The organism is Variovorax sp. YR750 (genome assembly GCF_900109805.1).
GTDB lineage: Bacteria > Pseudomonadota > Gammaproteobacteria > Burkholderiales > Burkholderiaceae_C > Variovorax > Variovorax gossypii.
Genome location: NZ_FOBJ01000022.1, coordinates 1 through 108,177, shown reverse-complemented (window position 1 = coordinate 108,177; position 108,177 = coordinate 1). Strand labels below are relative to the sequence as shown.

97 protein-coding genes, 3 tRNA genes and 4 pseudogenes are annotated in these 108,177 nt (G+C 63.6%); 28 read left to right on the top strand and 76 right to left on the bottom strand.

Annotation, left to right across the window (positions count from 1 at the left end; all coding sequences use genetic code 11):
* The 12 genes from BMY35_RS34125 to trpE all read right to left on the bottom strand — a co-directional run.
* A partial coding sequence (locus BMY35_RS34125; RefSeq protein ID WP_038111923.1) for a GTP-binding protein occupies positions 1 to 90 on the bottom strand: 90 nt, incomplete at its 3' end.
* Between the two features lie 73 nt (positions 91 to 163).
* A tRNA-Thr gene (locus tag BMY35_RS34120) sits at positions 164 to 238 on the bottom strand.
* Positions 239 to 279: 41 nt separating this feature from the next.
* Positions 280 to 353: transfer RNA gene (locus BMY35_RS34115), tRNA-Gly, on the bottom strand.
* A 64-nt stretch (positions 354 to 417) separates the two neighbouring features.
* Positions 418 to 503: transfer RNA gene (locus BMY35_RS34110), tRNA-Tyr, on the bottom strand.
* A 109-nt stretch (positions 504 to 612) separates the two neighbouring features.
* Entirely contained in the window at positions 613 to 1,320 is a 708-nt protein-coding gene (locus tag BMY35_RS34105) for a uracil-DNA glycosylase (protein ID WP_093209007.1), read from the bottom strand.
* Entirely contained in the window at positions 1,317 to 2,117 is an 801-nt protein-coding gene (gene trpC, locus BMY35_RS34100; protein WP_093209004.1) for an indole-3-glycerol phosphate synthase TrpC, read from the bottom strand. The genes BMY35_RS34105 and trpC overlap by 4 nt, the downstream gene beginning before the upstream one ends.
* A gap of 29 nt (positions 2,118 to 2,146) precedes the next feature.
* Positions 2,147 to 3,169, bottom strand: a complete 1,023-nt coding sequence (gene trpD / locus BMY35_RS34095; RefSeq protein ID WP_093209002.1) for an anthranilate phosphoribosyltransferase — start codon at positions 3,167 to 3,169, stop codon at positions 2,147 to 2,149.
* A gap of 38 nt (positions 3,170 to 3,207) precedes the next feature.
* Positions 3,208 to 3,873 carry a LysE family translocator gene (locus tag BMY35_RS34090; RefSeq protein ID WP_093208999.1) on the bottom strand — a complete coding sequence of 222 codons (666 nt, stop codon included), beginning with the start codon at positions 3,871 to 3,873 and terminating at the stop codon, positions 3,208 to 3,210.
* Positions 3,874 to 3,889: 16 nt separating this feature from the next.
* Complete coding sequence (gene ltaE / locus BMY35_RS34085; protein WP_093208996.1) at positions 3,890 to 4,948, bottom strand: low-specificity L-threonine aldolase; 1,059 nt, start codon at positions 4,946 to 4,948, stop codon at positions 3,890 to 3,892.
* Between the two features lie 6 nt (positions 4,949 to 4,954).
* Entirely contained in the window at positions 4,955 to 5,539 is a 585-nt protein-coding gene (locus tag BMY35_RS34080) for an aminodeoxychorismate/anthranilate synthase component II (protein ID WP_093208994.1), read from the bottom strand.
* Positions 5,536 to 5,928: a GxxExxY protein gene (locus tag BMY35_RS34075; protein ID WP_093208991.1), complete on the bottom strand. Its 393-nt coding sequence runs from the start codon at positions 5,926 to 5,928 to the stop codon at positions 5,536 to 5,538. Before BMY35_RS34075 ends, BMY35_RS34080 begins: the two co-directional genes overlap by 4 nt.
* Positions 5,925 to 7,427, bottom strand: coding sequence for an anthranilate synthase component I (gene trpE / locus BMY35_RS34070; protein ID WP_093208989.1), 1,503 nt, complete (start codon positions 7,425 to 7,427; stop codon positions 5,925 to 5,927). Before trpE ends, BMY35_RS34075 begins: the two co-directional genes overlap by 4 nt.
* A gap of 373 nt (positions 7,428 to 7,800) precedes the next feature.
* On the opposite strand from trpE, the gene BMY35_RS34065 reads away from it, so the two are divergent.
* Positions 7,801 to 8,379, top strand: coding sequence for a chalcone isomerase family protein (locus tag BMY35_RS34065; protein WP_093209027.1), 579 nt, complete (start codon positions 7,801 to 7,803; stop codon positions 8,377 to 8,379).
* Positions 8,380 to 8,388: 9 nt separating this feature from the next.
* Here BMY35_RS34065 and BMY35_RS34060 read toward each other — a convergent pair whose 3' ends face one another.
* Positions 8,389 to 9,090, bottom strand: a complete 702-nt coding sequence (locus BMY35_RS34060) for a phosphoglycolate phosphatase (protein ID WP_093208986.1) — start codon at positions 9,088 to 9,090, stop codon at positions 8,389 to 8,391.
* A 573-nt stretch (positions 9,091 to 9,663) separates the two neighbouring features.
* Between BMY35_RS34060 and BMY35_RS34055 the strand changes: the two genes are divergently transcribed.
* Both BMY35_RS34055 and BMY35_RS34050 read left to right on the top strand, forming a co-directional pair.
* Positions 9,664 to 11,853, top strand: coding sequence for a GNAT family N-acetyltransferase (locus BMY35_RS34055; RefSeq protein WP_093208984.1), 2,190 nt, complete (start codon positions 9,664 to 9,666; stop codon positions 11,851 to 11,853).
* Positions 11,819 to 12,319 (top strand): ASCH domain-containing protein, encoded by a 501-nt coding sequence (locus BMY35_RS34050; protein WP_093208981.1) that lies wholly within the window; start codon positions 11,819 to 11,821, stop codon positions 12,317 to 12,319. Before BMY35_RS34055 ends, BMY35_RS34050 begins: the two co-directional genes overlap by 35 nt.
* A gap of 126 nt (positions 12,320 to 12,445) precedes the next feature.
* Here BMY35_RS34050 and BMY35_RS39155 read toward each other — a convergent pair whose 3' ends face one another.
* Positions 12,446 to 12,760 carry a Fic family protein gene (locus BMY35_RS39155; protein WP_371287234.1) on the bottom strand — a complete coding sequence of 105 codons (315 nt, stop codon included), beginning with the start codon at positions 12,758 to 12,760 and terminating at the stop codon, positions 12,446 to 12,448.
* Between the two features lie 384 nt (positions 12,761 to 13,144).
* On the bottom strand, positions 13,145 to 13,795 hold the full coding sequence (locus BMY35_RS34040; RefSeq protein WP_093208976.1) for a hypothetical protein: 651 nt from the start codon (positions 13,793 to 13,795) through the stop codon (positions 13,145 to 13,147).
* Positions 13,796 to 14,451: 656 nt separating this feature from the next.
* On the opposite strand from BMY35_RS34040, the pseudogene BMY35_RS34030 reads away from it, so the two are divergent.
* A pseudogene (locus BMY35_RS34030) lies at positions 14,452 to 15,404 on the top strand (IS630 family transposase); the annotation flags it as partial.
* A gap of 45 nt (positions 15,405 to 15,449) precedes the next feature.
* Here the strand turns inward: BMY35_RS34030 and BMY35_RS34025 are convergent.
* The 4 genes from BMY35_RS34025 to BMY35_RS34010 are packed head-to-tail and all read right to left on the bottom strand — an operon-like array spanning position 15,450 to position 19,074.
* Positions 15,450 to 16,211, bottom strand: coding sequence for an SDR family NAD(P)-dependent oxidoreductase (locus tag BMY35_RS34025; RefSeq protein ID WP_007836521.1), 762 nt, complete (start codon positions 16,209 to 16,211; stop codon positions 15,450 to 15,452).
* A gap of 9 nt (positions 16,212 to 16,220) precedes the next feature.
* A complete protein-coding gene (locus BMY35_RS34020) occupies positions 16,221 to 16,667 on the bottom strand; it encodes a MaoC family dehydratase (RefSeq protein WP_007836520.1) in 447 nt (148 codons plus the stop codon).
* Positions 16,664 to 18,331 (bottom strand): acyl-CoA synthetase, encoded by a 1,668-nt coding sequence (locus BMY35_RS34015; RefSeq protein WP_007836519.1) that lies wholly within the window; start codon positions 18,329 to 18,331, stop codon positions 16,664 to 16,666. Before BMY35_RS34015 ends, BMY35_RS34020 begins: the two co-directional genes overlap by 4 nt.
* Positions 18,328 to 19,074 carry a nitroreductase gene (locus BMY35_RS34010; RefSeq protein WP_007836517.1) on the bottom strand — a complete coding sequence of 249 codons (747 nt, stop codon included), beginning with the start codon at positions 19,072 to 19,074 and terminating at the stop codon, positions 18,328 to 18,330. Before BMY35_RS34010 ends, BMY35_RS34015 begins: the two co-directional genes overlap by 4 nt.
* Positions 19,075 to 19,277: 203 nt before the next feature.
* Between BMY35_RS34010 and BMY35_RS34005 the strand changes: the two genes are divergently transcribed.
* Positions 19,278 to 19,967, top strand: a complete 690-nt coding sequence (locus BMY35_RS34005) for a Crp/Fnr family transcriptional regulator (RefSeq protein ID WP_007836516.1) — start codon at positions 19,278 to 19,280, stop codon at positions 19,965 to 19,967.
* Between the two features lie 50 nt (positions 19,968 to 20,017).
* Here BMY35_RS34005 and BMY35_RS34000 read toward each other — a convergent pair whose 3' ends face one another.
* The 8 genes from BMY35_RS34000 to BMY35_RS33965 form a co-directional block, all read right to left on the bottom strand.
* Positions 20,018 to 21,217 carry a tannase/feruloyl esterase family alpha/beta hydrolase gene (locus BMY35_RS34000; protein ID WP_256230401.1) on the bottom strand — a complete coding sequence of 400 codons (1,200 nt, stop codon included), beginning with the start codon at positions 21,215 to 21,217 and terminating at the stop codon, positions 20,018 to 20,020.
* A 610-nt stretch (positions 21,218 to 21,827) separates the two neighbouring features.
* A complete protein-coding gene (locus BMY35_RS33995; RefSeq protein WP_007836514.1) occupies positions 21,828 to 23,171 on the bottom strand; it encodes a phenylacetate--CoA ligase family protein in 1,344 nt (447 codons plus the stop codon).
* The gene (locus BMY35_RS33990) at positions 23,159 to 24,010 is read right to left on the bottom strand and encodes an ABC transporter ATP-binding protein (protein ID WP_093208970.1); all 852 of its coding nucleotides are present in this window, start codon (positions 24,008 to 24,010) and stop codon (positions 23,159 to 23,161) included. Before BMY35_RS33990 ends, BMY35_RS33995 begins: the two co-directional genes overlap by 13 nt.
* A 15-nt stretch (positions 24,011 to 24,025) precedes the next feature.
* On the bottom strand, positions 24,026 to 25,378 hold the full coding sequence (locus BMY35_RS33985; RefSeq protein ID WP_256230399.1) for an ABC transporter substrate-binding protein: 1,353 nt from the start codon (positions 25,376 to 25,378) through the stop codon (positions 24,026 to 24,028).
* Positions 25,379 to 25,419: 41 nt separating this feature from the next.
* Complete coding sequence (locus BMY35_RS33980) at positions 25,420 to 26,484, bottom strand: branched-chain amino acid ABC transporter permease (RefSeq protein WP_093208967.1); 1,065 nt, start codon at positions 26,482 to 26,484, stop codon at positions 25,420 to 25,422.
* Positions 26,485 to 26,494: 10 nt separating this feature from the next.
* Positions 26,495 to 27,424: a branched-chain amino acid ABC transporter permease gene (locus tag BMY35_RS33975; protein ID WP_007836506.1), complete on the bottom strand. Its 930-nt coding sequence runs from the start codon at positions 27,422 to 27,424 to the stop codon at positions 26,495 to 26,497.
* Between the two features lie 12 nt (positions 27,425 to 27,436).
* The gene (locus tag BMY35_RS33970; protein ID WP_256230396.1) at positions 27,437 to 28,255 is read right to left on the bottom strand and encodes an ABC transporter ATP-binding protein; all 819 of its coding nucleotides are present in this window, start codon (positions 28,253 to 28,255) and stop codon (positions 27,437 to 27,439) included.
* Between the two features lie 116 nt (positions 28,256 to 28,371).
* Positions 28,372 to 30,324 (bottom strand): AMP-dependent synthetase/ligase, encoded by a 1,953-nt coding sequence (locus tag BMY35_RS33965; protein WP_371287233.1) that lies wholly within the window; start codon positions 30,322 to 30,324, stop codon positions 28,372 to 28,374.
* 237 nt (positions 30,325 to 30,561) lie between these two features.
* Between BMY35_RS33965 and BMY35_RS33960 the strand changes: the two genes are divergently transcribed.
* On the top strand, positions 30,562 to 32,241 hold the full coding sequence (locus BMY35_RS33960) for a tannase/feruloyl esterase family alpha/beta hydrolase (RefSeq protein WP_093208965.1): 1,680 nt from the start codon (positions 30,562 to 30,564) through the stop codon (positions 32,239 to 32,241).
* A gap of 33 nt (positions 32,242 to 32,274) precedes the next feature.
* On the opposite strand, the gene BMY35_RS33955 is transcribed toward BMY35_RS33960, so the two are convergent.
* Positions 32,275 to 33,192 carry a LysR family transcriptional regulator gene (locus BMY35_RS33955; protein WP_007836502.1) on the bottom strand — a complete coding sequence of 306 codons (918 nt, stop codon included), beginning with the start codon at positions 33,190 to 33,192 and terminating at the stop codon, positions 32,275 to 32,277.
* Positions 33,193 to 33,263: 71 nt separating this feature from the next.
* Between BMY35_RS33955 and BMY35_RS33950 the strand changes: the two genes are divergently transcribed.
* The 14 genes from BMY35_RS33950 to BMY35_RS33885 all read left to right on the top strand — a co-directional run bounded on the left by BMY35_RS33950 (position 33,264) and on the right by BMY35_RS33885 (position 51,587).
* Complete coding sequence (locus tag BMY35_RS33950; protein WP_093208962.1) at positions 33,264 to 34,673, top strand: aminotransferase family protein; 1,410 nt, start codon at positions 33,264 to 33,266, stop codon at positions 34,671 to 34,673.
* 47 nt (positions 34,674 to 34,720) lie between these two features.
* Positions 34,721 to 35,698: a Bug family tripartite tricarboxylate transporter substrate binding protein gene (locus BMY35_RS33945; protein ID WP_093208960.1), complete on the top strand. Its 978-nt coding sequence runs from the start codon at positions 34,721 to 34,723 to the stop codon at positions 35,696 to 35,698.
* Positions 35,695 to 38,010, top strand: coding sequence for a LamG domain-containing protein (locus BMY35_RS33940; RefSeq protein ID WP_093208957.1), 2,316 nt, complete (start codon positions 35,695 to 35,697; stop codon positions 38,008 to 38,010). Before BMY35_RS33945 ends, BMY35_RS33940 begins: the two co-directional genes overlap by 4 nt.
* Entirely contained in the window at positions 38,007 to 40,067 is a 2,061-nt protein-coding gene (locus tag BMY35_RS33935; RefSeq protein WP_093208955.1) for an acetoacetate--CoA ligase, read from the top strand. Before BMY35_RS33940 ends, BMY35_RS33935 begins: the two co-directional genes overlap by 4 nt.
* Positions 40,068 to 40,208: 141 nt before the next feature.
* Positions 40,209 to 41,426 carry an aspartate transaminase gene (locus BMY35_RS33930; RefSeq protein ID WP_093208952.1) on the top strand — a complete coding sequence of 406 codons (1,218 nt, stop codon included), beginning with the start codon at positions 40,209 to 40,211 and terminating at the stop codon, positions 41,424 to 41,426.
* 129 nt (positions 41,427 to 41,555) lie between these two features.
* Positions 41,556 to 42,758 carry an ABC transporter substrate-binding protein gene (locus BMY35_RS33925; protein WP_093208949.1) on the top strand — a complete coding sequence of 401 codons (1,203 nt, stop codon included), beginning with the start codon at positions 41,556 to 41,558 and terminating at the stop codon, positions 42,756 to 42,758.
* Between the two features lie 34 nt (positions 42,759 to 42,792).
* Positions 42,793 to 43,665, top strand: coding sequence for a branched-chain amino acid ABC transporter permease (locus tag BMY35_RS33920; RefSeq protein WP_093208947.1), 873 nt, complete (start codon positions 42,793 to 42,795; stop codon positions 43,663 to 43,665).
* A 13-nt stretch (positions 43,666 to 43,678) separates the two neighbouring features.
* A complete protein-coding gene (locus tag BMY35_RS33915; protein WP_093208944.1) occupies positions 43,679 to 44,713 on the top strand; it encodes a branched-chain amino acid ABC transporter permease in 1,035 nt (344 codons plus the stop codon).
* The gene (locus BMY35_RS33910; protein WP_093208942.1) at positions 44,703 to 45,476 is read left to right on the top strand and encodes an ABC transporter ATP-binding protein; all 774 of its coding nucleotides are present in this window, start codon (positions 44,703 to 44,705) and stop codon (positions 45,474 to 45,476) included. The genes BMY35_RS33915 and BMY35_RS33910 overlap by 11 nt, the downstream gene beginning before the upstream one ends.
* Positions 45,477 to 45,493: 17 nt before the next feature.
* Positions 45,494 to 46,222, top strand: a complete 729-nt coding sequence (locus BMY35_RS33905) for a branched-chain amino acid ABC transporter ATP-binding protein (RefSeq protein ID WP_007836487.1) — start codon at positions 45,494 to 45,496, stop codon at positions 46,220 to 46,222.
* Between the two features lie 41 nt (positions 46,223 to 46,263).
* Positions 46,264 to 48,354, top strand: a complete 2,091-nt coding sequence (locus tag BMY35_RS33900; protein ID WP_093208939.1) for a hydantoinase/oxoprolinase family protein — start codon at positions 46,264 to 46,266, stop codon at positions 48,352 to 48,354.
* A gap of 12 nt (positions 48,355 to 48,366) precedes the next feature.
* Complete coding sequence (locus tag BMY35_RS33895; protein ID WP_093208937.1) at positions 48,367 to 50,055, top strand: hydantoinase B/oxoprolinase family protein; 1,689 nt, start codon at positions 48,367 to 48,369, stop codon at positions 50,053 to 50,055.
* A complete protein-coding gene (locus BMY35_RS33890) occupies positions 50,055 to 50,855 on the top strand; it encodes an SDR family oxidoreductase (protein ID WP_093208934.1) in 801 nt (266 codons plus the stop codon). Before BMY35_RS33895 ends, BMY35_RS33890 begins: the two co-directional genes overlap by 1 nt.
* Positions 50,856 to 50,870: 15 nt before the next feature.
* A complete protein-coding gene (locus BMY35_RS33885; protein WP_093208932.1) occupies positions 50,871 to 51,587 on the top strand; it encodes an HpcH/HpaI aldolase family protein in 717 nt (238 codons plus the stop codon).
* A gap of 16 nt (positions 51,588 to 51,603) precedes the next feature.
* Here BMY35_RS33885 and BMY35_RS33880 read toward each other — a convergent pair whose 3' ends face one another.
* Positions 51,604 to 52,572 carry a LysR substrate-binding domain-containing protein gene (locus BMY35_RS33880; RefSeq protein ID WP_093208929.1) on the bottom strand — a complete coding sequence of 323 codons (969 nt, stop codon included), beginning with the start codon at positions 52,570 to 52,572 and terminating at the stop codon, positions 51,604 to 51,606.
* Between the two features lie 98 nt (positions 52,573 to 52,670).
* Between BMY35_RS33880 and nac the strand changes: the two genes are divergently transcribed.
* Positions 52,671 to 53,597, top strand: a complete 927-nt coding sequence (nac, locus tag BMY35_RS33875) for a nitrogen assimilation transcriptional regulator NAC (RefSeq protein WP_093208927.1) — start codon at positions 52,671 to 52,673, stop codon at positions 53,595 to 53,597.
* Positions 53,598 to 53,862: 265 nt separating this feature from the next.
* On the opposite strand, the gene BMY35_RS33870 is transcribed toward nac, so the two are convergent.
* The 5 genes from BMY35_RS33870 to BMY35_RS33850 all read right to left on the bottom strand — a co-directional run bounded on the left by BMY35_RS33870 (position 53,863) and on the right by BMY35_RS33850 (position 58,323).
* Positions 53,863 to 54,351, bottom strand: a complete 489-nt coding sequence (locus BMY35_RS33870) for a YbaK/EbsC family protein (protein ID WP_007836474.1) — start codon at positions 54,349 to 54,351, stop codon at positions 53,863 to 53,865.
* Between the two features lie 269 nt (positions 54,352 to 54,620).
* Positions 54,621 to 55,532 carry a 3-methyl-2-oxobutanoate hydroxymethyltransferase gene (gene panB / locus BMY35_RS33865; protein ID WP_093208924.1) on the bottom strand — a complete coding sequence of 304 codons (912 nt, stop codon included), beginning with the start codon at positions 55,530 to 55,532 and terminating at the stop codon, positions 54,621 to 54,623.
* A 72-nt stretch (positions 55,533 to 55,604) separates the two neighbouring features.
* Complete coding sequence (locus BMY35_RS33860) at positions 55,605 to 56,312, bottom strand: RraA family protein (protein WP_093208922.1); 708 nt, start codon at positions 56,310 to 56,312, stop codon at positions 55,605 to 55,607.
* A 1-nt stretch (position 56,313) separates the two neighbouring features.
* Positions 56,314 to 57,165, bottom strand: a complete 852-nt coding sequence (locus BMY35_RS33855; RefSeq protein WP_093208919.1) for an acetoacetate decarboxylase family protein — start codon at positions 57,163 to 57,165, stop codon at positions 56,314 to 56,316.
* Between the two features lie 60 nt (positions 57,166 to 57,225).
* Complete coding sequence (locus tag BMY35_RS33850; protein WP_093208917.1) at positions 57,226 to 58,323, bottom strand: branched-chain amino acid aminotransferase; 1,098 nt, start codon at positions 58,321 to 58,323, stop codon at positions 57,226 to 57,228.
* A gap of 154 nt (positions 58,324 to 58,477) precedes the next feature.
* Here BMY35_RS33850 and BMY35_RS33845 point away from each other — a divergent pair, with 154 nt between their 5' ends.
* Positions 58,478 to 58,942, top strand: coding sequence for an Lrp/AsnC family transcriptional regulator (locus BMY35_RS33845; protein ID WP_007836465.1), 465 nt, complete (start codon positions 58,478 to 58,480; stop codon positions 58,940 to 58,942).
* 633 nt (positions 58,943 to 59,575) lie between these two features.
* Here BMY35_RS33845 and BMY35_RS33840 read toward each other — a convergent pair.
* The 13 genes from BMY35_RS33840 to BMY35_RS33780 form a co-directional block, all read right to left on the bottom strand.
* A complete protein-coding gene (locus BMY35_RS33840) occupies positions 59,576 to 59,998 on the bottom strand; it encodes a hypothetical protein (RefSeq protein WP_093208914.1) in 423 nt (140 codons plus the stop codon).
* A 318-nt stretch (positions 59,999 to 60,316) separates the two neighbouring features.
* Positions 60,317 to 61,501 (bottom strand): pyridoxal phosphate-dependent aminotransferase, encoded by a 1,185-nt coding sequence (locus BMY35_RS33835; protein WP_093208911.1) that lies wholly within the window; start codon positions 61,499 to 61,501, stop codon positions 60,317 to 60,319.
* A gap of 71 nt (positions 61,502 to 61,572) precedes the next feature.
* Complete coding sequence (locus tag BMY35_RS33830) at positions 61,573 to 62,430, bottom strand: 3-hydroxybutyryl-CoA dehydrogenase (protein WP_093208909.1); 858 nt, start codon at positions 62,428 to 62,430, stop codon at positions 61,573 to 61,575.
* An 89-nt stretch (positions 62,431 to 62,519) separates the two neighbouring features.
* The gene (locus BMY35_RS33825; protein ID WP_143080800.1) at positions 62,520 to 62,786 is read right to left on the bottom strand and encodes an alpha/beta fold hydrolase; all 267 of its coding nucleotides are present in this window, start codon (positions 62,784 to 62,786) and stop codon (positions 62,520 to 62,522) included.
* 131 nt (positions 62,787 to 62,917) lie between these two features.
* On the bottom strand, positions 62,918 to 64,102 hold the full coding sequence (locus BMY35_RS33820; RefSeq protein ID WP_093208903.1) for an acetyl-CoA C-acyltransferase family protein: 1,185 nt from the start codon (positions 64,100 to 64,102) through the stop codon (positions 62,918 to 62,920).
* 391 nt (positions 64,103 to 64,493) lie between these two features.
* Positions 64,494 to 66,188 carry an AMP-binding protein gene (locus BMY35_RS33815; RefSeq protein ID WP_093208901.1) on the bottom strand — a complete coding sequence of 565 codons (1,695 nt, stop codon included), beginning with the start codon at positions 66,186 to 66,188 and terminating at the stop codon, positions 64,494 to 64,496.
* Between the two features lie 230 nt (positions 66,189 to 66,418).
* A complete protein-coding gene (locus BMY35_RS33810) occupies positions 66,419 to 67,801 on the bottom strand; it encodes an MFS transporter (protein WP_093209015.1) in 1,383 nt (460 codons plus the stop codon).
* 158 nt (positions 67,802 to 67,959) lie between these two features.
* A complete protein-coding gene (locus BMY35_RS33805; RefSeq protein ID WP_093208898.1) occupies positions 67,960 to 68,736 on the bottom strand; it encodes an enoyl-CoA hydratase/isomerase family protein in 777 nt (258 codons plus the stop codon).
* A gap of 45 nt (positions 68,737 to 68,781) precedes the next feature.
* On the bottom strand, positions 68,782 to 69,615 hold the full coding sequence (locus BMY35_RS33800) for an amidohydrolase family protein (protein ID WP_093208896.1): 834 nt from the start codon (positions 69,613 to 69,615) through the stop codon (positions 68,782 to 68,784).
* Between the two features lie 15 nt (positions 69,616 to 69,630).
* Complete coding sequence (locus BMY35_RS33795; protein ID WP_093208893.1) at positions 69,631 to 70,353, bottom strand: NAD(P)H-dependent oxidoreductase; 723 nt, start codon at positions 70,351 to 70,353, stop codon at positions 69,631 to 69,633.
* Positions 70,350 to 71,078, bottom strand: a complete 729-nt coding sequence (locus tag BMY35_RS33790) for an enoyl-CoA hydratase-related protein (RefSeq protein WP_042674581.1) — start codon at positions 71,076 to 71,078, stop codon at positions 70,350 to 70,352. Before BMY35_RS33790 ends, BMY35_RS33795 begins: the two co-directional genes overlap by 4 nt.
* A 2-nt stretch (positions 71,079 to 71,080) precedes the next feature.
* Positions 71,081 to 74,623 (bottom strand): indolepyruvate ferredoxin oxidoreductase family protein, encoded by a 3,543-nt coding sequence (locus BMY35_RS33785; protein WP_093208891.1) that lies wholly within the window; start codon positions 74,621 to 74,623, stop codon positions 71,081 to 71,083.
* Positions 74,624 to 74,852: 229 nt separating this feature from the next.
* The gene (locus BMY35_RS33780; RefSeq protein ID WP_007839180.1) at positions 74,853 to 75,140 is read right to left on the bottom strand and encodes a hypothetical protein; all 288 of its coding nucleotides are present in this window, start codon (positions 75,138 to 75,140) and stop codon (positions 74,853 to 74,855) included.
* Between the two features lie 114 nt (positions 75,141 to 75,254).
* Between BMY35_RS33780 and BMY35_RS33775 the strand changes: the two genes are divergently transcribed.
* Positions 75,255 to 76,247, top strand: coding sequence for a GlxA family transcriptional regulator (locus BMY35_RS33775; RefSeq protein WP_093208888.1), 993 nt, complete (start codon positions 75,255 to 75,257; stop codon positions 76,245 to 76,247).
* A 46-nt stretch (positions 76,248 to 76,293) separates the two neighbouring features.
* Positions 76,294 to 77,013: a Crp/Fnr family transcriptional regulator gene (locus BMY35_RS33770; RefSeq protein WP_371287231.1), complete on the top strand. Its 720-nt coding sequence runs from the start codon at positions 76,294 to 76,296 to the stop codon at positions 77,011 to 77,013.
* A 42-nt stretch (positions 77,014 to 77,055) separates the two neighbouring features.
* Here the strand turns inward: BMY35_RS33770 and BMY35_RS33765 are convergent, their stop codons facing one another.
* The 10 genes and pseudogenes from BMY35_RS33765 to BMY35_RS33720 all read right to left on the bottom strand — a co-directional run bounded on the left by BMY35_RS33765 (position 77,056) and on the right by BMY35_RS33720 (position 85,616).
* The gene (locus BMY35_RS33765) at positions 77,056 to 77,667 is read right to left on the bottom strand and encodes a 2-hydroxychromene-2-carboxylate isomerase (protein WP_007839183.1); all 612 of its coding nucleotides are present in this window, start codon (positions 77,665 to 77,667) and stop codon (positions 77,056 to 77,058) included.
* 2 nt (positions 77,668 to 77,669) lie between these two features.
* The gene (locus BMY35_RS33760; RefSeq protein WP_093208883.1) at positions 77,670 to 78,353 is read right to left on the bottom strand and encodes a glutathione S-transferase N-terminal domain-containing protein; all 684 of its coding nucleotides are present in this window, start codon (positions 78,351 to 78,353) and stop codon (positions 77,670 to 77,672) included.
* 394 nt (positions 78,354 to 78,747) lie between these two features.
* A pseudogene (locus BMY35_RS39150) lies at positions 78,748 to 78,912 on the bottom strand (ribonuclease); the annotation flags it as partial.
* Between the two features lie 86 nt (positions 78,913 to 78,998).
* Positions 78,999 to 80,084, bottom strand: a complete 1,086-nt coding sequence (locus BMY35_RS33750) for a lactonase family protein (protein WP_093208878.1) — start codon at positions 80,082 to 80,084, stop codon at positions 78,999 to 79,001.
* An 11-nt stretch (positions 80,085 to 80,095) separates the two neighbouring features.
* Entirely contained in the window at positions 80,096 to 80,962 is an 867-nt protein-coding gene (locus BMY35_RS33745) for a methylglyoxal synthase (protein ID WP_177213773.1), read from the bottom strand.
* On the bottom strand, positions 80,959 to 81,645 hold the full coding sequence (locus BMY35_RS33740) for a class II aldolase/adducin family protein (protein WP_093208876.1): 687 nt from the start codon (positions 81,643 to 81,645) through the stop codon (positions 80,959 to 80,961). The genes BMY35_RS33745 and BMY35_RS33740 overlap by 4 nt, the downstream gene beginning before the upstream one ends.
* Positions 81,642 to 82,562 (bottom strand): GntR family transcriptional regulator, encoded by a 921-nt coding sequence (locus BMY35_RS33735; RefSeq protein ID WP_093208873.1) that lies wholly within the window; start codon positions 82,560 to 82,562, stop codon positions 81,642 to 81,644. The genes BMY35_RS33740 and BMY35_RS33735 overlap by 4 nt, the downstream gene beginning before the upstream one ends.
* Before the next feature lie 64 nt (positions 82,563 to 82,626).
* Positions 82,627 to 83,898, bottom strand: coding sequence for a 3-oxo-tetronate kinase (gene otnK, locus BMY35_RS33730; RefSeq protein WP_093208869.1), 1,272 nt, complete (start codon positions 83,896 to 83,898; stop codon positions 82,627 to 82,629).
* Positions 83,899 to 83,916: 18 nt separating this feature from the next.
* Positions 83,917 to 84,990, bottom strand: coding sequence for an isocitrate/isopropylmalate dehydrogenase family protein (locus BMY35_RS33725; RefSeq protein WP_093208866.1), 1,074 nt, complete (start codon positions 84,988 to 84,990; stop codon positions 83,917 to 83,919).
* A gap of 41 nt (positions 84,991 to 85,031) precedes the next feature.
* Positions 85,032 to 85,616 carry an aspartate/glutamate racemase family protein gene (locus BMY35_RS33720; RefSeq protein ID WP_093209010.1) on the bottom strand — a complete coding sequence of 195 codons (585 nt, stop codon included), beginning with the start codon at positions 85,614 to 85,616 and terminating at the stop codon, positions 85,032 to 85,034.
* Between the two features lie 214 nt (positions 85,617 to 85,830).
* Between BMY35_RS33720 and BMY35_RS33715 the strand changes: the two genes are divergently transcribed.
* The 4 genes and pseudogenes from BMY35_RS33715 to BMY35_RS33700 form a co-directional block, all read left to right on the top strand.
* On the top strand, positions 85,831 to 86,841 hold the full coding sequence (locus tag BMY35_RS33715; RefSeq protein WP_093208864.1) for a Bug family tripartite tricarboxylate transporter substrate binding protein: 1,011 nt from the start codon (positions 85,831 to 85,833) through the stop codon (positions 86,839 to 86,841).
* Positions 86,842 to 86,881: 40 nt separating this feature from the next.
* Entirely contained in the window at positions 86,882 to 87,871 is a 990-nt protein-coding gene (locus BMY35_RS33710; protein WP_093208861.1) for a Bug family tripartite tricarboxylate transporter substrate binding protein, read from the top strand.
* 55 nt (positions 87,872 to 87,926) lie between these two features.
* Complete coding sequence (locus BMY35_RS33705; protein ID WP_177213771.1) at positions 87,927 to 88,799, top strand: amidohydrolase family protein; 873 nt, start codon at positions 87,927 to 87,929, stop codon at positions 88,797 to 88,799.
* Between the two features lie 72 nt (positions 88,800 to 88,871).
* Positions 88,872 to 89,057: pseudogene (locus BMY35_RS33700) on the top strand (hypothetical protein); the annotation flags it as partial.
* A 41-nt stretch (positions 89,058 to 89,098) separates the two neighbouring features.
* Here the strand turns inward: BMY35_RS33700 and BMY35_RS33695 are convergent.
* From BMY35_RS33695 to BMY35_RS38055, 19 genes and pseudogenes are all read right to left on the bottom strand, one after another.
* Complete coding sequence (locus BMY35_RS33695) at positions 89,099 to 90,067, bottom strand: Bug family tripartite tricarboxylate transporter substrate binding protein (RefSeq protein WP_093208856.1); 969 nt, start codon at positions 90,065 to 90,067, stop codon at positions 89,099 to 89,101.
* Positions 90,068 to 90,081: 14 nt separating this feature from the next.
* Complete coding sequence (locus BMY35_RS33690) at positions 90,082 to 90,855, bottom strand: class II aldolase/adducin family protein (RefSeq protein WP_093208854.1); 774 nt, start codon at positions 90,853 to 90,855, stop codon at positions 90,082 to 90,084.
* Positions 90,852 to 91,637, bottom strand: a complete 786-nt coding sequence (locus BMY35_RS33685; RefSeq protein WP_093208851.1) for an enoyl-CoA hydratase — start codon at positions 91,635 to 91,637, stop codon at positions 90,852 to 90,854. The genes BMY35_RS33690 and BMY35_RS33685 overlap by 4 nt, the downstream gene beginning before the upstream one ends.
* Positions 91,634 to 92,839 carry a CaiB/BaiF CoA transferase family protein gene (locus BMY35_RS33680; protein WP_093208849.1) on the bottom strand — a complete coding sequence of 402 codons (1,206 nt, stop codon included), beginning with the start codon at positions 92,837 to 92,839 and terminating at the stop codon, positions 91,634 to 91,636. Before BMY35_RS33680 ends, BMY35_RS33685 begins: the two co-directional genes overlap by 4 nt.
* Positions 92,833 to 93,288, bottom strand: a complete 456-nt coding sequence (locus BMY35_RS33675) for a PaaI family thioesterase (RefSeq protein WP_093208846.1) — start codon at positions 93,286 to 93,288, stop codon at positions 92,833 to 92,835. The genes BMY35_RS33680 and BMY35_RS33675 overlap by 7 nt, the downstream gene beginning before the upstream one ends.
* Positions 93,285 to 95,387: a 3-hydroxyacyl-CoA dehydrogenase NAD-binding domain-containing protein gene (locus BMY35_RS33670; RefSeq protein WP_093208844.1), complete on the bottom strand. Its 2,103-nt coding sequence runs from the start codon at positions 95,385 to 95,387 to the stop codon at positions 93,285 to 93,287. The genes BMY35_RS33675 and BMY35_RS33670 overlap by 4 nt, the downstream gene beginning before the upstream one ends.
* A 20-nt stretch (positions 95,388 to 95,407) precedes the next feature.
* Positions 95,408 to 96,562: an acyl-CoA dehydrogenase family protein gene (locus BMY35_RS33665; protein WP_093208841.1), complete on the bottom strand. Its 1,155-nt coding sequence runs from the start codon at positions 96,560 to 96,562 to the stop codon at positions 95,408 to 95,410.
* A gap of 40 nt (positions 96,563 to 96,602) precedes the next feature.
* Entirely contained in the window at positions 96,603 to 98,159 is a 1,557-nt protein-coding gene (locus BMY35_RS33660; protein WP_093208838.1) for an acetolactate synthase large subunit, read from the bottom strand.
* Positions 98,160 to 98,205: 46 nt separating this feature from the next.
* Positions 98,206 to 99,393 carry an acyl-CoA dehydrogenase family protein gene (locus BMY35_RS33655; protein ID WP_093208836.1) on the bottom strand — a complete coding sequence of 396 codons (1,188 nt, stop codon included), beginning with the start codon at positions 99,391 to 99,393 and terminating at the stop codon, positions 98,206 to 98,208.
* 14 nt (positions 99,394 to 99,407) lie between these two features.
* Positions 99,408 to 100,049, bottom strand: a complete 642-nt coding sequence (locus BMY35_RS33650) for a 3-oxoacid CoA-transferase subunit B (RefSeq protein ID WP_093208833.1) — start codon at positions 100,047 to 100,049, stop codon at positions 99,408 to 99,410.
* Positions 100,046 to 100,738, bottom strand: coding sequence for a 3-oxoacid CoA-transferase subunit A (locus BMY35_RS33645; RefSeq protein WP_093208831.1), 693 nt, complete (start codon positions 100,736 to 100,738; stop codon positions 100,046 to 100,048). Before BMY35_RS33645 ends, BMY35_RS33650 begins: the two co-directional genes overlap by 4 nt.
* Positions 100,739 to 100,760: 22 nt before the next feature.
* A complete protein-coding gene (locus BMY35_RS33640) occupies positions 100,761 to 101,912 on the bottom strand; it encodes a thiolase (protein ID WP_093208828.1) in 1,152 nt (383 codons plus the stop codon).
* On the bottom strand, positions 101,909 to 102,322 hold the full coding sequence (locus BMY35_RS33635; protein WP_093208826.1) for a Zn-ribbon domain-containing OB-fold protein: 414 nt from the start codon (positions 102,320 to 102,322) through the stop codon (positions 101,909 to 101,911). Before BMY35_RS33635 ends, BMY35_RS33640 begins: the two co-directional genes overlap by 4 nt.
* A gap of 4 nt (positions 102,323 to 102,326) precedes the next feature.
* Positions 102,327 to 103,319, bottom strand: a complete 993-nt coding sequence (locus BMY35_RS33630) for a Bug family tripartite tricarboxylate transporter substrate binding protein (protein ID WP_093208823.1) — start codon at positions 103,317 to 103,319, stop codon at positions 102,327 to 102,329.
* A 187-nt stretch (positions 103,320 to 103,506) separates the two neighbouring features.
* The gene (locus BMY35_RS33625; RefSeq protein ID WP_093208821.1) at positions 103,507 to 104,421 is read right to left on the bottom strand and encodes a LysR family transcriptional regulator; all 915 of its coding nucleotides are present in this window, start codon (positions 104,419 to 104,421) and stop codon (positions 103,507 to 103,509) included.
* A gap of 540 nt (positions 104,422 to 104,961) precedes the next feature.
* On the bottom strand, positions 104,962 to 105,138 hold the full coding sequence (locus BMY35_RS38480) for a hypothetical protein (RefSeq protein WP_177213770.1): 177 nt from the start codon (positions 105,136 to 105,138) through the stop codon (positions 104,962 to 104,964).
* Positions 105,139 to 105,367: 229 nt separating this feature from the next.
* Positions 105,368 to 107,002: an AMP-binding protein gene (locus BMY35_RS33620; protein ID WP_093208819.1), complete on the bottom strand. Its 1,635-nt coding sequence runs from the start codon at positions 107,000 to 107,002 to the stop codon at positions 105,368 to 105,370.
* 71 nt (positions 107,003 to 107,073) lie between these two features.
* On the bottom strand, positions 107,074 to 107,967 hold the full coding sequence (locus BMY35_RS33615; protein ID WP_007839215.1) for an SDR family NAD(P)-dependent oxidoreductase: 894 nt from the start codon (positions 107,965 to 107,967) through the stop codon (positions 107,074 to 107,076).
* A gap of 96 nt (positions 107,968 to 108,063) precedes the next feature.
* Positions 108,064 to 108,177, bottom strand: a pseudogene (locus BMY35_RS38055) (3-hydroxyacyl-CoA dehydrogenase); the annotation flags it as partial.

Genomic DNA, 108,177 nt, shown 5'->3' with positions numbered 1-108,177 from the left:
AGCCGTCAGCGTGGTCTTGCCGTGGTCGACGTGACCGATCGTGCCCACGTTCACGTGCGGCTTGGTGCGGGTGAATTTACCTTTTGCCATTTTTCGACTCCGAAAAAAACGTTTCCAACGTATGCAGATGGGTTGCAATGCTGCTTTTGCAACCCCCAAAAACTGGTGCCCTTTGCGGGAATCGGACCCGCGACCTCTCCCTTACCAAGGGAGTGCTCTACCACTGAGCCAAAAGGGCTTTGTCTAACCAATCGCTTTTCCGGCGCCGAACCGGGTCTCTGGAGCGGGAGACGGGAATCGAACCCGCGTCATCAGCTTGGAAGGCTGGGGTTCTACCATTGAACTACTCCCGCATCGGGGGCACTCAAGGCACCCAAAGCGCGAAATCCAATCGCTCTTAGAAACCAAATTCATCGCTGGTGGAGAGGGCTGGATTCGAACCAGCGTACTCGTAAGAGGGCAGATTTACAGTCTGCTGCCATTAACCACTCGGCCACCTCTCCGGCGAACCTCGAAATATAGCACGGTTTTGTGACTACTCAGAAATCCATGCATCAACGAAGATGCTGGAGAACTGCTCGAGGCGTTAGCCCACGATTATCGCCTAAGTTTTCACCCCGCCGACCGCTGCGCCTCCCGCCAGGCACGTGCTTCGCCGAAATGACCGCAGCCGATGAACGGTACGGGCGGCCGCTGGGCCGAAAGAGGCGACGGATGATTCGACATCAGCACCTTATGGCGCTTAACGTCGATCAACGCCCGCTTACTTTGCGCGTGCGAGCCCCACAGCATAAAAACAACAGGTTTGGCACCGCTTGAAACATGCCGAATGACGGCATCCGTCAGCACCTCCCAACCACGCCCGGAATGGCTGGCCGGCTGAGCTTCCTCGACCGTCAGGCAGGTGTTGAGCAGCAGCACGCCATGCGTGGCCCACTTCACCAGGCTTCCGCCCGGGTTCGGAAACGGCGGCGGCGCCGTCCCCAGATCGCGCTGCAGTTCCTTGAAGATGTTCCGCAGCGACGGCGGCAGCGCCACGCCCGGCGCCACAGAGAACGCAAGCCCCTCGGCCTGACCGCGCCCGTGATACGGGTCCTGCCCCAGGATCACCACGCGCACATCCTCCGGCGGCGTGAGCTCCAGCGCCCTCAGCGGCTGCGGCGGAAAGATCACGGCGCCCGCGTCGAGCCGCTCGCGCAGGAAACCCAACAGCTTCTGCCCCACGGCGCCGCCGAAGAACTCGTCGACCAGCGGCTGCCAGCCCGCCGCCACCGGCCAGTCGGCAGGATCGCTGCTCGACAGCTGATCGGGCCGGCTCATTTGAACAGCGCAGCGAGGGCCTCGCCGGGCTCCTTGGCGCGCATGAAGGCCTCGCCGACCAGGAATGCGTTGACGCCGGCCGCACGCAGCGTGGCGACGTCCTCTCGCGTACCGATGCCCGACTCGGTCACCGGCAGGCGGTCGGCTGGCAGCTTCGGCAGCAGATCGATGGTCGCCTGGATCGACACCTCGAAATTGCGCAGATTGCGGTTGTTGACCCCGATCAGCGCCGTCTTCAGCCTGAGCGCGCGATCGAGCTCGGCCGCGTCGTGCACCTCCACCAGCACCGCCATGCCCAGCCCGCGCGCGATGGCTTCGTAGTCCTTCATCTGCGCGTCGTCGAGGCAGGCGGCAATCAGCAGGATCGCATCGGCGCCCATCGCGCGCGACTCGTACACCTGGTACGCGTCGACGATGAAGTCCTTGCGCAGCACCGGCAGGTCGCACGAGGCGCGGGCCTGCTTCAGATAGTCCACGCCCCCCTGGAAGAACTGCTTGTCGGTCAGCACCGAAAGGCAGGCCGCGCTGATCTCGCCATCGCCCTCCGCGTAGCTCTGGGCGATGTCGGCCGGAATGAAGTCCGCGCGCAGCACGCCCTTGCTCGGGCTGGCCTTCTTGACTTCGGCGATGACTGCGGCGTGGCCTGCCGCGATCTTGGCGCGCAGCGCGCCTTCGAAGTCGCGCGTCAGCACGCGGCTTTCCGCATCGAAGCGCACGGCCTCGAGCGGCGTGCGCTTCAGGGCCGCGGCTACTTCCTGGTGCTTGACGGCAACGATCTTGTCGAGGATGTCGGACATGACTTCTGGGGTTCCTGTTCTCTTGAAGCTCAGACGGCCGCGGACGCCTTGACCAGCTCGGCCAGCTTGGCTTTCGCCGCGCCGGAAGCGATGGCGGCGCGCGAGCGCTCCACGCCGGCCTGCACCGAATCGACCACGTTCGCCGCATAGAGCGCCGCGCCGGCATTCAGCAGCACGATGTCGAGCGCGGGGCCTGCCTGATTGTCGAGCACGCCCAGCAGCATTGCCTTCGACTGCTCGGGCGTCTCCACGCGCAGCGCGCGATTGCTGGACATCTGGAAGCCGAAGTCCTCGGGATGCAGCTCGTACTCGCGGATCTCGCCGTCCTTCAGCTCGCCCACCATAGTGGCGGCGCCGAGCGAGATTTCGTCCATGCCGTCGCGCCCGTAGACCACCACCGCGTGCTCGGCACCGAGCCGCTGCAGCGCCCGCACCTGGATGCCCACCAGATCGGGATGGAACACGCCCATCAGGATGTTCGGCGCGCCGGCCGGATTGGTCAGCGGCCCGAGGATGTTGAAGATGGTCTTGATGCCGAGTTCCTTGCGAACCGGCGCGACGTTCTTCATCGCCGGATGGTGGTTCGGCGCGAACATGAAGCCGATGCCGCATTCCTCGATGGAGCGCGCGATCTGCTCGGGCTTGAGGTTGATGTTCACGCCCAGCGACTCCAGCACGTCGGCGCTGCCCGACTTGCTCGACACGCTGCGCCCGCCGTGCTTGCTCACCTTGGCCCCCGCCGCGGCAGCCACGAACATCGAACAGGTCGAGATGTTGAAGGTGTGCGAGCCGTCGCCGCCGGTGCCCACGATGTCCACGAGGTTCGTCGTGTCCTTCACCGGCACCTTGGTCGACACCTCGCGCATCACCTGCGCGGCCGCGGTGATTTCGCCGATGGTCTCCTTCTTCACTCGCAGGCCGGTGATCAGCGCGGCCATCATCACGGGCGAGCACTCGCCGCTCATGATGAGGCGCACGATGTGCAGCATCTCGTCGTGGAAGACCTCGCGGTGCTCGATGGTGCGCTGCAGCGCTTCCTGGGGGGTGATCATGGAAAGTCTCCTCGGAGGTGAATCAGTGAGTCGTTCGTTCAGCGGCCGACGCGGACGGCGGCGGGCGCATCGGTGAACGCGAGCTTGAGGCCGAAGCCGATGAACAGCACGCCGGCGACGCGGTCGAGCCAGTGCATGCCTTTCTGCACCGCGCTGCGGCGCGCCATCCAGCCCGCCGCCAGGGCCCATCCCACGTTGACGGGAATGGCGTTGACGTTGAACAGCACGCCCAGCAGCACGAAGGCCAGCGCCTTGTTGTCGGTGCCCGGCGCGATGAATTGCGGCACGAAGGCCAGGAAGAACAACGCCACCTTCGGGTTGAGCACGTTGGTCCAGAACCCGCCCAGGAAGATCGGCTTGAGGCTGCGCTCCCCACTCACCGCCGCGGCGGCCGCGTCGAGGTCGGTGGGCGGCGCCGCTTTCGACATCAGCATGCGCACGCCCAGGTACAGCAGGTAGGCCGCGCCGATGTACTTGAGCACCGTGAAAGCCGTTGCCGAGGTCGCCATCAGCGTGCCCACGCCGACGGCAGCGGCAAAGATATGGACGAAGCAGCCGGCCGTGATGCCCAGCCCGGCCACGATGCCGGCGCGCACGCCCGAGCGCAGCGAGTTCGTCACGACGTAGAGCACGTCGGGCCCCGGGGTGAGATTCAGCAGCCAGCCGGCGGCGATGAATGCGAGCAGATGGGGAAGATCGGGCATCGCGCTCTCGTGGTTGTCAGGATTTGAAGAATGCTCTGATCGCTGCAATGGCCCGGTCGACGCCGGCGGCATCGACATCGAGGTGCGTCACGAAACGCAGCCGGTAGAGCCCCGTCGCGAGGATGCCCTGCGCATTGAGGCTCGCCAGCAGCTCCGAGGAGCGCGACTGGGCAGCCCCTGCGAGATCGACGAACACGATGTTCGTATGCGGCGCCTCCACCTTCAGCCCCTCGATACCTTCGAGCCCCTGCGCCAGGCGCTGCGCCAGCGCGTGGTCGTCGGCAAGGCGGTCGACGTGGTGATCGAGCGCATGCGACGCCGCTGCTGCCAGCAGGCCGGCCTGCCGCATGCCGCCGCCCGCCATCTTGCGGATGCGGTGCGCGCGGGCAATGAATTCGCGAGAACCGACCAGCGCCGAGCCGACCGGCGCGCCCAGCCCCTTGCTGAAGCACACCGACACGCTGTCGAAGCACTGCGCGATGCGGCGGGCTTCCGCACGGATGTCGCTGCGCTTGTTCAGCGCCGCCTGCGCCGTCGCGGCATTGAAGAGCCGCGCGCCGTCCAGGTGACGCTGCAGCCCCTTGCTCCTCGCAAGCTCGGTCGCGGCCTGCACGTACTCGAAGGGGAGCAGCTTGCCGCCCAGCGTGTTTTCCAGCGCCAGCAACCGCGTGCGTGCGAAGTGCGCGTCGTCGGGCTTGATGGCCGCCTCGATCTGAGCGAGCGGCAGCGTGCCGTCGGGCGCATGGTCGAGCGGCTGCGGCTGCACGCTGCCGAACACCGCCGCGCCGCCGCCTTCCCAGCGATAGCAATGCGCCTGCTGGCCGACGATGTACTCGTCGCCGCGCCCGCAATGCGACAGGATCGCGCACAGGTTGCTCTGCGTGCCGGTGGGCACGAACAGCGCCGCCTCGAAGCCCAGCATGGCCGCGATCTTTTCCTGCAGCGCGTTCACGCTCGGATCGGTGCCGAAGACGTCGTCGCCCAGGGGCGCCGCCATCATGGCCTCGCGCATCGCGGGCGTGGGTTGCGTGACGGTGTCGCTGCGCAGGTCGACGAGGGATGTACGGTCTGTCATGGTGGGCTAGTCCAGAAAGTTTTTCAGCATGGCGTGGCCGTGCTCGGTGAGGATCGATTCGGGATGGAACTGCACGCCTTCGATGCGCACGTCGTGCGCGAATCCGGTGTGCCGCACACCCATGATCTCGCCGTCGTCGGTCCAGGCGGTGACAGCCAGGGCCTTCGGGCAGCTCTCGCGCTCGATGGAAAGCGAGTGGTAGCGGTTGACGACGAACCTCTGGGGCAGGCCCGCGAACACGCCTTCCTGCGTGGTCGTGATCTCGCTGGTCTTGCCGTGCATGAGCTGCTGCGCGCGCACGATCTTGCCGCCGAACGCAGCGCCGATGGCCTGGTGGCCGAGGCACACGCCCAGGATCGGCAGCTTGCCCGCGAAGGCCTCGATGGCCGCCACCGACACCCCAGCTTCCGCCGGCGAACAGGGCCCCGGCGACACCACCAGCCGCGTCACGCCCGAGGCGATCAGCTCGCCGATCTGCTCCACGGTGATCTCGTCGTTGCGATGCACCTGCACGTCCGCACCCAACTCGCCGAAGTACTGGACGATGTTGTAGGTGAACGAATCGTAGTTGTCGATCATCAGCAGTTTCATGGCTTGCTCACAATCCGGTGCACGCCCTTGACGACGGGGAACACGTTGAAGTTGATCAGGAGGCCCAGCTTGAGGCCCGAGAGACGCAGCGCGGCAAACACCTGCGCGCGATGGAGGTCGGTCAGCACGTCGACCGACCTGAGTTCGACGATGACCGACTGCTCGATCACGAAGCCCGCGCGATACACCTCGCCGAGCGAACGGCCCTTGTAGCTGGCCGACAGCGCCACGTCGCGCGCGAAGCCGATCTCGCGCTCGGCGAGTTCGATGGCCAGCGCCGCTGCGTAGGCCGCTTCGTCGAGCCCCGTGCCAAGCACGCGCTGCACCTCGACGGCAGCACCGATGATCTCGTGCGAGAAGTCGCTCTGGGTATCAGGCACGGCGCTCATTCCAGCCCCTCCTCGACCAGCTCGGCCGCGCGCAGCAACGCACGCGCCTTGGCCTCGGTTTCCTTCCACTCCAGCTCGGGCACCGAGTCGGCCACCACGCCGGCTGCGGCCTGCACGTGCAGCATCTGGTCCTTCACGATGCCGGTGCGGATCGCGATGGCCACGTCCATGTCGCCCGCGTAGCTGATGTAGCCGCATGCGCCGCCGTACAGGCCGCGCTTGGTGGGCTCGAGCTCGTCGATGAGCTCCATCGCATGCACCTTCGGCGCGCCGGTCAGCGTGCCGGCCGGGAAGGTGGCCTTGAGCACGTCGATGGCGGTCATGCCGTCCTTCAGCGTGCCCTCGACATTGCTCACGATGTGCATCACGTGGCTGTAGCGCTCCACCGCGAAGGCCTCGGTCACCTTCACGGTGCCGGTCTTGGCGATGCGGCCGATGTCGTTGCGCGCGAGGTCGATCAGCATCACGTGCTCGGCGCGCTCCTTCGGGTCGTTGATGAGCTCGACTTCGGCGGCCTTGTCGAGCTCCAGCGACGCGCCGCGCGGGCGCGTGCCGGCCAGCGGGCGGATGGTGATCTTCTGCTCGCCCTCGCCCGTGTTCTCCTGGCGCACCAGGATCTCGGGCGAAGCGCCCACCACGTGGAAGTCGCCGAGGTTGTAGTAGTACATGTAGGGCGACGGGTTCAGCGAACGCAGCGCGCGGTACAGAGACAGCGGCGACTCCGTGTAGCGCTTGCTGATGCGCTGGCCCACCTGCACCTGCATGAAGTCGCCGGCGGCGATCATTTCCTTGGCGCGCTCCACCGCCGCAAGGTAGTCGGCCTTGGCGAAGCTGCGTTCGGGCGGATGCGGCTGCGTGGGCTTCACGACGGGCGCGCTCACCGAGTACTTGAGCTTTTCCTTCAGCTCGCGCAGGCGGCGCTTGCCGGTGGCGTATGCCTCGGGCTGCTTCGGATCGGCATAGACGATGAGGTACAGCTTGCCCGAGAGGTTGTCGATGACGGCCAGTTCCTCGCACTGCAGCAGCAGGATGTCGGGGCAGCCCAGAGCGTCGGGCGGGCAGGTCTTCTCGAGCTTGCGCTCGATGTGGCGCACGGTGTCGTAGCCGAAGTAGCCGGCAAGGCCGCCGCAGAAGCGCGGCAGGCCCGGCCGCAGCGCCACCTTGAACCGCTTCTGGTACTCGGCCACGAAGTCCAGCGGATTGCCCTTGACGGTCTCGACCACCTGCCCGTCGGTCACCACCTCGGTGACGGCTTCGGCGCCGAAGCCGCTGGCACGAAGCAGCGTGCGCGCCGGCAGTCCGATGAAGCTGTAGCGCCCGAAGCGCTCGCCGCCCACCACCGATTCGAGCAGGAAGCTGTGCTTGCCGCCGCCCTGCGAGTGGGCCAGCTTGAGATAGAGGGAAAGAGGCGTCTCGAGGTCTGCAAAGGCCTCGGCCATCAGCGGAATGCGGTTGTAGCCCTGGGCGCTGAGGCTCTTGAATTCAAGTTCGGTGATCACGGATACGTTCTCCAGTTGCCTGCGGCGCTCGTTCGGCCGGCGGCAAGGTCATTCACGGGTGGCCCGGTGTCGGCGTGCATGCCGGTCCGGAACCGCGGGCGCACGGCGTGCGCCGCGCAATCAAACAGTCAGCGAAGTATGGCGACGCCAGGGCCAGGCTCCCCGGCTGCCTTCACCTGTTTGAATGATGTGATGAACGAACATATGAGTCGCGGAGTTTAGCCCACGAAAACGCCGGGGCGCGCAAACGATCTCGTTCGGCTCGGCTTTCAGGGTTCCCCCGAAGCCGAAGGAGTAGAACAAAAAGATACATTCGAACGACCGTTCGCAAAATTCCAAGGAGACAGCGTTGACCGCCCTTCCGTTCACGACCATGTTCTCTCGCCTCGCCCTGGCTGCCTGCCTCGCAACCGCCAGCCTCGGCGCCTCGGCCGCGCAGGTCGACGTGGGCGGCGTCAAGCTCGAAGACCAGATGGACCTGCGCGGCACGCCCCTCGTGCTCAACGGCGCGGGCATTCGCTACAAGGCCATCTTCAAGGTCTACACGGCCGGCCTGTACGTGGGCAAGAAGGTGTCGACTCCCGAAGAAGCTCTGTCCGCGCCCGGCCCCAAGCGCGTGGCCATCACCATGCTGCGCGACATCGACGCGAACGAGCTCGGCAAGCTCTTCACCAAGGGCGTGGAAGACAACTCGCCCAAGAGCGAGATGGTCAACCTCATCCCGGGCCTGCTGCGCATGGGCCAGATGTTCGCCGACCAGAAGCAGCTGAAGACCGGCGACACCTTCACCATCGACTGGCTGCCCGGCACCGGCACGCTCATCACGGTGCGCGGCGTACCGCAGCCCGATCCGATCAAGGAGCAGGCCTTCTTCAATGCGCTGCTGCGCATCTGGCTCGGCCCCAACCCGGCCGACTGGAAGCTGAAGGACGCGCTGCTCGGCAAGCAGTAGCCGAAGCGGCTACCGCCCGGCGGCCGGCACAAGCTCGGCCAGCGAATCGACGAAGCCGTCGGCATCCACGCCACGCACCGGCTCGCCATGGTTGTAGCCGTAGCTCACGAGCACGACCGGGCAACCCGCCGCGCGCGCGGCGCGCGCATCGTTGCTCGAGTCGCCGATCATCAGCGTGCGCGCAGGCGTCGTGCCCATCGCCTCGCATGTCTTCAGCAGCGGCAGCGGATCGGGCTTCTTTCGCTCGAACGCATCGCCGCCGAACACCAGCTCGAAGAAGCCGTCCAGCCCCTTGTCGGCCAGCAGCGGCTTGGCGAACGAGGTCGGCTTGTTGGTGAGGCAGGCCAGCCGCAGGCCCTGCGCACGCAACGCCTTCAGCCCGTCGATCACGCCCGGGTACACCTCCGAATGCCGTCCGTTGACCGCGAGGTAGTGGTGTTGGTAGCGCTCCCACGCACGCTCGAACAGCGCGCGCGCTTTCGCATCTGCATCGGGCGACGCCATCACGTGCACGAGCGCGGAATGGATCAGGTGCTCGGAGCCCTTGCCCACCATCGTCTCGATGGCGGCGGGCGCCACGTGCGGCAGCGAGAGATCGTCGAGCATGCGGTTGAGCGAGGCGGCGAAGTCGCCCAGCGTGTCGACCATGGTGCCGTCGAGGTCGACGATGGCGGCATCGAAGCGGGTGTGGTACGGGCTAATAGAGTTCAAAACAGAATAATAGAGTTGCGAAATTTTCCACGCGATTCGCTCATCGGTGAACAATAGAGTTCAGAACTTGCCCACAGAAATGAGGGCCTATCCCACCTCTTCTTACCCGTTCGACTCGGCTGGCCGCGGAACCGGCAATGCCCGCCATAGGCCGGCAGCTACGCGCCGAAATGCTGGGTGGCTTCGCCAAGCCCGCCCCATTGGCTAGCCGCCTGCCCCCAAGGCCCCCTTAAGACCCATTGGCGCGATGGCATATCCCAGGCCGCGCGCGTGGCGCCTAAAGCGCAAAATACTGTATAAACATACAGTATCAACATGCACGCCCTTCCTGCCATAGATAGGTCCCCATCGACGGCACGCAGCGACGTGCAGGGCACAGATTCGTCGGTACGAGAGCGACGACCGCTTGCGCCATCGCGCAGTTGGTACAAAGCGCTGGAATGCGAAGCCCTCCGGGCACGCACGCCCGAGCACCCCTCCCATTCATCGAGGAGTCCTTGCGCACTCGATAAGGTGCGTAACAAGTTCGATACAGTCACTCCCATCGCCAGGCACAGGTGGAGGGGGACCTGCATGGGAACAAAGAAGCTCACCGTAGAGCTGCTTCTGAAGCGCCAAGACGTGATTCCGCACGTAAAGCATGTCGTAGATGCAGCTGAGAGCGATCGGCCGGCACTGGGGTGGTATGCGCGCAGTGTGTATGAAGAAGCCGCAAGCAGCGAGAAGCTGATCGTCGCGATTGCGCGCGAAGGTGATCAGGTCAGCTATGCCGGGCACCTATGGTTCGCCACCACGTTCCCCCGCGGACACGTCATTCAGATCCACGTATCTCCAAGTTATCGCCGGCAAGGGATCGCAAAGAAACAGTTGGATTTCCTCAAGAGTCACCTGACGGGACTGAACTACATCTCTATCGGCGCTCGTGTCGCCGAAGACCTGCGCCAATCGCAAGAGTTCTGGCAGGGCCAGGATTTCTATGCCTATGGAACAGCGCCAGGTGGAAAGGCCCGGGGCAGAACCATGATCTTGCGCAGCCACGAACTGCCGACGCCGCAACTCTTTGCGCCGAGCGGGCTGACGCACCAAGATCCCCTGGGCCTGGCGGTCGAACCTGCGACGGCAACAAAGCTCTATCTGTTGGACCTGAACGTTCTTTTCGATCTTGGACCGCGTCGAGCACGGCATGAGGACGTCGTTGACTTGTTCGCGCTCGAGCGTCTGGGTGTTTGCCGCTTGGCCCTGAGCACGGAGTTCGATGAAGAGTTGGAACGCTCGGCAAAAAGCGGCAAGACGGATCCAATGCTCAGCCTTGGTCAAATCTTCCCGAAGTTCACAGCACCTTCAGTAGAGGAAATGATTAAGTTCACCAAGGAGATCGGTCCGATTGTGTTCCCGGAGCGGTACGCTGCAGGAAAACTGACAAAGAACGACCATTCGGATTTGAGGCATCTCGCAACGGTCACTCGCCACAACCTTGCGGGGCTTGTCACAAGCGACGGGTCAATTCGTGAGGCTGCAGCGACGCTACGCGCCCGTTACGGCATTGATGTTCTCTCTCCTGAGGCCTTCAAGATTTTGGGAGATCCGGACAGCGGAATTGGTGCCATTACTGCAAGCACCCGGGCCACACTGAATCTAGAAGAGCTCGCACCGGGACGCGAGCAGGAGGTTCGAGCCCTTCTAGCCGAGTTGGGTGTCTCGGTGAGTGACCAATCGCGCCTTTGGGCTGCGGATGATGGACGCAGCAGAGCATGCCATCGCTTCGTCGTACTGGACGGAGCGCGCGTTGTCGGCTATCTCATGTGGCCCAGCGGCCTGAGAGGCAGAACGTGCGATGCTTTCATGGCCGTCGACGAAAGCGCAGCCTGCGCCCAGGACGCAGCGCGTCTGATGATCGTCCACCTGACAGGGCAAGCAAAAGAACGGATTCAGCGCGTACGCCTGAATCTTGCCTCTCAACAGGCTTCGGTGAAAGAAGTCGCATTGGAAGTCGGCTTCACCGGCACTGACAAGACCCGGGAGCTCAACAAGGTTTCGTTGAACAGCATTCTTGTCCCGGAGAACTGGACGCCGTTGAGCACGGAACTCTTGCAGGTGAGCGAGATTGGGCTCCCGCAAGTGATGCCCACCTTTCGAGATGCAGACCAATACATCGAGCTACAGCGCCCGGACGGCCAGCGTACGCCGTTGACGACCTTCGCGCTGGAGACCTTGCTCTCACCGATGCTGATTTGCATGCCCGGCAGACCCGGCGTGCTCGTGCCGATTCAGCGTGACTACTCCGAGCATCTTCTTGATCACCTCGATCAGATGCAGTTGCTCCCACGTGGCAAGGCATTGCTTTACCAGCAGCGCCACTACCTGAGCGCCCCAAGGACCCTCAAGGTGTTCGAGCGAGGCAGCCTGATGTTCTTTTATGAGTCGAACAAGGGCAGCGGGCTGAAAGCAGTTGTTGCCGTCGCAAGAGTAACGAATGCGTATTTGAGCTCCGAGGGGGCCATCGAGAGAGCAGATCTTGATCGGTCTGCCTTGGAACCCAGCGACCTGGCGGCGATCGGCAAGTCTGAAACCAAAACCGTGGTGGCCTTTGACAACCTGATGAAGCTGCCAAATCCGGTGCCGCTCGAGAGCCTCCGAAGATTCGGCTGCGGCCAAGCTGCCCAACTTCTAACGAGTCGCCGCCTGACTCCCGAACAAATTCGAAACATTCTCCTAGAAGGATTCAAACATGAGCGCTCCGCAGAACGTCCTGATCTCTCTTGAAGAGCGGCACGCAGAAAAAATTCTTGACGGAACAAAGACCGTCGAATTGCGTCGTCGACCTATGCACGTCGCAGTCGGTGCGACGGTCTGGTTCTACGTGAAGGTCCCCGTTGGCAGCGTGATCGGCTGCGCCAAGGTGGCGGGCGTCCACACACTCGCTCCGAGCACTCTCTGGACTCGCTTCGGGCCGGTCTCAGGTCTGCAGCGCCGTGAGTTCTTCGATTATTTCTCAGGATCGCCAACGGCATTTGCGCTGAGCCTGACTGAGCCCCGCCGACTTGCCACACCGATTCCACTGAGCGAACTGCGTGATGTTTCGAGCGGATTTCATCCACCTCAGTTCTTCGCGAACATCGCAAGCGACGGGCCGCTATTCCGGGCGATGAACCGCGGCCTTCGCCCGAAGCGCCCAGCTGCATCTCAACGCGCGAGTACTCAATTTCAGCAGGCCTTGGCTCTTGCTTAGCCTGCATTGGACGGATTTCAAGAAACCCAGCATCTGACGCTGGCTGCTCGCTGCTGACGCTCGATTTCGGTATAGCACTTCGCCCCACCCCATCCCGCAGCGCAGGGATTGGAGCTAGAGGAAAAATTACGCGCATGCGCCCCCAAGAAGCACTGTAGCGAAGAATTCCTCCAACTTCCCTACTTTTCCATCTCGAAACAGAGAGAGAGCCTCGGAGTACTCTTTCTTTCCATCCACACTCCAAGTGGCCGAAGAAAATCCTGCTCTTGACATCAAGACATAGAGCAGAAGCCTCGCAGTGTGGCCATTCCCATCCATGTACGGATGGATTCTTAGGAACAACTCGGCCAAGGGGGCCAGGACTTTAGCGAATTTTCTTGCTCTCGCGCCTGCAGACTGGGCGCTTCCTTTCGTTGAAAGCCAATATGCATATGCTTTCATCAATGCATCACACCTACTTTCAAAGGCTGCAATTTCGCTTTCAACTTCCGCGGGGGCAACTCCTACTCGAGGATCACTGCCGACGCCAACTATCAAGCTTTGAAGTTCTGGACAACTTGGATCACCACGATAGCGACCAATGATGCAGTCGCATTGGCTAGGAGCCAAGGCATGAAACATGTATGCATGCCCTGGTCGAGTATCAAATCCAAATGAATTGAGGAACGTTGGGCGCCGAGCAATAATCCTTTGCAGGCGTTCGCATCGATGAGTGACTTCCACCCTGTTTGGATGAGTGTCGTATCCCCAGTTGGCACAGTTGGTATGTGTACGCTGTCCGAGTCCTTGGACAGCCTGAGGCTTGGCGAAAGGGATCACTTTGTCTCAGTGAGAGGCGCCTGCTTTCCCCGTATCGCCTTCTTTTAACATTGATTCTTTTTCCGAGTAGTCAGCATCCTCGTCGTCTTCTATAAAAGAAGCCATGCGCGCATCGATTTCAGCGTGAAGCTCTTTAATTCTTCTTCGTACGAAATAATGATGTTTCGCCTGCTCGGCAACGAGTTCCAAATCGGCTGCGGCGGTATCCGCCTTCTTGATCACTTCGATCAGCTGCTCCAGAAATTCAGCTGCGCGCGAATCTGGATTGATTTTTCGTAAAGAGGATATAGTTCGCTTCGCCTCGACGATAAGCTTTTCATTTGCTTGCCTCAAAGACTTGAGCCCGTCAAACAGAACTTGGTCGGGCAATTCCTTTGTTGCCGCGAACTCTTGTGCCAAGGCTACTTTTGCCCCCTCGAGGAAAATCGCAATCTTTGCAACCCGGTCCGTTAAGGTCTGTAACCGGCGATACGCTTCAGCGGCAAGGAATGTCGCTACAAACTGGAACGGCTTGGCAAGCCAACTAGGAGAGTGAGCGATTACCTTGCGAAGGAAAGCAATATCGCCGAAAGAGGTCTTTTCGACACTTCGCGCGCTGTCAATCTCGCGAGTTGTCAAGCCTGCGAAGTCATAGATACCCATCGGGACTGAGTGCATCGCGCTCCTCCTAGATATGTCACGCGACCCCCTCTCTATGGGAGGCCTCCTCTGAACGCGATTTTGCATCATGTCTGCAACACCCCATGCTGGTTTACCCGAAGATGGGCATACAGAAGTCCAGAGTGTGCTACGGGAACGGAAATTGAGCGCATGCCGTTTGTCGGACCCCTTTGTAGGCGGAGGACTATTCGTGCATTGACACGGGAAACTCGTTGCTGACGCCCCTCGCAAGAAAGAGATACGACTTCTGCTTGCAGGCCGTGATCAGAAGCTGGGGGAGCGCAGCGCCCTGTCGTGCGGCGCCGCGTTGGCCACCTAAAGTTGTTCTATCTGGGACGAACTTCGACATGAACGAAGCCGGTGCCGTCTGGGGCATCGGCCACCTCGAGGTAGGCCTGCTTCCTGACAAGTTCGCTGAGCTTCTTGAAGCCCCCATGGCTGATCGATGGCAATGATCTGCGCAGACAATCCTCGCGAACGAATCCATCCCAGTGTCTCATCCCTAGACAGAGCGCGAGCGATCGAGTTTCGCCAGCTGAATTTGCGATCACCGACCGGAGGTCACTCAGTTGGTAGTAGACCCGCGAGGGAGTAGAGAGCAACTCTCCCTGAACTCGGACTTTGAACCCTTGCAGTGCTGGTGCAAGCTCTGCGAGCCGAACAACGCGATCGCCGCACGGCTGAAGCTGACCAAGCAGACGGTGGGCAAGTGGCGGGCACGGTTCATCGAGCGACGCATCGCAGGCCTGCACGACGACGTGCGCCCGGATAAGCCGCGCACGATCGACGACGAACGCGTGGAGCACCTGATCAAAACCACGCTGCTCACCAAGCCGGCCAACGGCTCGACGCACCGAGCGTGCGCACGGTGGCCGCCGAGACAGGCATCTCCAGGACCAGTTTGCAGCGCTGCGTCCAACTCTTTGGCCTGCAGCCGCACCGTACCGACAGCTTCAAGCTGTCCAACGACTCGTTCGTCATCGAGAAGCTGCGCGATGTGATCGGCCTGTATCTGATCCCACCGGACAACGCGCTGGTCATCTGCGTGGACGAGAAAAGTCAGTGCCGGGCGCTGGAGCGCACACAACCAATGCTGCCCATGGGGTTCGGCTATGTCGAGGGCGTCACCCACGACTACAAGCGCCATGGCACAACCACGCTGTTCGCGGCGCTGAACGTGCTCAACGGTGCGGTGCTTGCGGCGTGCAAGCCGCGCCATCGGCATCAGGAGTTCCCGTCGTTCCTGCGTGAGATTGACAAGGCCGTGCCGCCCGGGCTGGACATCCACTGCATCGTCGACAACTACGCCACCCACAGCCATGCGCAGATCAAGGCGTGGTTGGCGACTCGCCCGCGCTGGCACATTCACTTCATTCCGACCTACAGCTCCTGGCTCAATCAGGTCGAACGCTTCTTCGCCCTCATCACCGACAAGACCATCCGCCGCGGCTCATTCTCCAGCGTCAAGCAGCTCGTACAACGTATTGATCGCTTCGTTGCCGCCTACAACACCGAATGCCAGCCTTTCAAGTGGGCCGCCACCGCCGACTCGATCCTTAAGAAGCTGCATCGACTTTGCTCACGTATCAGCGGGACAGGGCACTAGAGCCGGCCATCTTTAGCGCTCTTCTCTTATCGCAGCGGCGAGCCTTCAGCGCGGCTGCATCCGCAGCGCTCCATCCAGCCTGAGCGTCACACCGTTTAGCATGACGCTGCGCACCATGTTGAGTGCTTGCTCGGCATACTCTTCGGACCGGCCGAGCCGCTGAGGAAACGGGGTGACTGACGCCAGATTCTTGCGCACCGATTCAGGCATCCCGGCCATCATCGGCGTCTCGAACAGGCCTGGTGCGATGGTACAGACGCGGATGCCCGCCGATGCAAATTCGCGCGCCGCCTGGAGCGTGAGTGAGACGACGCCGCCCTTCGAAGCCGCATACGCCGATTGCCCGACCTGTCCTTCGAAAGCCGCGACCGACGCTGTGTTCACGATCACGCCCCGCTCGCCATCTTCCATCGGCTCGAGCGCCATCATCTGCGCAGCGGCAAGCCGGATCATGTTGAAGGTGCCGACGAGATTGATGTCCACCGCGCGCTTGAACTCCTCCAGCGCCATCGGGCCGTTGCGCCCGACGATCTTCGCGCCCGGCGCAATGCCGGCACAGTTCACGAGGATGCGAGCAGGACCGTGCGCGGCCGCAGCGGCCGCGACGGCACGCTCCGCGGAAGGTCCATCCGACACGTCACATTCGACGGCAATGCCGTCGATCTCCATCGCGAGCCGCGAAGCCCGCTCCTTGCTCAAGTCGAGCAAGGCGACTCTTGCACCCGCCTTGGCGAGCGCCTTCGCTGTGGCTGCACCCAGCCCCGATGCCGCGCCCGTCACCAGCGCGCTATGGCCTTCAATTCGCATTCTGATCTCCTATTGATTTGAAATATTCATGGGCGCACCGACTCGAATGGTGCCCCGTGCAGCCACGCACTCTTCACCTACCTCGTCACGCATCGATCCCCGAAGCGTCACCCGCTGTGAACCGCGATCGCCGTGCGTGACCGCAATGACTTCCCATTCCATCCAGACCGTCGCATCGGCGTAGACCGGCCGGTGCAGATCGACGGAAAACGAGATGCCCACGACCGAATGCATCCGGGAAAAATGCGAAGCCGTCAGCCCCAGCAACAGCGCCGTTGTGTGCGTTCCGCTGGCGATCAATCGACCGTATCGGGAGGCCTCGGCAAATGCGATATCGTGATGCAACGGATTGGTGTCGCCCGCCGCACTCGCGAACGTGCGAACCTGGGCCTCATCGAAGGTATGGACGCCGGTGAACCGGTGACCCACTTCGACTCGGTCGAATTTCTCGCTCATCCACGCACGGAGAAATCGGCAAGGCGAGTGATGGCGGACTGGCTGCCGGCCAACTCGCGAAGTCTGAACTTTTGGATCTTCCCGGTCGCCGTCTTTGGCAACGCGGTGAACACCACCTTGCGTGGGCACTTGAAATGCGCCAGCCGTTCACGGCAGAAGGCGATGACCTCGGATTCCTGAAGACCGAGAGACTCCGGCTTGAGCTCGATGAAAGCGCATGGCACCTCCCCCCACTTCTCGTCGGGCTGCGCCACAACGGCCGCGTAGAGGATCGAAGGATGCCGGTGCAGAATGTCCTCGACTTCGACGGACGAGATGTTCTCACCGCCGGAGATGATCACGTCCTTCGATCGGTCGGTGATCTGCACGTAGCCATCGGCATGAACCACCGCGATGTCGCCGGTGCGGAACCAGCCGCCTTCGAAGGCTTTCTGCGTCGAAGCCGTATTCTTCAGATAGCCCTTCATGACGGTGTTCCCGCGGATCACCAGTTCTCCTGCAGTGGTTCCGTCGAATGGCACCGGGCGCATCGTCTCGGGGTCGACGACCTGCAAACCCTCCAGCGCCGCGGCACGAACGCCCTGGCGGGCCTGGAGCCGCCCCCGTTCGGCCGCGCTCAGCCCATCCCATGCCGGTTGCCACGCACAACTGACCGGCGTTCCGCTCACCTCGGTGATGCCGTAGACATGATCGACGTCGAAGCCCATCACCGCTGCCGCCTCCAGCACAGCGGCGGGCGGAGGCGACCCGGCGGTGAGAACACGCACGCGGCCGGGGAGAGGCCGACGTTCTTCATCGCGCGCATTCACCAGCAAGCCCATGACGGTGGGCGCCGCGCAGAAGTGATCCGCCTTGTGGTCGGCGAGTGCCTTGTAAATGCCGGCCGCCGTGACCTTGCGCATGCACACGTGCGTACCCGCGGCGGCGGTGATGGCCCATGTGAAGCACCAACCGTTCGCATGAAACATCGGCAGTGTCCACAGGTAGACGGGCGCTTTGGGAACGGCCCAGTCGGTCAGCTGCAACAGGCTCATGAGATAGGTGCCGCGATGACTCGGCACCACGCCTTTCGGGTCGCCCGTGGTGCCCGATGTGTAGTTCAACGCGATGGGTTCGCACTCATCGGTAGGCCAAACGCCATCGAAGTCGGGGTCTCCTTCGGACAGGAGCGTCTCGTAGTCCAAATCACCCACGGCCTCGCCGTCCGGAGCTTCATGGTCATTGATGTCTACGAGAAATGGCGGGTTGTCCAGAAGCGCAACTGCCTGCTTCGCCAATGCACCGAACTCCCTGTCCACCAACAGCAGCCTGGACTCGCTGTGCCGCAAGATGAACGCGAGTCCCTCTACATCCAACCTCGAGTTGATCGCATTCAGCACCGCACCGGAGAGTGGAACGCCGAAATGAGCCTCCAGCATAGCCGGCGTATTCGGCGCCATGATGGAAACGGTGTCTGCGCGGCGGATGCCGCGCTTGCTCAAGGCAGATGCCAAGCGATAGCAACGCTCGCGGGTCTGCGCCCATGACCGGCGAAGCTCGCCATGAACAATTGCTGTGCGATCCGGGTAGACATCGGCAGCCCGATCGAGAAAGCGCAGCGGGCTGAGCGGAACGAAATTGGCCGCGGTGCGGTCCAGGCCTTTGTCATAGATGCTTGTGCTCATGAGCGGACCTCCTTGCGCGTATCGTCGTGAAAGGTAGTGAAGCGTTCCACCGGCTCGCGCTCCGTCACCAAGGTGTTCTCGACACGAGACATGTCTGCGTGACCGAGGCTCATGCCGCACACCAGCATCTGGCTGTCCGGTATGCCGAGTTCGGCGGCAATCACGCGATGGAACTTCGTGAAAGCGACCTGCGGACAGGTGTCCAGCCCGCGCGCTCGCGCACTGACCATGACGCTTTGCAGGAACATGCCGTAGTCGATGAGGCTTCCTTGCTCCATCACCCGGTCCACGGTGAAAAAGAGGCCCACCGGCGCATCGAAGAACCTGTAGTTCCGCCCGTGCTGGGCGTGCATGCGCGCCTTGTCGCCCTTCTCGATCTCCAGCAGGCCATACAGGTCCCACCCCACCTTGCGGCGCCGGTCGACGAACGGCGATGTCCACGTTACCGGGTAGTACTCGTAGGGCTCCTTCAGCGCGACGCTTCTTTCCGGATCATTGTCGATCTCTGCAATAGCCGCGCTGATCCGGTCCTTGACCGCGCCGCGCACCACATGCACATGCCAGGGCTGCGTGTTCATCCCGGAAGCGGCATAGCGTGCCACGTCCAGGATGTCGGCGACCTGCTCGTTCGATACATCGCGAGGCAGAAAAGCGCGCACGCTGCGGCGCGACACGATCGCCCAGTCGACGGCAAGCCGCAGATCCTGGTCGTCGAGCGAGGGCGGATGGGATAGTCGATGCATTTGTCTCCTTGCACTTGTTCGCGAACTGCAGGAGATCCTAGGTTTGGCTGCTGTCCGTGAATGTCTTGCACAGGACATACAGGGCAGCTTCCGCCCCTGAAATTCGGGGGCACCGCACCCCTGCATGGGTAGGGTTGGTCTTGTTGCGATCCCCATCGCAGCGACAGAAAATAAAAGCAATACCGCTATATCTGTCGCAACCCATGTCCGGCACGAGTCGATTGCAGGAGTTTCTTTCGTCTTCCACCTGGAGCACCGGACTGACTGACGAGCAGTTGGCCCGCGTCAGCCGAGACGCGTTCGCACGCGAGTACCAGGCCGGCGCCACGATATGCGCTCTCGGCCAGCCCGCCGTGCATTGGATGGGCGTTGTCGAGGGCATGCTGAAGGTGGACAAGGTCGCCGAGGACGGCCGAAGCACCACGTTTTCGGGAGTTCCGTCCGGCTCATGGTTCGGTGAAGGCGCTGTCATCAAGGGCGAACCCAGGCCCTATGCGGTGGTTGCCATCCGCGACAGCTGCGTTGCATTCCTGCCGCGCGCCACGTTCCAGTGGCTCATCGACGACAGCTCATTCTTCAGCCGCTGGGTCATCGATCAACTCAATGCACGCCTCGCGTATTACGTCTCCCTGGTCGAGACCTTCAGGTTTCAGGAGGCCACGGCGCGTGTGGCTTTCTGTGTGTCGGAGCTGTTCAATCCGCAGCTCTTCCCCTCCACAAACAAGCAGCTCGCGATCTCTCAGGAAGAGATCGCGCGCCTCAGTGGTCTTGCGCGGCAGAACACCAACAAGGCCCTTCACGAACTGGAGGAGGCCGGGCTGCTGCGCGCCCGCTACGGAACCATCGAGATCCTTGACCTGCCCGGCCTGCAGCACTTCGCGCGCACGAGCTGATTCGCTCTCAAAGCGCTACAGCCCGGCCCTCCCCGGGCGGCCAGGAAACGCTAGCTTGACGCGCACACAAAGCTGGCGGCCGCATCGGGGTCGCCGCCGATGTACTTCGGATATTGGGGATACCTGCACAGAGGCCGGCTTTTGGACGTGGTGCCCGGAAGCACGAACAGCGTCGATGCGGTGATCGGCGCACTCGATGGCGCGACGCCTTGCTCGAGCCACTCGAACATGGGACCGGCCAAGTCCACCTTGTCGGCTCCATTTCCAAGTGCACAGTGACCCACCCCGGGCGCGGTGTAGTACTCGACGAACTCGTCGGCAGCAGCCTGCCCGCCGCTCCTCTGCACGACGCTTTGATAGTAGGCCGTGGCATTGTTCGCGGTGATAAGCCAGTCCGACAGGCCTGTCCACAGAATCAACTTGCCACCGCGCGCCTTGAATCTGCTGAGGTCAGGGTCGGTCGCGTCCATCATAGAGACAAGCTCGTCGATCCGCGCGGTGTACTGCGCAGGGTCGAGCTGAAGAGGGTCAATGGTGCCATCCCGGGCAACCATGTACTTGATGTAGCCCTCCATCAAGCCCTTCGATGTCGCACCGCCCCACTCCGACCCCGTGAATGAAGATCCCTCTTCGCCGCCCGGCGGAAAGGCCGGCCAGACATAGCGGCCGTTGGCCACGTTGGTCGACGAGTAGATGGTTTGCGCCGACTCGACCTGCGCCGGCGTGAGGCAGGAGTCAGTCTCTGCGCCAGTGCAAGCAAGCTCGGCAGGATCGAAGCTGCACGCATCGGGTCGACCGATGATTCTGTCGTTCAAACCATCGAGGCCATCGCACTTCGCGTACACGGCATTGGCGATGGCATTGATCTTGGGCGCAGTCAGCGCGGCACCCGGCTTCGCGAGTTGCTTGAAGACCTTTTGGTAGGAGAGGAACTGCGGGTTGAAGGCATTGGCAGGAGCCCGTGCAATGATCCCGTCGAACAACTCGGGATTGCGCTGGGCCTGCAGCAACGCCTGCCGTCCTCCGCCAGAGCAGCCTTCGAACACGATCTTGGTGTTCTGAGTGGCATTGCCATAGCGAGCCTTCAGAATCGCCTTCGCCGGCGCGAGCACTCTTGGAACCGACTGATTCGCATAGTCGCTGAACATCTGATCGTCGAGTGCCCACGAGGCATCCATTCCATTGGTGCTGTTGTGACCGTGGTTGGTCGCAATCGTCGCGTAGCGGCGAACGGCCAGATCAGGGCTCACCGAGGGATAGACGGCGGGCGAAGCAATGACGCCGTCGAAGCCCCCCCCCGCCCATGAACACCGTGCGATGGTTCCAATCGGTGGGCATGCGCACCTCGAAGTCCAGGTCCTTCGCCATCTCACCAAGCACTACGCAATACTCGGGCACATTGCCGGTCGTCGGCACGAAAGTGGCTTTCGTCACAGTCGCATCCCCGAAGGTTTGGCCGACGAACGCGTGGCACTGACTCTCAGCACTGACTTGCGGAGTCTCCGGCACCACTGGCCCGGCCGGCGGTGCGGGCGATACGGGTGCCGGGGGGGTCGTTGGTAACGTCAGAGCAGGACTGCCGCCGCCACCGCCTCCACATCCGGACGCTGCTGTCAACAAGACAAACGTCGACATGGCAGCGCGTACGCGCCAGGTCGATCGCCCTGCAAGCGAACGCTTGAACGGGCCACGCGCCCTGACCATTGGGGCCGTGAGTAACGGGTTCTTCATGAAGTTGTCTCCTACTGGTTTGTGCGGCTGAATGTCAGTGCGCATAGAGACAGTAGGACGCTGGAAAAGCCTGAAATGTCTGCTGTTGGACATTTCAGGGTTTGTCCGCATCGTCGCGATCGAGACCGCTCATTGCTCTCGCAGATCATCGATCACCTTGCCGTCATTCGGCAGGCTGTTCGGCACGACGATCTCGACCTCGCAGCGCAGCTTGGTCACCTCCCGCATGCTGGCCACCAGCGACTCGTGCAGGCCGGACGCAGCGTTAACCACTTCCACCTTCAGCGTCATGGCATCGGGCTCCCAGGCGCTTGCGCTGCTTCCGCCGATCACGAGACGGGTGCGTCCAACTTCAGGATGCCGGCGAGCAACTTCTGCCACCTGCTGGGGGCTCACGAACATGCCACGCACCTTTGCCGTCTGATTGGCCCGCCCCAGCCAGCCCCGGATGCGAACGTTGGTCCGACCCGAGGGACAGGGCCCCGGCAACACCGCCGACAGGTCACCGGTGCCGAATCGGATCAACGGGCAGTCCGGGTTGAGCGATGTCACCACCACCTCGCCAATCTCTCCCTCCGCAACCGGATCCCCGGTTCCGGGTCGCACGATCTCCACGATCACCCCTTCGTCAAGGACCATGCCCTCACGCGGTGCCGTCTCGTAGGCAATCAGGCCTAGCTCGGCCGTCACGTAGCACTGGTAGGCATCGATGCCGCGCTCCTGGAGCCAGCTTCGGGCAACCGACGGAAAGGCCTCGCCCGAAACCAACGCCTTGGTGAAAGACAGGCGCGCGATGCCTTGAGCCGCTGCGCGCTCCAGCAGCACCTTCAGGAAGCTGGGCGTTCCCACATAGCAGGTCGGCCGCAGATCCACGATGGCCCGAAGCTGAAGATCCGTATTGCCGGTTCCGCCAGGAAAGACCGCGCAACCCAGGGCCAGCGCACCCGCCTCCATCATGGCGCCGGCAGGGGTCAAGTGATAGCTGAAGCTGTTGTGCACGAGCTCGCCGGGCTTGAAGCCTGCCGCGAACATCGCTCGCGCTGTGCGCTCGAAATCACCGCCGTGGCCTTCGGGCTCATACAAGGGCCCGGGTGACTGAAAGACCCGACGCACGCTGGATGGTCCGTGCACGCCGCTCCATCCAACCGCCGAGAACCCCGCAAAGGGATCGTGCGCAGTTCTCGCCGCCTGGCGTTCCATGAAGTCTTCGTGCTTTCGTACGACTGGAAGCGTGGCAAGCACTGAGCGGCTCGTCACGCAAGACGCGTTCACGTCGCGAAGAATGTGCCCCAACGCGGGAGCCGTCGTCATCGCATGAGCGATCTGCCGGGGAAGGGCCGCCATGAGCGCACGCTCGCGCTCCGAGACAGCCCGCACGTCGAGCGCGTCGAAGTACAGGCCACTGGCCCGCTTGGCCCTCGAGCCCTTTGCCACGGCCACCGGGGCCAACTTTGCTTCAGTCACGACAACCATCTCTTTCTTCGCTTGTAGCTCTTCACATCCCGGAAGCTCTTGCGATCGCCCCCACCGACGCCGAGGTAAAACTCCTTGACGTCCTCGTTCTCCCGAAGGCTGGCGGCAGGGCCGTCCATCACGATCCGGCCACTCTCGAGGATGTAGCCATAGTCTGCGTACTGCAGCGCCATGTTCGTGTTCTGCTCAGCGAGCAGGAAGGTCACATGCTCCTTGTCGTTGAGGTCTTTCACGATGGCGAAGACCTCCTCGACGATCTGCGGCGCGAGCCCCATCGACGGCTCGTCGAGCAGCACCATGTTCGGGTCGGCCATCAGCGCGCGTCCGATGGCGCACATCTGCTGCTCGCCGCCGGAGGTGTAGGCGGCCTGGCTGGCGCGCCGCGTCTTGAGCCGCGGAAAGTAGGCGTAGACCTTCTCCAGGGTCTGCAGCACCGCGGCCTTGCCGTCGGTGCGGGTGTACGCGCCGGTCATCAGGTTCTCTTCGATGCTCAGGTGCGCGAAGCAGTGCCGCCCTTCCATCACTTGCACCAGTCCGCGACGGACCAGATCGGCGGGCGTCAGCGCCTCGATGCGCTCGTTGCGAAGCGTGATGCTGCCCTTCGTCACGGCGCCTCGCTCGCCGGCAAGCAGGTTCGAGACCGCGCGCAGCGTAGTAGTCTTACCGGCACCGTTGCCTCCGAGCAGCGCCACGATGCCGCCCTGCGGGACGGTCAGCGACACCCCCTTGAGCACGAGGATCACGTGGTTGTAGATCACCTCGATCCCGTTGACGACCAGCAGCGGCTCGGCCTGCGGGCCGGCCACGGCGCTTTTTTCCTTGAAAGCCACGACGCTCATTGCCGTCCTCTTTCTTCAGCTCTGGCAGTCTTCAGGCGAACGGCGCGCGATCTTCTTTTCGGCGGCGTACTTGTCCGCGGCAGCCTTGATCATGGGCTTGAGGATCGCCATGTCCGCCTCGATCGGATCGGATACGAACTGCCACTTGGCGCCGTCCCACGTCTGGACGCGCGCCGTGGCAACGCCCATGTGGTCGTTGCAGGAGGTGCTGATCGGATTCTTCAGCTTGCCGAAGCCCAGCGCATCCAGTCGCTTCTGATCCAGGTTCAGGTTCTCCAGCCCCCAGCGGACCTGCTCGCCGGTCATGGATTTGCCCTTGCCGAACCGCTCCTGTGCGCGACGAACGGCTTCGACGGTGATCATCGAAATGATCATGCCGTTGTTGTAGAGGATGGAGCCGACCTCCTCCTTCGGCCCGGTACCCTGGCCCTTGCCATGCACGTGCTTGAGGATCTCCTCGGTGGCCTTGGTGCCCCCCAGAAGGTTCTGCATGTTGATCGCGCTGTAGCCCTTGGCGCCGGCGCCCACGTCCTTGACGTCGGGCTCCGTGCCGGACCAGTACACGCCGATCATCTTTTCACGCGGATAACCCGTCGCTTGTGCCTCCTTGAGGGCCGTGGAGTTCATCACCCCCCAGCCCCAAAGAACGACGTAGTCCGGCCGCGCCTGGCGGATCTGCAGCCATGTCGCTTTCTGCTCCACGCCCGGCGCGGTCACCGGGAGCAATTGCAGATCGAAGCCATGCATGCGCGCGCGCTCCTGCAGAACGGGGATCGGCTCTTTGCCGTAGGGCGAGTCGTGGTACGCGAAGGTCACCTTCTTGCCCTTCAGCTTGTCGAGCCCGCCTGCCTTGCGGCCGAGGGACTGAATCAGGATGTCGGCCGCCGTCCAGTACGAACCAGCGATCGGAAAGCTCCACTTCAGGACACCGCCATCGGCCGCTTCGGAGCGACCGTATCCCGGCGTGATGAGCGGGACCTTGTCCAGCGGTGCCTTGTCGGTCAACGCAAAGGTGATGCCCGTCGCCTGGGGATCGAATGCGGTCGCGCCCGTGGGGCCCTTGCCCTTGAGGCGCTCGTAGCACTCCACCCCGCGGTCGGTTGCGTACCCGGTTTCGCATTCCTCATAGGTGAACTTGACCCCATTCACGCCGCCGTCGCGCTCGTTGACGAGCTTCAGGTAGTCCTGCTTGCCGTTGGCCCACGGCGTGCCGCTCGGTGCATACGGACCCGTCCGATACACGAGCAACGGAACGAACTGCTCCTTGACCAGCGCCGACGACGGCGCCGTCTGTGCAAGGCTGCCCTGAGCGAAGACCAGGCTCGCCGAAACGGCGATCGAAAGAGAGATGAATTGTTTCGTGAACATGGCTGTTGACTGTCTCTTGGTTTGTGTTGGAAGGAGGGGGCTCAATGCGGAAAGGGCCAGAGCCGCAATTTCTCTTTGGCGGTGCCCCACATGCGGGCGAGGCCGTGCGGTTCGACGATCAGGAAGAAGACGATCAGCGCGCCGAAAATCATCGCCTCAAGGTGCGATGCGAGCGTGGTCGAGATCGGCACACCCAGCAGGGCCGGCATCTGGTTGAGCAGAAGCGGGAGCAGCACGATGAATGCCGCGCCGAAGAAGCTGCCCACGATGGAACCGAGGCCGCCGATGATCACCATGAACAGCAGCTGGAACGAACGCTCGATGCTGAACGCACTGGGTTCCCAACTGCCCAGATGGACAAAGCCCCAGAGCGCACCGGCGACACCCACGATGAAGCTGCTCACCGCAAAGGCGGTCAGCTTTGCGTACACGGGCCGGATGCCGATGACGGCAGCTGCGACGTCCATGTCCCGCATCGCCATCCACTCCCGGCCGATGGCGCCGCGCACCAGGTTCTTGGCCATCAATGCGAACAGCGCCAGGGCACTCAGGCACAGGATGTACTTCTGTGCCGGCGTGCTGATGGGCATGCCGAAGATCTGGAGGTTCGACACGCTGACAGAGCCTGATGCCGAGTAGTTGGTGAACCATTGAACCCGCAGGAAAGACCAGTCGACGAAGAACTGCGCGGCGAGCGTTGCCACCGCCAGGTACAGCCCCTTGATCCGCAGGCTTGGAATGCCGAACAGCACGCCGACCGCGGTCGAACACAGACCGCCCACCAGCAGCGAGAGGATCAGGGGCATTCCCTCCACCCGCGCCTGCATGTTGTAGGCCGCGTAGGCGCCCACCGCCATGAACGCGCCGGTCCCGAGCGAGATCTGGCCGCAGTACCCCACGAGGATGTTCAGCCCCAGCGCAGCAAGGGACATGATGAGGAACGGAATGAGAATGGCGCGAAGCCAGTACTCGGAGGCCAGCCAGGGCATGGCCAGGAACGCGACGGCCAGAACACATGCGATGAACACGCGATCCTGGGAGATCGGCAGGATCTGCTGGTCCGCCCGGTACGTCGATTTGAATTGACCGTTTTCGTTGTAGATCATGGGGTGTGCCTCAGACGCGATCGATGATTTTTTCGCCGAACAATCCCTGCGGACGAAGCAGCAGGAATGCAAGCGCGAGCACATACGCAAACCAGATCTCGATGCCGCCACCCAGCAGAGGGCCGAGGTAGATCTCGGACACCTTTTCTCCCACACCGATCAGCAGACCGCCCACGATGGCGCCGGGAATGGACGTCAGCCCGCCCAGGATCACCACCGGCAGCGCCTTGAGTGCCACGAGCGACAGCGAGAACTGCACGCCCAGCTTCGATCCCCAGATGATTCCCGCGACCAGCGCGGCGAACCCCGCAACGGACCACACGATCACCCAGATGCGGTTCAACGGAATGCCGATCGACTGCGCCGCCTGGTGATCGTCCGCCACCGCGCGCAAGGCCCGCCCGGTGGCCGTCTTCTGGAAGAAGACCGCGAGCAGGATGACCAACAAAGTGGAAATGGCAGCAGCCACTAGGTCTTCCTGGCTCAGGAGCAACCCGCCTTGAAAGGTGCTCTCAAGAACCATCAGCGGCTCCTTCGGCATGCCTACATCGATCTTGTAGATGTCGTTGCCGAACAGCGTCTGCCCGAGACCGTCAAGAAAGTAGGCAACGCCCAACGTGGCCATAAGCAAGGTGACGCCATCCTGGTTCACCAGGTGCCGCAGGGCCAGCCGCTCGATCGCCCAGGCGACCGCCACCATCACTGCCATCGCTGCCAGGAAGGCCAGCAGGTTCGCGAGGAGCTGGCTCTCGAAGCCAAGCCACTGTGGAATCCAGGTTGAGAAGCGTGCCATCGCCAGCGCCGCAAAAAGCACCATCGCTCCCTGGGCGAAGTTGAAGACGCCTGAGGCCTTGTAGATCAGCACGAAGCCGATGGCGATCAATGAATACAGCATGCCTGCCATCAAGCCGCCGAAAACCGTTTCGAGAAAAAATCCCATCTCTGTGCCTGCTCAGTGTTGTGCGCCAAGGTAGGCACGGATGACTTCTTCGTTGGCCATCACCTCGCGCGGTGTGCCGTCGCCGATCTTTTTTCCGTAGTCCAGCACCACGACCCGATCGCTGATGTCCATCACGACGCTCATGTCGTGCTCGATGAGCACCACGGTCACGCCGAGCTCCTGGTTCACCTCGAGGATGAAGCGGCACATGTCCTGCTTTTCCTCGACGTTCATGCCGGCCATGGGCTCGTCGAGTAGCAGCACCTCCGGCTCCATCGCAAGGGCTCGCCCGAGGTCGACGCGCTTTTGCAGGCCATAGGGCAGCTTGCCGACGGGCATCTTTCTGAAGGGCTGGATCTCCAGGAAGTCGATGATTTCCTCGACGCGCTCCCGGTGCGCCAGCTCTTCCCTTTCCGCGGGGCCCCAGCGCAGCGCCTGCAGAAGCGGATTGACCTTCATCTTGAGATTCCGCCCCGTCATCAGGTTGTCGAGCACGCTCATGCCCTTGAACAATGCGAGGTTCTGGAAGGTTCGCGCGATGCCCATCTCCGCGACCTGGCGCGAGTTCATGTGCCTGAAGGTCTTGCCCTGGAAGGTGATCGATCCCTCCTGCGGCTGGTAGACGCCGTTGATGCAGTTGAGCATCGAGCTCTTGCCGGCACCGTTGGGCCCGATGATCGATCTCACCTCGTGCGCGCGAACATCGAAGCTGATGTCGGTGAGCGCCTTGACGCCACCGAATCGCAACGTGATGTTGCGGACATCCAGGATTGCGCCCTTCGACTGAGCGCCCTTGACGTCGATTGGCGCGAGCTGCGGCGCTCGTGGCACCGCCTCATCATTTCTCGAATCGTGCGAACGTCGGCTGGCAGTGGCCACCGACGCGCGCTGTACAGCTGTCAGCACGCGGTCTCCTTGTTTGTTCTGGTGGGGTTCGCGATGCGGGCTCAAGCGGCACGCTGGAGGATCGCGAAAGTCTTGGCATCGTGGATGGGCAGCGTCGCCGCGGCGAATCCCTTGCGCCCGTCCTCGAAGCTGATTTCGGTCTCGACGTATTGCGCCGAGGCGCCGCCGAAGAGGGCTTCGACCAGGACCCGATACCGGTCGGCGATGAAACCCCGCCGCACCTTGCGCGTGCGCGTCAGCTCGCCGTCGTCCGGGTCCAGCTCCTTGTGAAGAATGAGAAAGCGGCTGATCTGGTTTCCAGCCACGAGGTGGTCCACCGAGAGTTCGGCGTTCGCGGCCTCGACGCAGCCCTGGATGAGTTCGGCCACTTCCGGCTTCTGGGCCAGGTCGGGGTAGCCGGAGTAGGAAAGGCTTCGCCGCTCGGCCCAGTTGCCGACGGACTCGAAGTCGATGTTGATGAAGGCGCACACCCGGTCCCTTGCGTGGCCGAAGGCCACCACCTCCTTGATGTAAGGCGAGAACTTCAGCTTGTTCTCGACGTACTTGGGTGCGAAGGTCGCGCCGTCGTGGCTGCCGCCCGCCAGGCGGCCGACGTCCTTGAGACGATCCACGATGCGCACATGCCCGTCGTCGTCGATCAGGGCCGCATCGCCGGTGTGGTACCAACCGTCGGCGTCCAGGACCTCTGCGGTCGCTTGCGAGTTCTGGTGGTACTCCTTGAGCGTGCCGGGCGATTTCACGAGCAACTCCCCACTCGCGGCAACCTTGACCTCGACGCCGGGCGCCGGAATGCCGACGGTGTCGGGCTTGACCTTGCCATCGGGCTGCAAGCAGACGAATACGGCCGTCTCCGTCGTGCCGTACAACTGCTTGAGATTGATGCCGATAGAGCGAAAGAAGGCAAACAGGTCAGGACCGATGGCCTCGCCGGCCGTGTACGCAACGCGTATCCGGCTCATGCCCAACTGAGCGCACAAGGGGCGATAGAAAAGCACATTGCCTACCGCGTACTGCAGGCGCTCGACCAGCGTCACCGGCTCGCCCGCCATGACGTTCTGGCCGACCCTGCGCGCCACGGCCATGAAATAGTCGTACGCCTTTCGCTTCAGAAGGCTTGCATCGTTCATCCTGACCGTGACGGCCGTGAGCATCTCTTCGAACACCCGCGGAGGTGCGAAGTAGTAGGTCGGACCGATCTCCTTGAGATCGATGCCGACGGTTTCCGGCGACTCCGGGAAATTCACCGTGTAGCCGCTCGCCAGCCACATGGTGTACGAGAAGATGTTCTGGCCGAGCCATGCGGGCGGCAGAAAGGCCAACACCTCTTCGCGTTCGGAGATCCGATCAAAGGCCTTGCCCGATTGCGCGCTGAGGATCAGTGACCGATGCGTATGCACGACGCCCTTGGGCAGGTTGGTCGTGCCGGATGTGAAGAACATCGCTGCCACATCGTCGGGTCGAACCAGCGCAGCCTGCTCGTCGTAGAAGGCCGCATGCTCCGCACCGAACTGCCGCCCCGCTTCCACCAGGGCATCGAGTGAACCAAGCCACGACTGGGGGTACTTGCGCAGGCCACGTCCGTCGTCGAACCATACCCGGCTCAAGTCCGGACAACCCTCTTTCACCTCGAGCAACTTGTCGACCTGCTCCTGCTCTTCCACGATCGCGAATGCAACTTTCGCGCTGGCCAGCGGATAGGCGTACTCGGCCGCCGGCGCGTCCTGATAGAGCGGCACAGGGATGGCCCCGAGCGCCTGCAGCGCCGTCAACGAGGCCTGGAGGCGGGGGCGGTTGCCACCGATCAGCGCGACGTGGTCGCCGCGGCATACGCCGGCCTGTGCCAGCCCGCAGGCCAGGTCGTGAACCAACCGCGACACGTCCAGCCAGGAGTGCGCCTGCCAGATTCCGAACTTCTTCTCGCGCATCGCAACGCGCGCACCGCTCACGCGCACTTGCGAAGCGAGCAGGGCCGGAAATGTTGTCTCGGGTTTCACGCACCAGTCTCCAAATGTCAGGCCAGGGCCCGGAGTGTTCTGCACAGCGCAGCAAGGTTTGGAGTGTTCATTCCCTGCGAGAGATGCAATGTCTTGGTCATGACAATCGAGGGTTATCCCCGGACGACTACGGACAAACCCCGAAATGTCCGGCACCAGACATTTGCCGCCTGCTCCCCTGCCTACCGTGCTACTGCGGTCCAAAGGCCGCGCCAAATCAAACGCAGGAGACAACCCATGAAATTTTCATCCCCGGCCTTGAACGCCATCCGAAGCCGCGAGCCTGCATGCCGGCCCCGCTGGCTCGCGCTCGCGACCGGTACGCTGGTCGGACTGGCCGCGGCGCTAGCGGGCTGCGGCGGCGGAAGCGGCGGCAGCGGTTTCGCGGGCGGCATCGGCGCAGTCGGCACCGTCGGCGGCAATGGCGGAGGCAGCAACGGCAGCGGCGATCCTGCACCGGTCGTGCCCGACACCCAGCAAGCCAGCGCCGAGAGCCGATGCAAGGCGTTCCTCGGCCGGACCTTCGACGGCGCGACGATCACCAAGGCGACCTTCATGCCGGCCACCGATGCCGTGCCCGAGCACTGCATCGTGCGCGGCGAAATGCCGAAGGACCTGGACTTCGACGTACGGATGCCCACGGAGTGGAATCACCGCACCGTCTTCAGGGGCGGCGGCGGCTTCGATGGCTATCTGAATGTTGGCTACATCAGCGATCCTGCCGTCAGCCCGGTTGGAAGCCCAGACCTGCCCAAGCGCGGCTACGCGACCATCGCCACCAACCACGGGCACGACATGATTGCGAAACCGGGAGGATCCTTCGCGCTCGACGAGGACATGCTCGCCGACTACGCGTATGCATCCGTTCCACGGGTCCTCGTGCCGGCGAAATCGATCCTGCGCGCGCACTACGGCGACTCGTTCGCCAACACCAAGATGGTCTACGAGGGCTGCTCTGGCGGCGGTCGCCAGGCGCTGATGCAGGCGCAACGCCATCCGGATCTCTTCGACGGCATCATCGCCCGCGCGCCGGCGAATGCCTTCACGTCGCAGTTCCTCTGGTACCAGAAGATCGGGAAGCAACTGGCGAAGCCAGGCGCGGCCCTGAGCGCCGCCAAGATCAAGACGATCGGCGATGCCGTGTATGCCAAGTGCGACGGGCTCGACGGACTGAACGACAGGATCATCGGAAAGCCCGAAGCCTGTCAGTTCGATCCCGTCGAACTCGCATGCAACGGTGCAGAAACCGATGCCTGCCTGACACCTGCGCAGGTCGAGTCCGCGCAGGCGTTCTATGCCCCCACCAGCATCGCCAACGGCCGCTACGTCTGGCCCGGCTTTCTGCCCGGTGGCGAGACCGCGGCCACATGGGGCGCATCGACCTCCAACCTGGGAGGCGACTTCATCAAGTACATGGTCGCCCAGGATGCTTCCGTGGACCCGCTCCTGCTGGATCCCGCGCAATACACGGCGCGCCTCGATCAGCTCAGTGCGATGCTCGATGCCATCGACCCTGATCTGAGCCGGTTCAAGGCAAAAGGCGGAAAACTAGTGCTGTGGACCGGCCAGACCGATTGGCTGATTACGGCGAACAACGCCACCGAGTACTACCAGAGCGTCGTCAAGAAGAGCGGCGGCCAATCCGCGGCGGACGAATTCGTCGAGTACTACACCGCCCCCGGCGTGGAGCACTGCAACGGCGGCAACGGGGCGGACAAGGTGGATCTGGCGGGCCCCATGTTCGAGTGGATCGAGAAAGGAACCAAGCCCTCGTCTTCGACGATCGTTGCCACGCAGCGCACCGTTGCGGCAGGAGCGACGCCTGCCAGCAGGCCACTTTGCAGGTATCCGCAGTACCCCCGGTACGTTGGGGGCGATCCCAACGCCGCGGCGAGTTTTGCCTGTACGTCGCCGTAGCACCAGCGCGTTCCATGCCCACCGGCCTTGCCTTCAGGACGATGGCCGGAACCCGGAAAGGGCAGACATCCTTGCCTTGAGGGCCTCGATGAATGCGGTCACACGCGCGGGCCTGTAGATGCCCGGAGGCAGCGCGACGTGAATGGCGATCGGTTCGAGCCACCAATTCGCCAGCACCCGCTGCACCCGGCCGGTCTTGAGGTCGTCCTGGCACATCCAGGGGGCCGCCGCGCCGATGCCGGCTCCGTTGAGGATCGCGCGGTAGCTCGACAACAGGCTGTCGGTCTGGATCGGCGTGTCGAGCGTCACCATACGGGAGCGGCCCGATCGATCCAGCATGCGCACGTTGCCGGTCACGTAGGGCACGAGCCCAACGCAGGGCAACTGCGGAAGACGCGCGATGGTGACGGGCCCCAGTTTCCTGAGCAATTCGGGCGTGGCGATCAGCACGCGCTCCATCATGCCGAGCTTGCGGCTCACCAGGCCAGGATCGCGCACCTCGCCCACGCAGACCCAGCATTCCGCGCCCCATGCGGTCAGGTCGAGCACCCGATCGGTCAGCGTGAGTTCGACGCGCAGCGCCGGATGCGCCGCGCGCAAGTCGGTCACGGCATCGGTCAGGAAGCCCGTTCCGTACCCCGAAGGCCCGATCACGCGCAGCGTGCCTTCAGGTCGGCTCTGCCCGCCCTTCAGGCGTTGCGACAGGCCCGACCAACGGTCGCCGAGGTCGCGGGCCTCGACGAGCAGCGAGCGCCCTTCGTCGGTGAGCGAAAAGCTCGCGGTCGTGCGCAGCGCCAGCTTGCAGCCGAGCAGCCGCTCCAGTTCGAGCAGCCGACGGCTGACGGTGGGCTGCGTCGTGCCCAGCAGCCGCGCCGCCTTGCTGAGCGATCCGCTCTCGCCGATCTTCTGGAAAGTGTCGAGCAGGTCGAGTCGGTCATGTACGTGCTTCATGCGGCGAACGTATAACACTTCATCACTCCATGCGTCTACCGCAAAGTGACCGCGATTCGTATCGTCGGGTCATGAACACCTCGAACTCCCCCGCGACTGGCATCGCCCGGATCGGCGACGCGCCGAAGGGCGGCTCCGTCCTCGGCTTCTACGCACCCAAGGGTTCGGCCCGCCCGCCGCGCGTCGCCCGCGGCGAAGGCATCTTCCTGTGGGACGCGAACGGCAAACGCTATCTCGACGCAACCGCCGGCGCCGTCGTCGCGAACATAGGCCACGGCAATCCGCGCGTGCTGGCCGCGATGACCGAACAGGCATCGAAGGTGACCTTCGCGTACCCGCGTTTCTTCGAGAGCGAGCACAACATCGCGCTGGCCGACCGCGTCTGCGGACTCGCGGGCGAGGGCTTCGACCGCGCATTCTTCGTGTCGGGCGGATCGGAGGCCAACGAGGCCGCGATCAAGCTGGCGCGCCAGTACGCGGTCGTGACCGGCCAGGGCGGCCGCTCGAAGGTGATCTCGCGCGATCCGAGCTACCACGGCTCGACGCTCGGCGCGCTGGCGGTCACCGGCGATGCCAACACGCTCGACCTGTACGGTCCGATGGTGCGCCCGATGCCCAAGGTGCCGGCCCCCTTGTCATACCGCGTGCCCGATGGCCACACGGTCGAGTCGCACGAGAAGGCGTGCGCCGACGCGCTCGAGCAAACCATCCTGCGCGAAGGCCCGGAGACAGTGCTGGCCTTCATCCTCGAACCCATCGGCGGCCTCTCGACCGGCGCGGTGGTTTCCTCGGCCGCCTACTTCCGACGCGTGCGCGAGATCTGCAACCGCCACGGCGTGCTGCTGATCTTCGACGAGATCATGAGCGGTGCCGGCCGCACCGGCGCCTTCCTCGCCGCGCACCACTGGGAAGACGCGCGCCCCGACCTCGTCACGCTCGCCAAGGGCCTGGCCGCCGGCTACACGCCGCTCGGTTGCCTGCTCGCACCGAACAGGATGGTCGATGCGATCGCTGGTGCCGGCGGCTTCGTGCATGGCCACACCTACTTCACGAATCCGCTGTCGTGCGCGGTCGCGCGCGCGGTGGTCGACGAGGTCGTGCGGCAAGACCTCATGGTTCGCGCACGCGACATGGGCGAACTGCTGATGGCACGCCTGCGCGACATCGCGTCGCGCTCGCCGGTCGTCGGCGACGTGCGCGGCAAGGGTCTGCTTACCGCCATCGAAATCGTCTCGGACAAGGCGAAACGCAGCCAGCTGCCGGTCGCTTTCAACGCACCCGCACGGCTTACCGAGCACGGCTTGAAGCACGGCATCGCGCTCTACAACCGCCGGGCCAACCTCGGCGCCTTCGGCGATTTCCAGATGATCACGCCGCCGCTCACGATCACCGAAGCGGAGATCGACGAATTGGCCGAGCTGCTCGACAAGTCGCTGACCGATCTTGCCGACGAGGTCGCCCGCAAGGGCCTCGCGCGCTGAACCCGGCGACCGCACCGATTCCGCAACCCCACCCAGGAAAGCCCCCGATGAAGCTCTCTGCCACCCTCAAGGCCGCATTCGCCTGCACTGCATTGTCCTTCGCCGCCGCGGCCGCGGCGCAGATCAACACCACGCACGGTCCGCTCAAGCTCATCGTCGGCTATCCGGCCGGCGGCTCGGCCGACGTGCAGGCGCGCACGCTCGCCGACAAGCTGGCCGCCGAACTCGGCACGATCGTCGTCGTCGACAACCGCACCGGCGCAGGCGGCGCGATCGCGGCCGACTACGTTCGCACGGCGCCGGCGGACGGGCTCACCGTGCTGCTCGCCAACATGCACATGATGGTCATGCTGCCGCTCACTACGAAGTCGGTGCGCTACGACCCCGTCAAGGACTTCAAGCCCGTCGGCCGCATCGTGAGCTTCTACGAAGGCATCGCGGTGCCCGCGGAGCTGCAGGCCAGGGATGTGAAGCAGTGGCTCGACATCGCCGCCAGGGATCCGAAGAAGGCGAACTACGGCGTGCCTGCGCCGGGCAGCGTCTCGCAGTTCATGGGCTACCGCCTCGGCAGCGACGCCAAGGCGGGGCTCGTGGCCGCGCCCTACCGAGGCGCCGCGCCGCTGGTGCAGGACCTGCTCGGCAACCAGATCTCGGCCGGCATCATGCCCATTGCCGATCTCGTCGCGCACCAGCAGTCGGGCAAGCTCAAGGTGCTGGCGGTGAACGGCACCCGACGTGCCGCATTGCTGCCCGACGTGCCGACGCTCAAGGAACTCGGCCAGCCGCACTTCGACAACCTGGAATGGACCGGCCTCTTCGTGCCGGCCGGCACGCCGCGGCCCATCGTCGACCAGCTGCATGCGGCGCTCGGCAAGGCACTCGCCAACAAGGACGTGCAGGAACGGCTGCTGAAGCTCAGCAGCGATCCGAATCCGAGCACGCCCGAAGAACTCTCGGCGCTCATCGTCGACGACATCAAGCGCTGGGCCCCGGTGGTGAAGGCCTCCGGCTTCACGTCGGAATGACAGCGACCGCCCCGCACCCGATCCCGCCGCACAAACCGCTGCAGCTGCCCGGCCTCCACGGCTACGCCGATGCCAAGACCGTGGCGGCGGGCGATCTCGTCCGCTTCCATGTCAGCAGCGACGTGCCTTACGAATTCGCGGTCTACCGGCTGGGCAGCGACGTCGAAGGACGCAGCGACGACGTGGCGCTCGAAGCATTCGCGCCGCATCAGGCGCGCGTTCAGCCGATCCATCCCGGCTCCTATGTGCATGTTGAACGCGGCTTGCCGGCCGGCCTACCGCTGCGCGGGTTGAGCTTCGAATGCTGGATCAAGCCCTGGACGGTCGATGTACGGCAGGCCATCGTCAGCCAGCACAACGATCCCGCGCACCGCGGCTTTGCGCTCTTCATCGAACCAGGCGGGGCACTGTCGTTCCACCTGGGAGACAACGCCGCGCCATCGCACGGCCGGCTCGCGACGCGACGTTGGCAGCACATTGCCGCCACGTGGAACGGCGAGCTCGCAACGCTCTGCATCGATGGCGTGTGCGTCGCGGAGTGGCCCGCACTGCAGGCCGTCCAGCCCGCAACCGCGCCGCTGCGGCTCGGCGCGAGCGCCATCGGCGGCCAGGCCGACCTGTTCCTCGAAGCCGACCTCGTCATGCCGGCGTTGTACGACCGGGCGCTGTCGACCGGCGAGATCGCCGCGCGCCGCGAACAACGCGGATTGCAGATCCCGACGGGCCGCTCGGTACTCGGCTGCTGGCCGCTGCGGGAAGAACGCGGCTCGCAGGTGGCCGATGCCAGCGGGCATCAACGCACCGGCCGCATCGTCAACCACGCGACCTGGATGATCGTCGGCCCGGCCTTCGAGCCCGGCAAGGTCGGCCACTATGAAGAAGACGAATCGCCCTACGACCCGCTCCACGATCCGACGCGCGGGCACGGCCTGCGTTTCGCCGGCGATGATCTCTACGACTGCCGCTGGGACGCGGTGCACGAATTCCGCGTTCCCGGCGACGCCAGGTCCGGCGTCTACGTCGGCCGCGCGCGCTTCGACATCGAAGGCCGCAAGGCGGACTACGACATCACTTTCATCGTGCGCAAGCCCGCGCACGTGGCGCCCGCTCCTGTCCTCGTGCTGTGCGCCGTCAACAGCTGGCTCGCCTACGCCACCACGCCCTTCGCGAAGAACGTGGTCGACGATCCGGTGTGGCCGCGCCGTTCGGAGGGCCTCGAGAACAGCCATCCCGAAGCGCCGGCCTTCAGCAGCTACGTCTACCACCGCCACGGCCAGCCCTGCTACCAGGTCGGCCTGCGCATGCCCTGGCCCAATGCCAGCCCCAACGCGCTCTACGACCCGGCCGCGAGCGGCTTCAGCCAGTGGACGCGGCTCGAGCGTCACCTGCACGTATGGCTCGAGAAGCAGGGCTACGACTACGACGTGGTTGGCGACATCGACCTGCACCGCGACCCGTCGCTGCTCGCGCGCTACAAGACCGTCTTCATCAACGGCCACAGCGAATACTGGTCGCTGCCGGGCGTGGAGGGGCTCGACGATTTCCTGAAGCGCGGCGGCAGCGCGGTCGTGCTGTCGGGCAACACCATGTACCTGCGCGTGAGCTACGACGAGGACTTCTCCGTCATGGAGCAGCGGAAGGTCAACGGGCCCGATCACGACGAGGCCAGACCGCCCGTCGGCCCGCCAGCGGGCGCGTTCGGCGAGCAGTACCACAGCCAGGACTGGGCGCGCGGCGGACGGCTCAAGGCATCGGGCCGGCCGGCCGCGGACATCATCGGCCTCGAAACCGCGGGCTGGGCCTTCGCCGACGGCGACGACTTCGGCGTCTACCACGTCGAGCTGCCGGCGCATGCGCTCTTCAACGAGCCGCAGCCGCTGGGCCTCGGCAAGGGTGAAACCTTCGGCCATGCGCCCGGCGGCGGGCTGCCGCGCGCCATCGGACACGAGTGGGACCTGACCCTCTCGACCCTGGCGAAGATGACGAAGCGCTGCCCTCCGGGTGCTTCCCTGCCCATCGCGCAAGAGGGCATCGAGGTCATCGCCAAGGGCATCCGGCGCGTCCCGGGGAAGATGGACGCCTACCTCGACCACTACTCGAGACTCACCGAATCGCTCGACGGACTGTCGGCCGAGATGATCTATTGGGAGCGGCCGCAAGGCGGGCGCGTGTTTCATGCAGGCGCAGTCGGCGCGGCCTGGGTGGTTGGCAGCGACCCGCTCTTCGGAAAGTTGCTCGGCAATGTGCTGCATCGTTTCGGTGTGACACCCAGGAACCCCTCGCGAGTTCACTCCAGCAAGACTGCGCCATGACCACGCATCCAGAAATCGCTCCTCACGCCGTGTCCGCACCGTCCGATGCACCCTTGTGGACACCCACGCCGGGCCGCAAGGAGCGAGCCCTGATCACCCACTTCGAGGCCTGGCTGGATCGCGAGCGCGGCCTTCGCTTCGAGAACTACGAGGCTCTGTGGCAATGGTCGGTGACCGACCTGGAGGGCTTCTGGAGCGCCGTCCTGGCCTTCTTCGAGCTTCCGTTGCGAACACCGTACGAGAGTGTCCTGTCCGGCGAAGACATGCCGGGCACCCGCTGGTTCGAAGGCGCCCGGCTCAACCTGGTCGACCAGGTGTTCCGCCACGCGCGCCTTGCCTCGCCCGCGATCGTTTTCGAAAGCGAGGCCTCGGGCACCGGCGCCATGAGCTGGGTCGAGCTCCAGCGCCAGGTTGCATCGGTGGCCCAGGCCCTGCGCGAGCTGGGTGTGCAGCAGGGTGACCGCGTGGCCGGCTACCTCCCCAACATCCCCCAGGCGGTCGTTGCGTTCCTGGCCGCCGCCAGCCTGGGCGCGGTGTGGTCCCTGTGCGCACCAGACATGGGGCCGGTGAGCGTGGGCGACCGATTCCGGCAGATCGCGCCCAAGGTGCTGGTCGCGGTGGATGGCTATCGCTTCGGCGGCAAGCCGTTCGACCGCCACGGGGCGCTGGACGAGATCCTGCGCGAGCTGCCGACAGTCACCGGCATCCTCTGGATTCCGCATCTTGACGCGGCTGCGCCTCCACCCGCGCAGACCGAGAGCCGCACGACGATGTACTGGCAGGAGGCCATCGCGCGCGAGGCGGCCTGGCAACCGGCGGCCCTACCGGCGGACCACCCCCTGTGGATCCTCTACTCGTCGGGAACGACGGGGCTGCCCAAGGCGATCGTCCACGGCCACGGCGGGGTGCTCGCGAACGGCATGGTGAACATGGTCCTGCACGGCGACCTGCACCCGAGCGAACGCGTCTTCTGGGCGGCCAACACGTCGTGGATGGTCTGGAACGCGCATGTCCTGGGGCTGCTAGGGGGCGCCACCCTCGTGCTGTACGACGGCGCCGTGACCGGTGCCGGTGCCGAGCCGGACTGGGGCCACCTGTGGAAGCTGGTGGGCCGGCTGGGCGTTCATGTATTCGGCGCCGGCGCCGCGATCCACCACGCGTGCCTGAAGGCCGGCATCGTGCCGCGCGAGATCGCGGACCTGGGGCAGTTGCACACGGTATCGTCCACCGGTTCTCCCCTGTCACCCGAGGCCTGCGAATGGCTGTACGGCGCCGTCAAGCGCGACCTCTGGCTCAACATCGTTTCCGGTGGAACGGACATTGCCGGCGGCTTCCTGGTGGGGCTTCCCACCCTGCCGGTGCGCACGGGCGAGATGCAATGCCGCACCTTGGGCGCCTGCGTGCAGGCGTGGAACGATGCCGGCCAACCCGTGCTGGACGAGGTGGGGGAACTGGTGTGCACCCGGCCCCTGCCTTCGATGCCGCTGTACTTCTGGGGAGATGCGGGCCATCGGCGGTACCTGGAGAGCTACTTCGAGAGCTTCAGGGACAGCCAGGGCCGAAACGTCTGGCGGCATGGCGACTGGGTGCGCCTGGTGCCGCGGCCAGACGCCACGGCGGGCGTGATCTACGGCCGTTCGGACGCCACCATCAACCGCCAGGGCGTGCGCATGGGAACGTCCGAGCTGTACCGCGTGGTCCAGGGCATGGCCGAAGTGATGGACAGCCTGGTCGTGGACCTGGAGTACCTCGGGCGCGATTCGTACATGGCGTTGTTCGTCCAGCTGCAGGCCGGCATCCGGCTGGAGGAGCCGCTGGAGCAGCGCATCCGGCAGGCCTTGCGCACGGGCCTGTCGGCACGCCATGTACCCAACGAAATCATCCAGGTGCACACGATCCCGAAGACCATCACCGGCAAGAAGCTGGAGCTGCCTGTCAAGAAGCTCCTGCTGGGCCACGCGCTCGAGAAGGTCGTGAGCCGCGATGCGCTGGCCGAACCCGAGAGCATCGACTGGTACGTGGATTTCGCAGAAAGGTACCGGCGCCGCGTGGGCTGATGCGATCACCCAGTGGGCACATGCGGACGATGGCATGCTCCATAAGGAAATGCGTCACCCCTAGAACAAGTCCGTCTTTGCGCTAGCACCGGGACGCTCCTACCGTCATGGCTCCAACATCGACGTCGAAGAGGAAGTCACGTGAGCCCGTCCAGCCCGTCCCGAATTTCCAGGCGCATCCGCCGCATCAAGCCCTCCCCCAGCAGCGCCGCTGCGGACCGGTTCGCCGAGCTGCGCAGGGCCGGCAAGGACATCATCAACCTCGCCATCGGCGAGCCCGATTTCGACACGCCCGCGCACATCCGCGAAGCAGGCTGCGCGGCCATCGAACGCGGTGAGACGCGCTACACGCCCGTCGCCGGCACGCTGGCCCTGCGCGAAGCCATCGCGGCCAAGCTCCTGCGCGAGAACGGCCTGACCTACAGCCCGCGCGAGATCATCGTCACGGTGGGCGCCAAGCATGCGCTGTTCAATGCGCTGTCGGTAACGGTCGAAGAAGGGCACGAAGTGATCGTGCCGGCGCCATACTGGGTGTCGTACCCCGACATGGTGCTGGCCTGCGACGGCACGCCGATCACCGTGGCCTGCAAGGAAGAAGACGATTTCCGGCTGACGCCCGAGGCGCTCGAAGCGGCCATCACGCCCGCCACGCGCTGGCTGGTCTTCAATTCGCCCACCAATCCCACGGGCACGACCTACACCGCCGAACAGCTGCGCGCTCTGGCCGACGTGCTGATGCGCCACCCTCAGGTCATGGTGCTGACCGACGACATCTACGAGCACATCCGCTTCACCGATGCGGCGCCGCCCCATCTGCTGGCCATCGAGCCGGGCCTGCGCGACCGCACGCTGGTGGTGAACGGCGTGTCGAAGACCTACGCGATGACGGGCTGGCGCATCGGCTATGCAGCCGGCCCCGCGGACATCATCGCGGCGCTGGACATGCTGCAATCGCAGTCGACCAGCGGTGCCTCGTCGGTGAGCCAGGCCGCCGCCGTGGCGGCCCTGAACAGCGACGCGGCCTTTCTTCCCGGCTGGGTTGCCACCTACAGGCAGCGCCGCGACAAGGCGACCCGCCTGCTCAACGACATTCCGGGCATTCGCGCCCGCGCACCGGGCGGCGCGTTCTACCTCTACCCCCACTGCGGCGGCCTGATCGGCAAGCGAACCCCCGAGGGCAAGACGCTGGAGACCGACAACGACGTCGTGATCTACCTGCTCGAAGCGGGTGGCGTCATGGTGCTGGCGGGCACGGCGTACGGGGTGTCGCCCTACTTCCGCATGTCGACGGCCACGAGCGTCGAGCAGATCGAGGAAGGCTGCCGGCGCATCGCCTCGGCGGTGGCAAAGCTCGCCTGATCCCCGGCCTGTGGGCCTGCAGGCCTTGCCTATCAAGAATCCTTATAGGCGAAGGTCCATAACGTATTGGCCGCCGCAGCAGCCTCTTCCTACTATTCCTTCAACCCTTCCATGACCCGGAGAAAAGCAATGAGCTACCCCACGAACTCGAGATTGCGCGGCGCGGCCCTGGTGGTCATTGCCGCGATCGCCGGCTTCTGTACGCTGGCCCCCGCCAGCGCGCAGACCGACACCTTCAAGGTCGGCGTCATCGCCCCCATGAGCGGGCCCAATGCCCGCTACGGCGCCTTCGCGAACAAGGGCGCGGCACTCGCCGCCAAGGAAATCAATGCCGCGGGCGGCGTGCTCGGCAAGCAGATCGAGCTCGTGAGCGGGGACAGCCAGTGCGTGCCCGCGGAGGGCGTGGCCGCCATGCAGCGCATGATCAGCCTGGAGAAAACACCAGTGATCATCGGCGACGTCTGCAGCTCGGTCACGCTGGCGATGCAGCCACTGGCCGAAGAGTCGAAGGTTCTGCTCGTGAATGCGGCCTCGTCGAACCCCGACATCACCTACAAGGCCGGCGTGGGCGGCTTCAAGTGGACCTTCCGCAACTACCCGACCGACGAGGTGCGGGCCGCGACGGTGCTGGAGTACGCGTCGAAGACCAAGGGCTTCAAGAAGTTCGCGGTGCTCTCGGTCGACAGCGACTACGGCCGCGGCGCCATCAAGTTCACCAAGCGCTACCTGCCGAAGTACGAAGGCGCCGAGATCCTGAGCGAGGACTACTACAAGGATTCGGAGACCGACTTCCGCTCGGTGCTGAGCAAGATCCGCCGCTCGGGCGCGCAGGCCATCTTCCTCTACGGTCAGGCCGACACCACCCCGATCATCGCCCGCCAGATGCTCGAACTCGGGCTGGCCGGCAAGGTCGCGCTGGTCGGCAACGGCGAGTTCAACACCAAGGAAACCATCGCCGCCGCGCCGAAGGTCATGAACGGCGCGGTCGAGGCCGCCGCCTGGCTGCCCGAGGTGCCCGCACCGCGCAGCCTCAAGTTCGTCGAGGACTACAAGAAGGCCAACGGCGGCGAGATGCCGAACAACCATGCCTACACGCACTACGACACGCTGAACCTCGTCGTGGCCGCGATCAAGAGCGCCAACAGCCTGAAGGCCGAGGACATCCGCAACGCCCTGGCGAAGATCAAGTACGACAGCCCCATGGGCGTCGTGACCTTCGACGACCACAACCAGGCGGTGATGCCCATGGTGCTGCTCGAGATCACCGACGGCAAGCCGGCCATCAAGGGAATGATCGCGACCAAGGTCGACTACGCGGCCGGCGCGAAGTGAAGAAGAAGCGCCTTCTGCGGCCTGAGATAACACCGTGAGCTCATTCCTTCTCGAACAGATCGTCAACGGCATCATCACCGGGTCGGTCTACGCCCTGGTGGCCGCCGGCATGACGATGATCTTCGGCGTGCTGCGGGCCATCAACTTCGCCCATGGCGAGTACTACATGCTGGGCACCTTCGCGGCCTGGTGGGTCATGTCGAAGCTGATGGCCGACTACAGCCTGGCCATCGTCGGCGGCGTGGCCATCGTCAGCGTGATCGCGGTGCTGATCGGGCGCAGCGTGATGCAGCGGCTCATCGGCCAACCGTTCCAGGCCGGCGTGCTGGCCACGCTGGGGCTTTCGCTCATCCTGCAGAACGTGGTCATCCTGGCCTTCGGCGGTGGCTACAAGGTGTTCTCGGGCGGCTGGCTCGAACCCATCGAGCTCGGCGACTTCGGCATGTCGCAGCAGCGCGTGATCCTGGTCGTCGTCACCCTCGCGGTGTTCGCCGGCCTCGAATGGATGGTGCGCAGCACGCGCCTGGGCCGCTCGATTCGTGCCGTGTCACAGAACATCGAGTGCTGCCAGGTCAACGGCATCGACGTCGAGCAGGTGGTGCGCCGCACCTTCCTGATCGGCGTGGCCATCGCTGCGCTCTCCGGCATCCTGACGGGGCCGATCAACGTGAGCATCTACGGCGGCATGGGCGAGTCGATCACGCTGAAGACATTTGCCGTCATCGTTATGGGCGGCATGGGCAACGTGCGCGGCACGCTCATCGCCGGCTGCCTGCTGGGTGTCGTCGAGAGCCTGGTGGCCGGCTTCATCGGCCTGCAGTACCGCGACTCCGTCGGCTTCATCGTGCTTCTGCTCATGCTCATGTTCCGGCCGCACGGCCTGTTCAGCAGCAAGGCCCGCTTCTGAGAGCGTCAACGTCATGAAACAGGCAATCTTGTCAAACACCACGCTGGACACGCCGCGTCTGCCGACCGCCCGGGTCGCCGCGGTCAACTGGAGCGCATGCGCCGTCGGCGTGGTCGCGCTGCTTTGCGCGCCGCTCTTCCTCGGCGACTACTACCTGCACGCGATGGTCCTCGCGATGATCTTCCTGCTGCCGGCACTCGGCCTGAACCTCATCCTGGGCTACACGGGCATGCTGTCGCTCGCGCAGGGCGTGTTCTTCGGGCTCGGCGCCTATGCGTCGGCCCTCATGTCGATCCACTTCGGCACGCCGTTCCTGGTGAACTTCCTGGTCGCGGGCCTGGTGGCCGGGCTGGTCGCGCTGCCGCTGGGCATTCCGGCGCTGCGGCTGCGCGACACCTCCTTCGTGATGTGCACGCTCGGCATGGTGGTCATCGCGCAGATGGTGTCGAAGAACTGGATCGACCTGACGCGCGGCGACATGGGGCTGTCGGGCGTGGCCCGGCCGCGCCTGGGCTTCGGCGACTGGGTCTACACCGTCATCAAGGCGCCCGAGTACTTCTACCTGGTGCTCGCCGTTGCCGCACTGGCGGTTGCTGCGTTCGTCGCACTGATCCGCTCACCCGCGGGCCGCTGCATGGTTGCCATTCGCGACAACGAGACGCTGGCCGAGTCGCTGGGCGTGCCGACCTGGACCTACAAGCTCCTGGTCTTCATGCTGAGCGCCGTCTTCGCCGGGCTCGGCGGCAGCCTCTACGCGCATTTCTCGACGGTCGTGAGCCCGCTGGTCTTCCAGGCCTACTACTCCAACACCATCCTGATCATCGTGCTGGGCGGTGGCGTGGGCAAGGTGCCGGGCGCCATCATTGGCAGCTTCGTCTTCGTGGCGGTGTCCGAGGCATTGCGCATTACGCCGGAGCTGCGCATGGTGATCTACGGCTTCGTGCTGCTGGGGCTGGTGTTCCTGTTCCCGCAAGGTCTGGCGCCGCTGTTCCAGCGCGCGGCAGAACGCATTGCCGGTATCGGAAAGGGGCCGCGCGATGTCCGCTGAACCCGCAATGCTTCGCATCGAAGGCCTGCGCAAGAACTACGGCGCTGTTGCGGCGCTCCAGGGCGTGGACATCGAAGTCCGCCGCGGCGAGGTGATGGGGCTCATCGGCCCCAACGGCTCCGGCAAGTCGACCCTGTTCGACTGCTGCACCGGCCTGCAGCGCAGCGACGCGGGCCGCGTGCTGCTCAAGGGCGTGGACATCACCGGCTGGCCGATGAACCGCATCGCCCGCGAGGGCCGCTTCCTGCGCAGCTTCCAGAAGACGGTGGTCTTTCCGACGCTGGACTCCGAAGAGAACCTCGTGCTGGCCGGACAGATGTCGCGCTTTCCGAATGTGCTGTCGACCTTCTGGGTCGGGCCGTCGGCCAGGAAGCGCATCCAGGCCCTGCGCGAACGCGCGAAGGAACTGATCGAGGTGACCGGGCTGGCACGCGTGGCGCACCTGCCGGCCGGCAACATGTCCGGCGGGCAGCAGAAGCTGCTGCAGTTCGCCTCGATGCTGATGCCCGAGCCCGAGCTGATCCTGCTCGACGAACCGCTGGCGGGCATCAACCCCGTGCTCATCGAGAAGGTCATCCAGTGCATCGAGCACGCGAACCAGAAGCTGGGCGTGACCTTCGTGGTGATCGAGCACAACACCGACGTGCTGATGAACCTCAGCCACCGCGTGGTCGTGCTGCACCAGGGCGCCAAGCTGGCCGACGCCACGCCGGAGGAAGTCGTTCGCAACCCGGAGGTCATCGAGGCCTACCTCGGCGGTTGACACGAAAGAACAACACCATGGAACTCGAAATCGACAACCTCCGCGCCGGCTACGGCCATCTGGACATCCTGCACGGCGTGGACCTGAAGATCCGGCACGGCGAATTCGTCACGCTGCTGGGGCCCAACGGGGCCGGCAAGTCGACGCTTCTGAAGTCGCTCTTCGGCATGACCACCCACAAGGGCGGCGCGATCCGCTGGAAGGGCAAGGACATCGCGGGCCTGCGCCCGCAGGCGATGCTGGGCCACGGCATTGCGTACGTACCGCAGGGCCGATGCAACTTCCAGCTGATGTCCATCGACGAGAACCTGGAGATGGCGGCGTACACCATCAAGGGCGGCGACCTGAAGGGCGAGCGCGAGTACGTCTACGACCTCTTCCCCATTCTGCGCAAGCGCCGCAACGAGCTCGCCGGCAACATGTCCGGCGGCGAACAGCAGCTGCTCGAGATGGCGATGGCCGTGCTGCGCCGCCCCGAGATCCTGCTGGTGGACGAACCCTCGGTTGGGCTCTCGCCGCAGGCGATCACGCTGGTCTTCAACGAACTCAAGCGCCTGCACAAGGGCGGCCGAACCATCCTGCTGGTCGAGCAGAACACCCGTAAGGCCATGGAGGCCGCAGAGCGCGCCGTGGTGCTACGCCTGGGCAAGGTCATCTGGGACAGCCCGGTCGAGGCGCTGAGCACCGCCGACCTGGGCGAACTGTTCATGACGGGCAGGCGCGCATCCGACGCGGCCACTGCCTGAGCACCACACATCTCAACCGAACACTCAAGGAGCTGAAAGGCATGAAACTGGCATTTGACACGGGTGGCACGTTCACCGACTTCGCGATGACGGAAGACGACGGCACCATCCTGCTGCACAAGGTTTTGAGCACGCCCGACGCGCCCGCACGCGCCGTGCTCCAGGGCGTGGACGAACTGCTGGCCAAGGTGCGCGCCCGCGATAGCGGCAAGGCCAAAGGCAACGGCCAGCTGCAGATTCTTGGCGCGACCACGGTCGTGACCAACGCGGTGCTGGAGCGCCGCGGCGTGCACACCGCCTTCATCACCACCGACGGCTTCCAGGACATGCTGCGCATTCGCACGGAGGGGCGCTATGACCTGTACGACCTGCGCATCCAGTACCCCGATCCGCTGGTGTCGCGCGAGCTGTGCTTCGGCGTGGAAGAGCGCATTGCCGCGGATGGCACGGTGATCAAGGCGCTCGACGAAGACGGCGTGCGCACCATCGCCCGCATGCTGCTTGACAAGAAGGTGGAGTCGGTGGCCGTGTGCCTGCTGCACGCCTACAAGTACGCGCAGCACGAGCGGCGCGTGGCGGAGATCCTGGCCGAGGTCGCGCCGGGCATCTCGGTCTCGCTGTCTTCGACGGTGTGCCCCGAAGTGCGTGAATACGACCGCGCCTCGACCACCGTCGTCAACGCCTACACGCGGCCGATGATGGTCGGGCATGTGAACCACCTCGAGCGCGAGCTGTCGCAGCGTGGTGTCGAAGGGCAGCTGCTCTGGATGACGTCGAGCGGCGGCGTGGTGCCGAGCTCGTCGGCTTCGCGCACACCGGTGCGGTTGATCGAGTCGGGGCCGGCCGCTGGCGCCGTCGCGGCGGCGGACTATGCGCGCCAGGCCGGCGAGTCGAGCGTGCTGTCGTTCGACATGGGCGGCACGACCGCCAAGCTGTGCCTGATTCCGAACGGCCAGCCGATGGTGGCCAACGATCTCGAAGTGGCCCGCCACGAGCGCTTCCGCAAGGGCAGCGGCTTTCCTCTCAAGATCCAGTCGATCCACATGATCGAGATCGGTGCGGGCGGCGGCAGCATCGCGGCGCGCAACAAGCTCGGCCTCCTGGGCGTGGGGCCGCGCAGCGCGGCGGCGGCGCCGGGGCCGGCCTGCTATGGACGCGGCGGCACGGAGCCCACGGTGACCGATGCCGACCTGCTGCTGGGCTACCTGAACGAAAACTCCTTCCTGGGCGGCGACTTCGCGCTCAACAAGCCCGCCGCCGAATCGGCGATGGCACGGCTCGCGAAGGAGCTCGGCATTTCGCTCGAGCGCTGCGCCTGGGGCATCCACGACATGGTCAACGAGAGCATGGCCGAGGCCGCCTCGATGCAGGCCACCGACAGCGGCGTCGATCCGCGCGCCCTGCCGCTGATCGCCTTCGGCGGGGCAGGGCCGGTGCATGCCTACGGCGTGGCCCGCAAGCTGGGCATCCGCAAAGTGATCTGCCCGCTGGGCGCCGGTGTTACCTCAGCCATCGGGCTGCTGGGTGCGCCGGTGGCGGCGGACCTGTCGGCAAGCCTGCCGATGCGCATCTCGGCATGGAATCCGAGCGCGGTGAACGTGGTGAAGGCCACGCTCGCGGACCAGGGGCGCGAAGTGGTGCTGGCGAGCAAGGTGCCGGTGGACCACATCAGCTACTCGTACACCGTGGACATGCGCCACGTGGGCCAGGGCTACGAAATCTCCGTGCCGTTGCCGGAGCTGGACCCGGCGGACCCGAAGTTCATCGAGGAGCTGCTGGCCCGCTTCCATGCCAACTACGTGGCCCTGTACGGCCGCGCCGTCAGCGGCACCGACGCGGAAGTCATCACCTGGCGCGTGCGTGCCAGCGGGCCGAAGGCGCCGGTCTCGCTCGCAAGCCTGCGCGGCGAGTCGAATGTGGCGCGCGATGCACGCAAGGGCACGCGGCCGGTCTTCTTCCCGGAGCTCGGCAAGTACGTCGACACGCCGGTCTACGACCACTATGCGCTGGTGCCCGGCGTTCCGGTCGAGGGGCCGGCGATCATCGAGCAGCGCGAGTCGACCGTGGTGATGGGGCCCAACGCCAGCGCCTCGCTCGATGCCCAACACAACCTGATCATGCTTTTGTCCTGAGGTCTTCTTGCCATGTCCATGCTCAAACCCGACTTCAACGACCCGATCACCCTGCAGGTGATGTGGGACCGCCTGGTCTTCATCGCCGACCAGGCCGACAGTGCGCTTGGCCGCACGGCCTTCTCGCCGATCGTGCGCGAGAACCACGACTACGTGAACGTGCTGCTGGACGCCAAGGGGCGCGCGCTCGCACAGTGCACCTGGTCGATTCCGGTGTTCATCACCACGCTGCCGATGGCGGCGCAGAACTACTTCCTCAAGGCCTTTCCGCCCGAGTCGCTGGAGCCCGGCGACGTGCTGGCCACCAACGACCCGGTGATCGGCACCGGCCACCTGCCGGACATGGTCATGCTCACGCCGATCTTTCGCAAGGGAAAGATCGTGGGCTATGCGGGCAGCATCGCCCACCTGCCGGACATCGGCGGCCGGCCGCAGTCGCCGGACTCGACCGACATGTTCGAGGAAGGCATCCGCATCCCGATGCTCAAGCTGTTCAAGGCCGGCAAGCCGAACACCGATGTGTTCGCCGTCATCGAGGCCAGCGTGCGCCTGCCGCACGAGGTGCGCGGCGACATCCAGAGCATGGTGGCCGCCAACGAGGTGATGAGCCGCGAGCTCACGCGCTTCATGGACGAGTACGGCCTCGAAGACTGCGACGGCCTCGGCGAGGCGATCTTCAGCCGCTCGGAGCGCCACATGCGCAAGGCCATCGCGGCCTGGCCGAACGGCAGCTACAAGGCCGACATGACGATCGACGGCTTCGAGTCCGACGTGAAGCTGTGCGTGAGCGTGGAGGTGCGCGACGACTCCATCCACGTCGACTACACCGGCACCTCGCCCGAGGTGGCGCGCGGCATCAACGTGGTGCCGCACTACCGCGTGGCGCACAGTGTGTATGCGCTCAAATGCCTGCTCGATCCTGAGACGCCGAACAACGAGGGTTGCATGGTCGCGCTGACCGACTCGGCGCCTGCCGGCTCCATCCTCAACCCGCGACCGCACGCGGCAGGTGCCGCGCGCAACCTCGTGGGCCATTGCATTCCCAGCCTCATCTTCAAGGCGCTGCAGCACGTCGTGCCCGAAGGCGCGATGGGCGACAGCGGCGGCGCGCCGATCTGGGGCATCAACTGCCAGGGCCAGCGCTCCGACGGCACGGCCTACGGCAGCGCGCAGAACTTCCACGGCGGGCAGGGCGGACGCTCGTCGATGGACGGCCTGGACACGCTGAGCTTTCCGTCCAACTGCCGCGTGACGCCGATCGAGATGTACGAGCTCGCGGTGCCCGTGCTCACCGAGTGCAAGGAGCTCATTCCGGACTCGGGCGGCCCCGGCAAGTTTCGCGGCGGGCTGGGCCAGCGCGGCGTGATCCGCAACCTGTCGGACCGCGAGATGAACATCTACCTGAGCACCGAGCATGTGAAGTACCCGTGCCTCGGCGTGCTGGGCGGCCAGGCCGGACGCAACGGTGCGGTGCTGCACGACGGCAAGGCCGTGTTCCCGAAAGGCCGGCTGGTGCTGGCGCCGGGCGAGCGTCTCACGATCGAACTGCCGGGCGGCGGCGGCTGGGGCGATGCGCAGCAGCGCTCGCGCGACCTGGTCGAAGACGACTTGCGCCAGGGCCTCGTCAGCATGGCCGGCGCGCAGGCCGACTATGGGTACGAGGCCGAGGCGGGCTCCGAAACGCAGAAGGCGGTGGCGTGATGGCCGGCGCACTGAAGGGACAGGTCGCACTCGTCACCGGTGGCGGCTCGGGTATCGGCCGCTCCACCGCGCTGATGCTCGCAGCAGAGGGCGCGCGCGTCGTCGTGATGGGCCGCAGACTTGGACCGCTGCAGGCGGTGGTCGAAGAGATCCGGAGCGCCGGTGGCGAAGCCTGGGCCCGGCAGGCCGACCTGCAGGAGCGCGAGCAGCTCATCGCGCTGGTGCAATGGACCGAGAAGGAGGTCGGCCCCATCGGCATCCTCGTCAACAACGCGGGCCTCACCAGCCGCGTGCGCAACATCCGCTGGATCGAGCCGGACGACTGGGAGTCCGCCATGTCGGTCAACCTGACGGCGGTCTACGTGCTGATCCAGGCCGTGCTGCCGGGAATGCTCGATGCCGGTGCCGGCACCATCGTGACCGTGTCCTCACTGGCTGCCGTGCGCCCGAACCTGCTGGGCGGTGCGCCCTACGGCGCGGCCAAGGCGGCGGTAACGAACCTGATGGGCTTCGTGCACGGCACCTTCCGCAACAACAACATCCGCTCCACCACCATCCTGCCCGGCGAGGTCGACACGCCGATCATGGACACGCGCGTGCGCCCGCCGAGCGCGCAAGAGCGCGCCGCCATGGTGGCGCCCGACGACGTGGCGCGCGCCATCCTGCTGGCCTGCACGCTGCCGCAGGGCACCACCATCGAGCAGCTGGTGATCAGCCCGACCCGCGCGCGCGACCAGGGCCCCGACATCGAGATCAGCCGCTGGCTCGGCGCCCCCGACGGAACACCCGGCAAACCCTGAACGAGACAAAAGAGCATGAGCGACACCCTTCATCAACGCCTGGCACGCGGCGACTCCGTGCTGATGGTCAACCCGAACCATGTTTCACCCACGCTGTGCGAGAAGCTCGTGCGCTCGGGCGCGGACTCGGTCTTCATCGACTGCGAGCACGGCCTCGCCAGCTTCGAGGACATCCATCACATGGCCAAGGCCGCGCGCTATGCCGGCGGCTTCGGCATAGCGCGCCCGCAGAACCAGGAGCGCTCCACCATCACGCGCTGCCTCAACGCGGGTGCGGACGGCGTGATGGTGCCGCTGATCCACACCGCGGAGATCGCGCGCCAGGTGGTGCACACCTTCCGCTATGCCTGCCCCGACGATCACGCGACGAGGCTGCTGGTCGGCATGGTGGAGTCGGTCGAGGCGGTGCGCAACCTCGACGAGATCCTGGCGGTCGAAGGCATCGACGTGTTCTTCGTCGGGCCCGGCGACCTGTCTCAGTCGATGGGCTACTCGCCCGCGGTGGCCCCGGGCAAGCGCCGCCCGCAACCCGCGCTCGACCTGATCGACCAGACGCTGCAGCGCATCCGCGCGGCAGGAAAGATCGCGGGCACCCTGGTCGTGAAGCAGGACGTCGAACACCTGGTGTCGATGGGCGCGCAGCTGCTGTACTACCACGCGGACCCGTTCGTGACGGAAGGCGTGGCGGCGATGCGCAGCCTGTCGCAGCCGATGGCGGCCGCCGCACACTGAACTGAGCTTCGGACGATCAGGGCTGCGGCGGCGCGGCTTCCGGCACGCGGATGCCCGCGAGCCGTCCGGCCGCGAACAGGTTGTCGATCTGTTCCTGGAGGATCTCCAGCACGGCGCGCGCCTGGTCGGACATCGGCAGGTGGTCCGGCACGCACAGCGACACGGTGGCCTGCAGCCCGGGTTCGACGATCCGGCGGATCACCGGCGGGTTCGCGGCCGGCGGAAAGTCCGCCAGCGCCGAAGGTAGGATGGTCGCGCCCACGCCCGCCTGGATTGCCTGGCGCAGCGTTTCGGCGGACTCGATCTCGGCGCGGATGTTCGGCACCACGCCGATGCGGGCAAAGGCCTCGTCGACCATTCGCCGCAGAAAGTGCATGCGGCTCGGCAGTAGCAGGTCGATGCCGGCCAGCGCATGCAGCGCAATGGTCTGGTCGTCGTGCTGCTCCAGCTCCATGCCCGGCGGGGCGATCAGGAACAGGTCTTCGGTCAGGAGCGGCTGCAGCATGAGCCCCTTCATGGGACTGCCCGCGTAGATGATCGCCATGTCCAGGCGCCCGGTCATCACCATCTCGCTCAACACCAGGCCGAAGTTGTCGTTGATGAACAGGTTGACGCCCGGGTACGCGCTGCGCACGGCCTGCAGCAAGGGCATCGACAGTGCCGAGGCCGTGCTGTACGTGGCCAGCCCGACCGAGACGGGGCCCGAGACGAAGCTCTCGTCCGTGCGGTTCATCAGCTCGCGCTCCACCTGCTCGAGGTGGCTCAACATGATCTGCGCCTGGCGGTAGAGCTCGTTGCCCGCGGGCGTGGGCGTCACGCCCGCGTTGGAGCGGTTCAGCAGCTTGTGTTTGAAGTGTTCCTCGAGCGAGGCGATGTGCTGGCTCAGGGCCGGCTGCGCAACGCTCAGTTGCGCGGCGGCCGCGGAAAGACTGCGTGCGTCCACCGCGGTCACGAAGCTCTTGAGGGTTTTGAAATTTACCGTCATGGGAAGTCGGGTGCGAACTGATCGTAACCCCGGTTGACGCTGCCAACTCGTGGCTCGATGCTTGCTTGCCAACAGAGCAGCAACACAACGGAGACCCGGTGAACCTCAGGCGGTTGAAGTATTTCGTGAAGATCGTCGACGTGGGCAGCCTCACGCAAGCCTCGGAGGTCCTGCATGTCGCGCAGCCGGCGCTGAGCCAGCAGCTGGCCACGCTCGAAGGCGAGTTCAACCAGCGCCTGCTCCTGCGAACGCAGAAGGGCGTGGTGCCCACGGAAGCCGGCATGGTGCTGTACCGGCACGCGCAACTGATCCTGCGCCAGTTCGAGCAGGCGCGTGCCGATGTCGTCAATGCGGGGCGCAGCCTGGCGGGGCAGGTGTCGGTCGGTCTCGCGCCGGGCACCGCGGCCTCGGGCCTGGCCTTGCCGCTGCTGCAGACGGTGCAGGAGCGGCATCCGCAGCTCATGCTGCACATCAACGAGAACTTCGGCACCACGCTGTGCGACGTGGTACGCAACGGCCTCATGGACATGGCCGTTCTGTATGGCGGCGAGCATGCGGTGCGGGGCCTGTCGTTCGATCCGCTGCTCACCGAGGACCTCTGCGTCGTGGCCTCCCACGGCATGCTGCGCATGGATGGCGACGAGCTGGCGCTGGCCGAGCTGCGCGACGTGGACCTGCTCCTGCCCAGCATCGACAACCAGCTGCGCCGCAGCGTGAACCGGGCCTTCGCCTCGGCGAAGATGATTCCGCGCGTGGTGGCCGAAATGGAGTCTTCGAGCACGCTGTCCGCCGCGGTCGCATCGGGCGTGGGCGCGACGATCCTGCCCGTGTCGCTCGCGCGCTCCGTCGCGGCCACGGCCGCGGTCGATGTCGGGCGGCTGGTGTCGCCGCACATCGAGATTCCGCTGGCGCTATGCGCTTCGGATCACCTGCCCCTGTCGGAGCCTGCACAGGTCGTCAAGGGCATCCTGATGGAGCTAGTCAATCGCCTCGAGTTGGGTGGCGGCATGCACACGGTCCACTAACAAGCTGCCGAAGTACCGGCCGACCGAAGTTGCTGTTCAGTTCCCGTGAGTCCGATTTCGTGATCCGACGAAATTGGCGGATTCAGCATGCTGCAATGGCTCGTCCAAAGCGTGTATTTCAGAGCTCATCGAGCAAGCGGGCGTTATTCGTGCCGTACACGCTGGACTGGACGAGCACGACCCGATGCACACCAAGAGATGCGTGCATCTGCATCAGACTGAAGAAGCCGTGGCGGGCAGTGGCGTATAGAGGCGTAAGAGCGCCTCAACCAGCCAGCGACTCAGCAGCAATCTCATGCTGCATGACGTCTACCCAACGTGCCTTGACCAGCTGCGCCATCCGCTCAGGCACTACCCTGACACCTGCATTGTTTGCGCCGGCGGCGGGAAGTACTTCGCTGAAGCTCCGCAGCGAGACGTCGCAATAGACATCCAGCTGACTTGCAAGCCCGAAGGGCCCAACGCCTCCAATGGGGTGGCCCGTTACCTTCTCCACCTCGCTCGCCGCCAGGAAGCGGGCCTTTGCCCCAAACTGATCTTTGTACTTTCTGTTATCCAGTCGAGCATCGCCTCGGGCGACGAGCAAGATCACTTGCTCGCCTACGCTCATAGACAGCGTCTTGGCAATCTGTCCCGGAGTGACACCGAACGCCACGGCCGCCATCGCGACCGTAGCGCCACTCGTTTCCACCTCAATGATTGAAAGATCCGGGGCATGCTCGGCGAGAAACTGTTTGACGGAGTCGAGACTCATGATGAGGGTTGCGATTGAAAACCATGAATGGGCGTTGGACAGACACAGCGACGAGTGCTGCGCTCTCGCACCATGTGGGGCACGTTGCGCTCTCAGTGTTGCACCTCGCAGGTCTTGCGTACATTGGCTGAAACGCCATATTCATGACTGTTTCCGACATTCAAGTTATTACGCTGCTGATTTCGGCCAACCAGAAGATGACATCGATCTGGTCCAGGGATAGATAGATATGCCCGGGAACTGTCATCGAGCAGGCATGTATCCGGGCACTACCAAGCGTGCTGTTTGTCGTTTGGGAACGAGCCATCCTTGACCGCTACGACATACGCTGCAAAGGCGGCATCCACGGCCGACGCACCGCCCATGAAGTTCCGCACGAACTTCGCCATGCGTCCCAGATTGAGCCCCAGCATGTCGTGCATCACCAGGACTTGCCCAGCCGTTCCGCTGCCAGCACCAATGCCGATCGTGGCGCAAGACGTCATGTCACTGGTGATGCGGGCCGCAAGTTGTCCGGGCACCATCTCAAGAACCATCATCGACGCGCCGGCAGCTTCAAGTGCTGCCGCGTCGCGCCGGATCTTATCGCCGGCCTCTTCTTGACGCCCCTGTACGCGATATCCGCCCAACGCCGACACCGTTTGCGGCGTCAATCCCAGGTGGGCGCAAACAGGAACTCCGCGCTCGACCAGAAAAGCCGCCACGTCAACGGTCCACCCACCGCCCTCGAGCTTGACCATATGGGCGCCCGCTCGCATCAACAGCGCTGCCGATGCCATGGCCTGCTCCCGCGATTGCTGATAGCTGCCGAAAGGAAGATCCGCAATGATGAGAGAACTACCTTGCGAGCGTTCGAGTCCCAAGGATACGCATTTGGTGTGATATCGCATATCTTCAAGTGAAACGCCAACCGTGGTGGCCCGGCCTTGGCAAACCATCCCCAAGGAGTCGCCGACCAGCAGGCAATCAACACCCGCGGCATCTGCGACTGCCGCGAATGTGGCGTCATAGGCCGTAAGCACCACAATCTTCTCTCCGCTTGCTCGCATTTCGGCAATTCGCGACGTGGTGACCTTCTTGCGTTTCGGGATTGTGCTGCGCTCGCTTCCATACGGCGCCGCCGCATCGCTGGCGCCGCGGGAATGTGCGCCATGGCTGTCTCTGGATGCACTGTTAGTCACTGAAGTGGGCTCCCTGAACAAGAAATGGAAGAGGATTGAAGTCCAGTTGACCCCGGCCGCTCAGCTCGAGATTCACTCCTCGATTGCGCCGCCGATCGAGCGCAGATACTGGCGGAATGTCATGTTCTCGTCGGCGTTTCTTGCGGCCAGGAAATCATCGAATCGAGCCTGTCTCCGGAAGGTTGTACCGAGTTGCATGCGTGCCGCCTGGCTGCGCTCGGTGTCCCGAATCGAGGTTGCCAGCTCCGCCACCTTTTGGGCTTGGCTCAAGGGTATGAAGATCACCCCATCGTCGTCACCCAGCACAAAGTCGTCGGAGGTGAGGACATGTTCGCCACACCCGGCAGAGATGAGAGCGTCGGCCTCCTGTGCGTCCAAACGCTGCGGCCCTGCAGGCAAGGTGCCCAGGCTGAAAATGGGCAGTCTGATGGTCCGCAATTCCGATGAATCGCGGTGCAAACCCCAGATGACGATGCCGCGCAGGCCTGCCAGGGCGGTTTCCAGAGTGACGAGGTCACCAACGCAGGCCTCGTCCAAACGCCCACCGTTGTCGACCACAAGAACATCTCCGGGCGCGGCACGGTCGATTGCTTCGAGAAAAACGTCGACGCTGCCATAGTGCCGCGCAGGACGTACCCGGCCAACGATGTGGGAACCGCTCCACAAGGCACGAATTCCAGCGGGTGCACAACGAAGCGCGATACCCAGGCGCATGCATGCGTCCGCTACGTGCGGCGTCGTGAGGTCAAGGTACGTACGTTGAAGTTGCACAGAGTCCATGTCATTGCCCCTGGGACAAAGTGGTGCCGCGCAGATCGCGCAGATCGCGCAGGAGATGGTTGTTGCGGTTCGTCATCGCAATCGAATAGCGCCAGCCACGTCCGATGCGGATGGGGCGCAGCGTGGCGAGAAGCTCGATAGGCGCGTCGTAGATCGTCAATGCCGCGTCGCCCTGCCAGACGGGGCTAGCCTGAACGCTCTCGGCCTGGAGTCGGACGAGTTCGTAGACAGCCGGTTGATCGTGCTGGCCCTCGAACATCGACGGGAAGTGCCGCAAAGCGACGATGGGCCGGCTGCCGAAAGTCACGGCGGAGCCGTCGGCAAGGGCTGACAATTTCACGTGACCTTCGGCGAGGCGCCGGTCCTTGACGGCCACCGTGCCGGCAAAGGTGGCGCCGACCTCCAGCTTGGGCGATGCAATCGAGGGCATACCCATGGACCGTGTGATCCATACCGAGCCGATCTTCTTTGGATAGCCGAGCGCCCAGCCGCGCGCCAGCGACGTGTCCTGATCAACCACGATGTAGGGGCAGTACTGCATGAGCTTGCCCTCGTACTGGACGCTCGCCAATACGATGCATTCGCGATATTGCGCGCGGATTGGGTCGAGCAGTTCGCCGCCGGTATCGGTGCAGGCTTGCCAATCGACGAAGGAAACCGTCACCAGGCCCGCCTCGTCTGGATGCAAGCTCAGGCCCGGCGGCAGCAATGCCTCGATGGCGACCGGGTCGACCCAGGTCTCGATCGTGATGAAATCAGCCGCATAGTGCCACGGTGGACTGGGGGCGATACTTGCCTGCCCATCATGGGAGAAGGGCCCCATGAAGCCTTGCGAAGCCGCGAATCGTGTCATACAGGTCTCCTGCTTTTGGTTTGAAAAAGGGCGGGGTGGCACTCCCGCAAAATTTGCGGCTTACGACAGCCGCTCCAACCAGCCGCGTGGATCTGGAGCGCGTCCGAATTGAAGGTCTGTCAGGGCGGCTTTCAGGCGCTGCGTGATGAGGCCAGGACTACCATCGCCGATGGTGAAGTGGTGATTGCGCCCTTTGACTCGCCCGATGGGAGCCACGACCGCGGCCGTGCCACACGCGAAGGACTCCCGCAGCCGCCCGCTCGTGGCGTCTTCCTGCCACTGGTCAATGGAGTAAGGCTCCTCGCGAACAGTCATGCCGAGATCGCGGGCCATGGTGATCAGCGATTCGCGCGTGATGCCCGCCAAGATCGTGCCGGTCAGTGGCGGTGTTTGAATGGAACCATCTGCGAACACAAAGAAGATGTTCATTCCACCGAGTTCCTCGATCCAGCGGCGTTCCACAGCGTCAAGGAAGATCACCTGATCGCATTGCTCACGGATGGCCTCAGCCTGCGCGGCCAAGCTTGCAGCGTAGTTGCCGCCGCATTTAGCGTCGCCGGTTCCGCCAGGGGCGGCGCGCGTGAATTGGTCGGAAGCCCAGAGTGTCACCGCAGCAGCGCCACTCTTGAAGTACGGCCCCACCGGCGAGGCCACGACGCAGTAAAGATATTCGGCCGAAGACCTGACGCCGAGAACAGCCTCGGTGGCAACCATGAACGGCCTCAGATACAGCGCAAAGCCCGGCGCGGACGGAATCCAGTCGTTGTCCACGCGTGCCAGCGCACGAACCGATTCGGTAAACAGTTCCTCGGGCAAGAGCGGCATGGCGAGGCGCGTGGCCGAGCGGCGGAAACGGCGCGCATTCTGCTCGGGACGGAACAGGCCAGTACCTCCTCCGTCCAGCCGATAGGCCTTCATGCCTTCAAAGATCTCCTGCGCGTAGTGCAACACGAGCGCTGACGGGTCAAGGCTCAATGCCTGGCGAGGACCGATCCTTGCGCCATGCCAGCCTTGGTCCTTCGAGTACTTGATGGTGGCCATGTGGTCGGTGAAAACCTCGCCAAAAGCAGGACTCTCCAGCAGCCGCTGGCGTCGCCCATCACTCACCGGAGCGGGATTCTTTTCGATTGCGAAGGGCTGTATGTCAACCGAGGTCATGCTTTAACTCCGTGAACCAGAATTCCTCAAAACCCAAGAAATTCTAAGCCTCATCCTCCGCAATTGTTGTTCTTTTTGACCCTAATATTGTATAAAATAGGCATGCCATGCCCAAGTTTTAAGAGATACGAGCATTCGATTGCGAGACCATGAAATGATGAAAGATCTGGACAGAATTGATCGCCGAATCCTCCAGGCACTACAAGAAGATGGACGGATTCAAAACGTGGAACTGGCGGAGAAAGTCGGGCTGTCGCCATCGCCATGTCTGCGGCGTGTGAAGCACCTGGAGGAGTCCGGCGTCATTGAAAAGTACGTCGCGGTTCTCGATGCCCCGAAGATCGGACTGGGTCTGACCGTGTTCGTCCGCATTTGGCTGAAAAGCCAGGATGCCCAAACCATCGAGGCGTTTACGGCAGAAGTGATGCAGCTTGATGAAATTGTGGAATGCCACCTGATGGTCGGGGACTGCGACTTCCTGCTTCGCGTGGTGGCCGCAGACCTCGACGCATATAGGAAATTCCAGGGCGAGTATCTGACCCGCATCAAGGGAGTACAGAGCGTCAAGAGCGAGTTGCCCATGCAGAAGATCAAGATGACGTCGAAGCTCCCTCTCTGATCCGAATCCTCCCGCAGTTTGGAACGTGACTCCTCGCGTGCCGAACTCACAGGTGACCCTCCAAACTCTGCAAGGCGACCCACTGCTCCCATGTTCATGCTCCTCGCACCTGGGTAGTGCCACCAGCCTCCCCTCAAGCGCGCGCCCAGGACCCGATAGCTCGCAGGCGCCTCGCCTCCTTGCCCAGCGAAAGAATCGGCCTGTCGCGTTGCCAGCGGTTGTGGGCGATCGCTTGCGCAGGTCGCCAATGGTTTTCGCTCTCCCGAATCACGTCACCCGCGAAGGACAGGGACCCCGCCACCAGGATGTGCGCACGCGTGTCGCGAGGATCCAGATCGGCACATACGTGGAGCATCGCGATAGCCGCAATACAGCGCTGGCACCATATCGTCGGCCGCCCCCCCGGACTGGGCCTCTGCGAACAGATACGCCAAGACGCTTCCCGTCACGAAGATGTCCTCCAGCACTCGGAATGGCTTGGCATGTTCGGCATACCCATCGCCAGGTACCAACTGCTCAGGCGTCAAACGAACCGTGTCGAAGCGGACTTCTGAGTGAGCGAGTTCGGGCACAACGGCCTGTTGGCGCGAATGCCCCGGCTGACACCCATGGCGCTGGATGGAAGACGCACCATCACGTACTGCCTGGCCCCTTCTGAGGGCCATCGCTGCGCCTGGCAAGCTCCAACAGAGTCAGGTCTTCGATGCTGGTCAAGGCCCATGGCTTCTTCCCGTGCAAGCGCGGGATGCGGTCGCAGAACTCCACGCTCGTCGTGACCTCGGTCATCTTCCGGCCAGTCTCGTGGACACAAAGCGCGCCGACATCTCCGCCCTCTACCGAATCGGGAAAAACCGATTTCAGCGCTCCCTGGTATCCACTGACGAACGCCCAGGCAAGCCGATCGGCCTTGAGCGCGGCGATCACGCTTGCAACGAACGGATCACGATTCGCAGATGCCGCCTGCACCTTTCGCCAGACTGGCAGCCATTGCGCCAACTCCGGGTACGGCGCACGTTCGCCAATGAAACCCAGCAACGTGGCAAGGAGCGCGCGCATGGGCATCAGTTCCTTGCAGCGCCGAATTCGGCGCCGGCCGCGGCGTGGTATGCAGGTTGCTCGAACAGAGCAGGCTCGTCGGCAAACTGTTGCGGTTCGCCAGGATCGCGATTCATCGAATCGCGCCCTGCTTTGGGGAGGACACAGAAAGGCCGGTCTTCGATACTTGCCCAGATGCATGCACGTATGCATGCAATGACAATCCGAGAATCCTGTGCCAAAGGCACGCTCCGCAAGGTTATCAACATGACCATTCCGTAGCTGACGTTGTGAAACAGCAGGACCCGTCTGGCGTGCTCGAAGCTAGTGTCTGTCCTTTCACGGACGCAGAACGGCGAGCCTTGCCACGGCCTCCCGCAACTGCTCCATCGAGTTGGCCGTCGAAAAGCGCACGAACCTCGCCGACTCGGCTGTTCCGAAATCGCGGCCAGGCGAGATCGCGACGTGGGCTCTCTTCATGGCCTCGAACGCAAAATCCCAGCTGTTCGAAACGTTCCAGGCATCGAACCACGGCGAGCAATCCGCCCAGGCGTAGAACGCGCCGTCGGGCACCACCGGAACCTTGAACCCGATCTTCTCCAGCTCCGGGATGAACCAGTCGCGGCGCGCCTTGAACTGCGCGCGGCGGCGCTCGTACTCCGCGATGCTGTCGGGTTCGAAGCAAGCCAACGCGGCGTGCTGGGCGACGGTACTGGGGCAAAGGAAGAAGTTCTGCGCGAGACGCTCGATCACCGGGATCAGAGGTTCTGGAGCCACCACCCAGCCCAGGCGCCACCCGGTCATGCAGAAGTACTTTGAGAAGCTGTTGATGCTGATCACGTTCTCGTCAATGGCCAGGCCGGTTTGACCGAAAGCGTCGTCGTGGCTCAGCCCGAGGTAGATCTCATCGAGCAACGTGACGCCTCCCTTGGCCTGGACACAGGCGTGGATGCGGCGCAGTTCGTCCGGATGGATGGACGTTCCCGTGGGGTTGGACGGCGAGGCGAGCAGCACGCCACGCGTCTTGCTGCCCCAGTGGGCCTCGACCTTTTCCGGGCTCAGCTGGTACCGCTCGGCTGCCGTGGTGGGCACCATGACGGGCAGGCCTTCGGCGGCAATCACGAAATGCCGATTGCACGGATAGCTCGGGTCGGGCATCAGGACTTCATCGCCCGCCTCGATCAAGGCCTGGCAAACGAGCTGCAGCGCCGCCGAGGCGCCTGCGGTCACCGCGATCCGGCGTACCGGGACGTTCACGCCGAAACGCTGCCTGTACCAGTCGCTGATGCGCTCGCGCAACGACTCCAGCCCGATGGCGGGTGTGTACTGCGTCGTGCCATTGCGCACAGCGCGCACGGCGGCCTCCTGCACCAGAGGCGGCGCAGTGAAGTCCGGCTCGCCAATAGTCAGGTAGACCATTGGCTTGCCGCCATGAGCGACCTCACGCGCCAACTGCGAGGCAGCCTTGGCCACCTCCATCACGTAAAACGGCTCGATGCGCTCTGCGCGCTTGGAAATTCTCATGGCTCGGCCTCGAACAAAAAAATCAGGAAAAGGACCGAGGCTTTGTGCCGCGCTCTCAGCCCTCCAATCTGTCAACGACCGCTGTAGGTGTAGAAGCCGTGGCCAGTCTTGCGTCCCAGGCGGCCAGCATCCACCATCTCCTTGAGCAAGGGTGCAGGCCGGTACTTCGGGTCGCCGAAGCCTTCATGGAACACCTGCATCACGGCCAGCATGGTGTCCAGACCGATCAGGTCGCTCAACGCCAGGGGCCCGATCGGATGATTGCAGCCGAGCTTCATCCCGACGTCGATCTCCTCGGCGCTAGCGAGCCCATCCTGCAGGACGTAGATGGCCTCGTTGATCATCGGACAGAGAATGCGGTTCACCACGAACCCGGGACTGTTCCTGACCGTGATCGCGCTCTTGCCGATCGCCCGTGCAAAGACCAAGGCCTGTTCGTGTGCCAGATCCGAGGTTTGCAATCCGCGAATCAGCTCCAGCAGTTCCATCACGGGAACCGGGTTGAAAAAGTGCATGCCAATGCAACGATCCGGCCGATTCAGGACGGCTGCCAGCTGCGTGATGGAGATGGAGGAGGTGTTGGTCGCAATCACCGCCTCGTCGCTGACCACTGACTCGATGTCGCGGAGGATGCGCAGCTTGATGTCGAGCCTCTCCGTCGCCGCCTCTACCACCAGGCCGGCGCTGCGCAGATCCTGATAGGAGACCGTCGGACGGATCCTGGCAAGCGCCAGGTCCTTGTCCTCAGCGCGCAGCTTTTGTTTCTTCACCAACCGGTCCAGGCTGGCCGTGATGGTCGAGATACCGCGGCCCAGCGCCTCGTCGGAGACGTCGAGCATCGTGACATCGAGTCCGGCAAGTGCGCACACCTGTGCAATGCCGTTGCCCATGGTTCCGGCGCCGATCACGCCAACGTGCTGTCTGTTCATGATGAATTCGAAGGAGTGGGAACCATCAGTGTCCAGTTACTCAGTCCCAGCTGCCATTGGCAAATATGACACATTTCATGCCATATCCGTCACACGAAGCGCGATTCCAGAAAGTCACGGCTCCGGTGGTACAGCTCGATGCGGTTCAGTTCCAACACCATCGAGTGCGTACCGCGCGCAAGCACTTCCAGCCGTTTGTAGGGTGCCTGCTCCAGCTTGGAAAACAATTCCTGCGCCATGTACACCGGCGTATCCACGTCCCATTCGCCCAGCAGCAATTGCGTAGGCACGCGAATCCGCTTGGGCTTATAAGTAGGCCGGCCGCCAGACCACAACTCCATCAAGTCGGCAATCACGCCGTTCGGCGCCAGTACTACCTGGCTTGCATCGCCGGGCTTCCTTTGGATGAAGCGGCATCGAACTCGGTGCCTGGATTTCAGAGAGTTCCCGCCGCGGCAAGACACCGCGTGCGAGAAGTAACAAACGGTCAAACACGTTCGAAGATGGCGGCGATGCCCTGCCCTCCACCGATGCACAGCGTCACCAGCGCATAACGTCCACCAGTGCGGTGCAATTCAGCGATCGCCTTCGTCGTGATGATCGCGCCCGTCGCGCCGACGGGGTGACCCAGCGAGATGCCGGAGCCGTTCGGGTTCACCTTGTCCGGATCAAAGCCAAGCTCCTGAATCACCGCGCAGGCCTGTGCCGCGAACGCCTCGTTCGACTCGATCACATCGAGGTCCTGGACTTTCAGGCCCGTGCGCGCCAACACCTTGCGCGTAGCCGGGATGGGGCCGATACCCATATAGGCAGGCTCCACACCCGCATGCGCATAGCCCACCAAGCGGGCCAGCGGCTTGAGGCCCAGCGTATTCACACGGCCTCCCTCCGCCAGCACCACGGCACCCGCGCCATCGTTGATACCCGATGCGTTGCCGGCAGTGACCAGACCGTCCTTCTTGAAAGCGGGCTTCATCGCCGAAAGGGATTCGAGCGTCGTGTCGCCCCGCACGTGCTCGTCGGTATCGAACAGCACCACGCCCTTGCGGGTCTTCACCTCCACCGGAACGATCTGTTCCTTGAAACGGCCCGTCGCAATGGCCGCTGCCGCGCGTTGCTGGCTGAGAACCGCCAGTTCATCCTGCTGCTTGCGCGAGATCTTGAAGCGCGCCGCCACGTTCTCAGCGGTGATACCCATGTGGATCTTCTCCCACGGGTCATGCAGGATGCCGAGCATGTAGTCGACCAGCGTCGCATCGCCCATGCGCGCGCCATAGCGCGCCGAAGTGTCGATGTATGGCCCGCGGCTCATCGACTCCGAGCCTCCTCCGATGGCGATCTCGCAGTCGCCCTGCGCAATGGCCTGCGCAGCCGAGACAATGGCCTGGAGCCCAGATCCGCACAGGCGATTGACGTTGAACGCCGGGGTCTCGATCGAGATGCCCGCATCAATGGCGGCAACGCGGCTGAGATATCCATCCTTCGGGTCCGTCGGGATCACATTCCCCATAACGACATGCCCGATGGCGTCGGGCGCAACGCCGCTGCGCTCCAGCGCAGCCTTGACCGCTGTGGTTGCCAGCTGCGTGTTCGGAACATCCTTCAGCGCACCACCGAAGGTGCCGATGGCTGTGCGAGCGGTGGCGATGACGAAGATTTCGCGAGCATTCATATAGGGCCTGCCAGAAGCTGAAGAAATGGTCGAACTCATTGAACCAATGCCCCTGCCTCCAAGCTCCACCCGTAAAGGAAGACTTGCGACTGAAGGCGCTGTGCAGATGCCTAGACAAGGCATGGCACCCGTTTGCACCTACTTTAGAAATTTCAGCGCTCGGCGCACAGTGGCTAAATCGACTATTCTTATGCGTAATCCGCCAATCCGACCCGACAACGGATACGTGCCCCAAACCAACTTCGCGGCCCACAAGCAGACCTGCTCTTGCACGCCGTCACGCCTCGTCACGCCATGAGTCCGTGAAGCAGCGGACTCGAGCTCTGCTCAAACTTGGAACCAAGGAGGCTGCTCCGAACCATGCCGGTGCGGCCCCTCATCTTGGACAGGCTCACGCAGACACCGCCTCGGCGAGATTGAGTTCCTTCTTCATCATCTCCCGCATCACGAACTTCTGAATCTTTCCGGTGACTGTCATCGGAAATCCGTTTACGAAACGGATGTATCGCGGAATCTTGAAGTGCGCGATCTGCCCTTGACAGAACGCTCTCAGGTCCTCCTCGCTGAGCGTAGCGCCATTGCGAAGGACGACCCATGCGCAAAGCTCCTCGCCGTACTTCTGATCCGGGACTCCAATCACCTGCACGTCCTGAATGGCGGGGTGACGGTACAGAAACTCTTCTATCTCGCGCGGGTAGACGTTTTCACCGCCTCGAATCACCATGTCCTTGATGCGACCGGCGATGTTGACGTATCCGTCCTCGTCTATGACGGCCAGGTCACCCGAGTGCATCCAGGCGTCTGCATCGATGGCCTCGGCGGTCTTGACCGCATCTGCCCAATATCCACGCATCACGGAGTAACCGCGCGTGCAAAGCTCGCCCACCTTGCCAGCCGGCAGAATCTCCCCGGAAATAGGGTCTATGACCTTTAACTCCAGGTGAGGAAGCACCTTCCCGATGGTGGAGACGCGCTTCTCCAGGGGCGTGTCGGTCGTGCTCTGACAACTTGCGGGGCTCGTTTCCGTCATGCCGTATGCGATCGTCACCTCGCTCATGTGCATCTCGCTCACGACACGCTTCATCACTTCGATAGGGCACGGCGAACCGGCCATGACCCCTGTGCGTAGCGTTGACAGATCGAACTCCTTGAAGCGTGGATGGTCGAGTTCGGCAATGAACATGGTCGGCACGCCATGAAGCGCCGTACATCGCTCGTCCTGCACGGACTGCAGCACCGACACGGGCTCGAATGCATCGTTCGGATACACGATGGTCGTTCCGTGCGTCAGCGCGGCCAGGTTTCCGACCACCATGCCGAAGCAGTGATACAGCGGCACCGGAATGCACAGGCGATCCTCCGGGGACAACCGCATCGCTTCGCCGATGAAGAATCCGTTGTTCAGTACATTGCGATGGGTAAGGGTCGCCCCCTTTGGGGAGCCCGTCGTGCCGCTTGTGAACTGGATGTTGATCGGATCCGTGTTGCGCAATCGCGCGCCGACGATTTCGACGGCCTGGTCTGCCGGGTCGCCCATCACCAACAGATCCGAAAAGCGCAGAAACCCAGGAGCCGTATCGCGGCCAATCTGGACGACGGTCTTCAACGAAGGCAGCCTTGCTGACTCAAGGCGTCCAAGCACTGCACCGTCCAATTCGGGCGCGAGACTTCTGACCATTTCCAGGTAGTTGGTCGTCTTGAAGGATGGCATCGTGATCAATGCCTTGCATTCGACCTTGTTTAGCGCGTACTCAAGCTCGGACAGCCGATACGCCGGATTGATGTTGACGAGGATTAGCCCAGCTTTGGCAGTTGCGAACTGGGTAACGAGCCATTCGACGTTGTTGTGGGACCAGATGCCGATCCTGTCGCCCGGCTCCAGGCCGATTCGAAGCAATGCACTCGCCATCCGATTGACTTCGCGCTGTAACTCGACATAGGTATGCCGGATGTCCTGGTGGCAGGAGACCACCGCTTCCTTGTCAGGAAACTTCCCGACCATCTCGTCGAAGAAGGCGCCAATAGTCTCCTCGATCAATGGCCTATCCGCCGTGCCACGCGAATAGCTCGTCGTGAGTTCAGTCATACCAACTTAGTCTCCATTGAAAAGATGCGCGCAAGCGTCGCGGAAATACATGCCCGCCTAGGGAATCCGGGTCGCTAAGCAGGGCTAGCGCCGGCCCTGCCTGGCAAAGCGGCCAGCGCCCATGGGCCATTGAGCGAGATCGCGCCGACATCTTCATCGGGTGCGATGGACCTGAGTCAGACCTGCCGCGACGAACCCCCTTGGAATTCACCACCAGCCCGCGCTGGTGGTCAGGGGCCGGCAGCAGCCGCCCGACCAGTGACCGCCTCTGCTTCCCGGGCATTCAACCCCTTCGAGGCGTCAATCGGGTGAGCGGATGCTGACCGGCGATGATCGATCAAGGCCACCGCGATAGCGCCAACAAGCCCCGCCATCGCGATCGAAATGAAGTTTTGCTCGAGCGGCAGCTTCATCGACATCAGCACGCCAATACCGATCGGTGCCGAAATACCGCCGGCACGTCCTACGCTCGATGCAAAGCCGACTCCGGTCGAACGGATTGCCGCCGGATAGAACTGGGCGGCATACGCATGGAGCACGATCCCGGTGCCGAGCGTGGAGGCCCCGACGACCGCGACGATCAGGGACAGCGGTTGCACTCCATGGCCCAGCAGCGTCAGAGATACCACTGACACGGCGAAGAAGATGCACAGAACCCATTTGATCTTCAGCTTATCGCTAAGCCAGCCGCCAAATACAGCTCCGACGATCGCACCGCCGTTGTAGAGCAACAGAAAGTTCAGCGCGGAACCCACACTATGCCCAGCCATCGCCATCAGTTTGACAAGCCAAGTGCTCAGTGCGTACATCATGAACAGCACAGAGAAGAACGCAGCCGCGAACATGACCGTACTGAAGCCGCGGCCATCCCGAAATAGCCTGCCAATCGGCACTCCCTCAGCCTTGTTGTCGATCGGCGCGAGAAAACGCGCACCTGCATCAAGCAGGTGGCTTGGCGCAAGACGAGCAACGATCACTCGAATGCGCGAATTGTCATTCCGCTTTATCAAGAATGGCAACGATTCAGGCATGTACTTCAGGATGAATGGGATTAGCACGATTGGTGCGCCAGCTGCAAAGAACACCGATTGCCATCCATATTTTTCGAGGAATTGCTTGCCGACCAACGTCGCAAGCACACTACCTACCGCATAGCCACAAAGCATCGCTGTCGCCAGCAAGCCTCGCAACTTCTTGGGCGCAAACTCCGTCACATGCGCAGTCGAACAAGGCAACGCACCGCCGATTCCGAGCCCCGCGATGAAGCGCATCACGCTGAAGGCAATAGGATCGTGCGCCAAACCTGCTGCAGCTGTGAAGACGCTGAAAAGGAGCACCGAGATCGAAAGCGCCCAGCGCCGGCCAATAATGTCGGCGAGCATGCCCATCCCCACCGCACCAAACATCATTCCGAACAGTGCCGAGCTCGCCATGAAGCCAGCCGTTGTCGGATTGACGTTCATGTCGCTCATGATTGCCGGGAGTGCGATCCCAGCGACGGCCAGGTCGTAGCCGTCGGCGACGATGATCACTGCACACAGAATGAGGACGACAGCATGAAAGCGGTTGAATCTGGCTTCGTCTACAAGCTTGTGAAGGTCCATAGATTGCATATAGTCTCCTCCAATGAACATGGAGTTTTTAAAGCTTCAAGAATTGTTTTTTGAAAGTTGCTGCCATATAGCAGTTCCCCCGCCAAGCCACGGCAATGCAGGCATCTCTGCTGACACGAGATGCCCACAAGGGGTTTAGCGCGCTTCGCGCGCCGGCTCTATTTGCGCTTGTGCATGATCTCTTGCCGGCGTCGGTCCTGAGCCTTTCGGTTGCCAGGGTCGCTCATGCCATTCGGCAGCAGGGCATCCAGGGACACGGTGCGCTCGTCGATCTGCTTGTTCGTCGCATCCTGCAGCGCCTTCTTGGACATCGCATAGGCGACGTTGCAGTCGGGAGTGATGCAGCGCGCATAGCGAATGGCCGTGGACAACAGCTGGTCCGGCTCCACCACTTCATGGAAGAACCCCAGTCGCTCGGCCTCTTCCAGACCGTACAGTTCGCCCCGCAAGGTGGTCAGCGCACCCACCTTGTCGCCCAAGGCGTACTTGATGATCTCCACGTAGGCGGCAGGCATGGGAATGCCGATGGGGACTTCGTTGAGTCCGAACTTCGCGCTCTTGCGGGCCGCGATGCGGAAATCGCAATCCAGGGCAGTGATCAGGCCACCCGCGATGGCATGGCCGTTGATGGCCGCCACCGTGGGCCGGGGGTACCGGAAGATACGCAGATTGGTTTCGCGGTAGGCCTTGTACCAGTCGCGGATCTTGTCGAGGCTGCCGCTCCCGAAGATCTCGAAGCTGTACTGGAAATCGATACCAGCCGAGAACGCATCGCCCTGGCCCGTCAGGACGACGGGTAGCTCGCTGAACTCGCGTTCGAGGCGATCGAATGCTGCGTGCAGGTCGGCGAAGAACTGGGCGTTCTGGACGTTGACCTTGTTGGTGTTCATGCGCACGACGGCGCACTCATCAATGACTTCGATATCCCATGCCATGTGGCGTCTCCTTTAGTTGAAAAATCGAAACAGCGGCCGGTGGATTCACTCTTTCAGCTTGAACGCGTGACGTGCGTTACCCGCGAGGAACCGGGAGAGCACATCGTCTCCGAGCTCCAGCGCCTGGATGTCCTTCAGGCATTCGGCGGGGGTCAGCATGGGGTAGTTGGTGCCGAACATCACCTTGTGCTTTCCGGGGCCGCGCATGTAGGCCACCAGTTCCGGCGGAAAACGGGAAGCCTTGTAGGCCGAGGTGTCGACGTAAACATTCGGGTGTTTCATCATGAGCGAGATCATCTCGCTCACCCATGGGAAGCCGATGTGCCCGCCGACGATGCGCAGTTCTGGAAACTCGTGCGCGACGTTGTCCAGGTAGGGGATTGGCCGCCCAGGCTCCGAAGGCCGCATCGGGCCGGCATGGCCCACCTGCAGGCAGAACGTGATGTCGAGCTCGACGCATTCGGCATAGAGGGGGTAGTACCTACGGTCGTCGGGAGGGAGCCCCCACAGCCAGGGCAGGACCCGCAGGCCCTTGAAGCCGAACTCCTTCACGCATCGGCGCAGTTCCCTCACCGCGTCCATTGGCCTGTTGATGTCGACGGACGCAACGCCGACCACATATCCGCCGTGCGCCTTGACCGCGGCGGCCACTTCGTCATTCGTGATCATCGGCCCCGCGGGCCCCCACCACGCACTTGCGATCGTCCGCGAGACACCTTGCTCGCGAAATGTCTTGAGCGCCTCGTCGTGCGAGATGCCCGGGTTGTCCTGCGCCAACGTCCGCCAAGCCGTCGGCCATCGACGCAAAGAATCGAACATAGGGTCCAGCAAGTACGCCTTGTTCGGAAGCTGCATCCATGCATCGATGATTTCGGTCATCTCACTGCTCTTGAGTCAGGTTGATGAAGTCTGCGCCACCTTGGGCCGGAACTGGTCGTCGAAATCATCCAGGCTGGGCATGGGCAGTACCGGCCGGCTGTCGATGTTCTCCACGGCGTGGAAAAGCTTCATGAGCATGCCGGTACGCTCCGTGTTGTCCACGTAGGGGACGTGGTACGCAAAGAACGGCTCATGGACGGAATAGCCTACATACCCCAACGTGCCTTGCAGGAGGTGCTTGAGCATGTCCTTCAGGTCACCATGGATCGAGTCGGGGCCAAACATGTAGTCCCGCCCACCCAGAGACGCTACGACCATCGCGCGTTTGCCGCGCATGCCGCCTTGGTCGTAAACCCGCATTCCACCGTAAAAGACACCGGACAGGAACACCCGGTCGATCCAACCCTTGAGTTGGGCCGGTACCGAGTACCAGAAGATGGGGAATACCAGCACGAGCAGATCAGCATTGCGCACGGCCTCGACCTCGGCGGCAATCTGCGGGTCGATGGTCTGGTTTTGCCAGGCATGACGCTGCTCTAGTGGGTAGACCAGGTAGTCCTCGCGTGACCTGACACCAAAATCAGCTGCACTGGCCACAGCACTGAAGTTGATGGCCTGCAGATCGGTCACGCTCGTCTGCCAGCCATCTTTCTCCAAGGCCTCCTTGGTCATGTCGCGCATGGCTGCGACGAACGAATTCGGTTCAGGGTGCGCGTAAACGATATGTGCGCGTTTCATTGCGTGCTCTCCATTGCCTTTCGACGGCGGCCGACGGCCGCGTTGATTTCGATCACCTCTTCGTCTATGCGTTGGTGATACTCGCTGCTGGGATGCAGCCAGTCCTTGATGCGCCGAAGAATCGTGGGATCCTTCGAAGCGAGAAGCTTTGCACGCTCCCAGCCTCTTGCATGAATCTCCGCCGCGGGCGAGACCTCTGCGACAAGTCCCCACTCGCATGCCTCGGCGCCCGTGAACTTCTCGCCGCCGAGGAGCAGGCGCTTGGCCCGCGGCAGGCCAACGGCCCGCTGCAACAGCAGCGTGCTGGCCGCCTCCGGAGCAATGCCCAGGTCGACGAAAGGAAGCCGGAAGACCGTGTCGGCACTCGTCACCACCCAGTCGGCATGCAGCAGCCAAGTCACGCCGATCCCGGTGGCGGAGCCATGCACCGCGATCACGACAGGTTTTCTCACGTCGGCGATGGCGTGCAGGAAGGTTGGCACGGCATCCTGCGGCTGCTGAGGCCATTCGTCGAAGGCCTTCAAGTCATGCCCGGCGCAGAACACGTCGCCCGCCCCCGTCACCAGAATGCAGCGCACGTCGTCTCTTTCGTCGGCAGCTCTCAGGGCCTCGGCGATGGCCGCGAACATGGGCATGGTGAGCGCGTTGCGTTTTTCAGGCCGGGCTATGCAGAGGTGCCATACCCCGTCCTGCACACTGCACTGGATGGATTCAATGCTTTCCATACTCACGACGAGGCTCCTTGCAAACGGTGTCCGTGGGTCATCGGCGGAATGTCCTTGCCGGTAATCTCGCCCAGCAAGGCACGCTGGCGTTCACGCGCCTCCTCGATGGCTTTCAATTTCACGTGTCCGAACCCACGGATCTGCTCAGGAATGCGTGCCAGCTCCAGACACTTCTTCGGCTGGGCTGCGATGAAAGGCAGCGTGGCCTGGATACCCTGCTTGTATTCGTCGATGAGCGCGCGCTCCGTCCTGCGCTCGTGCGTGTACCCGAACGGATCGAACAGCGTGCCCCGCAGGAACTTCAGCTTCGCAAGGACCGTGAACGCCGACGCCATCCAGCCGCCGTACAGCCGCTTGCGCGGCAAGCCGTCCGAGCCGCGCCGGGCGAAGAGTGGCGGCGCCAGGGAGAACCCAACTTTGTATTCGCCATCGAACTGGCTTTCGATCAGCTTGCGCAGCTCCGCGGACGAATGCAGGCGCGCCACCTCGTACTCGTCCTTGTAAGCCATCAGCTTGAAGAGATTCCTGGCGACGGACTGTTCGTAGCCGTCGGGCATCGCAGCACCGGACGAACGTACCTTCCGCAGAAAGCCTTCGTACTGCTGGGCATAGCTGCTGCCCTGGTAGGCCACCAGCCGGTCGCGGCGGTCTTGCACCAGTTGCGGCACGTCTTCCTTGCCGGCCCTGGGGATCCATTGCACGACCGCAGCGGGCTTCGCCACCAGCCGCTCCGGCGACGCCACGTACTGCCGGCCGATCTTGAACGCGCGCAAGTTGGCATCCACCGCCTGCCCGTTCAGCTCGATCGCGCGGCGCAGCGCATCGTGCGACAGTGGCACCTGCCCAGCCTGCCAGGCCGCACCCAGCAAGATCATGTTGGCGTAGACGCTATCTCCGGAGTAGCGCACCGCGATGTCATGGGCCGGGATCTTGGCCAGTCTTTTCTCTGTGCACGCCTGCTCGATGGTGGCCCACAGCGCCTCGTTCGGCATGCTGAAGTCGCGGTTGCGCTGGAAGTCGGAGGTGGGCGATACATTGGTGTTCACCATCGCGCGGCAATCGGACTTCAGCCGGCTGACGGAGTCCGGATGCGCACTTACCACCAGATCGCCCCCGATGAGCGCATCGGCGGCAGCGTCCGGTATGCGGGGCGCGTGGATGTCGTCGGCCGTTGCCGCGATGCGCACATGGCTCCACACCGCGCCGCCCTTCTGGGCCAGGCCGGCCATGTCCATCACGGAGCAATGCAGGCCCTGCAGGTGCGCCGCCATGCCCAGGATGTTGCCGATCGTCAGCACGCCCGTGCCGCCGATGCCGTTAACCAGCACAGCGTAGCTGGTGTCCAGCGCGGGCAACTGGGGATGGGCCGGCTCGGGCCAGGCTGCCGGATCGCCTTCGGAGCCGGCACCGGAGTCGACCGGCTTCTTGCGCAAGGCCCCGCCCTCCACGGCCACGAAGCTCGGGCAAAAGCCGTCGGCACAGGAGTAGTCCTTGTTGCAGGAGGACTGGTTGATCTGGCGCTTGCGACCCAGCGGCGTCTCCAGCGGCTCGATGGAGACGCAGTTGCTCTTGACGGTGCAGTCGCCGCAGCCTTCGCACACTTCCGGATTGATGACGTAGCGGACCGGAGGATCCGGGTACTTGTTGCGCTTGCGCCGGCGGCGCTTTTCGGCGGCACAGGTCTGGTCGTAGACCAAGGCGGTCACGAAAGGCAATTCGCGCAGTTCGCGCTGGACGGCGTCCAGATCGCGCCGGTGATGGAAGGTCGTGCCAGGCGCAAACGCGGATTCGTGCCCCTTGTATTTCTCGACGTCGTCACTGACGACCACGACGCGTGCCACGCCTTCGGCATGCAGCAGTTGCGTCAGCATCGGTGCTGTGAGCGGTCCGTCGTGCGGCTGCCCACCTGTAAGCGCCGTAGCGTCGTTGAACAGGACCTTGAACGTCATCGGCGTCTTGGCCGCCACGGCCTGACGGATGGAGAGCGAGCCCGAATGGAAGAACGTGCCGTCGCCCATGTTGGCGAACATGTGCGGCCGCTTGGAGAAGCGGCTTTGCCCCACCCACGGAGCACCCTCGCCGCCCATGTGCGTATAGCTTTCGGTACGGCGATCCATCCAGTTGGCCATGTAGTGACAGCCGATCCCGGCCGTGGCGCGCGAACCCTCCGGTACCTTGGTAGAGCTGTTGTGCGGGCAGCCAGAACAGAAGTACGGCGTGCGCATGAGGGGCGCCAGGAGCTTTCCCTTTTCTGGCGTGTAGGGGAGCGCCTGGCATGCGTCCATGCCTGCGGCATGCAGCCGCGCCTGCAACGCCGCCGCGATGTCCACGGGCCCGAGTTCGGCATCTCCGCGCAAGAGGCGCTGCCCATGCGGAATCTCGAATTCCGCGCATTGGAGGCCGCCACTGGACTTGCCCACGACCTGGGGCGCTTTCTCTCCACTTGCGGCAAGCGGGTAAAGGATGTCCTTGACCTGCTGCTCGATCAGCGCCCTCTTCTCTTCGACCACGAAGATCTCGTCGAGGCCCTGTGCGAACTCGCGGATGATCTGCGGCTCCAGGGGCCAGACCATGCCGAGCTTCAAAAGGGCAATACCCCTCGCGGCCAGATCCTGCTCGCCGATGTCTAGCAGCCTGAGTGCTTCGCGCACATCGTTGTAGGGCTTGCCGCCCGCAATGATGCCGATGCGGGAACCTGCGCCCTTGGCCACGATGCGGTTCAACGCGTTCGCACGACAGTAGGACAGCGCCAGGGGCAGCTTGGTGCGCACGATCCGCGGCTCCTGCGTCGCCCACACGTCGGGCCAACGGATGTGGACGTCTTCCGTCGCCTTGAAATCCTCGGGCGGCCGGCATTCGACCCGGAACGGATCAACGTCCGCGATCGATGTAGTCTCGACGATATCCCCCACGCACTTGAGCCCCACCCACAGGCCCGACGCGCGGCTCATTGCCCAGCCATGAATCCCGTAGTCGAGGTATTCTTGCACGTTGCTCGGGTACAGAATGGGGATGAACGACGCAACCAGCAACTGTTCGCTCTGATGCGCGAACGAGGATGACTTGGCCGTGTGGTCGTCGGCGGCCAGCACGAGCGCACCGCCATGCGGTGAAGTTCCAGCCGCATTGGCATGCTTGAGGGCGTCCGCGCTTCTGTCGACGCCAGGCCCCTTGCCGTACCACATGGCGAACACACCATCGACCGTGGCCTCCTCCGGGTGCTGCATCAACTGCTGGGTTCCCCAGCAGGCGGTCGCTGCCAAGTCTTCGTTGAGGCCCGGGATGAACTCGATCTGCTTTTCCTTGAGCAGTTTCTGGATCCCCCACAGCACCTGATCCAGGCCCGACAGCGGCGACCCGCGGTAGCCACTGACGAACCCGGCGGTATTCAACCCTGCCGCACGGTCGCGGGCGCTCTGGTTGAGCAGCAGCCGGACCAGCGCCTGCGAACCACTGATATAGGCGGGGCCGCGGTCCAGCTGATAGCGGTCCTCGAGCTTCGCGGGACGCAGCAGCGCTCCAGGCAGCGGCGCGACCTCAGACATGCCGCACCTCCCCATGTTGGGCGCAGCCGGCGACAACGGCACGGGGGTGTGCTTCGCGCGAGGCGGCTGCACTCGATGACAGGCTCATGGGGAACTCCTTGTATTTGTTGCTCGGGCGGGATGCTGTCCCTCTATTAACCGGCACCACGCTCCATTCGTACATTGGCGAAATTGACTTTGTTTGTGCTACTTTCGCCATCGTCCATCGAGCTCCGCACGGAGGGGGCGCTCAGAACGACAGCCCAAACACGAAATAGGCGATGCCGGCCACGGCTGCCATCGCGATGGCGGGAACGGCCACCAACGCATAACCACGATAGAAATCCTGCACCTGGCTGGCGGGGACGACAGCGAATCCGTGGCAGCTTCCCAGTGCGGCAATTCGGTCGCCGCATTCACAAGCGGGATAGGGTTCTCCGTCGACGACTTGGCGAGAGTTCGCCTGTATCTGGGGCTGCAAGGCTTGATCGCAGCCAGAGACGTCGCTGCGCAATGACGCAAGGGGTATGTCGCTCATCTCCGTGCTCCTTTTTGTAGTCGCCGGTCTAGAGGCCAGCAAGGCTCATTAGGCGGATTTCCACGTCTTGGTGTAAATTGTCGAAACTGACATGTTCTATGCCATTTACGACCAATGCCACGTGCCGCCATCCTCACCTTCGACGGCTGCTACGCTTCCAGCGTGGCCGGGTTTGCCGACATCCTTCAGATCGCGAACTCGCATCTGAGGCTCGAACAAGCGCCGGCGAAAGCACTATTCGAGTGGCGTTTCGTGTCGCCGTCGGGCGAAGCGGCGATTGCCAGCAACGGCCTGCCTCTGCAAACCCACAAGTTGGGGCCGCGAGAACGGTATGACTTGGTGTTTGTTCCCAGCTTTCACTATGGCGGGCACCGACAGTTCGACCAGTTCCTCGACCGGCAGGCCGATGCCTGTGCCTGGCTGACGGCGCAATGGCGCGCAGGATCATGGGTCGCCGCGAACTGCACGGGCACCTTCATCCTGGCCCAGACGGGCTTGCTCGATGAGCGCGTTGCGACGACCACGTGGTGGCTTGAACGGCAGTTCAGGGAGAAGTTTCCACGTGTCGACGTGCAACTTCGTCCTGTGATCACCGAGATGGACCGGCTGATGTGCGCGGGCGCGTCAGCGTCGTATCTGATTCAGACCATTCGTGTCATTGAGCGCTTCTCGGGGCCGGTCATTGCGTCGCAGTGCGCGAAGGCCATGCTGATTGACGTGAGTCAAACCAGCCAGATTCCCTATCTTCCATTGCTTGCCCAAAAGAACCACTCCGACGCGCTGGTGCATCGAGCCCAGCGCTGGCTGCAGGGCAACATGACCAAGGATCTGAGGATCAGCGAGCTCGCCGATACGCTCGCGGTCAGCGACAGAACCCTCATCCGCCGCTTCCGCAGCGTGCTGGACCAAACGCCGCTGGCCTATCTTCAGGATCTTCGGCTGGAAGCTGCGCGTGCGCTGCTCGAGACCAGTTCGCACAGCGTCGAAGAAGTGGCGAGCCAGGTCGGATACAGCGACACCAGTTCCTTTTCCAGACTCTTCCGTCAACGCATCGGGATGAGTCCGGGGGCCTACCGCGGCCGCTTCCAGATGGACTCCTCGCTCTAGTCCGGGCCAACACAATCACCAATGGCTGAGGCTTTGGAAGCGAATGATGGAACAAAGAATCACCCAAGCACCCGCCGCGGACGAAACATCCACGGCAAGCTTGGCCGAATTCCTCGGGAAGTGGCCATGGTTCCACGCGCTCTCCACCGAACTTCGGGCCCTGACGCTAGGGACGTCAGTGGAGATGAAGGTGGCCGCCGGCCAGTATGTCGCCCGCGCTGGCGAGCCCAGCGCATACTGGTACGGCGTCGTGAGCGGCCAACTGCAGATGTGCATCGTCGGTCCGGAAGGGGACGAGACGACGCTGTACTACCTTCGGGAAGGAGAATGGTGCGGCGACGGATCCTTGTTGAAAAGGGAATTGATGCAGTACGACCTGCGCTCGCTGACCTCCGCACGTCTCTGCCTCGTTCCTGCAAATACCTTCCACATGCTGCGCAGTTCGTCTCTTGAGTTCAGCAACTTTCTTTGCGATGTCATGAACGCCCGAATGGGTGAGTTCGTCGGGATGCTCGTGGCGTCGCGCCTGCTGGGGCCCGAGAAGCGGGTTGCGAAGGCGCTCCTGATGCTCGCCAAGAACGGACACGAAGATGCGCTCAGGCTATCGATCCATCAGCGTGATCTGGCGTTGATCTGCGGCCTCTCGCGCCAGCGAGTGAACATGGCACTGGCATCGTTCAAACAGGATGGAATTGTCCGAACCGAAGGCCCCAAGGGATTCCTGATCGTCCACACGCAGCGCCTGCGCGACTACATTGGGAATTGATAGTCCACCGGGCGCTAAGAATGGGCTATCCCGAGACGATAGCTATCTTTGCGAAGCCGCGCCCCGGATCGCGGATTCAAGCAGATCCATCCTGTCTCCACCCCAGAACATCTCCCCCTTATAGATGAAAGTCGGAGCGCCAAATACGCCCAGCCTCTCGGCATGTGCGAGCGCCCCTGTCAAAGCTCCCTTGGCTTCTCCTTGCAGGAACTTGTTCCACTCCGAAGACGACAGCCCCGCGTTGACGAGAGCCGCCTCCACCTCCACTGGGGACTCCAAGTCGAACTCGCGCCGCCAGAATGCCGCGAGCAGCGGGTCACAGAACTCCCAAAGCCGGTTCCTGGCCTTGGCAAAAAGGACGGCCTGACTCGCGAGCGTCGGATCCCAGAGCTTCGTCGTAGACCGCACCGTCAACCCCTGCAGCTTTGCGAGCCGCCGGCAATCCATGTAGAGGTACTTCAGCTTCGCGACATCGCGGCTTGATCGCTGCTCCACTTCCCCGCCGTATGCGGACTGGAAGTCGGTCACGTAAGGCCACCAATCGAAGGCGACGCCGCTGCGCTGAGCGAGCGCACGGGCCGGGCCGAGCGCGAGGTAGGAGTATGGGCTTCGCAGATCGAAGAACGCTTCCACCCGGGCCGTGTCGATCGACATGGTCAGCGGTTCTTCTGGAAAAGGTTGAGCTTCGCTTCATCGGACTTCGTCACGTCCACCCATTGGTTTCTCAGAAGATCCAGACCGCGGCCGACGCCGGGGCGGCTGCGTACCCGGCCATACCAATCCTGCACACGAGAGAACTCATCCAGTGGGACACCGGTCATCTTGTGGATCCGGATCCAGGCGAAGCTGGCCATGTCGGCAATCGAGTACTCATCGCAGATGAACTCGCGACCATCAAGACGGTCATCCAGAACCTTCAAGAGACGTCTTGTTTCCGCCTGGTAGCGTGCGATGGCGTAAGGTACTTTTTCGGACGCATAGCGGAAGAAGTGCTGGGCCTGACCCATCATCGGACCGATCCCGCCGACCTGCCAGAACAGCCATTGAAGTACTTCGCTGCGCTGGCGCAGTTCGGTGGGGAGAAAGCGTTTCTCCTTCTCGGCCAGGTAGACCATGATGGCTCCGGTCTCGAAGACCGTGAACGGCCCGCCACCGTCGGCCGGCGCGTGATCCACGATGGCTGGGATTTTTCCATTCGGATTGATCACGCGATAGGTGTACGTGTGCTGGTCGCCCGCAGTGATGTTGATCGGGATGACCCGGTAGGGAATCTCCAGTTCCTCGATCAGGATCTGCACTTTGTGCCCGTTCGGTGCCGCCCAGCTGTATAGATCGATCATCCTGTCTCCTTTTGTACGAAGCTGATCCACACGGGGTCCGTGGATTCCTAACTCAACTCCGTTTCAGGTTAGCAGGGACAACTGGATCGCGATGTCTTTTCAACGACAGATCGACTCCGGCGTACTGGATGTATTTCAGTCACAAAGGTTGATGTAACCGACAGGCTGAATTCTCCTTGCCGACTACTCCTGATGGCCTGACCGTCGAGCACCTCTTGGGGCGTGGCGCCAAGACATTGAAGGCAGCCGCCGGCAAGGCCCTCGACGGAGGCAAAGCAGTACGCAAGGGTACGGGCTTTCCGAAGTACAGCCACCCCCAAGACGGGCAAAAACTGGAAGGGCTTCGGAAAGGCTCTCGACTGGATTTCCACGGTTCGTAACCGTGACAAGTTCCTCATCTCATCGCGATGATGTTACCTAGCAGCGCGCAACGCGTACTGCCACCACCGTCGACGACCAGTGGGCGACCGCCGCCTTGGGTCAGGCTCAGTTCCTTGACCCGTGAACTGTCCTCGAAGCAGGACACGGTCAGCGCGAGTCCTTTGAACTGAAGACGCCCGCCGAAGTCGCGAAGATCGGGGGTAGCGTGGGCGCCTCAGGGTACCGGTCGTCCAGGTCTATCGTCTTGTTCATGGGTGGCGTCCTTCAAAGTTTCAAGTTGGCGGGAGCTGCAAGCGGGTCCCGACCGAAAACCAAGCATACGGGGCTGCCACATGCCGTTGGAGTTCCGGCGTGCCCGAGACTTCCGGTCTCGGCATCGATGCCGAAGGCGATGATCGAGTCGCTGTCCTCGTTGAGAGCGAACAGGGTCCGCCCATTGGGCGAGATAGCGAAAAAACGCGGAGTCTTTCCTTGCGATGGAACAGCTTCGATAAAGCGCAGTCGGCCGGACTGACCCTCAATGGCAAAGATCGCGATGCTGTCGAAGCCGCGGTTCGATGCGTAGACGAAGCGATTGGATGCATCGACGGCGATTTCGGAGGCCCGACTGTTTCCAGTGAAGCAGTCGGGCAACGTCGAGAGAACCTGAATGGCCCTGAGCGTGCCTTCGCTCCGGTTCATCTCATAGGCCACCACGGTCGAATCCAGTTCGTTGACTGCGTACGCGTAGCTTCCCGCTCCGTGGAATGCGATGTGGCGCGGGCCGGATCCTTCGCGTGCCATGACGAAGGGCGGGTTTGTCGGCAGCAAACGGCCGTCCTCGAACCGGAACGTGAACACACGGTCCAACCCTTTGTCCGGCAACGCGACAAAGCGTCCGCTGGGATCGAACGGGTTGAAGTGCGGTTTCGAGAATGGCTGCTCCACGCGGTGGGGACCTCGCTCGCCTGTCAATGCAACAAGCTCCGACACTGCGCCGACCGCGCCATCATCCAGCAGCGGCATGACGGCAGCCGTCCCGCTCAAATGGTTCGAAACGATCAGGTATCTTCCACTCGGATCGATGGCCAGATGTACGGGATTGCGCCCGCCGCAGTCCTCACTATTCAGAAACGTCAAAGTCCCTTGAAGGCGATCGACGCGGAACGCGCTCACCTCCTGCGCATCGCCGTGCACTGTGTAGAGCACGTCCCCCATAGCGTTCAACGCGAGGAACGACGGGTTCACGAGACCTTCGACGACCTGGACTTCGGTCAATTCGCGCTGAGCTTCGTCGAGCCAGTACACACTGATGCCTCGGCCCCGCGCATTGCGCTCGCGCGTCGTTCGTGAACCTACGTAGGCGTACATCGGAAGGGGCCTCAGTGGGATGACCGGGTCACAGCCACGGCCCAGCGCTCGGCCATCGAGGGCGAGTTGAAGCAGGTGGTGTCCTTGGAGGCGGTGCACACCGCGCGCTCCAGCAACTGGATGTCGGCTTCGTGTTGCCGTGCCACGTGCGGATCCTCGAAGAAGATCACTTTGCTACACGCGCGATTCAGCACGAGCTCTGCTATTTGCGCATCCCCGCCCATGGGGCCGCTCAGCTGCGGCTTGACCCAGGGGGTGTCCGCTGGCCAACCGCGGCTCCACGCCATCTCGTTCAAGAGGCCGCCCGTCGTACCAGTGCCCACGCGCGTCGCAAAGGCCGACAGCAGATCAAAATACTTCGCTGCGAACGCCACCATGCGCTGCTTCAGGGCATCGTGGGCGATCAACGCCACCGTCTGTCCGGCCAAAGGCGCTGCGAGCATGGGTCTTCCGACACCGGCGTGAAACAGTTCGACCGCCATCCATTCGACCGCGCCGGCCTCTGTCGACACGAAGGGCTTGCCGTGAATGACACATTGCCGCTTGAGCGCCTGAGCCTCCGGGTAAAGGGAAGACGGGTCGACCGGATCGATCAGGTAGATGACACCGTCGAGTTCATCGACAGGGTCCAGCCCGCCCGTGACGCGAGAGGCCAGCCTCATCACACCGCCGTCGACGCCCGAGGGAAGCCGGAAGAGTCCCCTGTGACCCGACAGTCGACGCGCACCCGCCAATGCATCGTACGCGCCGCCCACGGCATACAGTTGAAGATCGAGCGTGCGAATGGATTCATCGCAGGCGCGAGCCCAGGCCAGGAGCGCGCCTTCCGCCCGTCGGTGCAGCCTGTTGGCAACCAGCCCGAACCGCAGCGCGCTCACCAGTGGGCTCCGAAAGCCAGCCGAATATCCGCGATTTGCGGATCCGACAGAGCCCGTGCGCGCCTGCCACTCAAGATCCAGAGGCGCGAGGTCTCTTCGAGCTCTTCCAGAGTCCCCATGGCGGCCGACAGGGTGTCGTGCCAGACATTCGGGCCAAGGCGAGAGAGCATGACCGCACGGATGGGCGACCCCTTCGTGGCATAGGCGCGGATGGCAAATTCGACCCGGTCGGCCGCTCCGGAATGGCCCGGGCGCGTGTAGTCGATCAGCGGCACGCGGCCCACCTTCATCACGAAATAGGGCGTCAGTGCGGGAAGAAGTTCCTTGCAGTCTCCCTCGACGGCATCGACGTCCTCGTCGAGGGTCAATGCGACGCAATGGGTGCTGTGGGTATGGATCACGCATCGCGCGGGCAGCGCCGTGCCTGCGCTCGCGGCATAGATGCGCCGATGCAAGGTGATCGTCTTGCTCGCTCGATCGCCGCTCGACTGAGTGCCGCTCGCGTCGAGCCTGGCGAGGCGGTCGGGGCTCAGGAAACCCAGGCATGCGTCTGTCGGTGTGATCAGGTAGCCGCCATCGTCGAGGCGAACGCTGATGTTGCCCGCGGTTGCATGCACGAAGCCTCTTTCGAAGAGGCTGCGCCCGATGCGGCAGATCTCTTCCCTGGCCAAGCCTTCGTTCAACCTGCGTCTCCCAGCTTCGTGATTCGCGCCGTGTTCAGGTGCTGGCGCAGGAACTGCGAAGCCTCCATGCGTTCGCCCTTCACGAGCAGATCGATCATCACCAGATGCTCTTCGCACTGACGATGCAGACGCGCCCGGTCGAGCCGGGTTCCATATTCCACGACACGCCGCATCTGGTTGAGCGTGCGCAGCGAGTCCAGCAAGAACCGGTTGTTCGCCCCGGCAATCACCGTTTCGTGGAAATGCACGCCGGCGCGGAACAACTCGGTCGGAGTGCAACGCTCGATGCCGCCTTGCAGCAGTTCGATCTGCTCGCGCCTGCATTTCTCCAACTCAGGGATGTCGACCACATAGCCGGGCTCGAGAATCGCCGCGGGCTCGATGATCATGCGGAATCGATAGCTCTCGCGATGGGACTCGACGTTGCTCAATAGCGGCCGGAACATCCAGCCTCGCCCGGGCTTGCGATCGATCATGCTTTCGCGCGACATGCGGTTGAGCACCCGCTGGACCTGGAGTCGGCCCAGGTCGTACCGGCTCATGAGATCGGCCTCGGCAATCTCGTCCGGCAGCAGCCCGTGGATGCGGTCATTGGCGATCCGCATGTAGACCGTCTCTTCGGACGATGGGTCCGGTGAAAACTCCAGTTCGCCGAGTTCCGAAGCGCCCTTGGCCACCTGATACCCGCGATTCGGCTCCGATGTGACGGCCCCGGCCGCCTGCAGGTATTGGAGGGCCTTGCGCACCGGCGACCGGGACACCGCGAGTTCGTCGCACAGCGCCTGTTCGGTCAACCTGTGGCCGATCGAATAGCCCTCACGCCGAATCATCTCGATGATCCGGCGCGCGAGGGTCGGGATCAGGGCACTTACATTGGAAGCCGGATTGACCTTGGGGACTGCACTGAGCGCGGGCATGGCGGTGGAAGTGTCGTGGTGCGAAGGGAAACTCTACTGTAGCGGGGTGGAAGGCATCGAGGCGTTACGAGAGCAACTCGAACGCGCGCGTGAAGAAGTCCGTCGCACCGAAATTGCCCGATTTGAGGGCTAGGTGCATCGCGCCCTCCCTGGCATGGGGCGATCCCGCATGGCACCAGGGCACACCCGGGGCGATCTGGGGGCCGATACGCATGCTTTGAATGCCCAACGCCTGCACGCAGGCGCCGGAGGTCTCTCCCCCCGCGACGATCAGCTGACCCACGCCTCGTTCGGCAAGTCCGCGCGCGATCGATGCCAGCGCGTGTTCAACCATCTCGCCGGCTTGCGCCACGCCCAACCGCGCCTGCACTGCGCTCACCGCCTCGGGTCGGGCCGTGGCATAGATGAGCACCGGGGCCGTCGCGATCTGCTGCTGAGCCCATTCGAGCGCGTCCGAGACGACGTCCTGGCCATTGGCCATTTGCAAGGGATCGACGGCAAACGCCGCGCCACCTCCTTCGACAAAGTCGGCGACCTGTGCGTTGGTCGCTGTCGAGCAGCTGCCGGACACGATGGCCCTGAAGCCCAGAGCCTGGGGGAGCTGGCCCGCGGCCGCTGCCGGTACGAGACCGACGTTTTGCGGCAGTCCTATGGCGACGCCGGAACCGGCGGTCACCAGCGGAAGGGACTTCAGTGCCGGCCCCAGGGCCATCAAGTCGGCGTTGCTGGTGGCATCGACCACCGCCATCGACACCCCCTCGATCCTGAGGGCGCGGATCCGTTCGGAAATTGCCGCCGGACCGGCGGCCACTGTTCGATAGTCGATCAGGCCCACGCGCCTTTTCGTCTGCGATTGCAGCACGCGGACCAGGTTGGAATCCGTCATCGGCGTCAGTGGATGGTTGCGCATCCCGGACTCGTGCAGCAGTTCGTCACCCACGAACAGGTAGCCCTTGAACACCGTTCGGCCGTTCTCCGGAAACGCCGGACAGGCGATCGTGAAGTCGGTGTCAAGGGCCTCCATCAGCGCGTCTGTCACGGGCCCGATGTTGCCGACGGGCGTGGAATCGAAGGTCGAGCAGTACTTGAAATAGATCTGCTGGGCACCGACCGACCGAAGCCAACGAAGCGCGTCCAGAGATTGGGCAACAGCGTCGGCGACGGGAATCGTGCGCGACTTGAGCGCAACCACCACCGCGTCCGCATCCACGGTCACGCTCATGTCCGGCACACCGATGGTCTGCACCACCCGCATGCCCGCGCGCACCAGGTTGTTGGCCAGGTCGGTGGCACCCGTGAAGTCGTCGGCAATGCAGCCGAGCAGGACTTGTGTCATGGTGAGGGCTCGCTCGGATCAGGCCGAAGCCATCGCCTTGACTACCGCGGCGGTGAAATCCTTGCAGCCCATGGTGCCCCCAATGTCGCGGGTACGGGTCTTCGGGTCTTCCAGCGCCTTGTCGACGGCGCGCACCATGGCGTCGCCGGCGTCCTGCATGGCCTTGTTCTTCTGCTTGTCGCCGACCCAGCGCACCATCATCGCAACCGAAAGGATCATGGACACAGGGTTGGCCAGGTCCTTGCCGGCGATCGTGGGGGCCGATCCGTGCTGTGCCTGGGCGCAGCAGACATCGTCGCTCGCCATCACCGAGCCCGCGAGCCCGAGGCTGCCGGAAAGTTCGCTGGCCAGGTCCGAGATGATGTCGCCATAAAAGTTGGTCGCGACCAGGACATCGAAACGTTCCGGCTCCTTGACCAGATGGGCGGTGGAAGCATCGACCAGCAGGTCATCGAGCGCCACCTCGGGAAAATCCTTGGCCACGTGGCGCACGGCTTCGAGGAACAGGCCGTCGGTCATGTGGAAGCTGTTGGCCTTGTGGATCGCCGTGACCTTCTTGCGCCGCGTCATCGCCAGTTCGAAGGCCCGGCGCGCGATGCGCTCGCTGCAATGGCGCGTGATCTTTCGAATGGACAGCGCCATGTCCGGGCTGGGCATGACCTCTCCCCAGCCCTTCGACATGTTGCGGTCGGGATAGAAACCCTCGGTGGCTTCGCGCATGATGACCAGGTCCATGGTGCGGCCTTCGCGCATGTTGGACTGCAGATACGGCCGCGTGCGCGCGGGCCGGACGTTGGCGTAAAGGTCAAGGCCGATGCGGAACCCTGCCGACACGTTGCGTCCTCCTTTCTCAGGCACTGGATAGTCGGCATGCGACTGCGTGCCCAGGATGATGCCGTCGTACGTCTTCGCCTTGTCGAGCACTTCCTGGCGCAAGGTGGTTCCGTGCTTTTCCAGACTCGTGAAGCCCACGTCCTCGTAATCGTAGGAGATGTCGAGCTTGAAGCGGCTGTCAGCCGCCTTGAGGACTTCGACGGAGGCGGTGACGATCTCGGGGCCAATGCCGTCGCAGGGCAGAACGATGAATTTCATGGGATCTCCTGGGTGTTGATGAGGGGTGGGTGGAATGAGGGTCAGACGGGCGAGAGGATCTTCTGCAGCAGGCGCACGGCGCTGTCAGGACTGGTGAGAACCGGCCTTTGAAGCCGCGCTGCCACGACTTCATGCGACCGAGCCATCGAAAACTGGCCCAGCATCACGATGTCGCAGTTCTCTAGACTTGCAGCCTCCTCCACGACCAGACGGTCGTGGGTCGCGGGGTCGCCAGCACTCAATGCTTCCAGGGCGCCTTTCGCGCAGACTGACTGGAGTTCGACCGCCACTTCCCCGGCACGCGCCAGTTGCAGAAATTCTTCGCGCATCGAGGGAATCGAGGGAGCGAACGTCGACAACAGCCCAATCTGCACGCGTCCGCGGCGCGTCCGAGCGATTTCCAACGCCTCCAGAAACATGGCTTCGTTGGGCTTGTAAGCGGGGACGACGACGGCTTGCGCTGCTGCGTCGATCGCAACCCCGAACGCCGAGCACGTGAAGAGGATGCCGTGCGCACCGGTGCGTTCGGCGTACTGCGCCAGGTCCACGAAGCGCCGGGTCAACGCGCCATCGATCGAACCACGCGCGGCGAGGTCCGATGACAGGCTGTCGTCCAGCAGGTTCATCAGGCTCGCCTCAGGCCAAAGCCTGCGGAAGGAGTCCGCGACCGGCTGCACCGCGACTGCCGTAGCATGTATCAAAACAACTCTTCGTGCAAAACTCATTGGATGTAAAGGCGGTTAGGGTTCAACCTAATTGTACTATACACCATATAGATACAATCAGGGAAAACCCAACATCGCACTGAGAAGTGCCCTCCTCGACCTACCGGAGACCCTGATGAGACTGTCTTTCCTTCGTTCGCCCTGTGTCAGCGCCGCCATCCTTTGCGGTGGTGCCTTGGCCTTCGCAAGCCCGTCGTTTGCGCAGTCGGCCGCAGCCGCCGACTACCCCACCAAGACAATCACCTTCGTTGTGCCTTACGCGGCAGGCGGCAGTTCCGACATACGTTCGAGGCAGATCGCCCAGAAGCTTTCGATCTATTTCGGCAAGCCCGTGATCGTCGAGAACCGCCCCGGCGCCGGCGGCAACATCGGCACGGACTACATCGCCAAGGCCGCTCCCGATGGCCACGTCATCGGCTTGGGCAATTTCGCGCCGCTCGCGGTTAACAAGGCGCTCTTTGCCAAGCTTCCATTCGATCCCGCCACAGACCTGTTGCCAGTGGCCATGATCGAACGGGGGCCGCTCGTCATGTCGGTCAGCATCAATTCCCCGGCCAAGTCGGCCCAGGTTCTCATCAGAAACATCAAGGCGAAGCCCGGGACCATGAGCTACGCCTCGGGCGGGCTCGGTGGTTCGCACCATCTGGCCGGTGAACTGTTCGAACAGAACGCGCAGCTCGACCTCGTCCACGTGGCGTACAAGGGTGGAGCGCCGGCGACCAACGACCTGATCGCCGGCAACGTCGACCTGATGTTCGAGTGGATCTACGCCGTGATGCCGTACCTGAAGGGCGACTCGCCGAAGCTGCGCCCACTCGCCATCACCAGCGAAAAGCGATCGCCGCTTCTGCCGGACGTGCCAACCTTCAAGGAACTCGGCGTGCCGGGAATGGAGATGTCCAACTGGTTCGGCGTCGTGGCGCCGAAGGGCACCCCTCCCGCCGTCATCGCGAAGCTCAATCAGGCGATCAACAAGGCGATTCGGGAACCGGAAGTGACCGAGAAGATCACCTCACAGGGCAATGAGGTCGCTGGCGGAACTCCAGAGGAGTTCGGAACCTTCATTCGCGCTGAATCGGACCGCTGGTCGAAGCTGGTCAAGACGCACAACATCAAGCCCGAGTAGGCCCACGCGACGAGCCAGACCCATCCAGCCAGGTATCGACATGATTCAACTCCTCCACTCTCGCCGCTTCGGCGCACTGGCCCTCGCGGCCGCGCTCGCCGCACCGGTCTGCCATGCGCAGTCGAGCGCCGCCTCCTATCCCACGCAACCCATCCGGATGATCGTGCCGTTCGCGGTCGGCGGGCCCAACGATGTCATGGCGCGGGTCCTCGGACAGCGCCTCACCCAGGAGACAGGACAACCTGTGGTCATCGACAACAAGGCGGGTGCCGGTGGCGTGATCGGCACGGATGCCGTCGCCAAGTCCAAGCCGGACGGCTACACGATCGGCTTCGTCAGCGCTCCGTTCGCGATGGTTCCCGCGTTGCAGGCCAAGATGCCCTACGACACCATGAAGGACCTCGTGCCCGTGTCCAAGGTGGCCGATTCGCCGATGCTCATGATGGTGCCCTCGGATTCGCGCTTCAAGACCGCAGGCGAACTCATCGAGTTCGCGCGCAAGAATCCGGGCAAGCTCACCTACGGCTCGGGCGGAGCGGGGAGTACCCCGCACCTGACGACCGAATTGCTCGCAGAGGTGACGGGCGCCAAGTTCATGCATGTGCCCTACAAGGGTGGCGGCGAGTCCATCCGCGCACTGATGGGTGGGGAAGTCGACCTGCTCATCGACAGCATCACCAGTACGGCGACGCCGTTGGCGTCAGGCCGGGTCAGGCCGCTCGCGATCGGACAGGCGACACGATCGACCCGCTTGCCGAACGTCCCCACCTTCGAGGAGGCCGGCATCAAGAACTTCTCGGTGACGCATTGGGTGGGTGTCGTCGCGCCGGCCAAGACGCCGCCGGCGGTCCTTGCGACGTTGAACGCCCAGATCGTCAAGTCGCTTCGTGCGCCCGAAGTTGTGCAGAAGCTGGCAGAGCTCGGCGCGACACCGGTTGGGAGCTCGCCTGAGGAGTTCCAGAAGTTCGTCGCCGACGAACTGAAGAAGTGGCGGACGGTCGTGAAAACCTCCAACATTCAGACGCAGTAGAAGCCACCAAGAAATGTCTGCCAGGTCATCGGAGCGTGTATCGATGTCTCCTAATATGCGCAACGCTCCGGCGCGCTCGACTGATTGTCACGTCCACATCTTCGATCCTGGGCGGTTCCCTTACGCGGCTGCGCGGCGCTATACGCCTCCACCAGCCACTGTTTCGCAGCTGAAGGAGATGCATGCAAGCCTTGGAATCGATCAAGTCGTTCTGGTGCAACCCAGCGTGTATGGGACCGACAACGATTGCATGCTGGACGCTCTGAAGCGCTTGGGTGATCGTGCCCGGGGTGTCGCCGTCATTGACCAGACGTTTGGTCGCGATCAGCTCGACGACATGTTCGCTGCCGGCGTGCGAGGCGTCCGCATGAATATCGAGGTGTCGAAGGGCGCCGATGCGACAGACGCCTTGAGACGGCTCAGCGCGACCGCTGAGGCGCTTGGCGGCTCTCCGCTTCTGATCCAGGTCTACGCTGCTATGCCGGTGCTTCTGGCCTGCGCGCCAACGCTTCGGACTCTGCATCACACGGTGCTGATCGATCATTTCGGCTTGGCGAGAACTGGAAGCGATCCGGAGAAGGCGGGCTTCCCTGCACTGCTGGAACTCATCGCAAGCCCTAACATCTGGATGAAACTGTCTGGGCCCTATCAGATCTCGAGTGCCTCGCCTGACTATGCCGACGTCACGGCGATTGCAAAAGCCATGATCGCCACCTCGCCGGATCGGATCGTGTGGGGCAGCGATTGGCCGCATACCGGAGGCTCCGCCCGGCCCGCAAACTACCGTTCGACCGACTTGGAGCCATTTCGTACGGAAGACGATCTCCGAAACTTCGGCCTTGTGGGGAAGTGGGCCCCCGAGGAATCATTGCGCCATCGTGTGCTGGTCGACAACCCCGCTCGCTTGTTCGGATTTCGCTCCGACTAAGATCCGATATCCCCATCCGCCACCAAGACCGCGATTGACGCGTGGTGAGTTGGTTTCGATGACGAGGTCGAGACGGCCTTGCCGAAGATCGTCGACTGGTACATGGAGAACAAGATCAACATCGACGACCTGACCACGCACACCATGCCGCTGGAAGACATCGACAAGAGCTTCGATCTCACTAAGCGCGGCGAATCGGTCGGCGGCGTGGTTCTGTTCTATCGACGTGGCGCCAACTGGCCTTGCGTATCGAGCTAAAACGCCGTGGATTGAAGGAGAACGCCTCCTGGCCTGCTGCCTCACATCTTTTCGAACCGAAGGTCGGCAACGATCTTGGCCCAACGTAGATTCTCCGCTGCCACGAACGCAGCGAATTCCTTGCGCGGCGTCGGGCTGGGAACGGCACCTTGCTTTTCGATTGCGGAGACCACGGCAGGATCACTCAAGGCCTGATTCAGAGCGCGATTGAGCTGATCCAGAATCTCAGTCGGTATGCCTGCAGGCCCGCCGAGCCCGAACCAGGATGGATTGTTCATGGCCGGCAGCCCCGTTTCGGCATAAGTCGGCACTTGCGGCAGCAACTTCAGGCGGCTCTTGGCGGCAACGACCAGCGGCTTGACACGCTTCGCCTGAATCAGTTCCATGGACGACAGGATGTTGTCGAACACGACATTGATCTGTCCGGCGAGCAGATCGGACAGGGCCGGTCCCAGCCCCTTGTAGGGCACGTGAAGCATGTCGGTGCCGGTGACATGTTTGAAGAGTTCGCCGTTGATGTGACTCAACCCACCGTTGCCGGAGGAGCCGAACGAGTATTTTCCCGGTTGCTCCTTGAGCATCTTGACCAAGCTCTGCACTGACTCGGCCCCAAGGGCGGGATTGGTGACGAGGACATTCGGCACATCCGCGATGTTTCCAATGGGTGCGAAGTCCTTGACAGGGTCATACAGGCTCTTCGCATACACGTTGGGGTTCACGGCGTGCGAGCTCTCCACCACCATCACGAGCGTGTATCCGTCCGCCGGCTGCTTGGCCGCCGCAGCCGAGCCCACCGAGCCCCCGGCTCCGGGCCGGTTGTCGACGACGACTGGTTGCCCGAGGATCGTCGACAGCTTCGTCGCCACGATGCGGGCCAGCAGATCCGTGGTCCCGCCTGGCGCATAGGGCACGATCAGCTTCACGGGTTTGGAGGGATAGGCCTGCGGGGAGGCAAGCGCGTTCAAGGCCGCGCCCGCCAACCCGCCGAGCACCAAGTGTCTTCGATTCATCGATATGCCCTGGTTCAGGTGTCGTAACCCGGATTCACCCGGTCGAGTTTGCGCAGCAAGGCAGGCCAGGCCAGGCGCCCCAGGCTGGTCTGGCCCTGCATCCGCGCCAATGCATCTTTGACGCCGGCGAGTACCTGCGGTGCGACCATGATGAGTTCACCGCCGGCCTGTGCTGTGACCTGGATCTGGCAGGCCGACTCCAGCGTGTACATGCGCTTGAACGTATCCGCCACGGTGCCGCCGACCGTCAGAAGGCCGTGATTGCGCAGCATCAAGTGATCGTGATGGCCGAGGTCGCGTTGCAGGCGCACCTGCTCGTCCTCGTGCACGGCGAGGCCCTCGTAGTCGTGGTAGCCAAGCGACCCCAGAACGAGGGTGGCTTGCTGCGAGATCGGCAGCAGGCCGCAGCGTTGCGCGCTCACGGCAACGCCCGAGCGCGTGTGAGTGTGCAGCACGCAGGCTACGTCTTCCCTTCCCATGTGCACGGCCGAGTGAATGACGAAGCCGGCCCGGTTCACGTCGAAGGGCGACTCGCTCAGCTTGTGACCATCGACGTCGATCTTGACGAGCGACGAGGCAGTGATCTCCTCGAACATCAGGCCGTACGGGTTGATGAGGAACTGATGCGCGTGCGTTGCGCCCGGCGCTTGAGGAACGCGGGCGCTGATGTGGGTGGCAATCATGTCGCTCCAGCCATGCAGAGCCACCAACCGGTAGCACGCGGCCAGGTCCACGCGAACGGCCCATTCGTCCGCGCTGACGACTTCCTTGAGAGATGGAATCTTCATTTGCGTGCTCCCCTTTCCTTGCGTTGTGCGAATTCCGCCATGAAGCGCTGCGGCTCGCCGGTATCGAAGGCCTTCGCGAATTCCTCCACGCCTTCGAGAATCGCGGTGTCCAGTGGCTGTTGCTGCCATTGGCGCAGAAGGCGCTTCTGCTGGCGCATCACCTGGGGCCCATGGCCTGCGAGGCGGGCGGCCATGCGCGCGACCTCTGCATCGAGCGCGTCCAGTGGAACCATGGTGTCGACCAAGCCCCATTCCTTCGCCCTCGCGCAGTCGATGTTCTCTCCGGTCAGGAGCATCCAGCCGGCGCGCGCTTCCCCGATCAGCCGCGGAAGCAATGCCGCATGGATGATCGAGGGAATGCCGACCACCACTTCAGGCATACCCAGGAATGCAGAGTCGGCAGCGATCCGGAGGTCGCAGGAGAGTGCGAGTTCGAGGCCTCCTCCAAGCGTCCACCCCGGAATGCGTGCGATCACCGGCGTGGGGCACTGCCGAACGGCTTCGCAAAGGCGGCGCAGGCCGTCGATGAAGCGCCGCGCGGAAGCGCGATCGAGCGCGCCCATCTCCTTGATGTCGGCGCCGGCGACGAAGGCCTTGTCGCTGGTGCCACGCAAGACCACCACACGGACGGACTCGTCGGCAGCGAGGGACTCGAAGGCCTGGCGAAGGTCATCGATCACTGGCGTGCCGAGAATATTCAGCGAGCCGGCGTTCCTGATGGTGAGTGTGGCCACGCCGTGTGCGTCGAGTTCGACACGGGCGTGCGGCAGATCGAGTTTCATGATTCAGTCCTGAAGGCCGGAGGCGGCATGTTCGACATGGGAGTCACCGGCGAAGCCGGCAGCGGCAACGATGGCGGTGCGCCGACCGCGCCGAGTTCGGCCACGCAATTCCAGAGCATCGGATTGCGCACGGTTCGCAAAGCGCCGAACTCGGGATGGTCCAGCGTTTGCACGATGCGGCGATGCTGCACCTGGGCGTCGGCAAACACCTCTTCCATGGTGTTGATGGGGCCCCAGGGCACGCCGGCCGCATCGAAAGCCGTGGACCAACTCGAACGGCTGCGTTTCGGAAACAGTTCCGTGAGCAGGACGCGCAAGGCCGGCAGATTCTCGATCCGCGCCGAGTTCGTCACGAAGCGTGCGTCGTCGGCGAGCGCCGGTTGCTCCGCCACTTCGCAAAATCGGCGGAACTGCGAGTCGTTTCCGATGGCCAGGATCAGGTGGCCATCCGCGCACGCAAACACCTCGTACGGCGCGCAGTTGGGATGGGCGTTGCCGCTGCGTTGAGGGTTGCGGCCCGACGCCAGGTAGTTGGCGGCCTGGTTGGCATTGAGGGCCACGGCCACGTCGAGCAGCGCGATGTCGATGTACTGGCCTTGTCCCGTGCGTTCGCGCTGGAACAGCGCCGCGAGGACGGCCGAGGTCGCATACATCCCAGTGCTGAGGTCGACCACGGCGACGCCGGTGCGCAGTGGCCCTGCGCCTGGCATCCCGTCAGGCTGACCTGTGTAGCTCATCAGGCCGCCCATGCCCTGGAACACATAGTCGTAGCCGGGCTTGGAAGCCATCGGGCCGCTTTGTCCGAAGCCGGTGATCGACACATAGACCAGGCGCGGGTTCAGCTCCCGCAGGCTGGCGTAGTCCAGGCCTTGCCGCGCCAGCGATCCGGCCTTGTAGTTCTCCACCAGCACGTCGGCGTCGCGGATCATGGTCTTGAGGGCCTCGCGGCCTTCGGGCTGTGCGAAATCGATCGCGACCGAGGCCTTTCCCCGGTTGCAGCAGATGAAGTAGGCCGACAGCCGCTCGCCGTCGGCGGACTCCACATAGGGCGGTCCCCATCCGCGGGTGTCGTCGCCGCCGCGTGGATGCTCGATCTTGGTGACCTCGGCGCCGAGGTCGGCGAGGTTCTGCGTGCACCACGGGCCGGCGAGGATTCTCGACAGGTCGAGCACCTTGATGCCCTGCAGCGACTGGTTCAGCATTCGGACTCTCCTTTTCGGGCCTGAGGCCGCTCGGGCAGGACCGCGAAAATGCCGCGGGCCTTGAAGATGACACGCTCTGCCACATGGCCGCCGCATTCCGCGAACACCAGGCGGCCGCCGATCTTGTCGATGCGGGTGACGACTTCCACCCACTCGCCCACGCTCGCACGAGCGAGGTAGTCGACTGACAGATTGGCCGTGGCCACGCGCTTTCCCAAGCGCCGTGCCACATTGACTCCCAATGCGTTGTCCGAGAGCGTGGCCACGAAGCCCCCGTGCGCGGCCTCCTGGTGGTTCATGTGCGCGGGCCGCAAATGAAGGCCGAGCCTCAGCTGGCCGTCCGCTTCTTCTTTGGCGTGCATCGGGCCCAGCAGCGCCATGAAGGCGCTCACCGGCGGGTACGGCCCGAAACCTGTTGGCACCTGCGGGTCGACGGAAGCGCCGGTCATCGCTGGACTCGCGCGTCGAAGCGCTGGAGGCCTCGTTCCACGCGCTCGACAAGGCCGGGCGCCGGTGTCCAGTGCGCCCCGTGCATGGCTTGCATTGCCCGGATTCGTTCGAGTGTCTGCGCGAGGCCGAGGGTTTCGGCCCAGAACATCGGGCCGCCGCGCGACGCCGGAAACCCGTAGCCGTGCACGTAGACCACGTCGATGTCGCTGGCGCGTTGCGCCACGCCTTCGTCGAGGATTCGCACACCTTCGTTCACTAGCGCCAGTACGCATCGTTCGACGATGTCTTCGTCTCGCACCGTATGGCGCACGATGCCCGCTTCCGCGGCACAAGACTCGATGATCATGTCGACCAACGGGTCCGGGATCGGCGTGCGGCTGCCGGCCTCGTAGCGGTAGTAACCTGCCGAAGTCTTCTGTCCGTAGCGACCCGCCTCGCAGATGCGGTCGGCCACCTTGGAATAGCGCAGGTGAGCGGGTCGAGTGGGCGCGAGGCGCTTTCGGGTCGCCCAATTGATGTCCATGCCGGCCAGGTCAGCCATCGCGAGCGGGCCCATGGCCATGCCGAAACCCGTCATCGCGCGGTCGACTTGCTGGGGGGATGCACCTTCCTCCAGCAAAAAGCCGGCTTCGCGCCAGTAACCCGTCAGCATCCGGTTGCCGACGAAGCCCTCGCACACCCGAACGAGCACGGGGATCTTGCCGATGTCCTGTGCCATCTTCATGCAGGCCGCAATCACGGTAGGCGACGTGCCTTCGCCTCGCACGACCTCGAGCAGTCGCATGACATTGGCAGGGCTGAAGAAGTGCAGCCCGATCACATCCTGCGGCCGGGAGGTGGACAGCGCGATCTCGTCGATCGAAAGGCGCGAGGTGTTGGTGGCGAGGATCGCGCCGGGCTTGCAGTGCGCATCCAGTTGTGCGAACACCTCCTTCTTCACAGCCATGTCTTCGAAGACGGCCTCGATCACCAGATCGACGTCATGAAGAGCGGCGAAATCGAGCGCGGGCTCGATCAGCGCCATGCGGCCCGCCATGGCGGCTTCGCTCAACTTTCCCTTGGCGACGGTGACGCCGTAGTTGCGGCGCACGAGGTCGAGGCCACGATCGATGGCTGCCTGCTCGCGTTCGAGCAGCACGACCGGGATGCCCGCATTGGCGAACGCCATCGCGATGCCACCGCCCATGGTGCCGGCGCCAAGCACCGCGACCTTGCGCACGACGCGAAGCTCGGTGGGTGCGAGAGTCTCCGAGAGTTTGGGAGCTTCGCGTTCGGCAAAAAAGAGATGGCGAAGGGCCTTCGATTCAGGCCCGGCGACGAGTTCATCGAACAAGGCGCGCTCGCGCGTGAGGCCGTCTTCGAGAGCAAGCTGCGTCGATGCCTGGACCGCATCGACCGCGGCGCGCTGTGCGGTGGCATTGCGTGCCCGGGCCGGGACCGCACGGCGTCGCTCGGCGAAGTCAACACCCGCAGGCTCCAGTGCTCGCTGCGCCACGAGTGGCAGTGCGGCGCCCTCGGCGACGACGCGTCGGGCGAACGCCTGGGCGCCAGCCAACAGCTCGCCCGCGATCACCGCACTGAGGAGCCCCAGCTCGTGCGCACGCGGCGCCTTGATCGGTGCACCCGAGAGAATGATGTCCAGGGCGGCGTTCACGCCGACAAGGCGCGGTAGGCGCTGCGTTCCGCCGCCCCCTGGAATCAGGCCGAGATTGACTTCAGGCAGCCCAAGCTTGGCATCGGCAGAGGCCACGCGGTAGTGGCAGCCCAGCGCAAGCTCGAGGCCGCCTCCCAGCGCCACGCCGTGAATGGCGGCGATGACCGGTTTCGTGGATCGTGCAATGAGCGTCAGCACGTCGCGCGTCAGCGGCTTCTCTGTGGCCGCTGGCGTGTTGAACTGGCGGATGTCGGCGCCGCCGCAGAACTGCCGTCCCGCGCCGATGAGCAGCACGGCGTCGATGTCGGTATCGGCCATGGCACGCTCGATACCCGCATAAAGGCCCTGGCGAACAGTGTTGCCGATGCCGTTGACCGGCGGGTTGTCGAGGGTCAGCACGGCAACGCGTTGCTGCTCGGTGTAGTGAACGGTGGAAGAGGACATGGGTGATCGATCGTTGTGAGTCAGGCCACGGCTGCAAGCGGCAATGATTGCGAGCCCGGCGCCGGTGTAGTCGTGGTCGGGACGGCGCGCATGAGGTCGACGAGGCGCCCGAGATGGTGGCGCGCATCGCCCCAGCTGTGGGCGATCGCCAGCAGTCGCTTGACGCATCGGCCGACGGGCAGTTCGTCGGTCATCCCCATGCCGCCGTGCAGGTGGATGCTCTGCAGGCCGATGAAGCGACCGCTTTCGGCACATCGGACTTTGGCTGCAGCGACCGAGCGGGTCCGGGTCGTTGCGTCGTCATCCAGGCTGCGGGCAGCCAGCCAGGACAGGGACTTTGACTGCTCCACCGCCACGAGCATTTCGGCCAGCCGATGCTGGATGGCCTGGAGGCTGCCCAGGGCCACGCCGAACTGGCGCCGTGTCTTGACATAGTCCAGGGTCATGTCGAACAGGGTCGACTGCAGACCCGCGGATTCGGCGCACAGTCCGGCGGTCGCCGCGTCGGTCGCCGCGGCGATGGCCGTCGTCACGTTCATGCCAGTCGAGCCGATCCACGCGGCCGCCGGCAGTCGAAGTTCATCGAACCACAGATCGGCGCCGGTGCTCCCATCGATGCAGGGATAGCGCTCGACGCGAAGGCCGGCGGCGGCGGCGTCCACCCAGAAGAGTGCCGTCTCGTTCGATCCCACGCGTGCCGAAACCAGCCAGGCGGTCGATTCGCCGCCATGCGGCACCACGGTCTTGCGGCCGCTCAGTATCCAGTCGTCGCCCTCGCGACGCGCGTGCGTCGACAGATGGCGAGGCAGGTGCTCGCCCTGCGGCTCCCCGTGGGCGAATGCCAGGACGTGTTCTCCGGATGAGAGCGCTGGCAGCCAACGGGCCTGTTGTCCTTCATCTGCGAGCTCGAGCAGCAGCCGGGTGCAAAGGACCGCCGACACGACGAAGGGCGTGGTGAGGCGGTTGCGTCCCAGGCTCTCCATGACCGCGTGCATGCTGCCGCCGTCGAGCCCGAGGCCGCCGAGCGCCTCGGGAACGAGCAGGCCGGGAAGGCCCATGGCGACCAGTTCCGGCCAGGGATCCGTGGCGGCATGGTCGCGCCGCTGGGCAAAGCTGGTGATCGCCTCGGCCAGGCTGCGCTGGTCTTCGTCGTGTTCCGTTTGTTGGGGATTCATGTGTTCGTTCCTATGCCAAGTTCGGCACCCATGTCTCGATTCAGAGGATGGCCTCGATCAGGGTCGGGCCGGAGGTCGCGTAGGAGCGTGCCAGCGCGCCGTGCAAGGCCTCGGCATCACCGACGCGGATCGCAGCCACGCCCATGCCCTTGGCGAGACAGGACCAGTCGAGGTCCGGCCGGTCCAGCGACAGCATGTCGGTCGCCCGGACACCGGGCGCGCCCGCGCCCACCGCCGCGAGTTCGCGCCGGAGGATGCTGTAGGCGCGGTTCACGAAGATCAGCACGGTGACGTCGAGGTTCTCCCGCGCCATGGTCCAGAGCGCCTGCAGCGAGTACATGCCGCTTCCGTCTCCTTCCAGGGCCAGGACGCGTCGTCCGGGCGCTGCGATCGCGGCGCCCACGGCCGCGGGCAGGGCAAAGCCGATGGATCCACCGCAACCGGTCAGCCAGTCATGCGGGGCGGCGGTAACGGTGAGCCCATCGAAGCCCCAACCGGTGGTGACGGCTTCGTCGACGACGATCGCGTTCTCCGGCAGCGTCGCGGCGATCGTCCGGCCGATGGTCTCGGAGGTCAGCGCGCCGCTGACCGGCGCATGCGCCTCGGCCCGGGCAATTCCCGCCGGTGCGGCGGCGGTCGCCCCCAGCGCTTCGCAGAGCGCCGAGAGCGCCAGACGCGGATCGTCCTCGACGGTGGACAGCGTGAGGAACTCGCACCCCGGCGCCGTCAGCCGCCCGGGCTTGTCCGGATAGGCGAAGAACGCGACCGGCGCCTTCGCGTTGACGAGCACGATGCGCTTGAAGCGCTGGAGCAGTGCCATCGCGGGATCGATCGCGTACGGGATGCGCGGGATGACGAGGCGACCGGCACCGCGCTCCAGGCGCGCGAAGTAGAACTCGGCGCGGACTTCGGCCCCCGTCGCGGCGGCGATCCGCCCGGCCAACTCCGTCGAGGTGGCCCGCAGCGCCCGGTCGCCGAGCAGCAGCAGCGTCGGCTGAGGGTCGTCGCGCATCGCCTTCACGATGCGGTCGAAATCATGCTGCGCATGGCCGGAGGAAGCCGTGGGCAACTGTTTGCCCGAACCCCTCCCCTCAGGGACTGCGGTCCATGCGACGTTGGCGGGCAGCACGAGCGTGGAAATTCGGCCGGGGCGCGCATTCGCCTGCCTGATCGCTTCCTTGCCCTCGGCCGCGACCTCCCCGACGCTGGGCGTGCTGCGCACCCAATGAGACATCGATCCTGCGATGGCGTCGATGTCCGAAGTCAGCGGCGCATCGAGCTTCAGGTGTTCTACCGCGTGATCCCCGACGATGTTGACGATGCCGGAGCGGGCCTTGCGCGCGTTGTGCAGATTCGCCAGACCGTTGGCGAGGCCCGGTCCCAGGTGGAGCAGCGTGGCGGCCGGCTTGTCGGCGATACGGTAGTAGCCATCGGCCGCACCGGTGACGACGGCCTCGTGCAGGCCCAGCACGCAGCGCATGCCCTCGATGCGATCGAGGGCCGCCACGAAATGCATCTCCGAGGTGCCTGGGTTGGTGAAGCACACATCGACATTGCCGTCGATGAGCGTATGGACGAGCGTCTCGGCACCGTTCATTGGAAGTCTCCCTGTCGATGAGAATTTTGGATGGGTGGTGGCGCGACTAGAGGCCCAGCGCGACCTTCGCGATGATGTTCTTCTGAACCTCGTCGGTGCCGCCGTAGATGGAGATCTTGCGCAGGTTCAGGTGGAAGCCCGCCACCGGAGCGGCCCAGTCGTCGTGGGCCAGGACGTCGTCGGTTCGCAGCGCGTCATAGCTGCCGTCCCGGCACGGCAGCGCGAGCACGCCGGCGCATTCGACCGTCTTTTCGACGATCGCCTGCGCCACGGTCGTGCCCATCAGCTTGAGTACCGAGGCCTCCGCACCGTGGCCCTCACCCGCCGCCATTCGAGCCAGCAGGCGCAGATTAGTCTGCTCGAGGGCCAGCAGGTCGACATCGAGCCTTGCGATGTCCGCCGCCACCGAGGCGTCGTCGATGAGGCGCAGACCATCCACCCTCGGTTGCGCCGCGATGTCCTTGAGGAAAGCCATCTCCCGCTTGGCCCGACCGACCCGTGCGGCGCCGGTGCGCTCATGCGAAAGAAGGTACTTTGCGCACGTCCAGCCTTCATTCAGGACACCCACCAGGTTCTCGCGTGGCACCTTGACGTTGTCGAGGAAGACCTCATTGATTTCGCAGTCGCCGTCTAGCGTGCGGATCGGCCTCACGGTGACGCCCGGGGAGCGCATGTCGATGAGCAGGAAAGAGATTCCCTTTTGCGCCTTGGCGGCAGGATCGGTCCTGACCAGGCAGAACATCATGTCGGCGTACTGGGCGTAGGTGGTCCAGGTCTTCTGGCCGTTGACGATGAAGCCATCGTCAACGATCTGCGCCTTCGTCTTCAGCGAAGCCAGGTCGGAGCCAGCGCCCGTCTCCGAATAGCCCTGGCACCACCAGTCCTCGCCCTGCAGGATGCGCGGCAGGTACCGGGCGCATTGTTCCGGAGTGCCGTAGCGAATGAGAACCGGGCCGATCATCCGGACGCCGAAGGGCGGCACCTCGGGTGCTCCGGCAATGGCGCATTCTTCTTCGAAGACGTGGCGCTCGAGCACGTTCCAGCCGGGGCCGCCATGTTCCTTCGGCCAGGTCGGCGCCACCTTGCCGGCGGTGGCCAGGATCCGGTGCCAGCGCAGATAGTCGTCCTTGCCGAGGCGGCGGTGCTGGAGAATCGATTGCCGAAGATCCTCCGGCAGGGATTGGCGCAGAAATTCGCGCGTCTGCGCACGGAAAGTTTCGATGTCGATGCTCATGTCCAAAGCCTTCTTCACAGGAAGCGCAGCGGCGCATCGGTCGCCGCTTGCAGTTGGGTCGCCGTCAAGCCTGGGACCATGTCGCGAACGATGAAAGAGCCGTCTGCGACGTCCAGCGTCGCCAGGTCGGTGTAGACGCGCTTGACGCATCCCAGCCCCGTCAGAGGCAGCGTGCACGAGCGCAGCAGCCGCGATTGCCCTTCGCGCGTCTGGTGCTCCATCAGCACATACACCTGCTTCACGCCGACGGCCAGGTCCATGGCACCACCGACGGCTGCCGCCACGCCCGGCTGGCCCAGCGACCAGTTGGCCAGGTCACCGCTCGCGGACACCTGGTAGCCGCCGAGCACGCAATAGTCGAGGTGGCCGCCGCGCATCATCGCGAAGGAGTCGGCGTGGTGAAAGTAGGCACCGCCCGGTTCGATGGCGACCGGCTGTTTGGCTGCATTCACGACGTCGGGATCGGCGGCCTCGCCGTCCGCCAGCGCGCGCATGCCCAGGATGCCGTTCTCGCTGTGCACGATGATTTCCTGCTTGGCATTCCAGTAGGGCAGCACCAGCACCGGCATGCCGATTCCGAGATTGACGGTCGAGCCATCGGGGATGTCGCGTGCCACGCACTGCGCCATCTGTTCGCGTGTTCGGCGAATTGTCATGCGGCCTTCCTTTCGGTGACGGAGGCACCGTTCAGCACGACCACGCGCTGTACGAAGATCGAGGGAGTCACGATGTGCTCCGGGTCCAATCCGCCCAGCGGTACCGCGTGAGCGACCTGGACGATGGCCGTGCGCGCCGCCGTGCACATGGGCGGACCGAAGTTTCGACCTGCCTTGCGGTACACCAGGTTGCCCCAGCGGTCGGCGGCTTGCGCTTTCACGAGGGCGAAATCCCCGTGCAAGGGCGCCTCGAACACGTAGCCGCGCCCATCGATGACCCGGGTTTCTTTGCCCTCGGCCAGTGCCGTGCCATAGCCGGTCGGCGTGAAGAAGCCGCCCAGCCCCGCGCCGGCCGCATGCAGGCGCTCGGCAAGAGTGCCCTGGGGTACGCATTCGTACTCCAGGGCATTGCGTGCGTAGGCTTCCTCGAAGGCCATGGCCTCGGCGCCGCGCGGAAACGAGGCGATCAGACGGCGCACGCGGCCAAGGCGGATGAGTCGCGCCAGCCCTTCGTCGCCGCTGCCGCTGTTGTTGCAGACCACGGTCAGGTCGCGTGCACCCTGGGCGGCGAGTGCATCCAGCAGGTCGATAGGCTGGCCAGCGAGGCCGAAACCGCTCACCAGCACCGTGGCGCCGTCGAAGATGTCAGCCACCGCTGCTTCAGCAGTTGGAACGAATTTGTCGGTCATGGAAATTGTGAGACGTCGAGCGTCAGAGTGCGTTCGCAAGGATGGCCGTGGCCTGGCTCGACAGCACGCCGCCATTGCCGTGCACCATGACCACGTCGGCATCGCGCACCTGGCGATCGCCGGCTTCGCGGCGCAGCTGCGCCACCGCTTCGATGACCAGGAAAATGCTGTACATGCCCGGATGCGTGCAGGACAGGCCCCCGCCATTCGTGTTCATCGGAAAGCTGCCGCCCGGCGCGATCCGTCCGCCTTCGACGAAAGCGCCGCCTTCACCCTTCTTGCAGAAGCCCAGGTCTTCGAGAAAGAGGATCGGGTTGATGGTGAACGCGTCATAGCACTCGAGCACGTCGATGTCCTTGGGCGACAGCCCTGCCTGCGCATAGGCCAAGCGGCCCGATTCGAGCGCTGGCGTCACGGTCAGGTCTTCCATGCACGAGATCTGACGATGCCAGTGCGCATGGCCGCAACCCAGCACATAGATCGGGGTGGCGTGCAGCGACTTGGCGCGCTCGGATGAACTGACGACGAAGGCGCCGGCGCCATCGGTCACCAGGCAGCAGTCGCGCACCGTGAGCGGATCCGAGATCATCTTGGCGCCCAGTACGTCGTCGATGCTCAACGGACCGCGCGCGAATGCATCGGGATTGCGCTGAGCCCACTGCCGTGCCGCCACGGCCACTTCGGCAAGCTGGCGCCGCGTGGTGCCGAATTCGTGCATGTGCCGCGCCGCGGCCAGCGCGTAGCTGGACACCGGATTGAACGGCTTGTACGGATGCTCGTAAGGCTGGGGGTCGAGCGCCGCGCGCATCTGGTTTTGCTGCGAGCTGCTGGGAATGCTGCGCGGCGTACTGCCGTAGCAAACGAGGACGTTCTCGCATTCGCCTGCCTCGATGGCCATCGCCGCGATCCGCAGATCGGCGATGAAGGACGATCCGCCGAACATGGTGCTGTCCGAGAAGCGCGGCCGGATGCCCAGGTACTCGGCCATCCGCATCACCCACCAAGGCGAAGTCAGGCTCGAGGTGACGACCCCGTCGATGTCCGACATGCGCAGCTGGCTGCCGGCGACCGCCTGGCTGGCCGCTTGCGCAATGATTTCCTGCTCGGTGCGTCCACCGGCATGGCCGAGACCCGCCAGACCGGTGCCGAGGATGGCGATGTCGCCGCGTTTCATGCCAGATCCTCCAGCGGTTTGAAGACCAGCAGTGGCCCGGCTTCCAGTATGTCGATGCGCGCCTGGACGGCCATGCCGATGTGAACCGCGTCAGGTGCGATCTCGACGACGCGACTCATCAGGCGCGGACCTTCGGCGAGATCGATGAGGCAGACGGTGTAGTCGCCTTCGGGGCGCCGCACCACCGTGGTCGAGTACACGATGCCGCGGCCGCTCGGGACCGTCCAGTTGAGGGCTTCCGAGCCGCAATGCGGGCAGAGCACCCGCGGGAAGAAGTGGTGACGTCCGCAGGTGTCGCACTGTGGAATCTCGAAGCGGTTCTCGGCGAGCGCGGCGAAGTAGCGGGCATCGGCGCCAAGCGCCTGTGCCTGCTTCGCGTTTGCGCCGGGTTCGGTTGCGCTGCCAGCCATGGGATCAGTCCTCGACCTTGACACCCGTCGTGCGAACCAGGTCACGCCATTTCGTGAGCTCGCCCTCGACGAACTTGCGTGTCTGCCCAAGATCCCTCGGCGCCATCGGCTCGCTGGATTGCTTCCTCAGACTCTCGATCATCTCCGGCGATTGCATGATCTTCGTCGTTGCGGCATTGATCTTTTGCAGGACCTCAGGTGGCGTGCCGGCCGGCGCAAACAGCCCGAGCCAGGTGTAGACGTCGAAGTCTGCAAAGCCGGATTCCTTGAGCGTCGGCACGTTCGGGAACAGCGGACTGCGCTGCGCGCTCGTGACCGCGATGGGCTTGAGCTTTCCCGCATTGAGGAACGTGGCGATCGTGACGGAATCCTGCACGGCCACCTGGACCTGGCCGCTGACGGTATCTGCCACGGCGGGTGCGGCACCGCGATAGGGCACGTGGGTGAACGGCGCGCCGCTGACCTTGCGCAGCAGTTCGCCCGCCAAGTGGGTGGAGCCGCCGGCGCCCGAAGTGGCATAGGGCACGCTGGGCTCCTTGCGGGCCCAGGCGAGGAATTCCGGGACGGTGTTGGCCTTGACCGAAGGGTTGACCACGATCATGTTGGGCGTCTGGACCAGCGCGGCGAGCGGAATCAGATCCTTCAGCGGGTCGTAGTTGACCTTCGGGCGGGTGAACGGGGCGATCACATAGCCCGTGGCAGTCACCAGCAGCGTGTAGCCGTCGGCTGGGCGATGGGCGACGTATTCGGTGCCCACCTGGCCAGCGGCGCCGGCCTTGTTGTCGATGATGAAGGACTGGTTGAACGCCGCCGTCAGCTCCTTGGCGAGCAGCCGAGTGACGATGTCCGTCATGCCGCCGGGCGGATAGGCCACCACGATGGTCACGGGCTTCGTCGGCCAGGCAGGAGACTGTGCGAACGCAGCGCCCGCAATCAGAAGGGAGGGCAAGAGGCACAGCGCGGCACAGGCGCGACGCTGCGACGAGAAATTGAACATTCTGTCTCCTTCGGCCTCTAGCAAGAGGCGATTGATGAGACGGTCGGCAGCAAGGCTTCCCGTCCTCCGCCGGTGATCAGCAAGAGTGGGAGAAGTCTAGGGACGGGGATGTTTCGAGGCCATCCGAATGATTCGAACGACGGATTCGCCGAATCTCAGCACCTGGCTCGGGTTTTCCCTATTGCCGTTAGATTTCGTCGCGGGTCGACGCGGCCAGGGGATCGTCGAGTAGAAACTGTATGAATGCCTGCGTGAACCCTGGCAACCTCGCATCCTCTCGAACAACCAGCTTGAGTTCTCTCAGGCTCCAGTCCTCGGCCAATGGCACCATCGACAAGCCCTTCGATAACCCGGTCGCCAGGACCACGCTGCGCGGAACCAGCGCGATCCCGACGCCCAACTCCACCAGGGCCAGCACCGCATCGAAACTGTGGCCATGAAGTCGCGCGCGCAGTGGCCGTCCCAGCTTCTGCGCCATGTCGCGCAAGAACAGAAAGTTGCTGCTGGAGCGACTCATGCAGACGAAATCGAAGTCCAGCGCATGTCCCAGCTTGGTCTCAGGCAACGCCGCGATGGAATGGTCGGGCGCCGCCACGATCACCAAGCGGTCCAGTGCATAGCGATGCACGAGCAGGCCTTCCGCCGAGGTCGCACCGGCGAAGATGCCGATGTCTGCCTCCCGCGCCAACACGGCGGCGGGGATGGTTTCACTCTGGCGTTCCTCGACCTCGGCATCGACGTCGGGGTTGAGCACCAGGAAGCGGCCCAGGCTCTGCGTGACGAATCCGTTGAGAGCGCTGCTGTTGGCCGCCAGCCTCACGTGCCCCTTGAGTCCGGCGGTGTAACGGCCGACGTCGCCGTGCATGCGCTCGACGCCCTCGAAGAGCTCCCGCACGTGCCGAAGTGCGGCTTCGCCTGCCAAGGTCAATTCCATGCCGCGGGCCGTCCGGGTGAACATTGGCGTGCCCATGGCGTGCTCGAAGTTCTTGAGCCGGTAGCTGGCGGAGGACGCGGTGATGTGGACCTGGGCTGCGCCCATCGACAGGTTTCCTGCCTGCGCAATCGCCATGAAGAGGCGCAGATCCGTCAGTTCGTATCGCATGGCGCATGGTAGTTCCTTCGGAATGGACTCCTGCTGACGAGGGAGCGCGCCTTGCAGTTGGAGGCGCCCGCTGAAGGACAGGGGATCGAATGAACTCCTGCCGGGGCGCGATCGCCAAAGCCTCCAGGATCGTGCATCCACCGCCACGACCGGATGCGAGCTATCGCGCTGCTCCACAGCAGGAGGACGATGGCCTTGGGCGGTCTGAGTGCCGCGCCGACTGGCCGGCCTGTCCCATCGAAGAACTGATCGATGAGCGCTTGGCGCTACGAGGCGACTGAACGTCCGTGGCGAATCGGAAAGGCTTTGCCCCCCGTGCCGTCGCACTACTGAATTTGAACCGGCATCCCCGGCGGCCGCTGCTAAGTGTTCGGATGCAAGACTGCACGGGACTTCGCGCCGTCAAAGGGGTGAGTATCAGATCGTTTGGGATCCGCGCAGCTATACGCTAGACGTGATCGCCTGGATTCTTGTCGCTTCCTCAAGCAAGCGGTGGCCGAGCTGGAAGCATCGCTGAGCGCATCTAACGCGGCAGCTACGTCATAACCGCCGATTGGCAAGCCCTGGGCAGAAAAAGCGCACTTCTTTGACCAGCGGCGGGTGCTGCAGGCGTAGAAACGGCTGGCTCTGCCGCATACGTCGTCGGCCGCCCTCGACCGGCTGCCCGACGTCGATCCGCCCGGTTACACCGGGCTCGAGGATGGCTTCAATTGCCATTGGGACCGCATCCGCATCAGGCCCTCGCAGCAGTCGCAAAAGCCGGCGAGCAGATCTTCGTGACTCAAATTCTTGGCTCAGATGTTTAAGGTAGAGGTCAAAGGGTCAAAGCGCTCAACTGCATTGCTGCAATCAACTATCGCTCGGCACGAGGTTGAAAAATTGCACTGAGAAATCCGTTGATACGGCAAAACCAAACGGCACGGGTTTGACATTGCGCCAATAACAATCAAGCAGATTGACGAAGTTCGCGCCGCAAAATCTTTCCGACTGTCGACTTCGGAAGTACCTCGACGAAAACGACCTGCTTCGGCACCTTGTATGGCGCCAGTTGCTTGCGGCAATGTGTGACCAGATCGTGCATCGACAACTGAGATTCGGTCTGCCGCACTGCGTAGAGCATCAGGGCCTCCCCCGTCCTGTCATCCGGAACCCCTACACATGCGCACTCCACGACACCAGGACAGGCAGAAGCTACTGCCTCGATCTCATTGGGGTACACGTTGAAACCGGATACGAGGACCATGTCTTTCTTGCGATCGACGATTCGCAGAAACCCCCTCTCGTCAAACACACCCATGTCGCCAGTGCGAAAGTAGCCGTCTGGCGTAAACGCCAAGGCGTTTTCCTTCGGCTTCTGCCAGTAGCCTCGCATCACCTGCGGCCCCTTGACGCAAACTTCACCAGCCTCGCCGAGAGAAACCTCAAGGTCTTGGGCATCCAGGAGCTTCACTTCAGTTGAGGGCACCGGCATGCCGGTGGCCCCGGAGAACTCCAAGGTCGAAAACGGATTAACCGTAATCACCGGTGACGTTTCGGAGAGCCCGTATCCCTCCAAGATAAAGCAACCCGTAGCGGCCTTCCACCGGTCAGATGTGCTTCTCAGGACTGCCGCACCGCCGCCCACAGTCATGCGCAAAGACGACCAATCCACTTCGGCGAAGCCAGGATGGTTCATCAGGGCGGTGTAGAGCGTATTCACGCCGGTGAGCACAGTGGGGCGCGCCTCTTTCAATGTGTCGACTACACAGTCGAGATCGCGAGCGTCGGTCACGAGCCAGTTCTCGGCACCGACCGAAAAATAGCTGAGAAAGTTCACCATCAGCGCGAAGATGTGGTACATCGGGATGACCGTCGCCACGACCTCTTGACCAGGACGCATGGCGCCGTGCATGAAAGCCCTGAACTGCTCGATATTCGCGATCAAATTGCGATGCGACAGGGCCGCGCCTTTCGAGGGGCCTGTAGTGCCGCCGGTGTACTGAAGGATCATCAGATCTTCACCGTCCAACGGTACTGGAGCGATGCTCATGCCGCTCCCCTGCTTTATCGCCTCCGCTAGTGCTACGGCGCCGCTCAAAATGCCCACCCTTTCCGGTTCAGACAGGTGCACGCCCGTGCAGTCCTTCAAGCAAACGTCGAGGACGACGTGGATGCAGGTGTTTTCAATCACCTCCGCCAGCCTCGGGATCGCACTGTCGATGATGACGATCACGTCCGCTCCAGAGTCATTGATCTGATGCTCCAACTCACGCGATGTATAGAGCGGGTTCACGTTGACCTGAATTGCGCCTATGCGCGTGATGGCCATGAAGGCCACTGGAAATGCCGGAATATTCGGAAGCATGACCGCAACACGATCTCCTTTCTTCACATGGGCCACGTTCTGCAAGTACGCAGCGAGATGAGAGGAAAGACGGTCGACATCGTTGAAACTGATGCTTTTACCGAAGGAGTGAAAGGCTGTCCGATCGCCGTATCGTTGAACGGCCTCATCCAGCAGTTGGGGGACGCAGGCGTAGCGATGAGAGTCGATCTCTGCCGGAATCGCGCCGTACGAAGAGATCCAGGGTCTTTGGTTCATATAGACAGAGGTGCGGGCAATGGAATCAATGGCAGTTTCGCGCTTGATATTCAGTTACTTTGCAAAGCCATCTAGAGAGAGGCGAGCAACCCCGCTTTCGACATCTCGAGGTGGGACTGTTCCAATGCGTTTGCGGGGACAACCTCGGCGCTGCGGTCCTTGATCTCATCGAGCCTGGCAAGGACAGCCACCGCCGCACTGTCTTGCTCACCGATATGGACCCCATGTGTCATCGTGATGTGGGCGCATTCGAAACTGCCTGCTCCAGCAAGCAGGATGGTTCTTGTCGGAGCGTCTTCGCAGACGAGTGCGACGAGCCCCGGACTTACCGACTCCGGCGATAGCCTGGCGAGCGCCGCAGGTGGCCACATCTGCGCCGTCATCGCAGTTGCCGCCGTCGGAGCGAGGCAGTTCACTTTCACGTTGTTCTTCGCTCCCTCAATCGAAAGGGTTTGCATCAATCCGACCAGAGCCATCTTCGATGCGGCGTAGTTGGCTTGACCAAAATTACCGTAGAGCCCAGCCGATGAAGTAGTCATCACGATGCGCCCGTAGTTCTGAGATCGCATGTGATCCCAAACGGCCTTGGTGCAATTGACAGAGCCCATGAGATGGACTTCGACCACAAGTCGAAAATCCTCAATGGTCATCTTCGCAAAAGACTTGTCACGCAGAATGCCTGCGTTGTTAACCAGTATGTCGACGTGGCCCCACTCGGCGATGGCCTGCTCGACCATCATCGTGACTTGCCCGTGGTCGGTCACGTCTGCGCCATTGATCAGCGCCCGTCCGCCTGCCTCGCGAATTTCGTTGGCGACCGTCTCCGCCCCCGAGCCCGGACGGTCACCACCAAGGTCGTTCACTACGACGAGAGCGCCATGCTTTGCGAGCGCCAGCGCGTGTGCGCGCCCGAGGCCGCTGCCAGCTCCAGTGACTATCGCAACCTTGCCTTTGAGAGTACTCATGAAATTCCTTTGACGTTATCTGGGCGACGTACCAATGCACCTTGGATAGGCCTGCAACTGGCGATCGGAAATGTGGGATCCGGCAGGGAGTGCCAACTATCTTGGCGGCAACCGGATCGCTCCGTCGAGACGAATCACCTCGCCGTTGAGCATGTCGTTCTCGATGATGTGCTTCGCCAGCTTGGCGTAGTCCTCGGGCGTGCCCAGGCG

Excerpts from the sequence above, each read along its gene's own strand:
- BMY35_RS33910 (WP_093208942.1), top strand. The coding sequence starts at position 44,703 with ATGTCCGCTGAACCCGCAATGCTTCGCATCGAAGGCCTGCGCAAGAAC.
- BMY35_RS33645 (WP_093208831.1), bottom strand. The coding sequence starts at position 100,738 with ATGACCGACAAATTCGTTCCAACTGCTGAAGCAGCGGTGGCTGACATC.
- BMY35_RS33705 (WP_177213771.1), top strand. The coding sequence starts at position 87,927 with ATGCGCAACGCTCCGGCGCGCTCGACTGATTGTCACGTCCACATCTTC.
- BMY35_RS33855 (WP_093208919.1), bottom strand. The coding sequence starts at position 57,165 with ATGACACGATTCGCGGCTTCGCAAGGCTTCATGGGGCCCTTCTCCCAT.
- BMY35_RS34090 (WP_093208999.1), bottom strand. The coding sequence starts at position 3,873 with ATGCCCGATCTTCCCCATCTGCTCGCATTCATCGCCGCCGGCTGGCTG.
- BMY35_RS33795 (WP_093208893.1), bottom strand. The coding sequence starts at position 70,353 with ATGAAACGCGCACATATCGTTTACGCGCACCCTGAACCGAATTCGTTC.
- BMY35_RS33890 (WP_093208934.1), top strand. The coding sequence starts at position 50,055 with ATGGCCGGCGCACTGAAGGGACAGGTCGCACTCGTCACCGGTGGCGGC.
- BMY35_RS33840 (WP_093208914.1), bottom strand. The coding sequence starts at position 59,998 with ATGCGCGCGCTCCTTGCCACGTTGCTGGGTTTCATTGGCGAACGTGCG.
- BMY35_RS34015 (WP_007836519.1), bottom strand. The coding sequence starts at position 18,331 with ATGAGCACAAGCATCTATGACAAAGGCCTGGACCGCACCGCGGCCAAT.
- BMY35_RS33625 (WP_093208821.1), bottom strand. The coding sequence starts at position 104,421 with ATGCGATACGAACTGACGGATCTGCGCCTCTTCATGGCGATTGCGCAG.
- BMY35_RS33710 (WP_093208861.1), top strand. The coding sequence starts at position 86,882 with ATGATTCAACTCCTCCACTCTCGCCGCTTCGGCGCACTGGCCCTCGCG.
- BMY35_RS33680 (WP_093208849.1), bottom strand. The coding sequence starts at position 92,839 with ATGCTGAACCAGTCGCTGCAGGGCATCAAGGTGCTCGACCTGTCGAGA.
- BMY35_RS33915 (WP_093208944.1), top strand. The coding sequence starts at position 43,679 with ATGAAACAGGCAATCTTGTCAAACACCACGCTGGACACGCCGCGTCTG.
- BMY35_RS33655 (WP_093208836.1), bottom strand. The coding sequence starts at position 99,393 with ATGAGCATCGACATCGAAACTTTCCGTGCGCAGACGCGCGAATTTCTG.
- ltaE (WP_093208996.1), bottom strand. The coding sequence starts at position 4,948 with ATGACAGACCGTACATCCCTCGTCGACCTGCGCAGCGACACCGTCACG.
- BMY35_RS33880 (WP_093208929.1), bottom strand. The coding sequence starts at position 52,572 with ATGACGGTAAATTTCAAAACCCTCAAGAGCTTCGTGACCGCGGTGGAC.
- BMY35_RS33670 (WP_093208844.1), bottom strand. The coding sequence starts at position 95,387 with ATGTCCTCTTCCACCGTTCACTACACCGAGCAGCAACGCGTTGCCGTG.
- BMY35_RS33885 (WP_093208932.1), top strand. The coding sequence starts at position 50,871 with ATGAGCGACACCCTTCATCAACGCCTGGCACGCGGCGACTCCGTGCTG.
- BMY35_RS33905 (WP_007836487.1), top strand. The coding sequence starts at position 45,494 with ATGGAACTCGAAATCGACAACCTCCGCGCCGGCTACGGCCATCTGGAC.
- BMY35_RS33735 (WP_093208873.1), bottom strand. The coding sequence starts at position 82,562 with ATGCCCGCGCTCAGTGCAGTCCCCAAGGTCAATCCGGCTTCCAATGTA.
- BMY35_RS33695 (WP_093208856.1), bottom strand. The coding sequence starts at position 90,067 with ATGAATCGAAGACACTTGGTGCTCGGCGGGTTGGCGGGCGCGGCCTTG.
- BMY35_RS33690 (WP_093208854.1), bottom strand. The coding sequence starts at position 90,855 with ATGAAGATTCCATCTCTCAAGGAAGTCGTCAGCGCGGACGAATGGGCC.
- trpD (WP_093209002.1), bottom strand. The coding sequence starts at position 3,169 with ATGATCACCCCCCAGGAAGCGCTGCAGCGCACCATCGAGCACCGCGAG.
- BMY35_RS33720 (WP_093209010.1), bottom strand. The coding sequence starts at position 85,616 with ATGAACCTGCTGGACGACAGCCTGTCATCGGACCTCGCCGCGCGTGGT.
- BMY35_RS33715 (WP_093208864.1), top strand. The coding sequence starts at position 85,831 with ATGAGACTGTCTTTCCTTCGTTCGCCCTGTGTCAGCGCCGCCATCCTT.
- BMY35_RS33785 (WP_093208891.1), bottom strand. The coding sequence starts at position 74,623 with ATGTCTGAGGTCGCGCCGCTGCCTGGAGCGCTGCTGCGTCCCGCGAAG.
- BMY35_RS33870 (WP_007836474.1), bottom strand. The coding sequence starts at position 54,351 with ATGAGTCTCGACTCCGTCAAACAGTTTCTCGCCGAGCATGCCCCGGAT.
- BMY35_RS33995 (WP_007836514.1), bottom strand. The coding sequence starts at position 23,171 with ATGGTTGTCGTGACTGAAGCAAAGTTGGCCCCGGTGGCCGTGGCAAAG.
- BMY35_RS34075 (WP_093208991.1), bottom strand. The coding sequence starts at position 5,928 with ATGAGCGCCGTGCCTGATACCCAGAGCGACTTCTCGCACGAGATCATC.
- BMY35_RS33630 (WP_093208823.1), bottom strand. The coding sequence starts at position 103,319 with ATGTTCAATTTCTCGTCGCAGCGTCGCGCCTGTGCCGCGCTGTGCCTC.
- BMY35_RS34050 (WP_093208981.1), top strand. The coding sequence starts at position 11,819 with ATGAGCGCTCCGCAGAACGTCCTGATCTCTCTTGAAGAGCGGCACGCA.
- BMY35_RS33770 (WP_371287231.1), top strand. The coding sequence starts at position 76,294 with ATGGAACAAAGAATCACCCAAGCACCCGCCGCGGACGAAACATCCACG.
- BMY35_RS33815 (WP_093208901.1), bottom strand. The coding sequence starts at position 66,188 with ATGACTGAACTCACGACGAGCTATTCGCGTGGCACGGCGGATAGGCCA.
- BMY35_RS33635 (WP_093208826.1), bottom strand. The coding sequence starts at position 102,322 with ATGGCTGGCAGCGCAACCGAACCCGGCGCAAACGCGAAGCAGGCACAG.
- BMY35_RS33775 (WP_093208888.1), top strand. The coding sequence starts at position 75,255 with ATGCCACGTGCCGCCATCCTCACCTTCGACGGCTGCTACGCTTCCAGC.
- BMY35_RS33750 (WP_093208878.1), bottom strand. The coding sequence starts at position 80,084 with ATGTACGCCTACGTAGGTTCACGAACGACGCGCGAGCGCAATGCGCGG.
- BMY35_RS33980 (WP_093208967.1), bottom strand. The coding sequence starts at position 26,484 with ATGATCTACAACGAAAACGGTCAATTCAAATCGACGTACCGGGCGGAC.
- BMY35_RS33945 (WP_093208960.1), top strand. The coding sequence starts at position 34,721 with ATGAAGCTCTCTGCCACCCTCAAGGCCGCATTCGCCTGCACTGCATTG.
- BMY35_RS34080 (WP_093208994.1), bottom strand. The coding sequence starts at position 5,539 with ATGAAACTGCTGATGATCGACAACTACGATTCGTTCACCTACAACATC.
- BMY35_RS34025 (WP_007836521.1), bottom strand. The coding sequence starts at position 16,211 with ATGCGAATTGAAGGCCATAGCGCGCTGGTGACGGGCGCGGCATCGGGG.
- BMY35_RS33685 (WP_093208851.1), bottom strand. The coding sequence starts at position 91,637 with ATGAAACTCGATCTGCCGCACGCCCGTGTCGAACTCGACGCACACGGC.
- BMY35_RS33940 (WP_093208957.1), top strand. The coding sequence starts at position 35,695 with ATGACAGCGACCGCCCCGCACCCGATCCCGCCGCACAAACCGCTGCAG.
- BMY35_RS33895 (WP_093208937.1), top strand. The coding sequence starts at position 48,367 with ATGTCCATGCTCAAACCCGACTTCAACGACCCGATCACCCTGCAGGTG.
- otnK (WP_093208869.1), bottom strand. The coding sequence starts at position 83,898 with ATGACACAAGTCCTGCTCGGCTGCATTGCCGACGACTTCACGGGTGCC.
- BMY35_RS33935 (WP_093208955.1), top strand. The coding sequence starts at position 38,007 with ATGACCACGCATCCAGAAATCGCTCCTCACGCCGTGTCCGCACCGTCC.
- BMY35_RS33985 (WP_256230399.1), bottom strand. The coding sequence starts at position 25,378 with ATGTTCACGAAACAATTCATCTCTCTTTCGATCGCCGTTTCGGCGAGC.
- BMY35_RS39155 (WP_371287234.1), bottom strand. The coding sequence starts at position 12,760 with ATGAAAGCATATGCATATTGGCTTTCAACGAAAGGAAGCGCCCAGTCT.
- BMY35_RS33790 (WP_042674581.1), bottom strand. The coding sequence starts at position 71,078 with ATGGAAAGCATTGAATCCATCCAGTGCAGTGTGCAGGACGGGGTATGG.
- BMY35_RS33955 (WP_007836502.1), bottom strand. The coding sequence starts at position 33,192 with ATGAAGCACGTACATGACCGACTCGACCTGCTCGACACTTTCCAGAAG.
- BMY35_RS34105 (WP_093209007.1), bottom strand. The coding sequence starts at position 1,320 with ATGAGCCGGCCCGATCAGCTGTCGAGCAGCGATCCTGCCGACTGGCCG.
- BMY35_RS33640 (WP_093208828.1), bottom strand. The coding sequence starts at position 101,912 with ATGAAACGCGGCGACATCGCCATCCTCGGCACCGGTCTGGCGGGTCTC.
- BMY35_RS33925 (WP_093208949.1), top strand. The coding sequence starts at position 41,556 with ATGAGCTACCCCACGAACTCGAGATTGCGCGGCGCGGCCCTGGTGGTC.
- BMY35_RS33900 (WP_093208939.1), top strand. The coding sequence starts at position 46,264 with ATGAAACTGGCATTTGACACGGGTGGCACGTTCACCGACTTCGCGATG.
- trpC (WP_093209004.1), bottom strand. The coding sequence starts at position 2,117 with ATGTCCGACATCCTCGACAAGATCGTTGCCGTCAAGCACCAGGAAGTA.
- BMY35_RS33960 (WP_093208965.1), top strand. The coding sequence starts at position 30,562 with ATGAAATTTTCATCCCCGGCCTTGAACGCCATCCGAAGCCGCGAGCCT.
- BMY35_RS33860 (WP_093208922.1), bottom strand. The coding sequence starts at position 56,312 with ATGGACTCTGTGCAACTTCAACGTACGTACCTTGACCTCACGACGCCG.
- BMY35_RS33830 (WP_093208909.1), bottom strand. The coding sequence starts at position 62,430 with ATGAACAGACAGCACGTTGGCGTGATCGGCGCCGGAACCATGGGCAAC.
- BMY35_RS33725 (WP_093208866.1), bottom strand. The coding sequence starts at position 84,990 with ATGAAATTCATCGTTCTGCCCTGCGACGGCATTGGCCCCGAGATCGTC.
- BMY35_RS33800 (WP_093208896.1), bottom strand. The coding sequence starts at position 69,615 with ATGACCGAAATCATCGATGCATGGATGCAGCTTCCGAACAAGGCGTAC.
- BMY35_RS34010 (WP_007836517.1), bottom strand. The coding sequence starts at position 19,074 with ATGCATCGACTATCCCATCCGCCCTCGCTCGACGACCAGGATCTGCGG.
- BMY35_RS33850 (WP_093208917.1), bottom strand. The coding sequence starts at position 58,323 with ATGACCTCGGTTGACATACAGCCCTTCGCAATCGAAAAGAATCCCGCT.
- BMY35_RS33650 (WP_093208833.1), bottom strand. The coding sequence starts at position 100,049 with ATGACAATTCGCCGAACACGCGAACAGATGGCGCAGTGCGTGGCACGC.
- BMY35_RS33765 (WP_007839183.1), bottom strand. The coding sequence starts at position 77,667 with ATGTCGATCGACACGGCCCGGGTGGAAGCGTTCTTCGATCTGCGAAGC.
- BMY35_RS33975 (WP_007836506.1), bottom strand. The coding sequence starts at position 27,424 with ATGGGATTTTTTCTCGAAACGGTTTTCGGCGGCTTGATGGCAGGCATG.
- BMY35_RS34020 (WP_007836520.1), bottom strand. The coding sequence starts at position 16,667 with ATGAGCGAGAAATTCGACCGAGTCGAAGTGGGTCACCGGTTCACCGGC.
- BMY35_RS33950 (WP_093208962.1), top strand. The coding sequence starts at position 33,264 with ATGAACACCTCGAACTCCCCCGCGACTGGCATCGCCCGGATCGGCGAC.
- BMY35_RS33990 (WP_093208970.1), bottom strand. The coding sequence starts at position 24,010 with ATGAGCGTCGTGGCTTTCAAGGAAAAAAGCGCCGTGGCCGGCCCGCAG.
- BMY35_RS33845 (WP_007836465.1), top strand. The coding sequence starts at position 58,478 with ATGATGAAAGATCTGGACAGAATTGATCGCCGAATCCTCCAGGCACTA.
- BMY35_RS33810 (WP_093209015.1), bottom strand. The coding sequence starts at position 67,801 with ATGCAATCTATGGACCTTCACAAGCTTGTAGACGAAGCCAGATTCAAC.
- BMY35_RS34055 (WP_093208984.1), top strand. The coding sequence starts at position 9,664 with ATGGGAACAAAGAAGCTCACCGTAGAGCTGCTTCTGAAGCGCCAAGAC.
- BMY35_RS33820 (WP_093208903.1), bottom strand. The coding sequence starts at position 64,102 with ATGAATGCTCGCGAAATCTTCGTCATCGCCACCGCTCGCACAGCCATC.
- BMY35_RS34040 (WP_093208976.1), bottom strand. The coding sequence starts at position 13,795 with ATGCACTCAGTCCCGATGGGTATCTATGACTTCGCAGGCTTGACAACT.
- BMY35_RS33805 (WP_093208898.1), bottom strand. The coding sequence starts at position 68,736 with ATGGCATGGGATATCGAAGTCATTGATGAGTGCGCCGTCGTGCGCATG.
- BMY35_RS34005 (WP_007836516.1), top strand. The coding sequence starts at position 19,278 with ATGTCCGGCACGAGTCGATTGCAGGAGTTTCTTTCGTCTTCCACCTGG.
- BMY35_RS33615 (WP_007839215.1), bottom strand. The coding sequence starts at position 107,967 with ATGAGTACTCTCAAAGGCAAGGTTGCGATAGTCACTGGAGCTGGCAGC.
- BMY35_RS33665 (WP_093208841.1), bottom strand. The coding sequence starts at position 96,562 with ATGAATCCCCAACAAACGGAACACGACGAAGACCAGCGCAGCCTGGCC.
- BMY35_RS33675 (WP_093208846.1), bottom strand. The coding sequence starts at position 93,288 with ATGACCGGCGCTTCCGTCGACCCGCAGGTGCCAACAGGTTTCGGGCCG.
- BMY35_RS33620 (WP_093208819.1), bottom strand. The coding sequence starts at position 107,002 with ATGAACCAAAGACCCTGGATCTCTTCGTACGGCGCGATTCCGGCAGAG.
- BMY35_RS33660 (WP_093208838.1), bottom strand. The coding sequence starts at position 98,159 with ATGAACGGTGCCGAGACGCTCGTCCATACGCTCATCGACGGCAATGTC.
- BMY35_RS33760 (WP_093208883.1), bottom strand. The coding sequence starts at position 78,353 with ATGATCGATCTATACAGCTGGGCGGCACCGAACGGGCACAAAGTGCAG.
- BMY35_RS33835 (WP_093208911.1), bottom strand. The coding sequence starts at position 61,501 with ATGAGAATTTCCAAGCGCGCAGAGCGCATCGAGCCGTTTTACGTGATG.
- BMY35_RS33780 (WP_007839180.1), bottom strand. The coding sequence starts at position 75,140 with ATGAGCGACATACCCCTTGCGTCATTGCGCAGCGACGTCTCTGGCTGC.
- BMY35_RS34065 (WP_093209027.1), top strand. The coding sequence starts at position 7,801 with ATGTTCTCTCGCCTCGCCCTGGCTGCCTGCCTCGCAACCGCCAGCCTC.
- BMY35_RS38480 (WP_177213770.1), bottom strand. The coding sequence starts at position 105,138 with ATGGCAATTGAAGCCATCCTCGAGCCCGGTGTAACCGGGCGGATCGAC.